The sequence below is a fragment of the Citrobacter europaeus genome (assembly GCF_037482245.1).
Classification (GTDB): Bacteria; Pseudomonadota; Gammaproteobacteria; order Enterobacterales; family Enterobacteriaceae; genus Citrobacter; species Citrobacter europaeus.
Genome location: NZ_CP148084.1, coordinates 4,144,477 through 4,259,819, shown reverse-complemented (window position 1 = coordinate 4,259,819; position 115,343 = coordinate 4,144,477). Strand labels below are relative to the sequence as shown.

At 53.4% G+C, this 115,343-nt stretch carries 99 protein-coding genes and 1 riboswitch (2 of these 100 only partly in view); of the genes, 55 read left to right on the top strand and 44 right to left on the bottom strand.

Features of this window, described 5'->3' with window-relative positions; genetic code table 11:
• The 5 genes from caiD to caiT all read right to left on the bottom strand — a co-directional run.
• Nucleotides 1–727, bottom strand: partial view of a crotonobetainyl-CoA hydratase gene (gene caiD, locus WHR59_RS19935; RefSeq protein ID WP_043018387.1) — the 5' portion only. Its footprint begins 59 nt before the window's first position; only the first 727 of its 786 coding nucleotides appear in the window; it begins with the start codon at nucleotides 725–727; its stop codon lies beyond the left edge, outside the window.
• A 54-nt stretch (nucleotides 728–781) separates the two neighbouring features.
• Nucleotides 782–2,335, bottom strand: a complete 1,554-nt coding sequence (gene caiC / locus WHR59_RS19930) for a crotonobetaine/carnitine-CoA ligase (protein WP_043018388.1) — start codon at nucleotides 2,333–2,335, stop codon at nucleotides 782–784.
• 62 nt (nucleotides 2,336–2,397) lie between these two features.
• Complete coding sequence (caiB, locus tag WHR59_RS19925) at nucleotides 2,398–3,615, bottom strand: L-carnitine CoA-transferase (RefSeq protein WP_199994977.1); 1,218 nt, start codon at nucleotides 3,613–3,615, stop codon at nucleotides 2,398–2,400.
• Between the two features lie 123 nt (nucleotides 3,616–3,738).
• Nucleotides 3,739–4,881: a crotonobetainyl-CoA dehydrogenase gene (gene caiA, locus WHR59_RS19920; RefSeq protein ID WP_003018898.1), complete on the bottom strand. Its 1,143-nt coding sequence runs from the start codon at nucleotides 4,879–4,881 to the stop codon at nucleotides 3,739–3,741.
• A 34-nt stretch (nucleotides 4,882–4,915) separates the two neighbouring features.
• On the bottom strand, nucleotides 4,916–6,433 hold the full coding sequence (gene caiT, locus WHR59_RS19915) for an L-carnitine/gamma-butyrobetaine antiporter (protein WP_043018390.1): 1,518 nt from the start codon (nucleotides 6,431–6,433) through the stop codon (nucleotides 4,916–4,918).
• A gap of 481 nt (nucleotides 6,434–6,914) precedes the next feature.
• On the opposite strand from caiT, the gene WHR59_RS19910 reads away from it, so the two are divergent.
• From WHR59_RS19910 to folA, 9 genes are all read left to right on the top strand, one after another.
• A complete protein-coding gene (locus tag WHR59_RS19910) occupies nucleotides 6,915–7,685 on the top strand; it encodes an electron transfer flavoprotein FixA (protein WP_338843397.1) in 771 nt (256 codons plus the stop codon).
• 15 nt (nucleotides 7,686–7,700) lie between these two features.
• Nucleotides 7,701–8,642, top strand: coding sequence for an electron transfer flavoprotein subunit alpha/FixB family protein (locus WHR59_RS19905; protein WP_043018392.1), 942 nt, complete (start codon nucleotides 7,701–7,703; stop codon nucleotides 8,640–8,642).
• A gap of 48 nt (nucleotides 8,643–8,690) precedes the next feature.
• Entirely contained in the window at nucleotides 8,691–9,977 is a 1,287-nt protein-coding gene (locus WHR59_RS19900) for an FAD-dependent oxidoreductase (RefSeq protein ID WP_043018393.1), read from the top strand.
• The gene (gene fixX, locus WHR59_RS19895; RefSeq protein ID WP_047406270.1) at nucleotides 9,974–10,261 is read left to right on the top strand and encodes a ferredoxin-like protein FixX; all 288 of its coding nucleotides are present in this window, start codon (nucleotides 9,974–9,976) and stop codon (nucleotides 10,259–10,261) included. The genes WHR59_RS19900 and fixX overlap by 4 nt, the downstream gene beginning before the upstream one ends.
• A 147-nt stretch (nucleotides 10,262–10,408) precedes the next feature.
• The gene (locus WHR59_RS19890) at nucleotides 10,409–11,752 is read left to right on the top strand and encodes an MFS transporter (protein ID WP_043018394.1); all 1,344 of its coding nucleotides are present in this window, start codon (nucleotides 10,409–10,411) and stop codon (nucleotides 11,750–11,752) included.
• Between the two features lie 91 nt (nucleotides 11,753–11,843).
• Nucleotides 11,844–12,077, top strand: a complete 234-nt coding sequence (locus WHR59_RS19885) for a YgdI/YgdR family lipoprotein (RefSeq protein WP_338843396.1) — start codon at nucleotides 11,844–11,846, stop codon at nucleotides 12,075–12,077.
• 103 nt (nucleotides 12,078–12,180) lie between these two features.
• A complete protein-coding gene (kefF, locus tag WHR59_RS19880; RefSeq protein WP_043018395.1) occupies nucleotides 12,181–12,711 on the top strand; it encodes a glutathione-regulated potassium-efflux system oxidoreductase KefF in 531 nt (176 codons plus the stop codon).
• Complete coding sequence (gene kefC, locus WHR59_RS19875) at nucleotides 12,704–14,566, top strand: glutathione-regulated potassium-efflux system protein KefC (protein WP_043018396.1); 1,863 nt, start codon at nucleotides 12,704–12,706, stop codon at nucleotides 14,564–14,566. Before kefF ends, kefC begins: the two co-directional genes overlap by 8 nt.
• Before the next feature lie 198 nt (nucleotides 14,567–14,764).
• Nucleotides 14,765–15,244, top strand: coding sequence for a type 3 dihydrofolate reductase (gene folA / locus WHR59_RS19870; RefSeq protein ID WP_338843395.1), 480 nt, complete (start codon nucleotides 14,765–14,767; stop codon nucleotides 15,242–15,244).
• 66 nt (nucleotides 15,245–15,310) lie between these two features.
• Here folA and apaH read toward each other — a convergent pair whose 3' ends face one another.
• The 6 genes from apaH to lptD are packed head-to-tail and all read right to left on the bottom strand — an operon-like array spanning nucleotide 15,311 to nucleotide 22,056.
• Nucleotides 15,311–16,159, bottom strand: coding sequence for a bis(5'-nucleosyl)-tetraphosphatase (symmetrical) ApaH (gene apaH / locus WHR59_RS19865; RefSeq protein WP_043018397.1), 849 nt, complete (start codon nucleotides 16,157–16,159; stop codon nucleotides 15,311–15,313).
• A 10-nt stretch (nucleotides 16,160–16,169) separates the two neighbouring features.
• Nucleotides 16,170–16,547 carry a Co2+/Mg2+ efflux protein ApaG gene (apaG, locus tag WHR59_RS19860; RefSeq protein ID WP_338843394.1) on the bottom strand — a complete coding sequence of 126 codons (378 nt, stop codon included), beginning with the start codon at nucleotides 16,545–16,547 and terminating at the stop codon, nucleotides 16,170–16,172.
• A gap of 2 nt (nucleotides 16,548–16,549) precedes the next feature.
• The gene (gene rsmA / locus WHR59_RS19855) at nucleotides 16,550–17,371 is read right to left on the bottom strand and encodes a 16S rRNA (adenine(1518)-N(6)/adenine(1519)-N(6))-dimethyltransferase RsmA (RefSeq protein WP_005124503.1); all 822 of its coding nucleotides are present in this window, start codon (nucleotides 17,369–17,371) and stop codon (nucleotides 16,550–16,552) included.
• Nucleotides 17,364–18,356, bottom strand: a complete 993-nt coding sequence (gene pdxA / locus WHR59_RS19850; protein WP_087051003.1) for a 4-hydroxythreonine-4-phosphate dehydrogenase PdxA — start codon at nucleotides 18,354–18,356, stop codon at nucleotides 17,364–17,366. The genes rsmA and pdxA overlap by 8 nt, the downstream gene beginning before the upstream one ends.
• Nucleotides 18,356–19,642: a peptidylprolyl isomerase SurA gene (gene surA / locus WHR59_RS19845; RefSeq protein ID WP_003829603.1), complete on the bottom strand. Its 1,287-nt coding sequence runs from the start codon at nucleotides 19,640–19,642 to the stop codon at nucleotides 18,356–18,358. Before surA ends, pdxA begins: the two co-directional genes overlap by 1 nt.
• Nucleotides 19,643–19,695: 53 nt before the next feature.
• Nucleotides 19,696–22,056: an LPS assembly protein LptD gene (lptD, locus tag WHR59_RS19840; RefSeq protein ID WP_043018399.1), complete on the bottom strand. Its 2,361-nt coding sequence runs from the start codon at nucleotides 22,054–22,056 to the stop codon at nucleotides 19,696–19,698.
• Nucleotides 22,057–22,435: 379 nt separating this feature from the next.
• Here lptD and djlA point away from each other — a divergent pair, with 379 nt between their 5' ends.
• Nucleotides 22,436–23,251, top strand: a complete 816-nt coding sequence (gene djlA, locus WHR59_RS19835) for a co-chaperone DjlA (RefSeq protein WP_200001307.1) — start codon at nucleotides 22,436–22,438, stop codon at nucleotides 23,249–23,251.
• Nucleotides 23,252–23,346: 95 nt separating this feature from the next.
• On the opposite strand, the gene rluA is transcribed toward djlA, so the two are convergent.
• From rluA to polB, 3 genes are all read right to left on the bottom strand, one after another.
• Nucleotides 23,347–24,006: a bifunctional tRNA pseudouridine(32) synthase/23S rRNA pseudouridine(746) synthase RluA gene (gene rluA / locus WHR59_RS19830; RefSeq protein ID WP_042312382.1), complete on the bottom strand. Its 660-nt coding sequence runs from the start codon at nucleotides 24,004–24,006 to the stop codon at nucleotides 23,347–23,349.
• An 11-nt stretch (nucleotides 24,007–24,017) separates the two neighbouring features.
• Nucleotides 24,018–26,924, bottom strand: a complete 2,907-nt coding sequence (gene rapA, locus WHR59_RS19825; protein ID WP_338843393.1) for an RNA polymerase-associated protein RapA — start codon at nucleotides 26,922–26,924, stop codon at nucleotides 24,018–24,020.
• A gap of 177 nt (nucleotides 26,925–27,101) precedes the next feature.
• Complete coding sequence (polB, locus tag WHR59_RS19820) at nucleotides 27,102–29,453, bottom strand: DNA polymerase II (protein WP_043018403.1); 2,352 nt, start codon at nucleotides 29,451–29,453, stop codon at nucleotides 27,102–27,104.
• A gap of 600 nt (nucleotides 29,454–30,053) precedes the next feature.
• Here polB and WHR59_RS19815 point away from each other — a divergent pair.
• Nucleotides 30,054–30,437: a DUF4751 family protein gene (locus WHR59_RS19815; protein ID WP_043018405.1), complete on the top strand. Its 384-nt coding sequence runs from the start codon at nucleotides 30,054–30,056 to the stop codon at nucleotides 30,435–30,437.
• A 42-nt stretch (nucleotides 30,438–30,479) separates the two neighbouring features.
• On the opposite strand, the gene araD is transcribed toward WHR59_RS19815, so the two are convergent.
• The 3 genes from araD to araB form a co-directional block, all read right to left on the bottom strand.
• The gene (araD, locus tag WHR59_RS19810; protein ID WP_338843392.1) at nucleotides 30,480–31,175 is read right to left on the bottom strand and encodes an L-ribulose-5-phosphate 4-epimerase; all 696 of its coding nucleotides are present in this window, start codon (nucleotides 31,173–31,175) and stop codon (nucleotides 30,480–30,482) included.
• A 105-nt stretch (nucleotides 31,176–31,280) separates the two neighbouring features.
• Entirely contained in the window at nucleotides 31,281–32,783 is a 1,503-nt protein-coding gene (araA, locus tag WHR59_RS19805) for an L-arabinose isomerase (RefSeq protein WP_043018407.1), read from the bottom strand.
• A 10-nt stretch (nucleotides 32,784–32,793) separates the two neighbouring features.
• A complete protein-coding gene (gene araB / locus WHR59_RS19800; protein WP_181230776.1) occupies nucleotides 32,794–34,503 on the bottom strand; it encodes a ribulokinase in 1,710 nt (569 codons plus the stop codon).
• Between the two features lie 339 nt (nucleotides 34,504–34,842).
• On the opposite strand from araB, the gene araC reads away from it, so the two are divergent.
• Together araC and WHR59_RS19790 are read left to right on the top strand one after the other, a co-directional pair.
• Nucleotides 34,843–35,688 carry an arabinose operon transcriptional regulator AraC gene (gene araC, locus WHR59_RS19795; protein WP_006686679.1) on the top strand — a complete coding sequence of 282 codons (846 nt, stop codon included), beginning with the start codon at nucleotides 34,843–34,845 and terminating at the stop codon, nucleotides 35,686–35,688.
• Between the two features lie 119 nt (nucleotides 35,689–35,807).
• Nucleotides 35,808–36,575, top strand: a complete 768-nt coding sequence (locus WHR59_RS19790) for a DedA family protein (RefSeq protein ID WP_043018409.1) — start codon at nucleotides 35,808–35,810, stop codon at nucleotides 36,573–36,575.
• A gap of 44 nt (nucleotides 36,576–36,619) precedes the next feature.
• Here WHR59_RS19790 and thiQ read toward each other — a convergent pair whose 3' ends face one another.
• The 4 genes from thiQ to sgrR form a co-directional block, all read right to left on the bottom strand.
• Nucleotides 36,620–37,318, bottom strand: a complete 699-nt coding sequence (gene thiQ, locus WHR59_RS19785) for a thiamine ABC transporter ATP-binding protein ThiQ (RefSeq protein WP_338843391.1) — start codon at nucleotides 37,316–37,318, stop codon at nucleotides 36,620–36,622.
• The gene (gene thiP, locus WHR59_RS19780) at nucleotides 37,302–38,912 is read right to left on the bottom strand and encodes a thiamine/thiamine pyrophosphate ABC transporter permease ThiP (protein WP_075145211.1); all 1,611 of its coding nucleotides are present in this window, start codon (nucleotides 38,910–38,912) and stop codon (nucleotides 37,302–37,304) included. The genes thiQ and thiP overlap by 17 nt, the downstream gene beginning before the upstream one ends.
• Nucleotides 38,888–39,871 carry a thiamine ABC transporter substrate binding subunit gene (gene thiB / locus WHR59_RS19775; RefSeq protein ID WP_047406235.1) on the bottom strand — a complete coding sequence of 328 codons (984 nt, stop codon included), beginning with the start codon at nucleotides 39,869–39,871 and terminating at the stop codon, nucleotides 38,888–38,890. The genes thiP and thiB overlap by 25 nt, the downstream gene beginning before the upstream one ends.
• 31 nt (nucleotides 39,872–39,902) lie before the next feature.
• A riboswitch (TPP riboswitch) is annotated at nucleotides 39,903–40,027 on the bottom strand.
• A gap of 33 nt (nucleotides 40,028–40,060) precedes the next feature.
• On the bottom strand, nucleotides 40,061–41,716 hold the full coding sequence (gene sgrR, locus WHR59_RS19770; protein WP_087052185.1) for an HTH-type transcriptional regulator SgrR: 1,656 nt from the start codon (nucleotides 41,714–41,716) through the stop codon (nucleotides 40,061–40,063).
• Nucleotides 41,717–41,815: 99 nt separating this feature from the next.
• On the opposite strand from sgrR, the gene sgrT reads away from it, so the two are divergent.
• Together sgrT and WHR59_RS19760 are read left to right on the top strand one after the other, a co-directional pair.
• Complete coding sequence (gene sgrT, locus WHR59_RS19765) at nucleotides 41,816–41,938, top strand: glucose uptake inhibitor SgrT (RefSeq protein WP_043018414.1); 123 nt, start codon at nucleotides 41,816–41,818, stop codon at nucleotides 41,936–41,938.
• A 115-nt stretch (nucleotides 41,939–42,053) separates the two neighbouring features.
• Nucleotides 42,054–43,232 carry a sugar efflux transporter gene (locus WHR59_RS19760; RefSeq protein WP_043018415.1) on the top strand — a complete coding sequence of 393 codons (1,179 nt, stop codon included), beginning with the start codon at nucleotides 42,054–42,056 and terminating at the stop codon, nucleotides 43,230–43,232.
• A gap of 91 nt (nucleotides 43,233–43,323) precedes the next feature.
• Here WHR59_RS19760 and leuD read toward each other — a convergent pair whose 3' ends face one another.
• The 5 genes from leuD to leuL all read right to left on the bottom strand — a co-directional run bounded on the left by leuD (nucleotide 43,324) and on the right by leuL (nucleotide 48,182).
• On the bottom strand, nucleotides 43,324–43,929 hold the full coding sequence (leuD, locus tag WHR59_RS19755) for a 3-isopropylmalate dehydratase small subunit (protein WP_043018416.1): 606 nt from the start codon (nucleotides 43,927–43,929) through the stop codon (nucleotides 43,324–43,326).
• 10 nt (nucleotides 43,930–43,939) lie between these two features.
• Nucleotides 43,940–45,340 carry a 3-isopropylmalate dehydratase large subunit gene (leuC, locus tag WHR59_RS19750; protein WP_080625727.1) on the bottom strand — a complete coding sequence of 467 codons (1,401 nt, stop codon included), beginning with the start codon at nucleotides 45,338–45,340 and terminating at the stop codon, nucleotides 43,940–43,942.
• Between the two features lie 2 nt (nucleotides 45,341–45,342).
• Nucleotides 45,343–46,434, bottom strand: a complete 1,092-nt coding sequence (leuB, locus tag WHR59_RS19745) for a 3-isopropylmalate dehydrogenase (RefSeq protein ID WP_016155686.1) — start codon at nucleotides 46,432–46,434, stop codon at nucleotides 45,343–45,345.
• Nucleotides 46,434–48,005 (bottom strand): 2-isopropylmalate synthase, encoded by a 1,572-nt coding sequence (gene leuA, locus WHR59_RS19740; RefSeq protein ID WP_003829569.1) that lies wholly within the window; start codon nucleotides 48,003–48,005, stop codon nucleotides 46,434–46,436. The genes leuB and leuA overlap by 1 nt, the downstream gene beginning before the upstream one ends.
• A gap of 90 nt (nucleotides 48,006–48,095) precedes the next feature.
• Complete coding sequence (leuL, locus tag WHR59_RS24520; RefSeq protein ID WP_100193950.1) at nucleotides 48,096–48,182, bottom strand: leu operon leader peptide; 87 nt, start codon at nucleotides 48,180–48,182, stop codon at nucleotides 48,096–48,098.
• Nucleotides 48,183–48,836: 654 nt separating this feature from the next.
• Between leuL and leuO the strand changes: the two genes are divergently transcribed.
• The 23 genes from leuO (at nucleotide 48,837) to mutT (ending at nucleotide 76,155) form a co-directional block, all read left to right on the top strand.
• Nucleotides 48,837–49,784 (top strand): transcriptional regulator LeuO, encoded by a 948-nt coding sequence (leuO, locus tag WHR59_RS19735; protein ID WP_043018419.1) that lies wholly within the window; start codon nucleotides 48,837–48,839, stop codon nucleotides 49,782–49,784.
• Between the two features lie 318 nt (nucleotides 49,785–50,102).
• A complete protein-coding gene (gene ilvI, locus WHR59_RS19730; protein WP_072033399.1) occupies nucleotides 50,103–51,827 on the top strand; it encodes an acetolactate synthase 3 large subunit in 1,725 nt (574 codons plus the stop codon).
• Nucleotides 51,828–51,829: 2 nt separating this feature from the next.
• Complete coding sequence (ilvN, locus tag WHR59_RS19725; RefSeq protein WP_003829566.1) at nucleotides 51,830–52,321, top strand: acetolactate synthase small subunit; 492 nt, start codon at nucleotides 51,830–51,832, stop codon at nucleotides 52,319–52,321.
• Between the two features lie 252 nt (nucleotides 52,322–52,573).
• Nucleotides 52,574–53,578 carry a catabolite repressor/activator gene (cra, locus tag WHR59_RS19720; RefSeq protein ID WP_016151689.1) on the top strand — a complete coding sequence of 335 codons (1,005 nt, stop codon included), beginning with the start codon at nucleotides 52,574–52,576 and terminating at the stop codon, nucleotides 53,576–53,578.
• Between the two features lie 612 nt (nucleotides 53,579–54,190).
• Nucleotides 54,191–54,649 (top strand): division/cell wall cluster transcriptional repressor MraZ, encoded by a 459-nt coding sequence (gene mraZ, locus WHR59_RS19715; protein ID WP_005124560.1) that lies wholly within the window; start codon nucleotides 54,191–54,193, stop codon nucleotides 54,647–54,649.
• 1 nt (nucleotide 54,650) lies between these two features.
• Nucleotides 54,651–55,592: a 16S rRNA (cytosine(1402)-N(4))-methyltransferase RsmH gene (rsmH, locus tag WHR59_RS19710; RefSeq protein ID WP_075145207.1), complete on the top strand. Its 942-nt coding sequence runs from the start codon at nucleotides 54,651–54,653 to the stop codon at nucleotides 55,590–55,592.
• A complete protein-coding gene (gene ftsL / locus WHR59_RS19705) occupies nucleotides 55,589–55,954 on the top strand; it encodes a cell division protein FtsL (RefSeq protein ID WP_006686695.1) in 366 nt (121 codons plus the stop codon). The genes rsmH and ftsL overlap by 4 nt, the downstream gene beginning before the upstream one ends.
• A gap of 15 nt (nucleotides 55,955–55,969) precedes the next feature.
• Nucleotides 55,970–57,736: a peptidoglycan glycosyltransferase FtsI gene (gene ftsI, locus WHR59_RS19700; RefSeq protein ID WP_016151691.1), complete on the top strand. Its 1,767-nt coding sequence runs from the start codon at nucleotides 55,970–55,972 to the stop codon at nucleotides 57,734–57,736.
• Nucleotides 57,723–59,210, top strand: a complete 1,488-nt coding sequence (gene murE / locus WHR59_RS19695) for a UDP-N-acetylmuramoyl-L-alanyl-D-glutamate--2,6-diaminopimelate ligase (protein WP_043018421.1) — start codon at nucleotides 57,723–57,725, stop codon at nucleotides 59,208–59,210. The genes ftsI and murE overlap by 14 nt, the downstream gene beginning before the upstream one ends.
• Nucleotides 59,207–60,565 (top strand): UDP-N-acetylmuramoyl-tripeptide--D-alanyl-D-alanine ligase, encoded by a 1,359-nt coding sequence (gene murF / locus WHR59_RS19690; RefSeq protein WP_047406203.1) that lies wholly within the window; start codon nucleotides 59,207–59,209, stop codon nucleotides 60,563–60,565. Before murE ends, murF begins: the two co-directional genes overlap by 4 nt.
• Nucleotides 60,559–61,641 (top strand): phospho-N-acetylmuramoyl-pentapeptide-transferase, encoded by a 1,083-nt coding sequence (mraY, locus tag WHR59_RS19685; protein ID WP_016151694.1) that lies wholly within the window; start codon nucleotides 60,559–60,561, stop codon nucleotides 61,639–61,641. Before murF ends, mraY begins: the two co-directional genes overlap by 7 nt.
• A 2-nt stretch (nucleotides 61,642–61,643) precedes the next feature.
• Nucleotides 61,644–62,960, top strand: a complete 1,317-nt coding sequence (gene murD / locus WHR59_RS19680; RefSeq protein ID WP_043018423.1) for a UDP-N-acetylmuramoyl-L-alanine--D-glutamate ligase — start codon at nucleotides 61,644–61,646, stop codon at nucleotides 62,958–62,960.
• On the top strand, nucleotides 62,960–64,204 hold the full coding sequence (ftsW, locus tag WHR59_RS19675; RefSeq protein ID WP_016155689.1) for a cell division protein FtsW: 1,245 nt from the start codon (nucleotides 62,960–62,962) through the stop codon (nucleotides 64,202–64,204). Before murD ends, ftsW begins: the two co-directional genes overlap by 1 nt.
• Complete coding sequence (murG, locus tag WHR59_RS19670) at nucleotides 64,201–65,268, top strand: undecaprenyldiphospho-muramoylpentapeptide beta-N-acetylglucosaminyltransferase (RefSeq protein WP_075145206.1); 1,068 nt, start codon at nucleotides 64,201–64,203, stop codon at nucleotides 65,266–65,268. Before ftsW ends, murG begins: the two co-directional genes overlap by 4 nt.
• A gap of 51 nt (nucleotides 65,269–65,319) precedes the next feature.
• The gene (gene murC / locus WHR59_RS19665) at nucleotides 65,320–66,795 is read left to right on the top strand and encodes a UDP-N-acetylmuramate--L-alanine ligase (protein ID WP_043018425.1); all 1,476 of its coding nucleotides are present in this window, start codon (nucleotides 65,320–65,322) and stop codon (nucleotides 66,793–66,795) included.
• Nucleotides 66,788–67,708 carry a D-alanine--D-alanine ligase gene (locus WHR59_RS19660; protein WP_043018426.1) on the top strand — a complete coding sequence of 307 codons (921 nt, stop codon included), beginning with the start codon at nucleotides 66,788–66,790 and terminating at the stop codon, nucleotides 67,706–67,708. The genes murC and WHR59_RS19660 overlap by 8 nt, the downstream gene beginning before the upstream one ends.
• Nucleotide 67,709: 1 nt before the next feature.
• Nucleotides 67,710–68,543, top strand: a complete 834-nt coding sequence (gene ftsQ / locus WHR59_RS19655; protein WP_003018758.1) for a cell division protein FtsQ — start codon at nucleotides 67,710–67,712, stop codon at nucleotides 68,541–68,543.
• The gene (ftsA, locus tag WHR59_RS19650) at nucleotides 68,540–69,802 is read left to right on the top strand and encodes a cell division protein FtsA (protein WP_003018755.1); all 1,263 of its coding nucleotides are present in this window, start codon (nucleotides 68,540–68,542) and stop codon (nucleotides 69,800–69,802) included. Before ftsQ ends, ftsA begins: the two co-directional genes overlap by 4 nt.
• A 62-nt stretch (nucleotides 69,803–69,864) precedes the next feature.
• Nucleotides 69,865–71,016, top strand: a complete 1,152-nt coding sequence (ftsZ, locus tag WHR59_RS19645; RefSeq protein WP_003018753.1) for a cell division protein FtsZ — start codon at nucleotides 69,865–69,867, stop codon at nucleotides 71,014–71,016.
• Nucleotides 71,017–71,116: 100 nt separating this feature from the next.
• Complete coding sequence (gene lpxC, locus WHR59_RS19640; protein WP_006686706.1) at nucleotides 71,117–72,034, top strand: UDP-3-O-acyl-N-acetylglucosamine deacetylase; 918 nt, start codon at nucleotides 71,117–71,119, stop codon at nucleotides 72,032–72,034.
• 402 nt (nucleotides 72,035–72,436) lie between these two features.
• The gene (gene secM / locus WHR59_RS19635; protein WP_047406191.1) at nucleotides 72,437–72,943 is read left to right on the top strand and encodes a secA translation cis-regulator SecM; all 507 of its coding nucleotides are present in this window, start codon (nucleotides 72,437–72,439) and stop codon (nucleotides 72,941–72,943) included.
• A 60-nt stretch (nucleotides 72,944–73,003) separates the two neighbouring features.
• On the top strand, nucleotides 73,004–75,709 hold the full coding sequence (gene secA, locus WHR59_RS19630; RefSeq protein ID WP_043018428.1) for a preprotein translocase subunit SecA: 2,706 nt from the start codon (nucleotides 73,004–73,006) through the stop codon (nucleotides 75,707–75,709).
• A gap of 56 nt (nucleotides 75,710–75,765) precedes the next feature.
• A complete protein-coding gene (mutT, locus tag WHR59_RS19625; protein WP_047406187.1) occupies nucleotides 75,766–76,155 on the top strand; it encodes an 8-oxo-dGTP diphosphatase MutT in 390 nt (129 codons plus the stop codon).
• 88 nt (nucleotides 76,156–76,243) lie between these two features.
• Here the strand turns inward: mutT and yacG are convergent, their stop codons facing one another.
• The 3 genes from yacG to coaE are packed head-to-tail and all read right to left on the bottom strand — an operon-like array spanning nucleotide 76,244 to nucleotide 77,811.
• On the bottom strand, nucleotides 76,244–76,438 hold the full coding sequence (gene yacG / locus WHR59_RS19620; protein ID WP_087051013.1) for a DNA gyrase inhibitor YacG: 195 nt from the start codon (nucleotides 76,436–76,438) through the stop codon (nucleotides 76,244–76,246).
• 9 nt (nucleotides 76,439–76,447) lie between these two features.
• Complete coding sequence (gene zapD / locus WHR59_RS19615; RefSeq protein ID WP_087051014.1) at nucleotides 76,448–77,191, bottom strand: cell division protein ZapD; 744 nt, start codon at nucleotides 77,189–77,191, stop codon at nucleotides 76,448–76,450.
• Nucleotides 77,191–77,811, bottom strand: a complete 621-nt coding sequence (gene coaE / locus WHR59_RS19610) for a dephospho-CoA kinase (RefSeq protein WP_043018432.1) — start codon at nucleotides 77,809–77,811, stop codon at nucleotides 77,191–77,193. The genes zapD and coaE overlap by 1 nt, the downstream gene beginning before the upstream one ends.
• A 225-nt stretch (nucleotides 77,812–78,036) precedes the next feature.
• Between coaE and WHR59_RS19605 the strand changes: the two genes are divergently transcribed.
• On the top strand, nucleotides 78,037–79,080 hold the full coding sequence (locus WHR59_RS19605) for a GMP reductase (protein ID WP_047406183.1): 1,044 nt from the start codon (nucleotides 78,037–78,039) through the stop codon (nucleotides 79,078–79,080).
• Between the two features lie 57 nt (nucleotides 79,081–79,137).
• Here the strand turns inward: WHR59_RS19605 and hofC are convergent, their stop codons facing one another.
• The 4 genes from hofC to nadC form a co-directional block, all read right to left on the bottom strand.
• Nucleotides 79,138–80,340 (bottom strand): protein transport protein HofC, encoded by a 1,203-nt coding sequence (gene hofC, locus WHR59_RS19600; protein ID WP_221922675.1) that lies wholly within the window; start codon nucleotides 80,338–80,340, stop codon nucleotides 79,138–79,140.
• Nucleotides 80,330–81,715 (bottom strand): type II secretion system protein GspE, encoded by a 1,386-nt coding sequence (gene gspE / locus WHR59_RS19595; RefSeq protein WP_172862692.1) that lies wholly within the window; start codon nucleotides 81,713–81,715, stop codon nucleotides 80,330–80,332. Before gspE ends, hofC begins: the two co-directional genes overlap by 11 nt.
• Before the next feature lie 9 nt (nucleotides 81,716–81,724).
• A complete protein-coding gene (gene ppdD, locus WHR59_RS19590) occupies nucleotides 81,725–82,162 on the bottom strand; it encodes a prepilin peptidase-dependent pilin (protein WP_043018436.1) in 438 nt (145 codons plus the stop codon).
• Nucleotides 82,163–82,392: 230 nt separating this feature from the next.
• Nucleotides 82,393–83,286 (bottom strand): carboxylating nicotinate-nucleotide diphosphorylase, encoded by an 894-nt coding sequence (gene nadC / locus WHR59_RS19585; protein WP_075146341.1) that lies wholly within the window; start codon nucleotides 83,284–83,286, stop codon nucleotides 82,393–82,395.
• 87 nt (nucleotides 83,287–83,373) lie between these two features.
• On the opposite strand from nadC, the gene ampD reads away from it, so the two are divergent.
• Both ampD and ampE read left to right on the top strand, forming a co-directional pair.
• Nucleotides 83,374–83,937, top strand: coding sequence for a 1,6-anhydro-N-acetylmuramyl-L-alanine amidase AmpD (ampD, locus tag WHR59_RS19580; RefSeq protein WP_338843390.1), 564 nt, complete (start codon nucleotides 83,374–83,376; stop codon nucleotides 83,935–83,937).
• Nucleotides 83,934–84,788 (top strand): beta-lactamase regulator AmpE, encoded by an 855-nt coding sequence (ampE, locus tag WHR59_RS19575; protein ID WP_172862694.1) that lies wholly within the window; start codon nucleotides 83,934–83,936, stop codon nucleotides 84,786–84,788. Before ampD ends, ampE begins: the two co-directional genes overlap by 4 nt.
• A gap of 75 nt (nucleotides 84,789–84,863) precedes the next feature.
• On the opposite strand, the gene WHR59_RS19570 is transcribed toward ampE, so the two are convergent.
• The 3 genes from WHR59_RS19570 to aroP all read right to left on the bottom strand — a co-directional run bounded on the left by WHR59_RS19570 (nucleotide 84,864) and on the right by aroP (nucleotide 88,752).
• Entirely contained in the window at nucleotides 84,864–85,814 is a 951-nt protein-coding gene (locus WHR59_RS19570) for a family 43 glycosylhydrolase (RefSeq protein WP_338843389.1), read from the bottom strand.
• Nucleotides 85,814–87,220 carry an MFS transporter gene (locus WHR59_RS19565; RefSeq protein ID WP_338843388.1) on the bottom strand — a complete coding sequence of 469 codons (1,407 nt, stop codon included), beginning with the start codon at nucleotides 87,218–87,220 and terminating at the stop codon, nucleotides 85,814–85,816. Before WHR59_RS19565 ends, WHR59_RS19570 begins: the two co-directional genes overlap by 1 nt.
• Before the next feature lie 158 nt (nucleotides 87,221–87,378).
• Nucleotides 87,379–88,752, bottom strand: a complete 1,374-nt coding sequence (aroP, locus tag WHR59_RS19560) for an aromatic amino acid transporter AroP (RefSeq protein ID WP_008786209.1) — start codon at nucleotides 88,750–88,752, stop codon at nucleotides 87,379–87,381.
• Nucleotides 88,753–89,316: 564 nt separating this feature from the next.
• Between aroP and pdhR the strand changes: the two genes are divergently transcribed.
• The 5 genes from pdhR to traT all read left to right on the top strand — a co-directional run bounded on the left by pdhR (nucleotide 89,317) and on the right by traT (nucleotide 97,462).
• A complete protein-coding gene (gene pdhR, locus WHR59_RS19555; protein WP_003018699.1) occupies nucleotides 89,317–90,081 on the top strand; it encodes a pyruvate dehydrogenase complex transcriptional repressor PdhR in 765 nt (254 codons plus the stop codon).
• 284 nt (nucleotides 90,082–90,365) lie between these two features.
• Nucleotides 90,366–93,029: a pyruvate dehydrogenase (acetyl-transferring), homodimeric type gene (aceE, locus tag WHR59_RS19550; protein WP_043018442.1), complete on the top strand. Its 2,664-nt coding sequence runs from the start codon at nucleotides 90,366–90,368 to the stop codon at nucleotides 93,027–93,029.
• 14 nt (nucleotides 93,030–93,043) lie between these two features.
• Nucleotides 93,044–94,936 (top strand): pyruvate dehydrogenase complex dihydrolipoyllysine-residue acetyltransferase, encoded by a 1,893-nt coding sequence (gene aceF / locus WHR59_RS19545; protein ID WP_043018443.1) that lies wholly within the window; start codon nucleotides 93,044–93,046, stop codon nucleotides 94,934–94,936.
• A gap of 175 nt (nucleotides 94,937–95,111) precedes the next feature.
• Nucleotides 95,112–96,536 (top strand): dihydrolipoyl dehydrogenase, encoded by a 1,425-nt coding sequence (gene lpdA, locus WHR59_RS19540; RefSeq protein WP_003829486.1) that lies wholly within the window; start codon nucleotides 95,112–95,114, stop codon nucleotides 96,534–96,536.
• Nucleotides 96,537–96,730: 194 nt separating this feature from the next.
• Entirely contained in the window at nucleotides 96,731–97,462 is a 732-nt protein-coding gene (gene traT / locus WHR59_RS19535; protein ID WP_043018444.1) for a conjugal transfer complement resistance protein TraT, read from the top strand.
• A gap of 65 nt (nucleotides 97,463–97,527) precedes the next feature.
• Here the strand turns inward: traT and WHR59_RS19530 are convergent, their stop codons facing one another.
• Together WHR59_RS19530 and WHR59_RS19525 are read right to left on the bottom strand one after the other, a co-directional pair.
• On the bottom strand, nucleotides 97,528–98,322 hold the full coding sequence (locus WHR59_RS19530) for a DUF2950 family protein (protein ID WP_338843387.1): 795 nt from the start codon (nucleotides 98,320–98,322) through the stop codon (nucleotides 97,528–97,530).
• 10 nt (nucleotides 98,323–98,332) lie between these two features.
• Nucleotides 98,333–99,919: a DUF3300 domain-containing protein gene (locus WHR59_RS19525; RefSeq protein ID WP_338843386.1), complete on the bottom strand. Its 1,587-nt coding sequence runs from the start codon at nucleotides 99,917–99,919 to the stop codon at nucleotides 98,333–98,335.
• 448 nt (nucleotides 99,920–100,367) lie between these two features.
• Here WHR59_RS19525 and acnB point away from each other — a divergent pair, with 448 nt between their 5' ends.
• Both acnB and yacL read left to right on the top strand, forming a co-directional pair.
• Entirely contained in the window at nucleotides 100,368–102,965 is a 2,598-nt protein-coding gene (gene acnB, locus WHR59_RS19520) for a bifunctional aconitate hydratase 2/2-methylisocitrate dehydratase (protein ID WP_016151723.1), read from the top strand.
• A gap of 174 nt (nucleotides 102,966–103,139) precedes the next feature.
• Nucleotides 103,140–103,502 carry a protein YacL gene (yacL, locus tag WHR59_RS19515; protein WP_043018447.1) on the top strand — a complete coding sequence of 121 codons (363 nt, stop codon included), beginning with the start codon at nucleotides 103,140–103,142 and terminating at the stop codon, nucleotides 103,500–103,502.
• Between the two features lie 33 nt (nucleotides 103,503–103,535).
• Here the strand turns inward: yacL and WHR59_RS19510 are convergent, their stop codons facing one another.
• Entirely contained in the window at nucleotides 103,536–103,883 is a 348-nt protein-coding gene (locus tag WHR59_RS19510; protein ID WP_003018667.1) for a YacC family pilotin-like protein, read from the bottom strand.
• Nucleotides 103,884–104,036: 153 nt separating this feature from the next.
• Here WHR59_RS19510 and cueO point away from each other — a divergent pair, with 153 nt between their 5' ends.
• Together cueO and WHR59_RS19500 are read left to right on the top strand one after the other, a co-directional pair.
• A complete protein-coding gene (gene cueO / locus WHR59_RS19505; RefSeq protein ID WP_043018448.1) occupies nucleotides 104,037–105,653 on the top strand; it encodes a multicopper oxidase CueO in 1,617 nt (538 codons plus the stop codon).
• A gap of 121 nt (nucleotides 105,654–105,774) precedes the next feature.
• Nucleotides 105,775–106,296 carry a hypothetical protein gene (locus tag WHR59_RS19500; RefSeq protein WP_087051023.1) on the top strand — a complete coding sequence of 174 codons (522 nt, stop codon included), beginning with the start codon at nucleotides 105,775–105,777 and terminating at the stop codon, nucleotides 106,294–106,296.
• Nucleotides 106,297–106,329: 33 nt separating this feature from the next.
• Here WHR59_RS19500 and WHR59_RS19495 read toward each other — a convergent pair whose 3' ends face one another.
• On the bottom strand, nucleotides 106,330–108,720 hold the full coding sequence (locus tag WHR59_RS19495) for a glucose/quinate/shikimate family membrane-bound PQQ-dependent dehydrogenase (protein ID WP_181230769.1): 2,391 nt from the start codon (nucleotides 108,718–108,720) through the stop codon (nucleotides 106,330–106,332).
• Between the two features lie 203 nt (nucleotides 108,721–108,923).
• Between WHR59_RS19495 and hpt the strand changes: the two genes are divergently transcribed.
• On the top strand, nucleotides 108,924–109,460 hold the full coding sequence (hpt, locus tag WHR59_RS19490) for a hypoxanthine phosphoribosyltransferase (protein WP_042312274.1): 537 nt from the start codon (nucleotides 108,924–108,926) through the stop codon (nucleotides 109,458–109,460).
• A 69-nt stretch (nucleotides 109,461–109,529) separates the two neighbouring features.
• Here hpt and can read toward each other — a convergent pair whose 3' ends face one another.
• A complete protein-coding gene (gene can, locus WHR59_RS19485) occupies nucleotides 109,530–110,192 on the bottom strand; it encodes a carbonate dehydratase (RefSeq protein WP_043018450.1) in 663 nt (220 codons plus the stop codon).
• A 108-nt stretch (nucleotides 110,193–110,300) separates the two neighbouring features.
• Here can and WHR59_RS19480 point away from each other — a divergent pair, with 108 nt between their 5' ends.
• The 4 genes from WHR59_RS19480 (at nucleotide 110,301) to WHR59_RS19465 (ending at nucleotide 113,829) form a co-directional block, all read left to right on the top strand.
• Nucleotides 110,301–111,227: an ABC transporter ATP-binding protein gene (locus WHR59_RS19480; protein WP_338843385.1), complete on the top strand. Its 927-nt coding sequence runs from the start codon at nucleotides 110,301–110,303 to the stop codon at nucleotides 111,225–111,227.
• A complete protein-coding gene (locus tag WHR59_RS19475; RefSeq protein ID WP_008786229.1) occupies nucleotides 111,224–111,994 on the top strand; it encodes an ABC transporter permease in 771 nt (256 codons plus the stop codon). Before WHR59_RS19480 ends, WHR59_RS19475 begins: the two co-directional genes overlap by 4 nt.
• A gap of 103 nt (nucleotides 111,995–112,097) precedes the next feature.
• Entirely contained in the window at nucleotides 112,098–112,538 is a 441-nt protein-coding gene (locus WHR59_RS19470) for a PTS sugar transporter subunit IIA (protein WP_043018452.1), read from the top strand.
• A gap of 61 nt (nucleotides 112,539–112,599) precedes the next feature.
• Nucleotides 112,600–113,829 (top strand): polysaccharide deacetylase family protein, encoded by a 1,230-nt coding sequence (locus tag WHR59_RS19465; protein ID WP_043018453.1) that lies wholly within the window; start codon nucleotides 112,600–112,602, stop codon nucleotides 113,827–113,829.
• Nucleotides 113,830–113,835: 6 nt separating this feature from the next.
• On the opposite strand, the gene panD is transcribed toward WHR59_RS19465, so the two are convergent.
• The 3 genes from panD to panB all read right to left on the bottom strand — a co-directional run.
• The gene (panD, locus tag WHR59_RS19460) at nucleotides 113,836–114,216 is read right to left on the bottom strand and encodes an aspartate 1-decarboxylase (protein ID WP_000621526.1); all 381 of its coding nucleotides are present in this window, start codon (nucleotides 114,214–114,216) and stop codon (nucleotides 113,836–113,838) included.
• A 95-nt stretch (nucleotides 114,217–114,311) separates the two neighbouring features.
• Complete coding sequence (gene panC, locus WHR59_RS19455; protein ID WP_043018454.1) at nucleotides 114,312–115,166, bottom strand: pantoate--beta-alanine ligase; 855 nt, start codon at nucleotides 115,164–115,166, stop codon at nucleotides 114,312–114,314.
• An 11-nt stretch (nucleotides 115,167–115,177) separates the two neighbouring features.
• On the bottom strand, nucleotides 115,178–115,343 hold the end of the coding sequence (gene panB / locus WHR59_RS19450) for a 3-methyl-2-oxobutanoate hydroxymethyltransferase (protein ID WP_047406146.1). It continues 629 nt past the right edge of the window; 166 of the gene's 795 nt are visible here — the last part of the coding sequence; its start codon lies beyond the right edge, outside the window — the gene reads right to left on this strand; its stop codon occupies nucleotides 115,178–115,180.

The window sequence follows — 115,343 nt, the reverse complement described above, 5'->3', positions numbered from 1 at the left end:
CATCTTCCGAGTGCAGCACCGACGGATAGTGCTTTAGCACGCCGCTGCGGATGTAACGGTAGCCTTCTTCCACCGGCATTTCGCTGGTCGCACGGTAAATCTCTTTCAATGCGGCAATAGCGAGCGGGGCGCTATTTACCAGCTGCTGCGCCAGTTCGCGTGCGCTATCCATCAGTTCGCTCTGGCTGACAACGCGGTTGACGATACCCCAACGCAGCGCTTCTTCGGCGCTCATTCGCCTGCCGGTCATCACCATTTCGTTGACAATAGCCGGTGGCAACAGTTTAGGCAGACGCAGTACGCCGCCGCTGTCAGGCACGATCCCGAGCTTTGCCTCCGGCAGCGCGAAGCTGGCATTTTCCGCGCAGACGATAAAATCCGCCGCCAGCGCCAGCTCAAAACCACCGCCAAACGCATAACCGTTTACCGCGGCGATGACTGGTTTATCGAGGTCGAAAATTTCGGTTAAACCGGCGAAGCCGCCTGGGCCAAAATCGGCATCCGGCGCTTCACCTTCAGCCGCCGCTTTTAAATCCCAGCCTGCAGAAAAGAATTTCTCACCACCGCCGGTGATAATCGCTACGCGTAATTCCGGGTCGTCACGAAAATTAAGAAAAGCTTCCCCCATGGCAAAGCTGGTTTTCGCGTCGATGGCATTGGCTTTAGGCCGGTCGAGGGTAATTTCCAGGATCGAGCCGTTACGGGTCAGATGTAATGATTCACTCATAGTTCATCTCCAGATAAATAGGTTTCCCGGCAGGAGGAATTCCGGCCGGAAGGCTTATTTCAGATTTTTTTTGATTATTTTTCCTGAACAATTACGCGGCAGGTCGGCTCTTATCTCCATAAAAGAGGGAACCTTGAATTTCGCCATATTGTTTTCACAGAAGCTGAAGAACTCGGCTTCGCTTAATGTTTCACCTTCATTAAGGACGATAAACGCTTTGATGGCTTCATCACGGATCGAGTCTTTAATACCAACCACCACAATGTCCTGAATTTTCGGATGCGCAGAAATAATATTTTCCAGTTCGACGCAGGAGACATTTTCCCCGCCGCGTTTAATCATGTTGCAGCGCCTGTCGACGAAATAAAAAAAGCCGTCTGCATCCTGGTAACCTGAATCTCCGGTATGTAACCAGCCCTCAGGTTCCAGCGCTTTGGCGGTAGCCTCCGGCTGGGCGTAGTACTCTTTGAAGATTGTTTTGCCCGGCACGCCTTTAATGCAGATTTCGCCAATTTCTCCGGCGGGCAGGGGACGGTTGTGATCGTCACGGATTTCGGCTTCATAGCTAAAACCTACGCGACCAATAGAGGGCCAGCGCCGCTTGTCTCCGGGACGGTCGCCAATAATACCGACGATGGTTTCAGTCATGCCGTAGGAGGTCAGCAGCCTGACGCCAAAGCGTTCGGTAAAGGCGTCTTTTTCCTGTGCAGATAAATTGAGATAGAACATGACTTCGCGCAGGTGATGCTGTCTGTCGGTTGGTGCGGCAGGTTGTACCATCAGCGTTCTGATCATCATCGGAATGCATTCGGTGACCGTCGCCTGATATCTACGCACCTGATCCCAGAACGCTCTGGCGCTGTACTTCTCCAACAGCACAAAGGTGCTGCCTGCGGAGAATGCCGCCATAGCCGCCGTACACTGGCAGTCGATATGAAAAGCGGGCATCACCGTCATATAGACGTCATCATCGCGCAGAGCGATTTGCCAGGAAGTGTAGTAGCCTGCAAAACGCAGGTTGTAGTGGGTAATCACCACCCCTTTAGGCCGCGAGGTGGTGCCTGAGGTAAACAGAATTTCCGCCGTATCGTCAGTGGATAACGCGGGCGTATAGCACAGCGTGGTCGACTGGCTGGCCTGCAGTTGGGTAAAGTGGCTCACGCCGTCGTCAACCGGAAGCTGCTCGCCAATCAGACAGATATGATTCAGCGGAGTGGTATTTTCCAGCCGTATCTGGCGGTACATAGGATAAAACTGGGCGCTGGTGACCAGCATGCTCACCTGGCTGTTTTGCAGGATCCAGGCGCTTTCTTCGCCCAGTAAGCGGGCATTAATCGGCACCATAATGGCGCCAATTTTTGCCAGCCCAAACCAGCAAAAGATGAATTCCGGACAGTTATCCAGATGCAATGCGACCTTATCGCCCTTGCGGATCCCTAAGGAATGGAAAAGGTTTGCCGTGCGGTTAATCTCTTCATTGAGCGAGGCATAGCTAAACTGCCGAACGATTCCTTCGCAGGATTCGAAAATTAACGCCGTTTTATCTCCGTACACCCCGGCCAGGTCGTCCCACATCTGACGTAAGTTTTGTCCGCCAACGATATCCATATTGCTTTATCCACTGAAAACAGGCGTGAGCGCCAACCAACGAGCGGGTCAGCGCGTCGCGTTTATTCCTCAACTCTGGCCAGGCCTTTGCCGACCAGCTCATTTATGTCTGCTTCGCTATAACCGATGTTTTTCAGAATGGCGGCGGTATCCATGCCGTGTGATGGCATGCCACGCCAGATTTTCCCCGGGTTGTTTTTAAATTTCGGCATGATGTTCGGCCCTTTGCAGGTGCGACCGTCCATCGTCTGCCACTGAGTAATGGATTCACGGGCAACGTACTGCGGGTTGCCTTCCAGTTCCGGAATGGTCAGCACTTTCGCGCAGGCGATGTTCAGCTCAGCAAAGCGCGCCTGGACTTCGGCGATGGTGTGCGCTGCCAGCCAGACGTCCAGTTTCTCTTCCACGAGCGGGCCGTATGGGCATTCCACGCGATGAATAAGCTGGGTACCTTCCGGGACTTCCGGTGTGCCAAGAATGTGGGCGAGGCCAATATCCTTGAAGCACTCGTTGATTTGCGTGATGCCGACCAGTTCCATGACGATATAGCCATCGGCGCATTTATACAGGCCGCAGCCAGCGTAATACGGGTCTTTGCCTTTGGTCATGCGTGGGCAAATTTCGCCGCCGTTGAAGTAGTCCATCATGAAGTATTGCCCCATGCGCAGCATTACTTCGTACATGGCGATATCAATGCTTTCGCCTTTACCCGTTTCGCGTACTTTGTGCAGGGCCGCCAGCGCAGCCGTCGTTGCGGTCATCCCGGAGAAGTAATCGGCGGTGTACGGGAAGGCGGGCATTGGCTGATCAACGTCGCCGTTTTGAATCAGATAGCCGCTAAACGCCTGCGCGATGGTGTTATACGCCGGAAGATTGGTGTACTCCTCGGTACCATACTGGCCAAAGCCGGAAAGGTGGGCGATAACCAGCTTCGGGTTATGTTCCCACAGCACTTCATCGGTAATACCGCGCCGGGCAAAGGCCGGGCCTTTACTGGCTTCAATGAAAATATCGGTGGTTTCCATGAGCTTCAGAAACGCTTCCCGGCCTTCATCTTTGAAAATATTCAGCGACAGGGCGTGCAGGTTACGGCGTGAGAGCTGCGGATAGTTAGGCTGTACGCGGATAGTATCTGCCCATGCGACGTTTTCAATCCAGATAACCTCAGCGCCCCATTCGGCGAACATTTGTCCGGCGAACGGACCGGCAATTTCGATCCCTGAAAAAACGACGCGTACCCCGGCAAGTGGGCCAAAGGCTGGCATGGGTAAATGATGCATAATTTTTCTCCTGGCATTTATGGGTGTCCATGTAGGCCGGATAAGGCGCTCGCGCCGCCATCCGGCATTGATTGCCTGATGGCGACGCTAAAGCGTCTTATCAGGCCTACAGGTTGCGTCGTTCTAGCGGTATTGCTTGAGTACCGCACGACCCAACGTCAGGATCTGCATTTCGTCAGAACCACCAGAAACACGGTCAACGCGCAGGTCGCGCCAGAAGCGCGTGATGCGATGGTTGCCCGCGATACCTACTCCGCCCAACACCTGCATGGCGGTATCGACCACTTCAAACGCGGCATTGGCGCAGAAGTATTTGCACATTGCCGCGTCGCCTGAAGTAATGGTGCCGTTATCCGCTTTCCATGCGGCTTCCAGCAGCATGTTTTTCATGGAATTCAGTTTGATCGCCATGTGCGCGAACTTCTCCTGAATCAGCTGGAAACGGCCGATAGTTTCGCCAAACTGTACGCGCTGATTGGCGTAGCGCGCCGCATCTTCAAAAGCGCACATTGCCGTACCGTAGTTGGTCAGTGCGACGAGGAAGCGTTCATGGTCAAACTCTTCTTTCACGCGGTTGAAGCCATTACCTTCCCGACCGAACATGTCTTTCTCGTCCAGTTCAACGTCGTCAAAGGTGATTTCACAGCAGCTGTCCATGCGCAGACCGAGTTTCTCCAGCTTGTTGACCTTGATACCCGCTTTGCTCATGTCAACGAACCACTCGGTGTAAACAGGTTTATCCGGCGATGCGCCATCCCTCGCCATCACCACGATGTACGGGGTATAGGCGCTGCTGGTGATAAAGCACTTACTGCCATTAAGATAAACCTTACCATTTTTACGTGTATAAGTGGTTTTCAGGCTACCAACATCCGATCCCGCTCCCGGTTCGGTGATGGCAGAGTTCCACATCTGCTTACCGGTACCCTGGAACGCCATGATTTTATCGATTTGCTCCTGGGTCCCTTCACGCAGGAACGTGTTAAAACCGCCTGGCAACTGGTACAGCACATAGGTTGGCGCGCCCAGGCGTCCGAGCTCCATCCAGACGGCGGCGACGGTGACAAAACCCGCTTCCAGTCCACCGTGTTCTTCCGGAATCAACAGGCTATCAATGCCCATATCCGCCAGCGCTTTTACAAAACGCTCAGGGTAGACGCTGTCGCGATCGCACTCGGCAAAATAAGCTTCCCAGTTCTCACTGGCCATCAGTTCACGAATACCAGCGACAAACAGTTCCTGCTCGTCATTTAAGTTGAAATCCATCTTTCAGCCTCTTGATCAATTGGGTTAATAAGAATTACTTGTCTTTCCAGTGCACTTTGGCGTCTTTAATAAAGGACAGCGTCACCATGATGTTGACGAAGAACAGCGGACATCCTCCGGCGATAATCGCGGTCTGTATCGGCTTCAGCCCGCCCAGCGCCAACAGAACGATACCGATGATGCCGACCAGAATGGACCAGCCGATACGCACTAACAGCGGCGGTTCTTCGCCGTCGCGAACTTCGCGACAGGTGGACATCGCCAGGGTGTAAGAGCAGGCGTTAATCAGCGTTACGGTGGCAATGAAGCAGAGGATGAAGAAGCCCCACATGGTGGCGGTGCTAAGCGGTAAAGCTGCCCAGGTTTCGATAATGGCGCGCGCCACGCCGTGTTGTTCAATCAGCTGCGGGATGTTGAGAATGTTTTTATCCATCAGCAGCAGCGTGTTGCTGCCAAGGACAGTCCACAGGATCCAGGTCGAAGCAGTCAGGCCCAGTACCATCCCGAAGCACAGTTCACGTACGGTACGACCGCGAGAAATACGCGCCAGGAAGATACTCATCTGGATGGCGTAGATGACCCACCACGCCCAGTAGAAGACGGTCCAGCCCTGCGGGAAGCCGCCTTTGCCGATGGCATCGGTGTAGAACAGCATGCGCGGCAGATACATCAGCAGCATGCCGACCGAGTCGGTGAAGTAGTTCATGATGAAGCTGGCGCCGCTGACGATAAACACCCAGCCCAGCATCAGGAAGCTCAGGTAGCTACGCACGTCGCTGGCGATTTTGACTCCCTTTTGCAGGCCACAGGCCACGCAAATAGCGTTCAATATGATCCAGCAGGTAATGATGATGGCGTCGAGTTGCAGCGTATGCGGAATACCGAACAGCCATTGCATACACTCGGTGACCAGCGGCGTCGCCAGACCGAGGCTGGTACCCATCGCAAAGATCAGCGCCACCAGGTAGAAGTTATCGACGATCGTACCGAACAGCCCTTTCGCATGCTTTTCGCCCACCAGCGGCACCAGCGTGGAGCTGGGGCGGATGACGTCCATCTTGCGCACAAAGAAGAAGTAGGCGAAGGCTACGGAGAGGAAGCTATAGGTTGCCCACGGCAGAGGTCCCCAGTGGAACAGGCTGTACGCCAGGCCCAGTTCCTTTGCGCCCGTGGAGTTAGGGGCGAGGGCAAACGGCGGGGTGGAGATGTAGTAGTAGATCTCGATGGAACCCCAGAACAGCACCGCGGCGGATGTACAGGAAGCGAACATCATAAAAATCCAGCTGGCGGTACTAAACTCGGGTTTTTCGTCGCCTAATTTCTTTTTCGAATACGGGCCAAAGACCAACCAGAACCAGCCGAAGAGCATGACGACCATATACCATTCAAATGCCCAACCCCAGACGTTGGTGACATAACTGAATACCGCATTAATAACGACGTTAGCCGCGTCCAGATCTCTTACTGTTAGCCAACAAAGTATTCCGACTATTATTAATGGCGGAAAAAAAACCTTCGGTTCAATTCCCGATTTTCTCTTTTCATTTTTCATAAGTGAATTCCAGTGTGAAAACGAAATTTATTTAGCGTACCCGTGCATGATCGTTTGTTTATTTATTATTAATGATTTGTTGATAACTTTTTAACCTCTGGGAGCGCCTCAGTGAGTAACTCATAATGGGTATTCATTTCCGGCTATTCCGTTATCGCGGTCACACTTTTTTATGCTGGCTATTTTGTTGGTGTTTTCTTGTTTTTTCTTTATTAATTATATAGTTAGTGTTGATTTTTTAACTTTTTTAAGTGACTGGCGTTCAATATTGTTGAACCAGTAAACAATATTGAAAATTTTCGTGTTTGACATGATTCTTTCAATATTGGTGAGGCATGTAACACTATTGAAAGTTACGAATTTCAATGTGTGACATTTTCAATATTGGTGATTAATGTTTTATTTCCGAATTAAAGAGCGTGATATCTGTATTTAACACCGCCGATATAAATACGTTTCCTTCATGATTTCTGGAGATGCAATGAAGATAATTACTTGCTACAAATGCGTACCTGATGAACAGGATATTGTGATTAATAATGCTGATGGTTCTCTCGATTTCAGCAAAGCAGATGGCAAAATCAGCCAATACGATCTGAATGCGATCGAAACGGCCTGTCAGTTGAAACAACTGGCAGGAGAGGCCCAGGTTGTCGCCATGAGCGTTGGCGGCAAAGCGCTGACTAATGCAAAAGGGCGCAAAGATGTGCTCTCCCGTGGCCCGGATGAACTGATTGTTGTTATCGACGATCAATTCGAGCAGGCGCTGCCGCAACAAACGGCCACCGCGCTGGCTGCCGCGGCGCAAAAGTCAGGTTTCGATCTGCTTATTTGCGGTGACGGTTCTTCCGATCTTTATGCTCAGCAGGTTGGTCTGCTGGTGGGCGAAGCGCTGAACGTTCCGGCGATTAACGGCGTGAGTAAAATCCTCTCGCTTACCGACAGCACGTTGACGGTAGAGCGTGAACTGGAAGATGAAGTTGAAACGCTAAGCATCCCGCTCCCGGCGGTGATCGCAGTTTCTACGGATATCAACACCCCACAAATCCCTTCTATGAAAGCCATCCTTGGCGCAGCGAAAAAACCGGTTCAGGTCTGGTCGCCTGCAGACATTGGGTTGAACAGCGCGCAGGCGTATTCCGAACAACAGGTTGCTGCGCCGAAGCAGCGCGAGCGTCAGCGCGTTGTCATTGAAGGCGACGGTGAAGAACAGATTGCCGCGTTTGTCGAGAATCTTCGCAAAATCATTTAATTATCAGGGGATGTTATGAACAAATTTTCCAGTATCTGGGTATTCAGCGATACCCCTTCTCGTCTGCCGGAACTGATGAATGGTGCGCAGGCTTTAGGTGAAAAAGTTAACACGTTTGTGCTCAGCGATGAGGACGGCGCGACGGCATGCCATTTAGGCGCGGAACATGTCTGGCTGCTCAGCGGCAAACCCGAAGACCGTATGGTTGAAGACTACGCCGATGTGATGGCCGAGACCATTCGTCAGCACAGCGAGGACGGCGCGGTGCTGCTGCCGAATACGCGTCGGGGCAAGCTGCTAGCGGCAAAGCTGGGCTTTCGCTTGTCGGCTGCGGTCTCAAATGACGCCAGCGCAGTTGCAGTGCAGGACGGAAAAGCGGCGGTCAAACATATGGTCTACGGCGGCCTGGCGATGGGAGCAGAAACAATCGCCTCACCGTTTGCCGTGATCACGCTCAGCAGCGGAACATTTGATGCGCAGCAACCGGATACCGCCCGCAGCGGCGAGGTGCACACCGTGCAGTGGCAGGCTCCGGCCATTGCCGTGACGCGTACAGCCACTCAGGCGCGTCAGAGCAACAGCGTCGATCTCGACAAAGCCCGTCTGGTGGTCAGCGTGGGGCGCGGTATCGGCAGTAAAGAAAATATCTCGCTGGCAGAAGCGCTGTGCCAGACGATTGGCGCTGAGCTGGCATGTTCCCGCCCGGTGGCGGAAAACGAGAAGTGGATGGAGCATGAACGCTACGTCGGCATCTCCAACCTGATGCTTAAGCCTGAACTGTATCTGGCCGTGGGGATCTCCGGGCAGATCCAACATATGGTCGGCGCTAACGGCGCACAGACGATTTTCGCCATCAACAAAGACAAAAATGCGCCGATTTTCCAGTATGCAGATTATGGCATCGTTGGCGATGCGCTGAAGATCCTGCCTGCGCTGACGGCTGCCTTAGCGCGTTAAACCATTCGGGCAGGATGCGAAGGTATCCTGCCGCTGACAGGAGTACGTATGTCCGAAGATATCTTTGATGCCATCATCGTGGGTGCAGGTCTGGCGGGTTCGGTTGCGGCGCTGGTGCTGGCTCGGGAAGGCGCACAGGTGCTGGTTATCGAGCGCGGCAATTCTGCTGGCGCGAAGAATGTCACCGGTGGGCGCATGTATGCGCATAGCCTGGAGCGCATCATTCCCGGTTTTGCTGAGCAAGCTCCCATTGAACGCATCATCACCCACGAAAAACTCGCCTTTATGACCGACAAAGGGGCGATGACCATCGATTACTGCAATGGTGAAGAGGCCGCATCGTCGCAGGTTTCTTATTCCGTCTTACGCAGTAAATTTGACGCCTGGCTGATGGAGCAGGCCGAAGAGGCGGGCGCTCAGCTCATCACCGGTATTCGCGTGGATAACGTTGTGCAGCGCGAGGGTAAAGTCGTGGGCGTGGAAGCCGACGGCGATATTCTGGAAGCTAAAGTGGTGATCCTCGCCGACGGGGTGAATTCTCTGCTGGCTGAAAAGCTGGGTATGGCAAAGCGCGTGGAGGCATCGCATGTTGCCGTCGGCGTAAAAGAGCTGATCGAACTGCCAAAATCGGTAATTGAAGATCGTTTCCAGTTACAGGGGAACGAAGGCGCAGCCTGCCTGTTTGCCGGTTCGCCAACCGATGGATTGATGGGCGGTGGCTTTCTTTATACGAATGAAACGACCCTTTCTCTGGGACTGGTCTGCGGCCTTCATCATCTGAAAGACGCGAAAAAATCGGTCCCGCAAATGCTGGAAGATTTCAAACAGCATCCGGCAGTAGCCCCGCTGATCGCTGGTGGCAAGCTGGTGGAATATGCCGCGCATGTTGTTCCGGAAGCCGGTATCAATATGCAGCCAGAACTGGTGGGTGACGGCGTCCTGATTGCCGGTGATGCTGCCGGAATGTGTATGAACCTCGGCTTTACCATCCGCGGTATGGATCTCGCCATATCCGCAGGTGAAGCGGCGGCGAAAACGGTGCTCTCAGCAATGAAGCGCGATGATTTTAGCAAGCAGTCGTTGGGCGAATATCGTCAGCATCTCGACGAGGGTCCGATGCGCGATATGCGCATGTATCAGAAGCTTCCCGCTTTCCTTGATAACCCACGCATGTTTACCGCCTATCCTGAAATGGCGGTCAGTATCGCGCGCGACCTGTTCACCGTGGATGGTTCCGCTCCGGTGCCAATGCGCAAAAAAATCCTGCGCCATGCGAAGAAAGTGGGCTTCATCAACCTGATGAAAGATGGCCTGAAAGGAGTGACCGTATTATGACATCTCCCGTCAATGTGGACGTCAAACTGGGCGTCAATAAGTTCAATGTGGATGAAGACAGCCCGCATATCATTCTCAAAACCGAACCTGATAAACAGGCGCTGGAAGTGCTGATTAAGGCCTGTCCGGCTGGACTGTATAAAAAGCAGGACGACGGCAGTGTGCGTTTTGATTACGCCGGGTGCCTGGAGTGCGGAACGTGCCGCATTCTCGGACTTGATACCGCGCTGGAAAAGTGGGAATACCCGCGCGGAACCTTTGGCGTGGAATTTCGCTACGGCTAATAAGTACGAGGTTGTGCCCCCGTAGGCCGGATAAGATGCGGTAGCATCGCCATCCGGCAATCATGTGGCGCCAATGCCGGATGGCGGCGTAAACGCCTTATCCGGCCTACAGATGACGCTTTGCCCGTGTTGAAACAGGAAGTCGCTATGCAGCAGCCCAGGAACTTTGATGACATCAAATTTACCTCTATTCACCGCCGGATAATGCTGTGGGGAAGCGGTGGGCCGTTTCTGGATGGTTATGTGCTGGTGATGATTGGCGTGGCGCTGGAGCAGCTCACGCCAGCATTGAAACTGGACGCACAGTGGATTGGTCTGCTGGGCGCTGGCACGCTCGCCGGTCTGTTTGTGGGGACGTCGCTGTTTGGCTACATTTCCGATAAGGTCGGGCGGCGCAAAATGTTCATCATCGATATTATCGCCATTGGCGTGATATCGGCGGCAACCATGTTTGTCTCCTCGCCCGTTGAGCTGTTGGTGATGCGCGTGCTAATCGGCATTGTGATTGGTGCTGATTACCCGATCGCTACCTCGATGATTACCGAGTTCTCCAATACCCGCCAGCGCGCTTTTTCCATCGGTTTTATCGCCGCGATGTGGTATGTCGGCGCCACCTGTGCCGACCTGGTCGGTTACTGTTTGTATGATGTTGAGGGTGGATGGCGCTGGATGTTGGGCAGCGCGGTGATCCCTTGCATTTTGATCCTGATTGGACGTTTCGATCTTCCTGAATCCCCGCGCTGGCTGCTGCGTAAAGGGCGGGTGAAAGAGTGCGAGGAGATGATGATCAAACTGTTCGGCGAACCGGTGGTGTTCGACGAAGAAGCGCCGCAGGAGACGCGCTTCTTACAGCTGTTTAATCGCCGTCATTTCCCGTTTGTTCTGTTTGTCGCCGTTATCTGGACCTGTCAGGTGATCCCGATGTTCGCCATCTATACCTTCGGTCCGCAGATTGTTGGGTTGCTGGGGCTTGGTGCCGGGAAAAGCGCCGCGTTGGGCAATGTGGTGATAAGCCTGTGCTTTATGCTGGGGTGCATTCCTCCCATGTTCTGGCTCAATAGCGCGGGCCGCCGACCGCTGTTGATTGGCAGCTTTATTATGATGACGCTGGCGCTGGCCGTGCTGGGGTTAATCCCTGATATGGGGGCGTGGCTGGTGGTGCTGGCGTTTGCCGTATACGCGTTTTTCTCGGGGGGACCAGGAAACCTGCAGTGGCTATACCCGAACGAACTGTTTCCTACCGATATTCGCGCGTCTGCCGTCGGGGTGATAATGTCGTTAAGCCGCATCGGCACTATTGTTTCAACCTGGGCCCTGCCGGTATTCATTAGCAAATACGGCATCAGTAATGTCATGCTGATGGGGGCGGGAATTTCGCTGATTGGCCTGCTGGTGTCGATTGCTTTCGCGCCGGAAACGCGGGGGCTGACGCTGGCGCAAACCAGTCAAATGACGATTCGCAGTAAGCCCGTGACCAGGACAGGCTATTAGGAGTGTTCTGTATTTTTCCTGCAACTCAGTCAGTTAGCCTACAGTTAATTGGGTATTTTACTGAAAACAACTGAAAAGCAGGGAGAACACCATGCAAAAACATATCCTGATCACGTCTATTTTTACCGCAGCAGCACTGTTTACCGTAGCCGGTTGTTCCTCAAACCAGGCGGTTAAAACCACCGATGGCAAAACCATCGTCACTGACGGCAAACCGCAAGTCGATGATGATACCGGCCTGGTATCGTACAAAAATGCGCAAACGGGTAAGGCGGAGCAGATTAACCGCGACCAGGTTAAAGATATGAGCGAGCTGGACAACTAACTCAGATTTTTCCATTTATCTACTCAATAATATTGACTGTTAGCCTGTGGATTAACTGACTAAACTCACTGTTATTACAATAATGCAGTGAAACAGGCTAATCATGATCCTCATCATTTATGCGCATCCCTATCCGCAGCACTCGCATGCGAATAAGCGGATGCTTGAACAGGCAAGGACGCTGGAGGGCGTGGAGATCCGCTCGCTCTACCAGCTCTACCCCGACTTCAATATCGATATTGCCGCTGAACAGGATGCGCTGTCGCGCGCTGATTTGATCATCTGGCAGCATCCGATGCAATGGTATAGCACACCTCCGTTACTCAAGCTGTGGATGGATAAGGTCCTTTCGCACGGTTGGGCGTACGGTCACGGTGGAACTGCGCTCCACGGCAAGCATTTGCTATGGGCAGTGACCACCGGCGGCGGTGAAAACCACTTTGATATTGGCTCCCATCCTGGATTTGATGTGCTCTCCCAGCCCTTACAGGCAACGGCGCTTTATTGTGGCCTCAAATGGCTGCCGCCGTTTGCGATGCACTGTACGTTTATCTGCGATGATGAAACCCTGCAGGCGCAGGCGCGTCATTACAAACAACGTCTGCTGGAGTGGCAGGAGGTTCATCATGGATAGCCATACGCTGATACAGGCGCTGATTTATCTCGGCTCGGCGGCACTGATTGTCCCCATCGCCGTGCGGCTGGGGCTGGGGTCGGTGCTGGGGTATCTTATCGCCGGATGTATTATCGGACCCTGGGGTCTGAGGCTGGTGACGGATGCCGAATCAATCCTGCATTTTGCGGAAATTGGCGTGGTGCTGATGCTGTTTGTTATCGGCCTGGAGCTGGATCCGCAACGTTTGTGGAAACTGAGAGCCTCGGTGTTCGGCGGCGGCGCGCTGCAGATGGTGGTTTGCGGTGGTCTGATTGGTTTGTTCTGTATGTTCCTTGGCCTGCGCTGGCAGGTAGCGGAACTGATCGGCATGACGCTGGCGCTTTCCTCCACGGCCATCGCTATGCAGGCGATGAATGAACGTAACCTGATGGTGTCGCAACTGGGGCGTAGCGCATTTGCCGTGCTGCTGTTCCAGGATATCGCCGCTATTCCACTGGTCGCGATGATCCCATTACTGGCGGCGAGCGGCGCATCAACAACGCTTGGGGCGTTTGCATTGTCTGCCCTTAAGGTGGCGGGCGCGCTGGTATTGGTGGTGGTGTTGGGGCGTTATGTGACACGTCCGGCCTTACGTTTTGTCGCCCGCTCGGGCCTGCGGGAAGTATTCAGTGCCGTTGCGCTGTTCCTCGTGTTTGGCTTCGGTCTGCTGTTGGAAGAGGTTGGACTGTCGATGGCGATGGGGGCATTCCTGGCCGGTGTGCTGCTGGCGAGCTCTGAGTATCGCCACGCGCTTGAAAGCGATATTGAGCCGTTTAAAGGGTTGTTGCTGGGACTGTTCTTTATCGGCGTGGGGATGTCTATCGACTTTGGTACGCTGATTGATAATCCCTTGCGTATTATCATCCTGCTGGTCGGTTTCCTGGTTATCAAAACCGTCATGCTGTGGCTGATAGCGAAACCCTTACAGGTACCGAACAAGCAGCGCAGATGGTTTGCCGTATTATTAGGGCAGGGCAGTGAGTTTGCTTTCGTGGTGTTTGGCGCGGCGCAAATGGCAAACGTGCTTGACCCTGACTGGGCGAAATCTCTCACGCTGGCGGTGGCGCTGTCGATGGCGGCCACGCCGATTTTACTGGTGATTTTGACGCGTCTGGAAAAATCGGCGACCGGTGAAGAGCGGGAGGCCGATGAAATTGACGAGGAACAGCCGCGGGTGATCATCGCCGGGTTCGGGCGTTTTGGCCAGATAACCGGTCGTCTGTTGCTGTCGAGTGGGGTCAAAATGGTGGTTCTTGATCATGACCCGGACCATATCGAAACGCTGCGTAAATTCGGGATGAAGGTTTTCTATGGCGACGCGACCCGGATGGATCTGCTGGAGTCTGCCGGGGCGGCGAAAGCTGAAGTTATTATTAACGCTATTGACGATCCGCAAACCAGCCTGCAACTGACCGAAATGGTGAAGGAGCATTTCCCGCATCTGCAAATTATTGCCCGTGCGCGCGACGTGGATCATTACATCCGGCTGCGCCAGGCGGGCGTGGATATGCCGGAACGTGAAACCTTTGAAGGCGCACTGAAGACCGGACGCCTGGCACTGGAAGGGCTCGGACTTGGCCGCTATGAAGCGCGAGAGCGGGCCGACGTATTCCGCCGCTTCAATACGCTGATGGTTGAGGAGATGGTGAAAGGGGAAAATGACGCGACTTCCCGCGCGGCGGTTTATAAACGCACCAGCGCAATGCTGAGTGAAATTATTGCGGAAGATCGTCAGCACTTATCGTTGATTCAACGCCATGGCTGGCAAGGCACGGATGAAGGTAAGCATACGGGCGACGTCGCCGATGAGCCGGAAGTGAAACCGTCAGCATAGGGTAAAAAATATGATGTTCTGCAAACTTTACTGCTAATTGGCTGTTTTTGAACTACTGTAATGCTGGCGTACCACCTTAAATAGGTCGGTTCGCCAGCAGAACGGAAAATTTTCATGCTCATCCTCTTTCCGCCAGTCGACGAAAGATTGCGCTTTCCGTATAGTGGCGACAATTTTTTTGTATCCGGGAAACATTCAATGATCAGTCTGATTGCGGCGTTAGCGGTAGATCGCGTCATCGGTATGGAAAACGCCATGCCGTGGAACCTACCTGCCGATCTCGCCTGGTTTAAACGTAATACCTTAAATAAGCCGGTTGTCATGGGACGCCACACCTGGGAATCCATCGGGCGACCGTTGCCTGGGCGTAAAAATATCGTCATCAGCAGCAAGCCAGGCACCGACAATCGCGTGCAGTGGGTGAAGTCTGTTGATGAAGCGATTGCGGCCTGCGGCGATGAACCTGAAATTATGGTGATTGGTGGTGGACGTGTGTATGAGCAGTTCCTGCCGAAAGCGCAGAAACTGTATCTGACGCACATCGATGCGGAAGTTGAAGGGGATACGCATTTCCCGGACTACGAACCGGATGACTGGGAATCGGTGTTCAGTGAATTCCACGATGCCGACGCGCAAAACTCCCACAGCTATTGCTTCGAGATTCTGGAGCGTCGTTAATTTGGCTGCCTGATGGCAGATTCGTAGGCCGGATAAGGTGCGAGCACCGCATCCGGCAGACGACTATCAGGCGTTGACCGCCTCGCCGGGATCCAGATTCAAATGGCGATTTGATGGCTGCACGAAGTACTGTTTGTCTTCCCAACGCAGACAGGTGAGATCGCCTCCCCAGCAACACCCCGTATCCAGCGCGTAAATACCTTCTGGCGTGCCTTTGCCCTCCAGCGATGCCCAGTGCCCGAAAGCAATGCTATAGGCTTCACTGACAGGGCCTGGAATGGCAAACCACGGCTTCAGCGGGGCTGGCGCATCTTCTGGCGACTCTTTGCTGTACATATCCAACTGACCATTGGGAAAGCAGTAACGCATGCGGGTAAACGCATTGGTAATAAAACGCAGGCGGGCCAGACCGGTCAGTTCTGGGGTCCAGTTGTTTGGCATGTCGCCATACATCGCATCCAGGAAGAAGGGATACGAATCGCTCGACAATACGGCTTCAACATCGCGAGCACAGTCCTTCGCCGTCTGCAGGTCCCACTGTGGAGTAATCCCTGCGTGCGCCATCACCAGTTTCTTCTCTTCATCTACCTGCAACAGCGGCTGGCGGCGGAGCCAGTTAAGCAATGCATCAGCATCCGGTGCTTCAAGCAGCGGCGTAAGCCGATCTTTTGGTTTATTCCGACTGATGCCGGCAAACACGGCCAGCAGGTGTAAATCGTGATTGCCGAGGACTAACCGTACGCTGTCGCCCAGCGATTTAACGTAGCGTAAAACGTCTAACGACCCTGGCCCACGGGCGACCAGATCGCCGGTGAGCCATAAGGTGTCTTGTTCTGGATTAAAGTCTACCTGGTGCAGCAAGGCTACCAGTTCATCGTAACAACCGTGAACGTCGCCAATGAGGTATGTTGCCATAGCTATTGTTTTAATGAATGAGTGTAGGAACGGCGAGTCGGAACACGGGAATGTCGATGGTAAAGGCGATTCCTTGCTCATCAATCATTTCGTAATGACCCTGCATGGTGCCCAGCGGCGTTTCAATCACTGCACCGCTGGTGTACTGGTACTCTTCGCCAGGTTCGATGTGGGGCTGAACGCCAACCACACCTTCGCCCTGAACTTCGGTTTCGCGACCATGACCATTGGTGATCAGCCAATAACGCCCCAACAGCTGCACAGGCGCTCGCCCCAAATTGCGGATAGTCACGGTATAAGCAAAAACGTAACGTTCATCATCAGGTGAGGATTGCGCCTCAATGAAGACGCTTTGTACCTGAATGCACACTCGGGGCGAATTGATCATGTTTAACTCTCCTTCGATGGCGCGTTTTCTGACAGATAGTTAGCCATCCGGCAGTATTGCGCGACAGAGATATTTTCCGCTCGCATCGCCGGATCAATGCCCAGCTCTGTCAGTACTTCAACGCTAAACAGGTTACCGAGGCTGTTACGCACCGTTTTACGGCGCTGATTAAACGCTTCGGTGGTAATACGGCTCAGCACACGGACATCTTTAACCGGGTACGGCATTGTCGCGTGAGGGACCAGACGCACGACGGCGGAATCGACTTTAGGCGCAGGCGTAAATGCAGATGGCGGCACTTCAAGTACCGGGATCACATTGCAGTAATACTGCGCCATGACGCTTAATCGACCATACGCTTTACTGTTTGGCCCTGCAACCAGACGATTGACCACCTCTTTTTGCAACATGAAATGCATGTCGGCAATGGCATCAGTATAGGTAAAAAGATGAAACATCAGCGGCGTGGAGATGTTGTACGGCAGGTTGCCGAATACGCGCAGCGGCTGACCCATCGTTTGTGCCAGTTCGCCGAAGTTCATGGTCATGGCATCTTGCTGATAAATCGTCAGCTTTGGCCCTAAAAACGGGTGTGTTTGCAGGCGCGCGGCGAGATCGCGGTCCAGCTCAATGACCGTGAGCTTGTCCAGGCGTTCGCCAACGGGTTCGGTCAATGCTGCCAGGCCCGGGCCGATTTCGACCATAGCCTGACCTTTCTGCGGGTTGATAGCAGAGACAATACTTTCGATCACAAATTGATCGTTGAGGAAGTTTTGCCCGAAACGTTTACGGGCTAAGTGGCCCTGATGGACTCGATTATTCATTAGTATTAACAATCATTTTGATGGCGAGATTAAGCGCCGTAATAAAACTGCCGACATCTGCTTGCCCACGACCCGCAAGTTCAAGTGCGGTGCCGTGATCGACGGATGTGCGAATAAAGGGCAGGCCCAGCGTGATATTCACACCGCGACCAAATCCCTGGTATTTTAGCACGGGGAGGCCCTGATCGTGGTACATTGCCAGCACGGCATCCGCGTGGTCGAGATATTTGGGCTGAAACAGCGTATCTGCGGGCAGCGGACCGTTTAATTTCATCCCTTGCGCACGCAGTTCATCGAGTACCGGAATGAGGGTGTCTATCTCTTCCGTTCCCATATGACCGCCTTCACCGGCATGCGGGTTTAGACCGCACACCAGGATATGCGGATCGGCAATGCCGAATTTGGTGCGCAAATCATGATGCAAAATGCCGATCACTTCCTGAAGCAGGGCGGGCGTAATGGCGTCGGCAACGGCTCTGAGCGGCAAATGCGTGGTTGCCAGGGCAACGCGCAGCTCTTCCGTCGCCAGCATCATGACGACTTTCTTTGCCTGTGAGCGCTCTTCAAAAAACTCGGTATGCCCGGTAAACGGGACGCCTGCGTCATTGATTACACCCTTGTGAACCGGACCGGTGATCAGCGCCGCAAACTCACCTTGCAGACAACCATCGCAGGCGCGAGCCAGCGTATCCACTACATATTGCCCGTTCTCTACCGTCAACTGACCCGCGACAACAGGTGCCCGCAGCGCAATCGGTAACAGCGTCAATGTGCCTGCTGATTGCGGTTTGGCTGGGATATCTGGAGAGTATGGGAGGAGTGAAAGCGGTAAACCGAGCATCGCTGCCCGGTCACTGAGGAGTGCTGCATCCGCACAGACAACGAGTTCTACAGGCCACTCGCGCTGGGCGAGCTGAACCACCAGGTCCGGGCCAATCCCGGCGGGTTCGCCGGGAGTGATAACAACGCGTTGAGTACGAGTCATTAGTTGCTCAGAACTTTAACGTAGGCGCTGGCGCGCTGTTCCTGCATCCAGGTTGCTGCTTCTTCCGAGAATTTACGGTTCATCAGCATACGGTAAGCTCTGTCTTTCTGCGCCGCGTCAGTTTTATCAACGTTACGCGTGTCCAGCAGTTCGATCAAATGCCAACCGAAAGAGGAGTGCACCGGGGCGCTCATCTGGCCTTTATTAAGTTTGGTCAGCGCATCGCGGAAAGCAGGGTCGAAAATGTCCGCTGCAGCCCAGCCCAGATCGCCGCCCTGGTTAGCAGAACCGGGATCCTGAGAAAACTCTTTAGCCGCTGCCGCGAAGGTAGTTTTACCGCTCTTAATATCTGCCGCGATTTGTTCCAGCTTCAGACGCGCCTGTTGATCGGTCATGATCGGCGACGGCTTAAGCAGAATGTGGCGGGCGTGAACTTCAGTCACGGAGATGCTCTGGCTTTGGCCACGCATGTCGTTCACTTTCAGGATGTGGAAGCCGACACCTGAACGAATTGGGCCGATGATATCGCCTTTTTTCGCGGTACTTAACGCCTGGGCGAAGATACCCGGCAGCTCCTGAATACGTCCCCAACCCATCTGGCCGCCTTTCAGCGCCTGTTGGTCGGCTGAATAAGTGATGGCCAGTTTGCCGAAATCGCTACCGTTACGCGCTTCATCAACAACCGAGCGCGCCTGGCTTTCAGCCGCGTTAACCTGGTCGGAGGTTGGGTTTTCCGGTAATGGGATCAGAATGTGGCTCAGGTTCAGCTCGGTGCTGGCATCGTTCTGGTTGCCGACCTGCTGTGCCAGGGCATCCACTTCCTGAGGCAGGATAGTGACGCGACGGCGAACTTCGTTGTTACGCACTTCAGAGATGGTCATCTCTTTGCGGATCTGGCTACGATAGGTCGAATAACTTAAGCCATCCTGTGCCAGACGGCTGCGCATCTGATCCAGCGTCATGTTGTTCTGCTTGGCGATATTGGCGATAGCCTGATCCAACTGCTCGTCAGAGATTTTCACACCCATCTTCTGACCCATCTGCAGGAGGATTTGATCCATGATCAAACGTTCCAGGATCTGATGACGCAGCGTGGCATCGTCCGGTAACTGCTGACCAGCCTGACCTGCATTAAGTTTTACTGACTGCATTAAGCCATCGACGTCGCTTTCCAGAACGACGCCGTTATTGACGACGGCTGCGACTTTATCGACTACCTGTGGGGCAGCGAAACTGGTATTCGCGATCATGGCGATACCGAGAAGCAGCGTTTTCCAGTTCTTCATACTTTTTCCATTTCAATTAACCGCAATGCGGATTACGTTGTAAATCAATCAGATCATAAAGAGCTTTGATACGGCAAAATGTTCGAACGCAACATTTGGTTGGTGCCGAGACCGTAGTTGGAGCTCAGGCCGCGCAGTTCGATATTAAAGCCGATCGTGTTGTCATAAACTGCATGTTTCTGAGTGTCATCCCAACCGTTCAGCTTACGTTCGTAGCCGAAGCGAATGGCGTAACAGCAGGAGTTGTACTGTAGGCCCAGCATGGAGTCCGCTTCTTTGTTCACGTTGGTGTCGAAGTAGTAAGCTCCGACAATCGACCAGCGATCGGCGATCGGGAAGCTTGCCACTGCGCCCACCTGCGAAATCCCGTTTTTATACTGCTCTGCCGTGGAGTAGTAAGACGGCAGAGTGGCCTGGATATACTCCGAACTGGCGTAACGGTAGTTCAGCTGCAGCATACGGTTTTCGTCGCGACGGTATTCGATACTGCTGCTGCTGGTTGCGACGCTGTCCAGACGCGTGTCGTACTGGATCCCACTGCGTAAACCCCAACGATCGGAGATGCGCCAGTAGGTGTCGCCCGCCCATACCAGTGAACCTGTTTTGTCGTCATTCTCCCATTTAATGTTGTCATCGCCGGTGCGAGACTCGGTGAAATAGTAGATTTGACCCACAGAAATATTAAAACGTTCAACGGCTGCGTCATCATAAACGCGAGATGTGACCCCGGTCGTCACCTGGTTGGCGGAAGCGATACGGTCCAGGCCGCCATAGGTACGGTCACGGAACAGGCCGCTATAGTCAGCTTGCAGCAGGGACGAGTCATAGTTATAGATATGACTTTGGTCGCGATACGGGACGTACAGGTACTGAGCGCGTGGCTCCAGCGTCTGGGTATAACCCGGCGCCAGCATTTGCATGTCACGCTCGAACACCATCTTGCCATCAACTTTAAACTGCGGCATGACGCGGTTGGCTGAATCATCGAGCTTGTTAACGTTACTCGGGTTATTGTTGTACCAATCCAGGTTGGTCTGCTGATAGTGCGTTGCCAGCAGTTTCGCTTCGGTATTGATACTTCCCCAGTTATTCGATAACGGCAGGTTGATAGTCGGTTCCAGGTGAACACGTGTGGCTTCCGGCATGTCGTCATTGGTGTTAACGAAATGCACCGCCTGGCCATAAATGCGGGTATCAAACGGACCAACGTCATTTTGGTAGAAGTTGACATCTAACTGCGGCTCAGCGGAATAACTACTTGTATTCTGATCGTCAAAGACCTGGAACTGCTTGGTCGAAACCGTGGCGTCAAAGTTCTGTACCGCGTAGCCAACGCTGAATTTTTGCGTGGCGTAGCCGTCGGTACTGGAACCGTATTTGTTATCGAAATCATTAAAGTAGCTGGAGTCGCTGACTTTGGTGTAGTCGACGTTGAAACGCCACACCTGGTCCATTACACCGGCGTGTTGCCAGTAAAACAGCCAGCGACGTGAATTGTCATCTTTCGGATGTTCATCCTCGTACACTTTATCGGAGTTCAGATAATCGAACTCCATCAGGCCCGCACCAGCCTGAGTGAGGTAGCGGAATTCGTTCTCCCACATGATCCCGCCACGACGGTGCATATAATGCGGCGTGATAGTGGCGTCCATATTGGGCGCAATGTTCCAGTAGTACGGCAGGTAGAACTCAAAATAGTTCTTGGTAGAATATTTTGCGTTCGGGATCAGGAAACCGGAACGGCGCTTATCACCAACGGGCAACTGTAAATAAGGACTGTAAAAGATCGGAACCGGACCCAGTTTAAAGCGGGCGTTCCAGATCTCCGCGACCTGTTCTTCACGGTCATGAATGACTTCGCTACCGACAACGCTCCAGGTATCGGAACCTGGCAGACAGGAGGTGAAGCTACCGTTTTCCAGAATGGTATAGCGGTTTTCCCCACGCTGCTTCATCAGGTCGGCTTTTCCGCGCCCCTGACGGCCTACCATCTGGTAATCACCTTCCCAGATGTTGGTATCTTTGGTATTCAGGTTAGACCAACCCTTCGGCCCCTTCAGAATAACCTGATTATCATCATAATGGACATTGCCCAGCGCATCGACGGTACGTACTGGCTCCGGCTGGCCATCGGCTTGCTTCTGGTGAAGCTGCACTTCGTCTGCCTGCAGGCGGCTATTACCCTGTGCGATGTCCACGTTGCCGGTAAACACCGCGTCATCCGGGTAATTCCCTTTGGCGTTGTCGGCATTGATGGTGACGGGTAATTCATTGGTCTCGCCCTGTACCAGAGGACGGTCATAGCTTGGCACGCCCAGCATACACTGTGAGGCGAGATCGGCTGCCAGGCCCTGATGGCTATAGAGGGCGCTGGCAATCATGGTGGCCAGAAGAGTGGGAATACGTTTTTTCATACGTTGTATTTATTGTTCCATCATCAGTAGCGTCGCGCGTGACAAACGGTCACAGCCTAACTTATCTCATCTTCACTTCGCTAGTATTAATCCTGCCCATTTTATACCCGCCACCTTTCAAGCTGCATCGTCGTTGTCTTCCTCGTTCACCCCAGTCACTTACATGAGTAAGCTACAGGGGACTCACTACGTTGCCGCCTTGCTGCAACTCGAAATCCAACGGGTATAGCGTTTGTGGTGTTAGGCACGGCATTGAATGACAGGTATGATAATGCAAATTATAGGCGATGTCCCACAATTGACCGCAGCCGCAAATCGGTAAAAGCACCTTATATTGTGGGACATAGCCTGGCTGAGAGCATAAAGGTTTGGGGAGTCTATGCAGTATTGGGGAAAGATAATTGGTGTAGCCGTGGCCTTAATGATGGGCGGCGGCTTCTGGGGTGTGGTTCTGGGCCTGTTAGTTGGCCACATGTTCGACAAAGCCCGCATGCGCAAAATGGCGTGGTTTGCCAACCAACGTGAACGCCAGGCGCTGTTTTTTGCCACCACCTTTGAGGTGATGGGGCATCTGACCAAATCCAAAGGTCGCGTCACGGAAGCCGATATTCATATCGCCAGCCAATTGATGGATCGGATGAATTTGCACGGAGATTCGCGCACCGCCGCGCAACACGCCTTCCGGGTGGGAAAATCAGACAATTACCCATTACGTGAAAAGATGCGTCAGTTTCGCAGCGTCTGTTTTGGTCGATTCGATCTGATCCGCATGTTTCTGGAGATTCAGATCCAGGCGGCATTTGCCGATGGGTCGTTGCATCCTAACGAGCGTGAAGTGCTGTATGTGATTGCTGAAGAGTTAGGGATCTCACGTACCCAGTTTGATCAGTTTCTGCGCATGATGCAGGGCGGGGCACAGTTCGGCGGCGGATATCAGCAGCAGTCCGCTGGCGGCGGCTGGCAGCAGGCGCAACGAGGCCCGACGCTGGAAGACGCCTGCAATGTTCTCGGTGTTAAAACAACCGACGATGCGACCACCATTAAGCGCGCTTATCGTAAGCTGATGAGCGAGCACCATCCGGACAAACTGGTTGCGAAAGGCCTGCCGCCAGAAATGATGGAAATGGCGAAGCAAAAAGCGCAGGAAATTCAAAAAGCGTATGAGCTGATTAAGGATCAAAAAGGATTCAAGTGATTGAATTGCCGGATGCGGCTAGCGCCTTATCCGACCTACGTTAATGAATGTAGGCCGGGCAAGCGAAGCGCCCCCGGCATAAATTGGCTCAGAATTTAAAAATCCGCCGGGACTTTAAACGTCATACTGTTGCCGTATTCGGGATGGGTGATGGTTAACATCTCTGCGTGCAGCAGCAGGCGCGGTGCTAACGCCAGGGCTTGTGGCGGGGCGTAGAAGCGGTCGCCCAGGATCGGATGCCCTAATGCCAGCATATGCACACGCAGCTGGTGGGAGCGTCCGGTAATGGGTTTGAGCACCACCCGGGCGGTATTATCCGCCGCGAACTCCACCACCTCATACTCGGTCTGCGCCGATTTTCCGGTCTCATAACACACTTTCTGCTTTGGCCGGTTCGGCCAGTCGCAAATCAGCGGTAAATCAACCAGTCCCTCGGCAGGAGCGGGATGCCCCCACACGCGCGCAACATACTGTTTCTTCGGCTCACGTTCGCGAAACTGGCGCTTTAGTTCGCGCTCTGCCGCTTTCGTTAGCGCCACTACAATCACGCCGCTGGTGGCCATATCCAGACGATGTACGGATTCAGCCTGCGGATAATCGCGCTGTATGCGCGTCATCACGCTGTCTTTGTGCTCATCCAGACGGCCCGGCACGGACAACAAGCCGCTCGGCTTGTTGACCACCATAATGTGCTCATCCTGATACAGGATAACCAGCCAGGGTTCCTGCGGCGGATTATAGTTTTCCATCCCCATGTATGGCTCCGTTACTGATGCGTCACGACGATCAGGCGCAGGGCATCCAGACGCCAGCCTGCCTGATCCAGGCTTTCCATCACCTGTTGGCGGTTGCTTTCAATTGCGCTGAGTTCGTCATCACGGATATTCGGGTTAACGGCGCGCAGCGCTTCCAGACGGGAGAGTTCTGCCGTCAGCTTCTCGTCCGCTTCTTTACGCGCCGCGTCGATCAGCGCGCGGGCCGATTTTTCCACCTGCGCTTCGCCGAGTTGCAGAATGGCATGAACATCCTGCTGGACGGCGTTGACCAGTTTGCTACCGGTATGGCGGTTAACGGCGCTGAGCTGACGGTTAAAGGTTTCGAATTCAACCTGCGCGGCAAGGTTATTGCCGTTTTTGTCCAGCAGCATACGTACCGGCGTTGGCGGCAGGAAACGGTTTAACTGCAGCTGTTTCGGCGCTTGCGCTTCCACAACGTAGACCAGTTCAACCAGCAGAGTACCGACCGGTAACGCTTTGTTTTTCAACAACGAAATGGTGCTGCTACCGGTGTCGCCGGAGAGGATCAGATCCAGACCATTACGGATCAACGGATGTTCCCAGGTAATAAACTGCGCGTCTTCACGCGACAGAGCGACATCGCGCTCAAACGTAATGGTGCAGCCATCTTCCGGCAGCCCAGGGAAATCTGGCACCAGCATATGATCGGACGGTGTGAGCACGATCAAATTGTCGCCACGGTCATCCTGATTAATACCAACGATATCAAACAGGTTCATCGCGAAGGCGATCAGACTGGTATCGTCGTCCTGCTCTTCAATACTTTCAGCAAGCCGCTGAGCTTTTTCGCCGCCGTTCGAATGGATCTCCAGCAGGCGATCGCGCCCTTGCTCCAGCTGTGCTTTCAGCGCGTCATGCTGTTCGCGGCAGGTCTTGATCAGATCGTCAAAGCCATCGGTGTTTTCTGGCTCAGCCAGGTAGCCGATTAGATTGTTATAGACTGTGTCATAGATGGTGCGTCCGGTCGGACAGGTGTGTTCGAACGCATCCAGACCTTCGTGGTACCAGCGCACCAGCACGGATTGCGCGGTTTTTTCCAGGTATGGAACGTGGATCTGGATATCATGCGCCTGACCAATACGATCCAGACGGCCAATACGCTGTTCCAGCAGGTCCGGGTTGAACGGCAGATCAAACATCACCAGATTGCTGGCGAACTGGAAGTTACGCCCCTCGGAGCCGATTTCAGAGCACAGCATCACCTGGGCGCCGCTATCTTCTTCGCTAAACCAGGCCGCCGCGCGGTCACGTTCAATGATCGACATCCCTTCATGGAACACGGCGGCGCGGATACCTTCACGCTCGCGCAGTACCTGCTCCAGTTGAAGCGCGGTGGTGGCTTTCGCGCAGATGACCAGTACTTTTTGCGAGCGGTGGCTGGTCAGGTAGCCCATCAGCCATTCCACGCGTGGGTCAAAGTTCCACCAGGTGCCGGTGTCGCCTTCGAACTCCTGATAAATCTGTTCCGGGTAGAGCATGTCGCGCGCCCGGTCTTCCGCACTCTTACGCGCGCCCATAATGCCGGAGACTTTAATCGCCGTCTGGTATTGGGTTGGCAACGGTAATTTGATGGTATGCAGTTCGCGTTTCGGAAAGCCTTTCACACCGTTACGGGTATTACGGAACAGCACGCGGCTGGTACCGTGGCGGTCCATCAGCATTGAAACCAGCTCCTGGCGCGCGCTCTGGGCATCCTCGCTGTCGCTGTTTGCCGCCTGCAATAACGGCTCAATGTCCTGCTCGCCAATCATGTCGCCTAACATGTTCAGCTCATCGTTACTCAGCTTGTTGCCAGCCAGCAGCATGGCGACGGCGTCGGCGACCGGACGGTAGTTTTTCTGTTCTTCAACAAACTGGGCGAAATCGTGGAAACGGTTTGGATCCAGCAGGCGCAGGCGCGCAAAGTGGCTTTCCAGGCCCAGCTGTTCAGGCGTTGCGGTCAGCAACAGGATACCCGGCACGCGCTCTGCCAGTTGTTCAACGGCCATATATTCACGGCTGGGCGCGTCTTCGCTCCACACCAGGTGGTGGGCTTCATCGACGATCAGCAGATCCCATTCGGCGTCACACAGGTGCTCCAGACGCTGTTTACTGCGACGGGCAAAGTCCAGCGAACAGATAACCAACTGTTCGGTTTCAAACGGGTTGTAGGCGTCGTGCTGCGCCTCTGCATAACGCTCATCATCGAACAGCGCAAAGCGCAGGTTGAAACGGCGCAGCATTTCGACCAGCCACTGGTGCTGTAGCGTCTCCGGGACGATGATCAGCACGCGTTCTGCAGCGCCGGAAAGTAGCTGTTGATGCAATATCATCCCGGCTTCAATGGTTTTACCTAAACCAACTTCATCAGCCAGCAGAACGCGAGGAGCATGGCGGCGGCCAACATCATGGGCAATGTTGAGCTGGTGGGGGATCAGGCTGGTACGTTGACCACGCAAACCACTCCACGGCATACGGTACTGCTCGCTCTGAAATTTACGCGCGCGATAGCGCAGCGCAAAGCGGTCCATACGGTCAATCTGACCGGCAAACAGGCGATCCTGTGGTTTGCTGAATACCAGTTTGCTGTCGAGCAGCACTTCACGCAGCGTTACACCGGTTTCTTCTGTATCAAGGCGGGTTCCGATATAGGCAAGCAGGCCGTTTTCTTCTTTTACTTCATCGACATGCAGTTGCCAGCCTTCATGGCTCGTTATCGTATCACCAGGATTGAACATCACGCGGGTCACGGGGGAATCACTGCGCGCATACAGACGGTTTTCGCCCGTCGATGAGAAAAGTAAAGTGACGGTTCGCGCATCCATGGCGACAACAGTACCAAGTCCCAATTCGCTTTCTGTATCGCTGATCCAGCGTTGACCAAGTGTAAAAGGCATATATGTTCGGCTCTATATCTTTAATTGCAGGCAATACTCGTCATTTTCCGGGCTAATCCCCGTTATTGAGAGCATACGACCCCGCTACCAGGCTAATAAATCAGTGGTAGTGGTGTTAAATGGGTCCAGGAATGGAAAGGGCGCTATGGTACTGGATGGCGGCGGTTTCGTCACGCGTCAAAATAACCCCAGTTGTCCTGTGAGTAGTGTAGCAAAATTATCGTCAATAAAGGGAAGAATTCCCTCGGCGACCGGCTGGATCTGACGGGTCAGATAATGCTCATAATCGAGAGCAGACTGCTGATAATCAACAGGTTCTGGACCATTAATCGTCCAGACATATTTAATCGTACCGCGATTCTGATACTGCGGTGGACGCCCCAGTTTGACATTCTGCTCATCGGCTAGCCGCGCAGCGCGCACGTGTGGCGGAACATTGCGCTGGTATTCGCTCAACGGGCGGCGCAGACGCTTACGGTACACCAGTTGTTCATCCAGTTCACCCGCCATCAGACGGTCGATAGTCTCGCGAACGAACTCCTGATAGGGCTGGTTACGAAAAATTCGCAGGTACAACTCCTGCTGAAACTGCTGGGCCAGCGGTGTCCAGTCGGTTCGTACCGTTTCCAGCCCCTTAAACACCATGCGCTGCTCTGCGCCCGCCTGAATCATCCCGGCGTAGCGTTTTTTGCTGCCGGTATCTGCACCGCGAATGGTTGGCATCAGAAAGCGGCAAAAGTGGGTTTCAAATTCCAGTTCCAGCGCGCTGGTAAGGTTTTGTTGCTTCAGCGACTGCGCCCACCAGTCGTTGACATAGCTCACCAGCTCACGGCCAATCCGGGCGGCATCCTCTTCTGAGTGCGCCTTTTTAAGCCAGACAAAGGTCGAGTCGGTATCGCCATAGATAACGTCGTAACCCTGAGCTTCAATCAGCGCTTTGGTCTGACGCATGATCGCGTGACCGCGCATGGTGATAGACGAAGCCAGCCTCGGGTCGAAAAAACGGCAGGCGGTGGTGCCAAGCACGCCGTAAAATGCGTTCATGATGATTTTCAGCGCCTGCGAGAGCGGTTTATTGCCATGGCGTTTGGCTTCATCGCGCCCATGCCAGATCTGGGTAACGATTTCCGGCAGGCAATGTTTTTCGCGTGAGAACCAGGCGTCAAGGAATCCTTCGGTGCTGTGCTCCGGATCCGGATGCGCCATCCCTTCAATAAGTCCCACCGGATCGATCAAAAATGTACGGATAATTGACGGATACAGACTTTTGTAATCCAGCACCAGTACGGAGTCGTACAAACCCGGGCGTGAGTCCATTACGTAGCCGCCGGGGCTGGCGTGCGCGGGAACCTCCCCCAGATTTGGCGCCACGTAACCCGCCCGATGCATTCGTGGCAGGTAGAGATGGCCGAAGGCGGCAACGGAGCCGCCGTGCCGGTCGACCGGCAGGCCATTGACCGTCGATCGTTCCAGTAGGAATGGCATGATCTCGGTTTTATGAAAAATACGCGTGACCAGTTCACAGTCTTTGAGATTATAGGTAGCGAGCGCGGGCTTATCCTGGGCAAACCGGCGATCGATTTCGTCCATCCTGTCCCAGGGATTATCAATTGACTTCCCTTCGCCCAGCAGCTCCTGCGATACCGTCTCCAGCGAAAATGACGAGAAATTCCAGAATGCGGATTTGAGCGCCTCGATGCCGTCGATAATCAGGCGACCTTTAGCCTGCGCGAAAAACACGCCGTTTTTGAAGCCATGCTCGCGCCACTCCAGCTCGCTATGATCACGACCAAAACGCAGAGGAATACGGTAACGTTCGGCATGCTTTTGCAGGACGCGTAAATCGAATTGCACGACGTTCCAGCCGATTATCACATCGGGATCGTGACGGGCAATCCAGTCGTTAAGTTTTTCCAGCAACAGCGGGCGGCTTGCGACGTACTCGAGTTCAAAATCCAGCGCTGAGGCGTCGCCGTTTTCCGGGCCGAGCATGTAGACAATACGCTGCCCACAGCCTTCAAGACCGATACAGTAGAGTTCGCCGTGGCGCGTGGTTTCGATATCCAGCGATACCCATTTCAGCGGCGGTCGATAATCCGGGTTCGGCTTCAGCCGGGCATTAACCAGCGTGCCATTATGTCTGTCGCCTTCAACCCAAACAGGGGACGTGATAAAGCGCTCCATCAGATACCGCTCCGGCGGGCGCACGTCAGCCTCATAGACAGTAACCGCGTTTTCGCGCAGCAGTTTTTCCAGGCGCATAAGCTGGCGATGTGAGCGGCAATACAGGCCGGAAACGGACTGGCGGTGGAAGTCTTGCAACTGAAGCGGCGTCAGGCGATAGCCGTTTTCAGTGCGTAATAATGATGTTACGCGAGGAACCTGACTGCCAGGAATAAACGCCACCGACTCCTGAGGCGCGAGCGTGACTTGCAGTGGCCCGTCGTCTGTAGCCAGCCAGAATGAGACCTCAGTTCCCTGCGGGGTGTCCCGCCAGTGCCGGGTTAAAATAAAGCCTGCCTGCGCCACGCTACGTATCCATTAAAAAACCAGGCATTATTATAGCCTGGTTTACATGATTGTACTGTTATTTTGTACAGTTAAAAATGAACGTTGCAGGAAGTTGCCGCAACAGTAAAGGCAAAACTCCCTCTGCAGTAAAGTGTTACAGGGTCGGGTTTGGTATTGAATAAATGAATGCCGCTCTTGAATATTTTCCTTTGAATTATTTTATTGGCCTGTCATGGCTATTTGTATTTACTATTTCTTTGTGGTTATGTATTTTTCATAAGTTGGAAGTCCGCATCAGGATTTTTGTGTCATTTTCGGAATTGTGCTCATCCAGTTTTGTTACTTATCCCTCGGTTCAGAGAAAATTGTCCCTATTTTTATTTGTTTTTATTCATGGTTAGTGTAACTATTTTAATCGAAACATTCGGGTTATCAGGTTGAATGTAATATATTTATATGGCTTGCTATTGTCTGGATAAAAACGGATTTTCAGTTCGATTTCGTCGGGAATATCTCTCTGTATAATTTGATTTTTATCGCTTAATATAATTTTATTCATCTGATAGCTCGAGTGTTTTATATCAATAGCTTGGGTGTGTTGTATGATGGAGAGGTATTATGAATGTTTATACTCAGGCGTTACAGGTAGGATATGATCACTATCTCTTCGTGAATACTCAGTTATCTAATCCTACAATTAAGTCGGTAAGTCGATACATTGAGTATAGAACGTGGTCAGGGCAAATCTGGCGTACTGAGGTTATTGAGCGAGGGAATGCTTTTTTTCACTGGCAAGGACATGACAGAATAAATGGGCATCGTGATACGGTTATTAATTACTTATTGAACGGACAACGCTGGCAATCAACAATTGCAGATTATATTTTCTTTCATTCACTGGATGGGGAGGATACTCTGGGACATTATGATAACGTGATTAAATACGTTTGTGCTAATAATTGTATGTATCGCAGTTCGTTTGCAGAATATATAACGGAATAAAAAGAAAGCGCGCCACTCTTTCCGGGCGCGCTTGTATTAATTTCACTGCCCATAGTAGGCTTTTGCGCCGTGTTTGCGCAGGTAGTGTTTATCCAGCAGGGTTTGTTGCATATCCGGCAACTGTGGCGCGAGTTGACGGCAGAAGATCCCCATATAGGCGACTTCTTCCAGCACAATGGCGTTATGCACCGCATCCTCGGCATTTTTTCCCCAGGCAAACGGACCGTGAGAATGCACCAGCACGCCAGGCATCTGCGAAGCGTCAATGCCTTGTTTCTCAAAGGTTTCAACGATCATGTTACCGGTTTCCCACTCATATTCGCCGTTGATTTCGTCCTCGGTCATTTTCCGCGTGCAGGGAATAGAACCGTAGAAATAATCCGCATGGGTGGTACCCGTGGCCGGAATCGACTGACCGGCCTGCGCCCAGATGGTTGCATGGCGTGAATGAGTATGAACAATACCGCCAATGGTTGGGAATGCCTGATACAGCAGACGGTGCGTCGGGGTATCGGAAGAGGGTTTCTTCGTACCTTCTACAACTTCACCGGTAGCGATACTGACGACGACCATATCTTCTGCGGTCATTACGCTGTAATCGACCCCGGAAGGTTTGATCACAAACACGCCGCGATCGCGATCGACAGCGCTGACGTTCCCCCAGGTCAGGGTGACCAGATTGTGCTTAGGTAACGCCAGATTGGCTTCCAGTACCTGACGTTTGAGATCTTCTAACATGATGCTCTCCGATGAATCTTGCCGGATGGCGCTACGCTTATCCGGCCTACAAATCGCACAGCCCTGTAGGCCGGATAAGGTGTCTACGCCGCCAACCGGCAGTTGTTAACGTTTGAAGCCGTAATACACTTCGTTCCAGCGCAGTGCGTCCTTAAAGGCCGGCAGACGGGTATCGTTGTCGATCACTGCGATCTCGATATCGTGCATTTCAGCGAACTGGCGCATATCGTTCAGATCCAGCGCGTGGCTGAACACGGTGTGGTGCGCGCCACCGGCGAGGATCCAGGCTTCAGATGCGGTTGGCAGATCCGGCTGTGCCTTCCACAGCGCGTTAGCCACCGGCAGTTTCGGCAGGGAGTGCGGCGTTTGCACCGTGTCGATGCAGTTAACCAGCAGGCGAAAACGATCGCCGAGATCGATCAGGCTGGCAACCACTGCCGGACCGGTTTGGGTGTTGAAGATCAGACGTGCAGGATCGTCTTTACCACCAATGCCGAGATGCTGTACGTCGAGGATCGGTTTCTCTTCCACCGCGATGGTCGGGCACACTTCCAGCATGTGCGAACCGAGCACCAGATCGTTACCTTTCTCGAAGTGGTAGGTGTAATCCTCCATAAATGAGGTGCCGCCCTGCAGACCGGTTGACATCACCTTCATGATGCGAAGCAGAGCGGCGGTTTTCCAGTCGCCTTCGCCCGCAAAGCCGTAGCCTTGCTGCATCAGACGCTGTACGGCCAGACCCGGAAGCTGTTTCAGGCCGTGCAAATCTTCAAATGTGGTGGTGAAGGCGTGGAATCCGCCCTGTTCCAGGAAGCGCTTCATCCCCAGCTCAATACGGGCCGCTTCCAGTACGTTTTGACGCTTTTCACCGTGGACTTGCGTCGCCGCCGTCATGGTGTAGGTGCTTTCATATTCATCGATTAGCGCGTTGATTTCGCCATCGCTAATTGCGTTCACTACCTGCACCAGATCGCCTACGGCCCAGGTATTTACCGAGAAGCCGAACTTGATCTGCGCAGCGACTTTATCGCCATCGGTGACCGCAACTTCGCGCATATTGTCGCCAAAACGGCAGACTTTCAGATGGCGGGTATCCTGTTTGGACACGGCCTGGCGCATCCAGGAGCCAATGCGTTCGTGCGCTTGTTTATCCTGCCAGTGACCAGTGACCACGGCATGCTGCTGACGCATACGTGCGCCGATGAAACCGAACTCACGGCCGCCGTGCGCGGTCTGGTTCAGGTTCATAAAGTCCATATCAATGCTGTCCCACGGCAGGGCGGCGTTGAACTGGGTGTGGAACTGCATCAGCGGTTTGTTGAGGATAGTCAGACCATTAATCCACATTTTTGCCGGGGAGAAGGTATGCAGCCAGACCACCAGGCCTGCGCAGCGATCGTCATAGTTGGCATCACGACAGATAGCGGTAATTTCGTCAGGTGAAGTACCCAGCGGTTTTAATACCAGTTTGCAGGGCAGTTTAGCTTCAGTATTCAGTGCGTTAACAACGTGCTCGGCATGTTGGGTTACCTGACGCAGGGTTTCAGGGCCATACAGATGCTGGCTACCAATCACAAACCACACTTCATAGTTATCAAAAATCGTCATTGTCGTGTCCTTAATGTGTCAGGGTTGCCAGGTCTACCGGGGCTTGTTGCGCCGGAGCGGCAGTCGGAAGGTATTGTTGTTCAGCGCTTACTGCCCATTGCTGATAGCGGCGGTAAAGCTGTTCAAAACGTTGAGCCTGCTCTGGGCGAGGTTGCAGCGTGTTTTCCACGGCGCTCGCCATTTGTTGCTGCGCGGCTGGGATATCGGCGTGTACTTTCGCGGCAACGGCGGCGAAGATTGCCGCACCGAGCGCACAGCACTGGTCTGAAGCGACAATCTGCAGCGGACGGTTTAGCACGTCACAGCAGGCCTGCATGATGACCGGGTTCTTACGGGCGATACCGCCAAGCGCCATGACGTTGTTAACCGCAATGCCTTGTTCGGTGAAGCATTCCATGATGGCGCGTGCGCCAAAGGCTGTGGCGGCAATCAGACCACCGAACAGCGCCGGCGCGTCGGTTGCCAGATTCAGATCGGTAATTACGCCTTTCAGACGCTGATTGGCATTGGGCGTACGGCGACCGTTGAACCAGTCGAGCACTACCGGCAGATGATCAAGCGATGGATTTTTCGCCCAGGCCTCGGTTAGCGCTGGCAGCAGCTGTTTTTGGCTGGCTTTAATCTGGGACTGCAGCTCCGGGTGTTGCGCGGCAAGCTGTTCCAGCGGCCAGCTCAGCACGCGGCTAAACCAGGCATAAATATCGCCGAATGCAGACTGACCCGCCTCGAGGCCAATAAAATGCGGCACCACGCTGCCATCAACCTGGCCGCAAATGCCTTTCACCGCGCGCTCGCCGACGCTGTGCTTGTCGGCAATCAGAATGTCGCAGGTCGACGTGCCGATGACTTTCACCAGCGTATTGGGCTGTGCGCCCGCGCCGACCGCACCCATATGGCAGTCAAAAGCGCCGCCGGCAATCACCACGCTTTCCGCTAACCCCAGACGCTGTGCCCACTCGGCGCACAGGGTGCCAACCGGCAGGTCGGCCGTGAAGGTATCGGTAAACATTGGGTATTGCAGATGGCGGTTGAGGATGGGGTCAAGTTCGTCAAAGAAGCTGGCTGGCGGCAGACCGCCCCAGCTTTCATGCCACAGGGATTTATGCCCGGCGCTGCAGCGACCGCGGCGAATATCCTGCGGGCGTACGGTGTTGGAGAGCAGGGCCGGAACCCAGTCGCACAGCTCAATCCACGAAACCGCAGCTTCGGCAACCGCGTGGTCCTGGCGAGTCACATGCAGGATTTTGGCCCAGAACCATTCACTGGAATAAATACCGCCGATATAGCGGGAGTAATCGCTCTTGCCCGGCGTGTGGCACAGGCGGGTGATTTCTTCAGCTTCTTCTACTGAGGTGTGATCTTTCCACAGAACAAACATTGCATTTGGGTTTTCCGCGAACTCCGGACGCAGCGCCAGTACGTTGCCGTCGGCATCGATGGGGGCCGGGGTTGAACCGGTACTGTCAACGCCAATGCCGACCACTTCCGCGCGTTGTTCCGCGCTCAGTTCGGCCAGTACGGTTTTCAGCGCCGCTTCCATGGATTCAATGTAGTCGCGCGGATGATGGCGAAACTGGTTGTTCGGGCCGTCGCAATACTGCCCTTGCTGCCAACGTGGGTACCACTCTACGCTGGTGGCGATTTCTTCACCGGTGGCACATTCCACTGCCAATGCGCGTACTGAATCACTGCCAAAATCGAGGCCAATTGCAATCGCCATCGTCTTACTCCATCCAAAAATACGGGTATGGATAAACAGTAGTGAGTGGGGATAAAAACCGTCAGGCAGGATCCGCTAATCTTATGGACTAAAATGCTGTGGGATCACAAAGTGTGACGCTGTGCAAATAATCAATGTGGACATTTCTGCCGTAGTTATAGACACTTTTGTTAGCTGATTTTGACGTTGGCCCAGTACATGTTTTTTACAAATTGCTTTTCACAAGCGGGGTTGATGGTCCATTACCGCAAACACTGCGGCACGCAGGGGCGATGCCGATGATGTCTGGCGTTATATGGACAAATTGTTTCTTAGCAGAATATAGGGAGTATTGAAATTATGGCTGAAACGCAAAACGATCCCTTGCTGCCAGGCTATTCGTTTAACGCGCATTTGGTGGCCGGATTAACCCCCATTGAGGCAAACGGGTACCTGGATTTTTTTATCGACAGACCGCTGGGGATGAAGGGTTATATCCTCAATCTCACCATCCGTGGCGAAGGGGTTATTAATAATCAGGGCAAGCAGTTTGTCTGCCGGCCTGGTGATATTTTGCTGTTTCCACCTGGAGAAATTCACCATTATGGACGTCATCCTGACGCCAGCGAATGGTATCACCAGTGGGTTTACTTTCGTCCGCGCGCTTACTGGCAGGAGTGGCTGGCCTGGCCGGCCATTTTTGCCCAGACCGGTTTCTTTCGTCCGGATGAAGCGCATCAGCCGCATTTTAATGAACTGTTTGGGCAGATAATCAACGCCGGGCAGGGAGAAGGCCGCTATTCCGAACTGTTAGCGATTAATTTACTGGAGCAGTTATTGCTGCGACGGATGGAAGCTATTAACGAATCGCTGCACCCGCCCATGGACAACCGCGTACGCGATGCCTGCCAGTACATCAGCGATCACCTGGCGGACAGTAATTTTGACATCGCCAGCGTCGCGCAGCATGTCTGCCTGTCGCCTTCCCGCTTGTCGCATCTCTTCCGCCAACAGCTTGGAATTAGCGTATTAAGCTGGCGTGAGGATCAGCGCATCAGCCAGGCGAAGCTATTGCTGAGTACCACACGTATGCCGATCGCCACCGTCGGGCGCAATGTTGGCTTTGACGATCAGCTCTATTTTTCTCGTGTTTTCAAAAAATGTACCGGCGCCAGCCCGAGCGAGTTTCGCGCTGGATGTGAATAAAAAGTGAATGATGTGTCCTGAAAGTTGTCATAACTCGCAATCTATTCAGACAATTGATGGCTTGACGAAGTTGAGAAGGGTTATCAAAATCCCTGATTCGTAAATCTGACGGACACATTATGCAAGCATTGCTTGAACACTTTATTCTCCAGTCCGCCCTGTACTCTCTGATCGCCGTACTTCTGGTGGCCTTTTTGGAGTCGCTGGCGCTGGTTGGCCTGATTCTGCCCGGGACCGTGATGATGGCGGGGCTGGGGGCGCTGATTGGCAGCGGCGAACTGAACTTCTGGCATGCCTGGCTTGCGGGCATCATTGGTTGCCTGTTGGGGGACTGGATCTCCTTCTGGTTGGGTTGGCGCTTTAAAAAGCCGCTGCACCGTTGGTCGTTTATGAAAAAGAACAAGGCGCTGCTGGATAAAACCGAGCACGCGCTGCATCAGCACAGCATGTTTACTATTTTGGTGGGCCGTTTTGTCGGGCCGACGCGTCCGCTGGTGCCAATGGTGGCGGGCATGCTGGATCTGCCTGTCGCTAAATTTATCGTCCCGAACATTATTGGCTGCATCCTGTGGCCGCCGTTCTACTTCTTGCCGGGGATCCTGGCGGGGGCGGCAATCGATATTCCTTCTGATATGCAGAGCGGAGATTTCAAATGGTTGCTGCTGGGGACGGCGCTGCTGCTATGGGTGGGCGGTTGGCTGTGCTGGCGGCTGTGGCGCAGTGGCAAAGCGGCTGTCGATCGCCTAACTGCGTATTTTCCCCGCAGCCGTTTGCTGTATCTGGCGCCGTTGACGCTCGGGATCGGCGTGGTCGCGCTGGTGGCGTTACTGCGTCATCCGCTGATGCCGGTGTATATCGATATTCTGCGTAAGGTCGTGGGTTACTGACGAATCTTTTGCCGGATGGCGGCTTCGCCTTATCCGGCAACGCACTATGCTTCAATGCCCAGCAGCGCCGAGGCGCTGACCTGACCGCGTAATAACTCATCCGTTTCGCCCTGCCAGGCGATGCGCCCGTCGGCGACCACAACCGATCGGGGCGCAATTCGCGCCGCATCTTCTACGCTGTGAGAAACCATCAGCAATGTAAGCTGTTTCTCGCGACAGACCTCGGCGACCAGCGTTAACATCTCCTGGCGCAGCGCAGGATCGAGCGCAGAGAACGGTTCATCGAGCAGCAAAATGGGTTGTTCTCGCACCAGGCAACGCGCCAACGCCACGCGTTGTCGCTGTCCGCCGGAAAGCTCACCGGGGAGGCGCTCCAGCAGAGAGTCGATCCCCATTTGCTGGGCGATGTGGCGCATTTTCTCCCGCTGAAGCGCGTTCAGCTTCAATCCCGGATTAAGGCCCAGGCCAATGTTTTGCTGCACGCTCAGGTGGCTGAACAGGTTATTTTCCTGAAACAGTATGGAAACGGGGCGGCGTGAGGGCGGCGTGGCGGTGTGATCTTCACCTTCAATCATCATCGTGCCGCTGGCTGGCGTGAGAAAGCCGGCAATCAGATTCAGCAACGTACTTTTCCCGGCACCGCTGGGCCCGAGTATTGCTACCTGCTCACCGCGCGAGACCGACAGCGTAAAGCGCATGGGCAAATGGTGATAAAGCCATGTGATATCAATCAGTTTTAACATTTCGACCCGGCAATTTTTCAATAACGGTAAACAGCGTAAAGCACAAGATCAGCAGTAATAATGCCGTAACCGCGCCATCCTGACTGCGATAAGAGCCAATCTGCTGATATAAATAAAACGGCAGGGTGCGGAAATCCTCATTACCAAATAACGCCACCACGCCAAAATCGCCAATCGACAGCACGCAGGCAAAAGCCATCGCCTGCGCTAGCGGACGCTTCAGGGCGCGCAGTTCAACCACTTTCAGGCGCGACCATCCCTCTATTCCCAACGACTGGCACAACATACTGTAGCGCGCAGTGACGTCACGCATTGGGTTTTCCAGCACTTTCAGCGCGTAAGGGATCGCCATCAGCGCATTGGTAAAAATGACAATGCCGTCGGCAGATTCGGGGAGCCCAATAGTATTATTGAGCAGCAGAAAGAAGCCGGTAGCTAGCACGATACCCGGCATGGCGAGGATCATCATGCCGCTCAGCTCCAGCATTTGACCTGCCAGCACCTGCTGTCGGGCACGTAGTTCACGGCTGCTCCATAACAGCATCATGGTGAGTACAATGCACAACGCTCCTGCCGCCAGCGCAATGCGCAGCGAGGTTCCCAGCGCCTGCCACAGTACAGGTTGCCTAAGAACATCCAGCATATGGCGGTTAAAGCCATCGACAATCACCGCCAGCAGCGGCGGCAACAACAGCAGCAGGGCCAGAATAATCAGCAGAGCGTCTGTCAGGCGGCTGTGCAAACGATCGTCGGGATCGCGCCAGCCCTGAACCAGCGTGGTGCCGGGAGCAATAGCGCGGCTCAGACGTTGGCTGAGCAGTACCAGCGCTAAACAACAAACCATCTGGATCAACGCCAGCATGGCTGCACGACCGGGATCGTAATCAAAGTTAAGCGCCTGATAAATCGCCAGCTCGATGGTGGTGGCCTGCGGCCCGCCGCCCAGCGACAAAACGGTGGCGAAGCTGGCGAAACAGAGCATAAAGATGAGCGCCGCAACGGGAAGGATCTGACGGCGTAGCCATGGCCATTCAACAAAGCGGAAGAAATGCCAGCCGCGCATACCCAACTGAGCGGCTAACTGTCGTTGTTCGCCGGGAATATTTTCCAGTGATTGCAACAGCAGACGACTGGCCATCGGCAGATTGAAAAAGACGTGCGCCAGCAGAATGCCCTGTAAACCGTATGGCGAAAAGGTCCATTCCAGCCCCAATGTATGCCAGAGCGAGGCCAGCCAGCCCTGACGACCATAGACGCTAAGAATACCGAAGACCGCCACCAGCACTGGCAGGATTAACGTCATCGCGCACAGGCGCAGCAGCGCCAGACGTCCAGGAAAACGACGACGATAGAGAGCTCTGGCCAGGAAAATCGCCGGGATGACCGACAGCACTGCGGATAAAAAAGCCTGCCAGAAAGAAAAGCGCACCACGTGCCACAGGTAGTCGTCCTGCCACAGCGAGAGCCATTCTCCCTGCGGGGCGTTAAACCACAGTGCCAGAAACGCGGCCAGGGCAACGGCCACCATCAGCGTGGCGGCGGTAAGCCCTGGAACCAGCCAGCCGGGAATTAACGGCTGACGGCGCGTTGCCATTCGCTAATCCATACCTGGCGTTGAGCTGCAACCTGCTGCGGCGTAAATTCCAGCGCGGTGGCTGGTTTATTCAGTTGCTCGAATCCTGGCGGCAGGGCGACCTGCGTTACCGGATACATCCAGTTGCCGGTCGGAATCGCATTCTGAAATGCCGGAGACACCATAAACTTCAGGAATTTCTCGGCCAGTTCCGGCTGCTTGCTGGCCGCGGTACGAGCGGCGACTTCCACCTGCAAATAATGGCCCTCGCTAAAGTCGGCTGCGGCGTAGTTGTCTTTTTTCTCGGCGATGATGTGATAGGCCGGAGAGGTGGTATAACTGAGCACCAGATCGCTTTCACCTTTCAGGAACAGGCCGTAGGCTTCGCTCCATCCCTTGGTGACGGTGACGGTTTTGGCTGCCAGTTTCTGCCACGCCTCTGGCGCTTTATCGCCATAGACTTTCTGCATCCATAGCAGCAGACCCAGACCAGGCGTGCTGGTGCGCGGATCCTGATAAATGACGCGCCATTTCTGGTCGCTTTCTACCAGTTCTTTCAGACTTTTGGGCGGATTCTTCAGCTTGTTCTTATCGTAAACGAAGGCGAAATAGCCGTAGTCAAACGGAACGAAGGTATCGTTTTTCCAGCCGCCGGGCACGTTAACGGCGTCACCTGGTACACCGCTTTTGGCGAACAATTTGGTTTGCGTTGCGGCTTCCAGAAGGTTGTTATCCAGACCCAGCACGACGTCGGCTTTGCTGTTTTTTCCTTCCATGCGCAGGCGGTTAAGCAGTGAGACGCCATCTTCCAGCGCGACCAGTTTCAGCTCGCAGTTGCAGTCAGCTTCAAAGGCTTTTTTGATTGTCGGGCCTGGGCCCCAGTCAGCTGCGAACGAGTCGTAGGTGTAGACGGTCAGTACAGGTTTAGCGAAGGCAGGCGCTGCGCACAGCAGTAAAAGCGGAAGACATTTTTTAAACACTTTGCACCTCAAGAGTTGGGTGGCAAAGGACTTGAGGAACTGACTCAAATCCCTTCGCCGGCATTATCCGGATCAGGTTCGACGGGTATCTCTCAGCCCATACGCAGATCGAATGATTTTGTGTATGTTTTTTATTTAGCACCCCGTTGAGAACGGCGTTAGTGTAATGATTTTGTTGCTCAGCAGCAATTAAGGATCCGGCGGTGCAAACCACGCCGATTTAAAATCAAACCAGCCTAGAGTATTCATGCGTAGCCCGCGCATACTGCGCTGGCCCTGAATGATCAGCCAGTGATGGATCAACGGCACAATGGCCTTTGTGGCGAGCAGTTGTTGGCACCATGCCGCCAGGCTCATTTCGCCCGTTCGCCAGCGGGCGGCATCGTTTTCCCAGTCCCGCGAGATACAGTTTTGCAGTAATGGGACTTCGCAGAGATGCGCGAACAACGAGAAGTCCAGCGGTAGGGTAAAGTTGGCGCTGTTGAGCCAGATATCGCTAACTATTTCACCCGCATGCCATTGATCGTAGTCGATCTCCTGAATATTCAACTGTACCTGATGTTCCGCCAGCAGCGTTTTCATGATCTGCGCGATAATCCGGTGTTCGATGTGATCGCGATAGTAAGTGAGAGTCAGCGTTTCCAGTCCGGCTGGTTTTTCACCATGGCCGGGTCTGGCATGGTGCCAGCGGGGAAGCAAACCGTAGGCGGGGAACCACAGTCGTTGGTACTGTTCGTCGGCGTGGCAGATTAAATGGGTTGGCGAGAGAACGCGGCTAGCCCACTCGCGGACCTCCTGATTAGCGCCACGGTGGGTGCGCGTATCAAACAGCAGGTAGTAGCAGCCTTCTTCGAGCCGGCTCTCGATCGCCTTTTCATCCTCCGTGGGGCCTTTTAGCGTCAACCCGCCGCCAGGCTCTTCGCCGATGTCGGGCAGCACCCAAACGTTAACTTCGTCGATCAGCGCCCGGTAGCCAAAGTAATCATCAAATGCGTGAATCTTCAGTTGGTTATTGGTATTGCGAATCACCGCATATGGGCCAGTGCCAATCGGGTGACTGGAGAAGTTATTTAACGTTTCCCATTCTCGCGGCAGGATCATGGCGGGGACTTGCCCCAATAACCAGGGAAGCCAGCGGTCAGGCTGGGACAGATGGATATCCAACGTCCAGGCCGTGGGCGAGACGATTTGCGTGATGTGTGAGTACAGCGGCAGAGCGTTAATGCGCATCAGCGAGGCGATGACATCTTCCATTTCCAGTTCGCGGCCATGATGGAAATGGATCCCCGGGCGCAGGAAAAATCGCCAGTGTAAAGGTGAAATCTGCTGCCAGTGATGGGCGATGTCCGCTTCCAGTTCCCCATTTTCCTCATTTACCCGTATTAGGGCGCTGAAGATTTGCCGGGCGATATGGGTTTCGGAGCGGCGCAATGCCGTACCCGGAAGCAGGTTGTGCATGGGACGATAATAGAGAACGCGCATGATGTGTCGACCCTGGCGAAAACTGCGGCCGAGGTGGGAAACCAGCATCTGCCGTACGGCCGTTTTGTCACCGACCAGTTGCACCAGTTGATCGATGCGATCCTGTTCCAGCAGGTCTTCTGCCCGCTGTTGCTGGAGCGCCAACCCGGTATAGAGGAATGTCAGGCGCGAGCGTTTACCTCGTCCAACTTCGGCTTCCCACGTTAACCAGCCACGTTCCTGCATGGTATTAAGCAGCGTACGCATATGGCGGCGCGAGCAGCTCAGAAGCTCCGCCAGCTCGTTAAGCGTTGTGTCTTGCGTTTTGCCGTCGCAGCATTGCCACAGACGGATGAACTGTTGTTGCAAACGACCAGAAGACATAAAAGGGGAACTCCTGCGGAAAACTCAGCAATTTTATAATCCCTATATTAAGCCAATAATAGATTCCGATGAAGCGATGAGACAACGAAGGGGTCATCTATGCGTCAGTTCTGGTTGGAGTACTTTACCGCGACGGAAAAATCGTCCTGGTTGGCTTGCCTGAGCGCACCGCAGCGCTTAAAGATGCTCGAAGAGCTGATGCAGTGGGAGGTGACAGCCTGACTCCTGAATTGGGAATTGCAGACATCATGTGTGACTGAGTATTGGTGTAAAATCACCCGCCAGCAGATTTTTTCTGCTGGCTTTTTTCGTTTCAGCTGCGCTTAAAAGGAAAGATATGCTCTGGATTATGACCATGGGACGGCGCCTCAACGGCGTTTACGCGGCATTTATGCTGGTCGCTTTTATGATGGGCGTGGCGGGGGCATTACAGGCCCCCACGCTGAGCCTGTTCCTGAGCCGTGAAGTCGGGGCGCAGCCATTTTGGGTCGGGCTGTTTTACACCGTCAATGCGATTGTCGGGATCGTTGTCAGCCTGGGTCTCGCGAAACGATCCGACAGCCAGGGCGATCGGCGCAAGCTGATCATGTTCTGTTGCCTGATGGCAATTGGCAACGCGCTGCTGTTTGCGTTTAATCGCCACTATCTTACGCTGATCACCTGCGGTGTGCTGCTGGCCTCGCTGGCGAATACCGCGATGCCGCAGCTGTTTGCGCTGGCGCGAGAATATGCTGATAACTCCGCGCGTGAAGTGGTGATGTTTAGCTCGGTGATGCGTGCGCAGCTTTCACTGGCATGGGTGATTGGACCGCCGCTGGCCTTCATGCTGGCGCTGAATTACGGCTTTACGGCGATGTTTTCCATTGCCGCAGGGATTTTTGCCATTAGCCTGGTGCTGATTGCGCTGATACTGCCGTCCGTCGCGCGGGTGGAGCAGCCTGTAGATGTGCCGCTCGAACACACTGGCGGTTGGCAGGACAAAAATGTGCGCATGCTGTTTATTGCCTCCACGCTGATGTGGACCTGCAATACCATGTACATCATCGATATGCCGCTGTGGATAAGCCTTGAGCTGGGCTTGCCGGACAAGCTGGCCGGGATCCTGATGGGAACGGCGGCTGGGCTGGAAATTCCGGCGATGATTCTGGCGGGCTATTACGTGAAGCGCTTTGGTAAACGGCGAATGATGATCGCGGCAGTTGCGGCGGGCGTGCTGTTTTATCTGGGTTTAATCTTCTTTCACAGCCGTACGGCGCTGCTGGTGCTGCAACTGTTTAACGCGGTATTTATCGGTATTATCGCCGGGATAGGCATGCTGTGGTTTCAGGATTTGATGCCCGGACGAGCGGGGTCAGCGACCACACTATTTACTAACAGTATTTCAACGGGAGTCATCCTGGCGGGAGTGATTCAGGGAGCTGTTGCGCAAAGCTACGGCCACTTTGCCGTCTATTGGGTGATTGCGGCAATTTCTGTCGTTACGTTGGTGATGACCGGGCGGGTGAAGGACGTCTAATCATGTTGCCGGATGCGCTGCGCTTATCCGGCCTACAGTTGGAGTGCGTTTGTAGGCCGGATAAGCGCAGCGCATCCGGCAGTCGCAATGACTAGCGCATAAACGCTGGCTGCTTGTCTTCATACTCGGTGATGGCCGCTTCATGCTGCAGCGTCAGCCCGATGCTGTCCAGACCATTCAGCATGCAGTGGCGGCGGAAGTCGTCGATTTTAAAGCTGTAGGACTTATCGCCTGCTTTCACCACCTGCGCCTGGAGATCCACTTCAAATTTAATCCCCGGGTTGGCTAATACCAGCGCGAACAATTCATCTACCTGCGCGTCGCTCAGGGTCACCGGCAACAGTTGGTTATTGAAACTGTTGCCGTAGAAGATGTCGGCGAAGCTTGGCGCGATCACCACTTTAAAGCCGTAATCGGTCAGCGCCCATGGCGCATGTTCGCGTGAAGAACCGCAGCCAAAGTTTTCCCGTGCCAGCAGAATTGAGGCGCCTTTATATTCCGGGAAGTTCAGCACAAACTCTGGATTAGGCTGTTGCCCCTTTTCGTCCAGGAAACGCCAGTCGTTAAACAGATGAGCGCCAAAGCCGGTGCGCGTAACCTTCTGCAAAAACTGTTTAGGAATAATTGCGTCGGTATCAACGTTGGCGGCATCCAGTGGGACAACCAGGCCGGTATGCTGGGTAAATTTCTCTGCCATGGTAGTTTCCTTATTTGATGCTGCGAATGTCGGCAAAATGACCGGTGACGGCGGCAGCGGCAGCCATGGCCGGACTGACTAAGTGCGTACGACCACCGCGGCCCTGACGACCTTCAAAGTTACGGTTGCTGGTGGATGCGCAACGCTCGCCAGGGTTCAGGCGGTCATTGTTCATGGCCAGGCACATGGAACAGCCAGGCAAACGCCATTCAAATCCTGCTTCGATGAAGATCTTGTCCAGACCTTCCGCTTCCGCCTGCGCTTTCACCGGACCAGAACCCGGCACTACCAGCGCCTGAACGCCAGGCGCGACTTTACGTCCTTTGGCGATTTCCGCCGCGGCACGTAAATCTTCAATACGCGAGTTGGTGCAGGAACCGATGAACACTTTATCGATAGCCACTTCAGTTAAAGGAATGCCCGGTTTCAGCCCCATATACGCCAGCGCTTTTTCAGCCGATGCGCGCTCAACGGGATCGGCAAATGAAGCCGGATCGGGAATATTATCGTTCACCGAGATGACCTGACCCGGGTTCGTACCCCAGGTGACCTGCGGCGCGATCTCTTCTGCCTGCAGAGTAACGACGGTATCAAACGTTGCGTTGTCGTCGGTTTTCAGCGTTTTCCAGTACTCTACCGCGTGGGCGAAATCCTCGCCTTTCGGTGCGTGTAAACGACCCTGCACATAGTTAAAGGTCGTTTCATCCGGTGCGACCAGACCCGCTTTGGCGCCCATTTCAATGGCCATGTTGCACAGGGTCATGCGGCCTTCCATGCTCAGCGCGCGGATGGCTTCGCCGCAAAACTCAACTACGTGTCCGGTACCGCCTGCGCTACCGGTTTTACCGATAATCGCCAGTACGATATCTTTAGCGGTAATGCCAGCCGCTGCTTGACCGTTGACTTCAATCTTCATGGTTTTGGCGCGCCCCTGTTTCAGGGTCTGCGTTGCCAGAACGTGTTCAACCTCAGAGGTGCCAATACCAAAGGCCAGTGCGCCAAATGCGCCGTGTGTGGCGGTGTGGGAATCGCCGCAGACAATGGTCATACCCGGCAACGTTACGCCTTGCTCAGGTCCCATCACGTGGACGATACCCTGATACGGGTGGTTCAGGTCGTACAGTTCGACGCCAAATTCATTGCAGTTTTTGATCAATTCCTGCATCTGAATACGCGCCATTTCGCCGGAGGCGTTAATGTCTTTGGTCTGCGTGGAGACGTTGTGGTCCATGGTGGCGAAGGTTTTACCGGGCTGGCGCACCTGACGTCCATGCGCGCGCAGGCCATCAAACGCCTGCGGAGAGGTCACTTCATGCACCAGATGCCTGTCGATATACAACAGCGGGGTTTCGTTTTGCGCTTCAAAGACAACGTGCGCATCAAACAATTTTTCGTATAACGTTTTAGCCATGATTACACCCCTTCTGCGACGTAACGGGCGATGATGTCACCCATTTCATCAGTACCGACTGCGGCAGCGCCACGGGCTAAGTCACCGGTGCGAATGCCTTCTTCTAATGCGCGATTGATGGCGCTCTCAATAGCGGTGGCCGCATCATTGGCATCCAGGCTGTAGCGCAACAGCAGCGCCAGCGACAGGATCTGGGCGATAGGGTTGGCAATGTTTTTCCCGGCGATATCCGGGGCGGAACCGCCTGCGGGTTCGTACAGACCAAAGCCCTGCTCATTCAGGCTGGCGGACGGTAACATACCCATTGATCCGGTGATCATGGCGCATTCGTCAGACAGGATGTCGCCAAACAGGTTTGAGCACAACAGCACGTCGAACTGGGACGGATCTTTAATCAACTGCATTGTCGCGTTGTCGATGTACATATGCGCCAGTTCAACGTCTGGATATTCATTCGCAATTTCATTGACGATTTGGCGCCACAGAATCGATGTTTGCAGTACGTTGGCTTTATCAATCGACGTGACTTTGCGGCGGCGCTGGCGAGCGGATTCAAATGCGATACGCGCAATACGCTCGATCTCAAAACGGTGATAAACCTCGGTATCAAATGCTTTTTCATGTTGACCGCTGCCTTCGCGGCCTTTTGGCTGACCGAAATAGATCCCGCCGGTCAGTTCGCGCACGCACAGGATGTCGAAACCGTTCGCGGCGATATCTGCCCGCAGAGGGCAAAATGCTTCCAGACCCTGGTACAGCTTAGCCGGGCGCAGGTTGCTGAATAATTTGAAATGCTTACGTAATGGCAGCAGCGCGCCGCGTTCAGGCTGCTGGTTTGGCGGCAGATTTTCCCATTTCGGGCCGCCAACGGAGCCAAACAGAATGGCGTCAGCTTGCTCACAGCCTTCAACCGTTGCAGGCGGCAGCGGCTGACCGTGGTTATCAATAGCGGCACCACCCACGTCGTAGTGGCTGGTGGTAATACGCATGTTAAAACGGTTGCGGATTGCGTCCAGTACCTTCAGGGCTTGCGCCATCACTTCCGGGCCAATACCGTCACCCGGCAAAACAGCAATATGATAATTCTTCGACATCACACGGTTTCCTTGTTGTTCTCGTTGTTCTGAGCTTTGCGTTGCAATTCTTTTTCGACTTCTTCGGCGCGCCAGATGTTATTCAGCACATGAACCATCGCTTTAGCAGAAGATTCGACGATATCCGTAGCCAGACCGACGCCGTGGAAACGACGACCGTTATAGTTGGCCACGATATCTACCTGACCCAGCGCATCTTTACCGTGCCCTTTGGCGGTCAGGCTGTATTTCACCAGTTCGATGTTGTATTCAGTCACACGGTTGATGGCCTGATAAATGGCATCGACCGGACCGTTACCGTTCGCCGCTTCGGCTTTGACTTCTTCACCGCAGGCCAGCTTGACGGAGGCGGTGGCAATGTCATTTGAGCCGGACTGTACGCTGAAGTAATCCAGACGGAAATGCTCCGGCTCTTCCTGCTGTTTATTAATAAAGGCCAGTGCTTCCAGGTCGTAATCAAATACCTGACCTTTTTTATCCGCCAGCTTCAGGAACGCGTCGTACAGGTTGTCAAGGCTGTATTCATTCTCTTTATATCCCATCTCGTCCATACGGTGTTTAACCGCGGCGCGTCCGGAACGGGAAGTCAGGTTCAGCTGCACCTGGTTCAGGCCGATGGATTCAGGCGTCATGATTTCGTAGTTTTCACGATTTTTCAGCACGCCGTCCTGATGGATGCCGGAGGAGTGGGCAAACGCCCCGCTACCGACAATGGCTTTGTTGGCCGGAATAGGCATGTTGCAGATTTGGCTGACTAACTGGCTGGTGCGCCAGATTTCCTGGTGATTAATACGAGTCTGTACGTTCAGGATATCTTTGCGCACTTTGATCGCCATGATCACTTCTTCCAGTGAGCAGTTACCGGCGCGTTCGCCGATGCCGTTCATCGCACCTTCCACCTGGCGAGCACCGGCGTGGACGGCTGCCAGCGCGTTGCCGACGCCCAGGCCTAAGTCATCATGGGTATGTACGGAGATGATGGCTTTATCGATATTCGGTACGCGTTCATACAGACCAGAAATGATTGCCCCAAATTCGAAAGGCATAGTGTAGCCAACGGTATCGGGGATATTAATGGTTTTGGCACCCGCATTAATCGCCGCTTCAACCACGCGGGCCAGGTCGGCGATAGGGGTTCGTCCAGCATCTTCGCATGAGAACTCCACGTCATCCGTATAATTACGCGCACGCTTAACCATGTAGACAGCGCGCTCGATCACTTCATCCAACGTGCTGCGTAATTTCGTCGCGATATGCATCGGCGAAGTGGCGATAAACGTATGAATGCGAAAAGCCTCGGCGACTTTCAAAGATTCTGCGGCAACGTCGATATCTTTTTCTACGCAGCGTGCTAAGGCACAAACGCGGCTGTTCTTAACCTGACGAGCGATGGTTTGTACGGACTCAAAGTCACCCGGTGAAGAGACCGGGAAACCGACTTCCATCACGTCAACGCCCATTCGTTCGAGGGCCAGCGCAATCTGCAGTTTTTCTTTCACACTCAGGCTCGCCTGTAACGCCTGTTCACCGTCGCGTAAGGTGGTATCGAAAATAATGACTTGCTGGCTCATGGTTTAGGTCCTTGGTCTTTAGGGCGCCTTGCTTCGAGCATAAAAAAACCCGCGCAACGGCGCGGGTTTTTTGTCTTAACTGGAGCTGACTTAATGCTGAATGTCGTCCACCAGTCTACCGCGCAACGAAGGTGCGTTTAGTAGTAGTAGACCGTTGAAACGAGCAATGTAAGTCATCAATCAAGCTCCAGGCGAATGCGATATGCTTTTAGTGGTACTGGATATGAAGACTGATGTCAACCCCATCCCTCGGGAAGGCTCTGATTAAGGGATGAAATTTCTGCAAAACTTAAGCGAATTGTGCTGAATTTTTCGGGGTATATAAAATTAATCCGCTGATGGCTGAACATACTTTTCACGGTTTGACATATTTGAGCATATTTATTTGCATTTATTGTAACGATGAATCGAAGAAAACTACTCTATTGAGATTTTATATCTTTATGATTTGCCTGTTCTTATAGCAACTCTGAATGTGTTAAGCCAGCCTGACGCCACATAATTGATAAATTAATGTTAACTTTTAATGTATTAATAATATAAACATTTAATTAAAACTTAAATACGTATTCACGGTGCGTATGATTGTGTATTCGTCGTGCTTATGGTTATATTGTTTTTGAAATTTAAACATATGAATCATCGTGCAGTGACCTCTGCCACACTGCGCTCGCATTGGTCTTTTGTTCATTTAGGTTTGTGCCTTTATGTTTTCCTAATTTTAATGTTTTTTCTTTTTCTCATTTTATATGCATGGTAAATCATATTAACGGAGATTATTTCTTCACTCCGTCTGGGAAAAGGGAGTTTAGAGTGACAGTGGAGTTAAATATGCCAGAAGTAAAAATAATAGATAAAACGAATCTTATAGAGATGGGTAAGCCACAGCTTCGTATGGTTGATCTCAATCTATTAACCGTTTTCGATGCGGTGATGCAGGAACAAAATATTACCCGTGCCGCGCATACGTTGGGGATGTCGCAACCCGCTGTCAGTAATGCGGTCGCGCGCCTGAAGGTCATGTTTAACGATGAGCTTTTTGTTCGATATGGACGCGGGATACAGCCTACAGCAAGAGCTTTTCAGTTGTTTGGCTCTGTTCGCCAGGCATTGCAATTAGTGCAGAATGAACTGCCTGGTTCCGGCTTTGAACCTGCCAGCAGTGAGCGTGTTTTCAATCTCTGTGTATGTAGCCCGTTGGATAATATTCTTACTTCATTGATTTATAATCGAGTTGAGCAAGTCGCACCGAATATTAATGTCGTTTTTAAATCTTCACTCAATCAAAATACTGAGCATCAATTACGTTATCAGGAAACTGAGTTTGTTATTAGCTATGAAGAGTTCCGTCGTCCAGAATTCTCCAGTATTCCATTATTCAATGACGAAATGGTGTTAGTGGCGAGTAAAAAGCATCCGCGTATTAGTGGCCCATTGCTGGAAAGCGATCTCTATAATGAACAGCATGCCGTGGTTTCCCTCGATCGCTTCGCATCATTCAGCCAGCCGTGGTATGACACACCGGATAAACAATCCTGCGTGGCTTATCAGGGAATGGCATTAATTAGCGTGCTTAATATTGTGTCGCAAACGCATCTGGTTTCTATTGCGCCGCGTTGGTTGGCAGAAGAGTTCGCCGATTCTTTAGAACTGCAAATATTGCCTTTACCTTTAAAATTGAATAGCCGCACATGTTATCTTTCATGGCATGAGGCTGCGGGTCGCGATAAAGGACATCAATGGATGGAAGAGCTGTTGGTCTCCGTCTGCAAGCAGTAGCAGTTGGCAGAATAAATCGGGGGATACATCTGGTTTATTCTGCTTTTTTCTTTATGTCTGAAATTTTATGCTGAACTCTACTTTTTATATATACCCTGACCTGTAAAAAAATAGAGTAATTGCTGTAAGTCTCCCTTTTTAAGCGATTATTTATCATATCAATTGCTTATGATGGTTTAATTCTCCATTTATTCGATTCTTTCCTCCGTTTTATTCTAATTTACTCCAGTGCCACCCCTTCGGAGTCAATTGCCATGCGTCATCGTCAGCGGTTAATGTGTTGTTAAACCGTAATTCATTATAAGAGTGAGGCAAGCCATGGAGATGTTGTCTGGAGCCGAGATGGTCGTCCGATCGCTCATCGATCAGGGTGTGAAGCAGGTATTCGGTTATCCCGGGGGGGCCGTCCTCGATATTTATGATGCGCTACATACGGTCGGCGGTGTTGATCATGTGCTGGTCCGTCATGAACAGGCCGCGGTACATATGGCTGATGGCCTGGCGCGCGCCACGGGGGAAGTCGGCGTTGTTTTGGTCACTTCCGGACCGGGTGCAACCAATGCAATCACCGGGATTGCAACGGCATATATGGATTCCATTCCACTGGTGATCCTCTCCGGACAGGTTGCCACCTCCCTGATTGGCTACGATGCCTTTCAGGAGTGCGACATGGTGGGCATATCCCGCCCGGTGGTAAAACACAGCTTCCTGGTTAAACAAACGGAAGACATCCCGCAGGTGCTGAAAAAAGCCTTCTGGCTGGCGGCAAGCGGTCGTCCGGGACCGGTGGTAGTGGATTTGCCGAAAGATATTCTGAATCCGGCGAAAAAACTGCCTTACAGCTGGCCGGAGTCTGTAAGTATGCGTTCATATAATCCGACAACGACCGGACATAAAGGTCAGATAAAACGTGCTCTGCAAACGCTGGTAGCGGCGAAGAAACCGGTGGTCTATGTGGGCGGTGGCGCGGTGAATGCCGCCTGCCACCAACAGCTGGGGCAGATTGCCGAAGCACTGAATCTGCCGGTTGTTTCCTCGCTGATGGGGTTAGGCGCGTTTCCGGCCACGCATCGCCAGGCGCTGGGTATGTTGGGCATGCACGGTACTTACGAAGCCAATATGACCATGCATCATTCCGATGTGATCTTTGCCGTCGGCGTTCGCTTCGACGATCGAACGACCAATAACCTGGCCAAATATTGCCCGAATGCGACCGTACTGCATATCGACATCGATCCGACCTCCATTTCAAAAACCGTCACGGCGGATATTCCGATTGTGGGCGATGCTCGCCTGGTGCTGGATCAGATGCTTGAGTTGCTGGAGCAGGAAAAATCACAGCAGCCGCTGGATGATAACCGTGACTGGTGGCAACAGATTGAACAATGGCGCGCCCGTCAGTGCCTGAAATACGACACGCAAAGCGAAAGTATTAAACCACAGGCGGTAATAGAAACCATCTGGCGTCTGACGAAAGGGGAGGCATATGTGACCTCTGATGTTGGTCAGCATCAGATGTTTGCCGCACTTTACTATCCGTTCGATAAACCACGCCGCTGGATTAACTCAGGCGGCCTCGGCACCATGGGATTCGGTTTACCCGCGGCGTTGGGGGTGAAAATGGCGCTGCCCGATGAAACGGTGGTGTGCGTGACCGGAGATGGCAGCATTCAGATGAACATCCAGGAGCTGTCGACGGCGCTGCAATATGAACTGCCGGTGCTGGTGCTCAACCTTAACAACCGCTATCTCGGCATGGTCAAACAATGGCAGGACATGATCTACTCCGGGCGCCACTCCCAGTCTTACATGCAGTCGCTGCCCGATTTTGTACGCCTTGCCGAGGCTTATGGGCATATTGGTATCCAGATTAATCATCCAGATGAACTGGAGAGCAAGCTGGGCGAAGCGCTGGAACATGTGCGTAACCATCGTCTGGTGTTTGTCGATGTCACCGTCGATGGCAGTGAGCATGTCTACCCGATGCAGATTCGTGGGGGCGGGATGGATGAAATGTGGTTAAGCAAAACGGAGAGGACCTGATTATGCGCCGGATATTATCAGTATTGCTGGAAAACGAGTCGGGTGCATTGTCGCGTGTGATTGGCCTCTTCGCCCAGCGTGGATACAACATTGAAAGCCTGACCGTCGCGCCGACTGACGATCCGACCTTATCGCGGATGACGATTCAGACGGTTGGGGATGAGAAAGTCCTGGAGCAGATCGAAAAGCAGCTTCACAAGCTGGTGGATGTTCTGCGCGTCAGCGAACTGGGGCAGGGCGCGCACGTTGAACGAGAAATCATGCTGGTGAAAATCCAGGCCAGCGGTTATGGCCGGGAAGAGGTGAAACGTAACACGGAGATTTTCCGCGGGCAAATCATCGACGTTACGCCGTCGATCTACACCGTACAACTGGCGGGTACCAGCGATAAGCTGGATGCGTTTCTGGCAACCCTGCGTGAAGTCGCCAAAATTGTGGAGGTTGCCCGTTCCGGCGTGGTGGGACTTTCTCGCGGCGATAAAATTATGCGCTAACGTGCAGGGATAACGTAGGCCTGATGAGGCGCGCTAGCGTCGGCATCAGGCAATAATACCTTGCCGGATAGTGCTAATGCTTATCCGGCCTGGGCGAGAAGCATTGGCTATCGGTTGCTTTTTTTTGCGAAATCAGCAGTAACCAGAGACAAAAGCGGTTGCCGCAGTCATTATTCTGCGCTTAGATGTTAAGAAGTTTAACCCATGCCATCTAAAAGGTTATGGTTTGTACATTTTACGCAAGGGGCAATTGTGAAACTGGATGAAATCGCTCGGTTGGCCGGCGTTTCGCGAACGACTGCAAGCTACGTTATTAACGGCAAAGCAAAGCAATATCGCGTAAGCGACAAAACGGTCGAAAAAGTCATGGCGGTGGTGCGAGAGCATAATTACCACCCGAACGCCGTGGCGGCCGGGCTACGTGCTGGACGCACACGTTCTATTGGGCTTGTGATCCCGGATCTCGAGAACACGAGCTATACCCGGATCGCAAACTATCTGGAGCGCCAGGCGCGTCAGCGCGGGTATCAACTGTTGATTGCCTGCTCTGAAGATCAGCCGGATAACGAAATGCGTTGTATTGAGCATCTTTTACAACGCCAGGTTGATGCCATTATTGTGTCGACCTCCTTGCCGCCTGAACACCCGTTCTATCAGCGCTGGGCGAACAGTTCATTCCCGATTGTGGCGCTGGACCGCGCGCTGGATCGCGAACATTTCACCAGCGTGGTGGGCGCAGACCAGGATGATGCCCAAATGCTGGCGGAGGAGTTACGTAAATTCCCTGCTGAAACCGTGCTCTATCTGGGGGCGCTCCCTGAATTATCCGTCAGTTTCTTGCGCGAACAGGGTTTCCGTACCGCATGGAAAGACGATCCGCGTGAAGTACATTTCCTCTATGCCAACAGCTATGAACGTGAAGCGGCCGCGCAGTTGTTTGATAAATGGCTGGAAACGCATCCAATGCCTCAGGCGCTGTTTACCACGTCGTTTGCTCTGCTGCAGGGAGTGATGGATGTGACCCTGCGTCGCGACGGGCAGTTACCGTCTGATTTGGCGATTGCGACGTTTGGCGACCACGAACTGCTCGACTTCCTGCAGTGCCCGGTACTGGCGGTAGCGCAGCGTCATCGCGATGTTGCTGAGCGCGTGCTGGAGATTGTGCTGGCAAGCCTGGATGAGCCGCGAAAACCAAAACCAGGATTAACGCGTATACGGCGTAATCTGTACCGTCGCGGTATACTTAGCCGTAACTAAGAGCCTCAATTGATGATGTCGGCGGGATAAGCCTCTGACGTCATCAATTATTCCATTCTCAGAAATAACCGCATTATAATTAAGAATATTCTTTAGAATTATCTGAAATTGATTCTTAAATTATGCCGAATTAAAAATGCAACTCTCCATTTTGGGGTTATTGAGAAGTAACGACGCGTTACGGTTGTATTATTTTGTTACATGCTTGTAGGGATTTGCCGAATTAACAAACACTTTGCTGCTGCGTTGTGGCAATCTCACCTTCACCTCGCTCCTGTGCGGCGTACAGACTGATTAACTGGTACTGTTATCTCGCTGCATATTGTCCTAAAATGCCGCTCGCGTCGCAAACTGACACTTTATATTTTCTTTTGATGATATTCAGTTGTTTTAAACAATCATGAGTTGTTGGATTTTTTTCTTACAAATATTCATGACGTTAATTTGCTTCGTTTGCTGTACGGAATTTGTTCAACGCTGATATTAGCCGTAAACAATGTGTTTTTTGCTCCGCTAAGCGCCGTGACTTGCTTGACAAGGTTTTCCTCCGCTCCGTAAACTCCTTTAAGTGGGAATTTGTGGGATAAAGTGGTAATCGGGGGTGAGGCTGGCATGTTCCGGGGAGCAACGTTAGTTAATCTCGACAGTAAAGGGCGCTTATCCGTGCCTACCCGTTATCGGGATCAACTGCTCGAGAGCGCTACCGGTCAAATGGTTTGCACCATTGACATCCATCACCCGTGCCTGCTGCTGTACCCCCTGCCTGAATGGGAAATCATCGAACAGAAGTTATCGCGTCTGTCGAGCATGAATCCAGTTGAGCGTCGCGTACAGCGCCTGTTGTTGGGTCATGCCAGCGAATGTCAGATGGATAGCGCTGGTCGCTTATTGATAGCGCCCATTCTGCGGCAACACGCAGGGTTAACGAAAGAAGTGATGCTGGTTGGGCAGTTCAATAAGTTTGAGCTGTGGGATGAAACGACCTGGTATCAACAGGTCAAGGAAGATATCGACGCTGAGCAGTCTGTTACCGGCGCGCTGTCGGAACGATTGCAGGATTTGTCTCTATAAAATGATGGAAAATTATAAACATACAACGGTGTTGCTGGATGAAGCCGTAAACGGCCTGAATATTCGTCCAGACGGCATCTACATTGACGGGACATTTGGTCGCGGTGGTCACTCACGTCTGATCCTCTCCCAGCTTGGCGAAGAGGGACGTTTACTGGCCATCGATCGCGATCCGCAGGCTATTGCCGTTGCACAGACGATTACCGATCCCCGTTTTTCCATCGTCCATGGACCTTTTTCTGCGCTGGGTGACTATGTCGCCGAGCGCGGACTGACCGGTAAGATCGACGGGATTCTTCTCGATCTTGGGGTTTCTTCTCCGCAGCTTGACGACGCTGAGCGCGGATTCTCATTTATGCGTGACGGTCCGTTAGATATGCGAATGGACCCGACACGCGGTCAGTCAGCGGCCGAATGGCTGCAAACCGCCGATGAAGCAGACATTGCCTGGGTGATCAAAACCTTTGGCGAAGAGCGCTTCGGCAAACGCATTGCTCGCGCCATCGTGGAGCGCAACCGCATCGAACCAATGACCCGCACTAAAGAGCTGGCAGAGGTGATTGCGGCGGCAATGCCGGTGAAAGACAAATTCAAACATCCCGCGACCCGTACCTTCCAGGCGGTGCGCATTTGGGTGAACAGTGAACTGGAGGAGATAGAGCAGGCGCTAAAAAGCTCGCTCAGCGTGCTGGCACCAGGTGGTCGCCTTTCGATAATCAGTTTCCATTCGCTTGAAGATCGCATTGTGAAACGCTTTATGCGCGAACAAAGCCGTGGTCCTCAGGTTCCGGCTGGAATACCGATGACCGAAGCGCAGATCAAAAAACTGGGCGGCCGTGAGTTAAGAGCACTAGGCAAGATGATGCCGGGTGAAGAAGAGGTAGCTGAAAATCCTCGTGCCCGTAGTTCAGTTCTGCGTATTGCAGAGAGGACGAACGCATGATCAGCAGAGTGACAGAAGCCCTCAGCAAAGTTAAAGGATCGATAGGAAGCAACGAGCGCCATGCCTTGCCTGGCGTGATCGGTGACGATCTTTTGCGGTATGGGAAGCTGCCACTCTGCCTGTTCATTTGCATTATTTTGACGGCGGTTACCGTCGTGACAACAGCACACCATACGCGGTTACTGACCGCGCAGCGTGAGCAGCTGGTTCTGGAGCGAGATGCGCTGGATATCGAATGGCGTAACTTGATCCTTGAGGAGAACGCGCTCGGCGACCATAGCCGTGTTGAACGGATCGCAACGGAAAAGCTGCAAATGCAGCATGTTGATCCCTCACAAGAAAATATCGTAGTACAAAAATAAGGATAAACGCGACGCATGAAAGCAGCGGCAAAAACGCACAAACCAAAACGCCAGGAAGAACAAGCCAACTTTATCAGTTGGCGTTTTGCGTTACTGTGCGGCTGTATTTTGCTGGCACTGGGTTTTCTGCTCGGGCGCGTTGCCTGGCTGCAAATCATCGCGCCGGACATGTTGGTGCGTCAGGGCGACATGCGTTCTCTGCGCGTCCAGGAAGTGTCTACGTCACGCGGGATGATTACCGACCGCTCAGGTCGTCCGCTGGCGGTGAGCGTTCCGGTGAAGGCGATTTGGGCCGACCCGAAAGAGGTGCATGATGCAGGCGGCGTGAGCGTTGGTGAACGCTGGCGGGCGTTGTCGACTGCCCTGAACCTCCCGCTCGATCAACTGGCTTCCCGCATTAACGCCAACCCGAAAGGGCGCTTTATCTATCTGGCGCGTCAGGTAAACCCTGACATGGCTGACTACATCAAGAAACTGAAGCTGCCAGGTATTCATCTGCGCGAAGAATCCCGCCGCTACTATCCTTCCGGAGAAGTGACCGCTCACCTCATCGGCTTTACTAACGTCGACAGTCAGGGGATTGAAGGCGTTGAGAAGAGCTTCGACAAGTGGCTCACCGGGCAACCGGGCGAACGTATTGTACGTAAAGACCGTTATGGCCGCGTCATTGAGGATATTTCCTCTACCGACAGTCAGGCGGCGCATAACCTTGCGCTAAGCATTGATGAGCGTTTACAGGCGCTGGTTTACCGTGAACTGAATAACGCGGTGGCGTTTAACAAGGCGGAGTCAGGCAGTGCGGTACTGGTGGATGTGAACACCGGTGAAGTGCTGGCAATGGCCAACAGTCCGTCTTACAACCCGAATAATCTCACCGGTACGCCGAAAGATGCGATGCGTAACCGTACCATTACCGACGTGTTTGAGCCGGGTTCTACCGTCAAACCGATGGTGGTGATGACGGCGCTGCAGCGTGGCGTGGTACGTGAAAATACCGTACTTAACACCATCCCTTATCGAATTAATGGTCACGAAATCAAAGACGTGGCGCGTTATAGCGAATTGACCCTCACCGGGGTTTTGCAGAAGTCGAGTAACGTCGGTGTTTCCAAGCTGGCGTTAGCGATGCCGTCCTCAGCGTTAGTAGACACTTACTCACGTTTTGGGCTGGGAAAAGCGACCAATTTGGGGTTGGTCGGAGAACGCAGTGGCTTATATCCTCAAAAACAACGGTGGTCTGACATAGAGAGGGCCACCTTCTCTTTCGGCTACGGGCTAATGGTAACGCCGTTACAGTTAGCGCGAGTCTATGCAACGATCGGCAGCTATGGCGTATATCGTCCGCTGTCGATCACCAAAGTTGACCCTCCGGTTCCTGGCGAGCGTATCTTCCCGGAATCAACCGTGCGTACCGTGGTGCACATGATGGAAAGCGTGGCGCTGCCCGGCGGCGGCGGCGTGAAGGCGGCGATTAAAGGCTATCGTATCGCCATTAAAACCGGTACGGCGAAAAAAGTAGGCCCGGATGGCCGCTACATCAACAAATACATTGCTTATACCGCAGGCGTTGCGCCTGCGAGTCAGCCGCGCTTCGCGCTGGTTGTTGTTATCAACGATCCGCAGGCGGGTAAATACTACGGTGGCGCCGTTTCCGCGCCGGTCTTTGGTGCCATCATGGGCGGCGTACTGCGCACCATGAACATCGAGCCGGATGCGCTGACAACGGGCGATAAAAATGAATTTGTGAATAATCAAGGCGAGGCAACAGGTGGCAGATCGTAATTTGCGCGACCTTCTTGCTCCATGGGTGCCGGGTGCACCGGAGCGAGCACTGCGGGAGATGACGCTTGACAGCCGTGTGGCTGCATCGGGCGATCTCTTTGTCGCAGTATTGGGTCATCAGGCGGACGGGCGTCGGTATATCCCGCAGGCGATAGCGCAAGGTGTGGCTGCCATTATTGCAGAAGCAAAAGATGAAGCTACTGACGGTGAAATCCGTGAAATGCACGGCGTGCCGGTTATCTATCTCAGCCAGCTTAACGAACGTTTATCTGCACTGGCAGGCCGTTTTTACCACGAGCCTTCTGAAAAAATGCGTCTGGTCGGCGTGACCGGGACCAACGGTAAAACCACCACCACCCAATTGCTGGCGCAGTGGAGCCAACTGCTTGGCGAAACCAGCGCGGTAATGGGAACAGTAGGCAATGGCCTGCTGGGCAAAGTGATCCCGACGGAAAATACTACCGGCTCAGCCGTTGATGTCCAGCATGTGCTGGCGGGGCTGGTTGCGCAGGGCGCAACGGTTGGCGCGATGGAAGTGTCTTCACACGGTCTGGTTCAGCATCGCGTGGCGGCGCTGAAGTTTGCCGCATCAGTATTTACTAACTTAAGCCGTGATCATCTTGACTACCACGGCGATATGGAACATTACGAAGCCGCGAAATGGCTGCTGTATTCCACGCACCAATGCGGTCAGGCCATCGTCAACGCGGATGATGAAGTCGGTCGTCGCTGGCTGGCCAAACTCCCGGATGCGGTTGCCGTTTCGATGGAAGACCACATCAATCCGAACTGTCACGGTCGTTGGTTAAAAGCGGTTGACGTGAATTATCACGACAGCGGGGCAACGATTCGTTTTACCTCCTCATGGGGTGACGGCGAAATTGAAAGCCACCTGATGGGCGCGTTTAACGTCAGCAATCTGCTGTTGGCGCTGGCGACGCTGCTGGCGCTGGGATATCCGTTAGCTGATTTACTGAAAACGGCGACACAATTGCAGCCGGTTTGCGGGCGTATGGAAGTGTTCAGCGCGCCGGGTAAAACCACCGTTGTGGTTGATTATGCCCATACGCCAGATGCGCTGGAAAAAGCGCTGCAGGCGGCACGTCTGCACTGTGCTGGCAAACTGTGGTGCGTCTTTGGTTGCGGCGGCGATCGCGACAAAGGCAAACGCCCGTTGATGGGCGCGATTGCTGAAGAGTTTGCTGATGTTGTCGTGGTGACCGATGACAACCCACGTACTGAAGAGCCGCGCGCCATTATTAACGACATTCTGGCGGGGATGCTGGATGCCGGACAGGCGAAGGTAATGGAAGGTCGCGCAGAAGCGGTGACAAACGCCATTATGCAGGCGAAAGAAAATGACGTGGTGCTGGTGGCCGGTAAAGGTCATGAAGACTACCAGATCGTTGGTTCACAGCGCCTCGACTATTCTGACCGCGTCACGGCAGCGCGTCTGCTGGGGGTAATCGCATGATTAGCGTAACGCTCAGCCAACTGGCGGAGATCCTCCGTGGCGAATTAAAAGGGGCCGATCTGACCCTTGATGCGGTGACAACCGATACGCGTAAAGTGACGCCGGGCTGCCTGTTTGTGGCGCTGAAAGGCGAACGCTTTGACGCCCACGATTTTGCCGACAAAGCGCAAGAGAGCGGGGCGGGTGCGCTGCTGGTCAGCCGTCCGTTGGACACCGATCTGCCGCAGCTGATTGTTAAAGATACGCGTCTGGCGTTTGGTGAACTGGCCGCGTGGGTTCGCGCCCAGGTTCCGGCGCGCGTTGTTGCGCTGACCGGCTCTTCCGGGAAAACATCCGTCAAAGAGATGACGGCGTCCATTCTGAGTCAATGCGGCAACACCCTATATACCGCGGGCAACCTGAACAACGACATCGGCGTACCGATGACGCTGCTGCGCTTAAACAACGATTACGACTATGCCGTAATTGAACTCGGCGCCAATCATCAGGGTGAAATCGCCTGGACCGTTGGTCTGACACGTCCGGAAGCGGCGCTGGTGAACAACCTGGCCGCCGCGCATCTGGAAGGCTTCGGCTCTCTGGCCGGTGTTGCAAAGGCAAAAGGTGAGATTTTTACCGGCCTGTCAGCGAACGGTATCGCCATTATGAATGCCGACAACAACGACTGGCTGAACTGGCAAAGCATCATCGGCGATCGCAAAGTCTGGCGCTTCTCGCCGAATGCGGCTAACAGCGACTTTTCGGCGGATAACGTTCATGTGACCTCACACGGCACAGAGTTTTCGCTGCAAACGCCAACCGGAAGCATTGATGTTCTGCTGCCGCTGCCGGGTCGTCACAACATTGCTAACGCCCTTGCGGCGGCTGCGCTCTCTATGGCGGTAGGCGCGACGCCAGAGGCGATCAAAGCGGGCCTGAAGGATCTGCAAGCGGTGCCGGGGCGTCTGTTCCCGGTTCAACTGGCAGAAAATCAGCTGCTGCTGGACGACTCCTACAACGCTAACGTCGGCTCAATGACCGCAGCGGTACAGGTGCTGTCCGAAATGCCCGGCTACCGCGTGCTGGTGGTTGGCGATATGGCAGAGCTTGGCGCTGAAAGCGAAGCCTGCCACGTACAGGTAGGTGAGGCTGCAAAGGCTGCAGGTATCGACCGGGTGCTGAGTACAGGGAAACTGAGTCAGGCAATTAGCCACGCCAGCGGCGTTGGTGAGCATTTTGCGGATAAAACCGCGCTGACCGCGCATCTTAAGGCGCTGATTGCAGAACATCAGATCATGACGATTTTAGTGAAGGGTTCACGTAGTGCCGCCATGGAAGAGGTAGTACGCGCATTACAGGAGAATGGAACATGTTAGTTTGGCTGGCCGAACATTTGGTCAAATATTATTCCGGCTTTAACGTCTTTTCCTATCTGACGTTTCGCGCCATCGTCAGCCTGCTGACCGCGCTGTTCATCTCTTTGTGGATGGGCCCGCGCATGATCGCCCGCTTGCAAAAAATGTCCTTTGGACAGGTCGTACGTAACGACGGTCCGGAATCACACTTCAGTAAACGCGGTACGCCGACCATGGGCGGGATTATGATCCTCACCGCGATTGTTATCTCCGTACTGCTGTGGGCATACCCGTCGAATCCATACGTATGGTGTGTGCTGGTGGTATTGGTCGGTTACGGCATTATCGGTTTTGTCGATGACTACCGTAAAGTGGTACGCAAAGACACCAAAGGCCTGATCGCGCGCTGGAAATACTTCTGGATGTCGGTGATTGCGCTGGGCGTGGCTTTTGCGCTGTATCTGGCCGGTAAAGATACCCCCGCCACCGAGCTGGTGGTGCCATTCTTTAAAGACGTGATGCCGCAACTGGGACTGTTCTACGTCCTGCTGGCGTACTTTGTGATTGTGGGGACTGGTAACGCGGTTAACCTCACCGACGGCCTTGATGGTCTGGCGATTATGCCGACCGTGTTTGTGGCCGCGGGTTTTGCGCTGGTGGCCTGGGCGACCGGCAACATGAACTTCGCCAACTATCTGCACATTCCTTATTTACGTCATGCCGGCGAACTGGTGATCGTCTGTACGGCGATTGTCGGCGCGGGCTTAGGCTTCCTGTGGTTTAACACCTATCCGGCGCAGGTCTTTATGGGCGACGTCGGATCGCTGGCGCTGGGCGGCGCGCTGGGCATTATTGCCGTGCTGCTGCGTCAGGAGTTCCTGCTGGTGATCATGGGCGGCGTATTTGTCGTAGAAACCCTGTCGGTCATTCTGCAGGTTGGCTCCTTTAAGCTGCGCGGACAGCGCATCTTCCGTATGGCGCCGATTCACCATCACTATGAACTGAAAGGCTGGCCGGAACCGCGCGTAATTGTGCGCTTCTGGATTATTTCGCTGATGCTGGTGCTGATTGGCCTGGCAACGCTGAAGGTACGTTAATCATGGCTGATTACCAGGGTAAAAAAGTCGTCATTATCGGTCTGGGTTTGACCGGGCTGTCCTGCGTGGATTTCTTCCTGGCGCGTGGCGTGACGCCGCGCGTAATGGATACCCGCGCGACGCCACCTGGTCTGGACAAATTACCGGAAGCGGTTGAGCGTCATGTTGGCAGCCTGAATGATGACTGGCTGCTGGCCGCCGATCTCATCGTCGCCAGCCCTGGTATCGCCCTGGCGCATCCTTCGCTGAGCGCCGCCGCCGATGCGGGAATTGAAATTGTTGGCGACATTGAGCTGTTCTGTCGCGAAGCGCAGGCACCGATCGTCGCGATCACCGGTTCCAACGGGAAAAGCACTGTTACTACGTTGGTAGGCGAGATGGCGAAAGCGGCCGGTGTGAACGTGGGTGTTGGCGGTAATATCGGCCTGCCCGCGCTGATGCTGCTGGACGACGAACGTGAGCTGTATGTTCTGGAACTGTCGAGCTTCCAGCTGGAAACAACCTCCAGCTTACACGCCGTAGCCGCCACCATTTTGAACGTCACCGAAGATCATATGGACAGATATCCGTTTGGCTTGCAGCAGTACCGTGCGGCCAAACTGCGCGTCTATGAAAACGCGAAAGTCTGCGTGGTCAACGCTGATGATGCGCTGACCATGCCGATTCGCGGGGCGGATGAGCGTTGCGTGAGCTTTGGCGTCAACATGGGTGACTACCACCTGAACCGTCAGCAGGGCGAAACCTGGCTGCGGGTGAAGGGGGAAAAAGTCCTCAACGTGAAAGAGATGACGCTTTCCGGCCAGCATAACTATACCAATGCCCTGGCCGCGTTGGCGCTGGCGGATGCTGCGGGTCTGCCGCGGGCGTCGAGTCTGAAAGCGCTGACCACGTTTACCGGTCTGGCGCACCGTTTTCAGACCGTGCTTGAGCACAACGGCGTGCGCTGGATTAACGATTCTAAAGCCACCAACGTGGGCAGCACTGAGGCCGCGCTGAATGGCCTGCATGTTGATGGTACTTTGCACCTGCTGCTGGGCGGCGACGGGAAATCCGCTGACTTTATGCCGCTGCAACGTTACCTGACCGGCGACAACATTCGTCTGTACTGCTTTGGTCGTGATGGCGCGCAGCTTGCCGCTCTGCGACCTGACGTTACGGAACAAACTGAAACCATGGAGCAGGCAATGCGCCTGCTCGCACCGCGCGTGAAGCCGGGTGATATGGTGTTGCTGTCGCCCGCCTGCGCCAGCCTCGACCAGTTCAAGAACTTTGAGCAACGCGGTGACGTCTTTACCCGCCTGGCGAAGGAGTTGGGTTGATGCGCTTATCTCTCCCTCGTCTGAGAATGCCGCGCTTACCGGGACTGGGTGTCCTGGCGTGGGTCTTCGCGGCACTTAAAGGCTGGGTGATGGCTTCGCGTGATAAAGACGCGGACAGCCTGATCATGTATGACCGCATGCTGCTGTGGCTGACCTTTGGTCTGGCAGCGATCGGCTTTGTGATGGTGACATCGGCATCGATGCCCGTAGGGCAACGTCTGGCGGGCGATCCTTTCCTGTTTGCCAAGCGTGACGCGCTGTACATCTTCCTCGCGTTCTGTCTGGCGATGGTGACGCTGCGTCTGCCGATGGAGTTCTGGCAAAAATACAGTACGACGATGCTGATAGCCTCGATCATCATGCTGTTGATCGTGCTGGTGGTGGGTAGTTCCGTTAACGGTGCGTCGCGCTGGATTGCGCTGGGGCCGCTGCGTATTCAGCCTGCGGAATTTACCAAGTTGTCGCTGTTCTGTTATCTCGCCAACTACCTGGTGCGTAAAGTTGATGAAGTGCGTAACAACCTGCGCGGCTTCTTAAAACCAATGGGCGTGATCCTGGTGCTGGCTATTTTGCTGCTGGCACAGCCTGACCTGGGTACGGTGGTGGTGCTGTTTGTCACTACCCTGGCGATGCTGTTTCTCGCCGGTGCGAAACTGTGGCAGTTCATTGCCATCATCGGCATGGGGATTTCCGCGGTTGTGCTGCTGATCCTTGCTGAGCCGTATCGTATTCGCCGCGTAACCTCCTTCTGGAACCCATGGGAAGATCCGTTCGGCAGTGGCTACCAGCTGACGCAATCGCTGATGGCTTTTGGTCGCGGTGAGGTTTGGGGGCAAGGCTTAGGTAATTCCGTCCAAAAGCTCGAGTATTTACCGGAAGCGCACACCGACTTCATCTTCGCCATTATTGGGGAAGAGCTGGGTTATATCGGTGTGGTATTGGCACTTTTAATGGTATTCTTCGTCGCTTTTCGCGCGATGTCGATTGGCCGTAAGGCGCTGGAAATTGATCACCGTTTTTCAGGCTTTTTAGCCTGCTCCATTGGGATCTGGTTTAGCTTCCAGGCACTGGTAAACGTCGGCGCTGCAGCAGGTATGCTGCCAACCAAAGGTCTGACGTTGCCGCTGATCAGTTATGGTGGTTCCAGTTTGTTGATTATGTCGACGGCCATCATGTTTTTGTTACGTATTGATTATGAAACGCGTCTGGAAAAAGCCCAGGCGTTTACACGAGGTGCACGATGAGTGGTCAACCGAAGCGGTTAATGGTGATGGCAGGCGGTACCGGCGGGCATGTGTTCCCGGGGCTGGCGGTCGCGCACCATTTAATGGCCCAGGGCTGGCAGGTTCGTTGGCTGGGCACCGCCGATCGTATGGAAGCGGACTTGGTGCCGAAACACGGCATTGAAATTGACTTTATTCGCATCTCCGGATTGCGTGGCAAAGGCGTCAACGCGCTGCTAGCCGCGCCCGTGCGTATTTTTAACGCCTGGCGTCAGGCGCGCGCCATCATGAAGCAGTTTAAGCCTGATGTGGTGCTGGGAATGGGTGGATATGTGTCCGGCCCTGGCGGACTGGCTGCCTGGTCCTTAGGCATTCCGGTTGTACTGCATGAACAGAACGGCATTGCAGGGTTAACTAATAAATGGCTGGCGAAGATTGCAACGAAGGTGATGCAGGCCTTTCCCGGTGCTTTCCCAAATGCGGAAGTGGTGGGCAACCCTGTACGCACCGACGTGCTGGCGCTGCCGTTGCCCGAAACGCGTCTGGCCGGTCGTGAAGGTCCGGTTCGCGTGCTGGTGGTCGGTGGATCGCAGGGCGCACGTGTTTTGAACCAGACGATGCCGCAGGTTGCCGCAAAGCTTGGCGATGCGGTAACTATCTGGCATCAGAGCGGCAAAGGCGCGCAGCAGACCGTCGAGCAGGCGTATGCCGACGCGGGACAGCCGCAGCACAAGGTTACTGAGTTTATTGATGATATGGCAGCGGCCTATGCGTGGGCGGATGTCGTGGTTTGTCGCTCAGGGGCGCTGACGGTGAGCGAGATTGCCGCCGCAGGTTTACCCGCGCTGTTTGTGCCTTTCCAGCATAAAGACAGACAGCAGTACTGGAATGCGCTGCCGCTGGAAAAAGCGGGCGCCGCCAAAATTCTCGAGCAGCCGCAGTTTACTGTGGATGCCGTCGCCAGCACCCTTGCCGGGTGGTCGCGAGAAACCTTATTAACCATGGCAGAACGTGCGCGCGCCGCATCCATACCGGATGCCACTGAGCGCGTGGCAAATGAAGTGAGCCGGGCTGCCCGGGCGTAATTGTGGTGATGCCTTTTGCATCGCATGAACTAAGAAGTTAATGGCTAAAGAATGAATACACAACAACTGGCAAAACTGCGTTCCATCGTGCCCGAAATGCGTCGCGTTCGGCACATCCACTTTGTCGGCATCGGTGGTGCTGGTATGGGCGGTATTGCCGAAGTTTTGGCCAATGAAGGTTATCAGATCAGCGGTTCTGACTTAGCGCCGAATCCGGTGACGCAGCAGTTGACGAATCTGGGCGCCACGATTTTCTTCAACCATCGCCCTGAAAATGTGCGCGATGCGAGCGTAGTGGTGGTCTCCAGCGCCATTTCTGCGGATAACCCGGAAATTGTTGCGGCGCATGAAGCGCGCATTCCGGTGATCCGTCGTGCGGAAATGCTGGCGGAGTTAATGCGTTTTCGTCACGGCATCGCTATTGCCGGTACGCATGGTAAAACCACGACCACGGCGATGGTCTCCAGCATCTACGCGGAAGCGGGCCTGGATCCCACTTTTGTCAACGGCGGTCTGGTGAAGGCCGCAGGCGTTCACGCGCGCCTGGGACATAGCCGTTATTTGATTGCGGAAGCGGATGAAAGCGATGCGTCGTTCCTGCATTTGCAGCCGATGGTGGCGATTGTCACCAATATCGAAGCCGACCATATGGATACCTACCATGGCGACTTCGAAAATTTAAAGCAGACGTTTATTAATTTCCTGCATAACTTGCCGTTTTATGGTCGTGCGGTGATGTGCGTTGACGATCCGGTGATCCGCGAGCTGTTACCGCGAGTTGGTCGTCAAACCACAACCTATGGTTTTAGTGATGATGCCGATGTGCGCGTTGAAGATTACCAGCAGATTGGCCCACAAGGGCACTTCACGCTGGTGCGTCAGGGGATGGCCGATTTACGTGTGACGTTAAACGCGCCGGGCCGCCACAATGCGCTGAACGCCGCGGCTGCGGTGGCGGTTGCGACGGAAGAAGGTATTGAAGATGACGCTATTCTGCGTGCGCTGGAGAGCTTCCAGGGTACCGGACGTCGTTTCGACTTCCTCGGCGAATTCCCGCTTGAGCCAGTGAACGGTAAAACCGGGACCGCGATGCTGGTCGATGATTATGGTCACCACCCAACGGAAGTGGACGCCACGATTAAAGCTGCGCGTGCGGGCTGGCCCGACAAAAATCTGGTCATGCTGTTCCAACCGCACCGGTTTACGCGTACACGCGATCTGTATGACGACTTTGCCAACGTGCTGACCCAGGTCGATGCGCTGTTGATGCTGGACGTGTACGCCGCGGGCGAAGCCGCGATTCCGGGGGCCGACAGCCGCTCGCTGTGCCGTACGATTCGTGGTCGCGGTAAGATCGATCCGATTCTGGTATCCGATCCGGCCCTGGTGGCAGAAATGCTGGCACCAGTATTAACCGGCAACGATCTGATTTTGGTGCAGGGCGCTGGAAATATCGGCAAAATCGCGCGTTCCTTAGCTGAAATCAAACTGAAGCCGCAAAACCCGGAGGAAGAACAACATGGCTGATAAAATCGCGGTCCTGTTAGGGGGAACCTCCGCAGAACGTGAAGTTTCGCTGAATTCCGGCGCGGCCGTACTGGCAGGGTTACGCGAAGGTGGTGTTGATGCCCATCCGGTTGATCCTAAAGAGGTCGATGTCACTCTTCTGAAATCTATGGGTTTTCAGAAGGTGTTTATTGCGTTGCATGGTCGTGGCGGGGAAGATGGCACGTTGCAGGGCATGCTGGAGCAAATTGGCCTGCCATATACCGGCAGCGGCGTCATGGCTTCCGCAATTTCGATGGACAAACTGCGCAGCAAGCTGCTGTGGCAGGGCGCAGGTTTACCCGTCGCGCCATGGGTGGCATTGACCCGCGCTGAGTTCGAAAAAGGTCTTAGCGATGAGGCAGTTACAAAAATTTCTGCGTTAGGTTTGCCGCTGATTGTGAAGCCAAGCCGTGAAGGCTCCAGCGTAGGGATGTCAAAAGTTGAAGAAGAAAATGCTTTGCAGGGTGCATTAGCATTGGCTTTTCAGCATGATGAAGAAGTACTGATTGAAAAATGGCTCAGTGGCCCGGAATTTACAGTTGCGATACTCGGCGAAGAAATTTTACCGTCAATACGTATCCAACCCGCGGGAACCTTCTATGATTATGAGGCGAAGTATCTCTCTGATGAGACACAATATTTCTGCCCTGCAGGTCTGGAAGCCGAACAAGAGGCCCGTTTGCAGGAATTAGTCCTGAAAGCATGGACCGCATTGGGCTGTAAAGGTTGGGGTCGCATTGACGTCATGCTGGACAGCGATGGCCAGTTTTATCTGCTGGAAGCCAATACCTCTCCGGGTATGACCAGCCACAGCCTGGTGCCGATGGCGGCACGTCAGGCAGGCCTGAGCTTCTCGCAGTTGGTGGTAAGAATTCTGGAGTTGGCGGACTGATATGTCGCAGGCTGCGCTGAACACGCGAAACGGTGATGAAGAAGAAGTAAACTCCTCACGCCGCAATAATGGAACGCGTCTTGCAGGAATACTGTTCCTGCTGACAGTGCTGTGCACCGTGTTTGTCAGCGGCTGGGTAGTGTTGGGGTGGATGGAAGATGCGCAGCGTTTGCCATTGTCAAAACTGGTGTTAACCGGCGAACGGCATTACACGCGCAATGACGATATCCGTCAGTCCATCCTGGCGCTGGGTGCTCCGGGTACCTTTATGACTCAGGATGTGAACATCATCCAGAGCCAGATTGAACGTCTCCCCTGGATAAAACAGGCGAGCGTCAGAAAGCAATGGCCTGATGAATTGAAGATTCATCTGGTTGAATATGTGCCAATAGCGCGTTGGAATGACCAACACATGGTGGATGCAGAAGGAAATACGTTCAGCGTCCCAACCGGTCGGGCCAATAAGCAGGTATTACCTATGTTGTACGGACCGGAAGGCAGCGCAAGTGAAGTGTTGCAAGGGTTCCGTGATATGGGGCAGGTGCTGGCTAAGGATAGATTCACCCTGAAGGAAGCGGCGATGACCGCGCGTCGTTCCTGGCAGTTGACGCTGAATAACGATATTAAGCTCAATCTGGGCAGGGGCGATACGATAAAACGTTTGGCTCGCTTTGTGGAACTCTACCCGGTTTTACAGCAGCAGGCGCAAACCGATGGCAAACGGATTAGCTACGTTGATTTGCGTTATGACTCAGGAGCGGCAGTAGGCTGGGTTCCCTTGCCTCCTGAGGAATCTAATCAGCAACAGAATCAGGCACAGGCAGAACAACAATGATCAAGGCGACGGACAGAAAACTGGTAGTTGGACTGGAGATTGGCACCGCGAAGGTAGCCGCTTTAGTAGGGGAAGTTCTGCCCGACGGTATGGTCAATATCATTGGCGTGGGCAGTTGCCCATCGCGAGGTATGGATAAAGGCGGGGTGAATGACCTTGAGTCAGTGGTGAAGTGCGTACAACGCGCCATTGACCAGGCTGAACTGATGGCAGATTGCCAGATCTCCTCTGTGTATCTGGCGCTTTCCGGTAAGCATATTAGCTGTCAGAATGAAATTGGTATGGTGCCCATTTCCGAAGAGGAAGTGACGCAGGAAGATGTGGAGAACGTGGTACATACGGCAAAATCCGTACGCGTTCGCGATGAACATCGTGTTCTGCACGTTATTCCGCAGGAATACGCCATCGATTACCAGGAAGGTATCAAAAATCCGGTCGGTCTTTCCGGCGTGCGTATGCAGGCAAAAGTCCATCTTATTACCTGCCACAACGACATGGCGAAGAATATTGTCAAAGCCGTTGAACGTTGTGGCCTGAAAGTTGACCAACTGATTTTTGCCGGGTTGGCAGCCAGTTATTCCGTGTTGACGGAAGATGAACGTGAACTGGGTGTCTGCGTGGTGGATATTGGTGGTGGTACAATGGACATCGCCGTTTATACTGGCGGGGCGTTGCGCCACACTAAAGTGATCCCTTATGCAGGGAATGTCGTGACCAGCGATATCGCGTATGCCTTCGGTACGCCGCCGAGCGATGCAGAAGCTATCAAAGTGCGCCATGGTTGCGCACTGGGTTCCATCGTCGGTAAAGACGAGAGCGTTGAAGTGCCAAGCGTGGGGGGGCGTCCACCGCGTAGCCTGCAACGTCAGACCCTGGCAGAGGTCATTGAGCCGCGTTATACCGAGCTGCTCAACCTGGTCAACGAAGAAATTTTGCAATTACAGGAACAGCTTCGCCAGCAGGGTGTGAAACATCATCTGGCGGCGGGGATTGTGTTAACCGGCGGTGCTGCGCAAATTGAAGGTCTTGCGGCCTGCGCACAGCGCGTGTTCCATACGCAAGTACGTATTGGCGCACCGCTGAATATTACCGGTCTGACGGATTATGCTCAGGAGCCGTATTATTCCACGGCGGTGGGGCTGCTTCACTACGGGAAAGAATCCCATTTGAGTGGTGAAGCTGAAGTTGAAAAACGCGTAACGGCATCAGTTGGCTCGTGGATCAAACGACTCAATAGCTGGCTGCGAAAAGAGTTTTAATTTTTAAAGAGACCAACGCACATTCACGGTCTCAGGCGACAGGCACAACGGAGAGAGAAACTATGTTTGAACCTATGGAACTTACCAATGACGCGGTGATTAAAGTCATCGGCGTCGGCGGCGGCGGCGGTAATGCCGTTGAACACATGGTGCGTGAGCGCATCGAAGGTGTTGAATTCTTCGCTGTGAATACCGACGCTCAGGCGTTGCGTAAAACGGCGGTTGGACAGACCATTCAGATTGGTAGCGGCATCACCAAAGGTCTGGGCGCGGGTGCAAACCCGGAAGTCGGTCGTAATGCGGCAGACGAAGATCGTGAAGCTCTGCGTGCAGCGCTTGACGGCGCAGACATGGTGTTCATCGCAGCTGGCATGGGCGGCGGTACCGGTACCGGTGCAGCGCCAGTGGTGGCTGAAGTAGCAAAAGATTTAGGTATCCTGACCGTTGCCGTCGTGACTAAGCCTTTCAACTTTGAAGGCAAGAAGCGTATGGCATTCGCAGAGCAGGGTATCACCGAGCTGTCCAAACATGTGGACTCTCTGATCACTATCCCGAACGACAAGCTGCTGAAAGTGCTGGGTCGCGGTATCTCCCTGCTGGATGCGTTTGGCGCAGCGAACGACGTGCTGAAAGGCGCGGTTCAGGGTATCGCTGAACTGATTACTCGTCCGGGTCTGATGAACGTCGACTTTGCAGACGTGCGCACCGTGATGTCCGAAATGGGCTACGCGATGATGGGCTCCGGCGTGGCAAGCGGTGAAGACCGTGCAGAAGAAGCGGCTGAAATGGCTATCTCTTCTCCGCTGCTGGAAGACATCGATCTGTCCGGCGCGCGTGGTGTGCTGGTCAACATTACTGCGGGCTTCGACCTGCGTCTGGATGAGTTTGAAACCGTGGGTAACACGATCCGTGCATTTGCATCGGATAACGCGACTGTGGTTATCGGTACCTCTCTGGATCCGGATATGAACGACGAACTGCGCGTGACCGTTGTGGCGACTGGAATTGGTATGGACAAGCGTCCTGAAATCACTCTGGTGACCAACAAGCAGGTACAGCAGCCGGTAATGGATCGTTACCAGCAGCACGGTATGGCGCCGTTGACGCAAGAGCAGAAACCGGTAGCGAAAGTGGTTAACGACAATACGCCGCAAACCACGAAAGAGCCGGATTATCTGGATATCCCAGCATTCCTGCGTAAGCAAGCTGATTAAGAATTAGCTGGAATTTGGGAATTGTGGCTCTTTGTGCTAAACTGGCCCACCGAATGTATAGTACACTTCGGTTGGATAGGTAATTTGGCGAGATTATACGATGATCAAACAAAGGACTCTTAAACGTATCGTTCAGGCGACTGGCGTCGGTTTACATACCGGCAAAAAAGTCACCCTGACATTACGCCCTGCGCCGGCCAACACCGGGGTCATCTATCGTCGCACCGACTTGAATCCTCCGGTAGATTTCCCGGCCGATGCCAAATCTGTGCGTGATACCATGCTCTGTACGTGTCTGGTCAATGAGCATGATGTGCGGATTTCAACCGTAGAGCACCTTAATGCTGCTCTGGCGGGCTTAGGTATCGATAACATCGTTATTGAAGTTAACGCCCCGGAAATCCCGATTATGGATGGCAGTGCCGCTCCGTTCGTTTATCTGCTGCTTGATGCAGGTATTGAAGAACTGAGCAGCGCCAAAAAATTTGTTCGCATCAAAGAGACCGTTCGTGTCGAAGATGGCGATAAGTGGGCTGAGTTTAAGCCATACAATGGTTTTACGTTGGATTTCACCATCGACTTTAACCATCCGGCAATCGACTCCAGCACGCAGCGCTACGCGATGAACTTCTCTGCGGATGCGTTCATGCGCCAGATCAGCCGCGCGCGTACTTTCGGCTTCATGCGTGATATCGAATATCTGCAGTCCCGCGGCCTGTGCCTGGGCGGCAGCTTCGATTGTGCCATCGTTGTTGACGATTATCGCGTATTGAACGAAGACGGCCTGCGTTTTGAAGACGAATTCGTTCGTCACAAAATGCTCGACGCGATTGGTGACTTGTTCATGTGTGGTCATAACATTATTGGTGCATTCACCGCGTATAAATCCGGTCATGCATTGAATAACAAACTGTTGCAGGCGGTCCTGGCAAAACAGGAAGCCTGGGAATATGTGACCTTCCAGGACGATGCAGAACTGCCACTGGCGTTCAAAGCACCTTCGACCGTACTGGCATAATAACTATACACAAAATCATTCAAGTTGCATCAAGGCGGCAACTGAACGAATCCGCAGGAGCGTACACTAGTACGTGACTGGGGTGAGAGAAAGCAGCCAACAAAGGGGCAGCTTGAAAGATGAAGTGTATACCTGTCGCATAAATTCGACTGGTTAATCTGGCACTCTCTCCGGCCAGGTGAGCCAGTCGTTTTTTTATCTTCCGATTGCAAACCACCTTCTCTGAAGCGACTTTTCCCACAGGTAGATTAAAATACCGTTCGATCGCTGCTTTCTTAAGCATATTTACCCGCGACTTGCGTCATTACTGCTGTGGTGCGAACGCATTAATGGTAATATTTGTGCGCAAAAATGGTTTTGCATTTGTAACCCCAAACGCAGGGTATATCAGGTGGCAATAACGTGAGTGGAATACTGACGCGCTGGCGACAGTTAGGCAGACGGTACTTCTGGCCGCATCTCCTGTTGGGGATGGTCGCGGCTAGTTTTGGCCTGCCCGCGCTCGGTAATGCTGCTGAACCTAATACCCCTGCGAAGGCGACCGCCAGCAATCACGATCAAGGCGCTAAAGTTAACTTTAACCAGCTTGCTTTGCTGGAAGCGACCAATCGCCGCCCGAATTTTACCGTCGACTACTGGCATCAGCATGCTATTCGTACGGTTATTCGCCATCTTTCTTTTGCTATGGCCCCTCAGGCGCTACCCGTTGCCGAAGAGCCGTTGCCAATCCAGGCGCACCATCTTGCGTTACTGAATACGCTCAGCGCGATGCTGACGCAAGAAGGCAGACCGCCCGCGACCGTGAGTCGCGTGACGTACGCCCATTTTACCTCTCAGGCCGCGTTTAGCGTTCCGGTCTGGATCAGTCAGCTGCAGGGAATCCGCGCTGGCCCTCAACGTCTCAGCTAAAAAAGAACCTTCCAACTTATAATTTTTGACTCCGCAATGCGGGGCGTTTGAGATTTTATTATGCTAATCAAATTATTAACAAAAGTATTCGGTAGCCGTAACGAGCGTACGCTGCGTCGTATGCGCAAAGTGGTCAATGTCATCAACGCAATGGAACCGGAGATGGAAAAACTCTCCGATGATGAGCTGAAAGCGAAGACCGCTGAATTCCGCGCCCGTCTGGAAAAAGGCGCCAGCGTTGAGAGCCTGATCCCGGAAGCATTTGCGGTGGTACGCGAAGCGAGTAAGCGTGTGTTCGGCATGCGCCACTTCGACGTTCAGCTGCTGGGCGGTATGGTCCTGAACGATCGCTGCATCGCGGAAATGCGTACAGGTGAAGGTAAAACCCTGACCGCCACGCTGCCTGCCTACCTGAACGCATTAAGCGGGAAGGGCGTACACGTGGTTACCGTGAACGACTACCTGGCTCAGCGTGACGCCGAAAATAACCGCCCGCTGTTTGAATTCCTCGGCATGACCGTGGGTATCAACATGTCTGGCCTGCCTGCGCCAGCCAAGCGTGAAGCCTACAATGCCGATATTACTTACGGTACCAACAACGAATACGGCTTTGACTACCTGCGCGACAACATGGCGTTTAGCCCGGAAGAGCGCGTTCAGCGAAAACTGCACTATGCGCTGGTCGATGAAGTCGACTCCATCCTGATCGATGAAGCGCGTACGCCGCTGATCATTTCCGGTCCGGCTGAAGACAGCTCGGAAATGTATAAAAAAGTGAACAAAATCATCCCGCACCTGATTCGTCAGGAGAAGGAAGATTCCGACACGTTCCAGGGTGAGGGCCACTTCTCCGTTGATGAGAAAGCGCGCCAGGTTAACCTGACTGAACGTGGTTTGGTGCTGATTGAAGAACTGTTGGTTAACGAAGGCATTATGGATGAAGGCGAGTCGCTGTACTCTCCGGGCAACATTATGCTGATGCACCACGTGACTGCCGCGCTGCGCGCACACGTACTGTTTACCCGCGACGTTGACTACATCGTGAAAGACGGTGAAGTGATCATCGTCGACGAACACACCGGTCGTACCATGCAGGGCCGTCGCTGGTCCGATGGTCTGCACCAGGCCGTTGAAGCCAAAGAAGGCGTAGATATCCAGAACGAGAACCAGACGCTGGCATCTATTACCTTCCAGAACTACTTCCGTTTGTACGAAAAACTGGCCGGTATGACTGGTACAGCAGACACTGAAGCCTTTGAATTCAGTTCCATCTACAAACTGGATACCGTGGTTGTGCCGACCAACCGTCCGATGATCCGTAAGGATTTACCGGATCTGGTGTACATGACCGAAGCGGAAAAAATTCAGGCGATCATTGAAGATATTAAAGAACGTACCGCAAATGGCCAGCCGGTGCTGGTGGGTACTATCTCCATTGAAAAATCGGAAGTGGTCTCTAACGAATTAACTAAAGCCGGTATCAAGCACAACGTCCTGAACGCTAAGTTCCACGCCAGCGAAGCGGATATCGTTGCTCAGGCGGGTTATCCGTCAGCCGTGACTATCGCGACGAACATGGCGGGTCGTGGTACCGATATCGTACTGGGCGGTAGCTGGCAGGCGGAAGTTGCCGAGCTGGAAAACCCGACTCCGGAACAAATTGCGCAGATCAAAGCAGAGTGGCAGGTTCGCCATGATGCGGTGTTAGCCGCCGGTGGTTTACATATTATCGGTACTGAGCGCCACGAATCTCGTCGTATCGATAACCAGCTGCGTGGCCGTTCGGGTCGTCAGGGTGATGCGGGTTCTTCGCGTTTCTATCTGTCGATGGAAGATGCGCTGATGCGTATTTTTGCCTCTGACCGCGTGTCCGGCATGATGCGTAAACTGGGCATGAAGCCAGGTGAAGCGATTGAACACCCGTGGGTAACTAAAGCGATTGCTAACGCGCAACGTAAAGTGGAAAGCCGTAACTTCGACATTCGTAAGCAACTTCTGGAATATGATGACGTTGCCAACGACCAACGTCGCGCAATCTACACCCAGCGTAACGAACTGCTGGACGTAACTGACGTTAGCGAGACCATCAACAGCATCCGTGAAGATGTCTTCAAAGCGACGATTGATGCCTATATTCCGCCGCAGTCTCTGGAAGAAATGTGGGATATCCCGGGTCTGCAGGAACGTCTGAAAAACGACTTCGATCTGGACATGCCGATTTCAGAATGGCTGGATAAAGAGCCTGAGCTGCATGAAGAAACGCTGCGTGAACGTATTCTGGCAAACGCTATCGAAGTTTATCAGCGTAAGGAAGAAGTTGTGGGCGCGGAGATGATGCGTCACTTCGAAAAAGGCGTGATGCTGCAAACTCTCGACTCTCTGTGGAAAGAGCACCTTGCGGCGATGGACTACCTGCGTCAGGGTATTCACCTGCGTGGTTACGCACAAAAAGATCCGAAGCAGGAATACAAGCGTGAATCCTTCTCTATGTTTGCATCAATGCTGGAATCACTGAAGTACGAAGTGATCAGCACCCTGAGCAAAGTTCAGGTACGTATGCCTGAAGAAGTAGAAGCGATGGAGCAGCAGCGTCGTGAAGAAGCTGAACGTTTAGCGCAGATGCAGCAGTTGAGCCATAAAGGTGACGATTCTGCCGCGGCAGAAGAGCTGGCAGCACAAACCGGCGATCGTAAAGTGGGTCGTAACGATCCGTGTCCTTGCGGTTCTGGCAAAAAGTACAAACAGTGCCATGGCCGTCTGAGCTAATAAAATAACTTACTGAAAAGGCGCAGAATTCTGCGCCTTTTTTATGGACGATGAAGATGAAAATATTGCAGATCGCCGTCGGGATTATTCGTAATCAGCACCATGAAATTTTCATAACTCAGCGTGCGGCTGATGCCCACATGGCAAATAAGCTGGAGTTTCCCGGCGGAAAAATTGAAGCGGGTGAAACGCCAGAGCAGGCGCTGATTCGCGAGTTACAGGAAGAAGTGGGCATTACGCCGACCCATAGCTCGCTGTTCGAAAAGCTGGAGTATCAGTTTCCGGACCGGCATATCACTCTGTGGTTCTGGCTGGTTGAAAGCTGGGAAGGCGAACCATGGGGAAAAGAGGGGCAACCAGCGCAGTGGATTGCGCAAGCTGCTCTAAATGCGGAAGATTTTCCGCCGGCGAATGCGCCGGTCATTGAAAAGCTGATTGCTGGCTAATGGTGTTCGTAGGCCGGATAAGGCAACGCCGCATCCGGTAAATTATTAACGGGGCGCAATGCTTGCCCGGCCAACCGTTTTAGCGCAATTACTTCTGCTCTTCACTCCAGTCATCGCTTTCCGACAGATCGCCAGAGCTTGGGATGCGTTTCTCTTCCGCGGCCCACTCACCCAGATCGATTAACTGGCAGCGTTTGCTGCAGAATGGGCGAAACGGACTGACTTCAGCCCATATCACGGGTTTGCCACAGGTTGGGCAGTTGACGATAGTTTGTTCAGACATGTTGACTCCTTAACAGCACGCCAGCTCAAAATCGAGACGCTCAGGCACCTGGCCATTTTCGCTATCCAGCGGCATAAAGCGAATGGCAAAACGGCTCTTATGACCAGAAATTTGCGGATAAAGCTGCGAATCAAGCGGCAGCTGCAAGCGCAGCAGATCGGCATCTTCGCCGTTGTCCTGGTAAAAACCATTCAGGCTGGTTTGCTTACGGAACGGCGCAGAGTTGCGAATCAAATCCAGCACCAGTGCTAGCGCCTGATTGAGCGGATTCAGGCTGGCAAGCCAGGCTTCAACCTGCGCGTCGCGTTGCGGCTGTGGTAAATGCAACCAAATATGCAGGGTTGGCAAATCGAAACTACAGCACCCGCCAGGAATGCTTAAACGCTGACGCACGAGGCCAATCAGACGATCTTCGCGTAGTGTCTGTCCAATACGCGGGGCCGAAATCAGAACGCTGCCCGCGCTTTTTAACTGCTGGCGCAATGCGTCGATCCTGCTTTGATCGACGCCGGGAACTTCAACCCAGGCCTGGAGTTTTCGCTGTTGTCGCTCTAACTCTTTGAGGAGTTCGGTGCGGACTTCACCGCGTTCAAAGACATCCAGTAAATCTCCGATATTACGGAAAAAATGCAGTGCGCCTGCATGGTCTGTAATAGGTAAATTAACGGAGAGCTGTTGGATTAAAAACTCAATGCGCAGCCATGTACGCATCTTCTCATTGAGAGGGTGTTCAAAAAGGACCTGGGTGTGCATTACGGTTTTTCCTGTGAGACAAACTGCAACGCGCATTGCAAATAGAGCGCGTGCAGGCGGGCGACATCCGAGGCGATGGCTTCCGGTGCGCCATTATTATCAATAACATCGTCTGCCACGGCCAGACGCGCTTCACGCGTTGCCTGGGCAGCAAGAATTTGTTCAACATGCTCACGCGTGACGTCATCGCGCTGCATCGTGCGTCTGAGCTGTGTCTCGGGGGTAACATCCACCACGAGTACACGGTTGGCTTTTTTATACAGCGAATTTTCTACCAGCAACGGTACAACCCACAACAGATAAGGGGAGGTCGCTTGCTGAAACTGGCGCTGCGTTTCCTGCTGAATAAGCGGATGAAGCAGGGCATTTAGCCAGCTTTTCTCCTCAGGATTGGAAAAAATACGTTCGCGTAAAATGCGCCGCTGCAACGATCCGTCCGCGGCTATAACCTCGGAACCAAAATGTTCTTCGATCGCCTTAAGGGCAGGTGTACCGGGTTCAACCACCTGGCGCGCAATAATATCTGCATCAATGACGTTTATTCCGAGGTCAGCGAACGCATTTGCAACGGTACTTTTACCACTGCCAATGCCGCCGGTTAAGGCTACCGTATACCTCATAGATGCAGATCCTGGAGTGTGAGTTTGATTATCAAACAGTTAAAAGTTAAGCGTGCGAAGGCGAGGCTGTTGCAGGATTAACCTACTATTCGCCAGGTAAATTTATGGGATTGTAGCGTAAAAAAAGAGAATTTCGCAGTCTTGCGCGGCATTGATTAGTGCGTATGATAGCGTCACTGGAGTTGTGAGTTTCGATTTTTCGCCATTAACCCCAGGAATCCGCACATGCGTATCGAAGAAGATCTGAAGTTAGGTTTCAAAGACGTTCTTATCCGCCCTAAGCGTTCTACTCTCAAAAGCCGTTCCGATGTTGAGTTGGAGCGTCAATTTACCTTTAAGCATTCAGGTCAGACCTGGTCCGGCGTCCCCATTATTGCGGCGAACATGGACACTGTCGGGACGTTTGCCATGGCAACGGCACTGGCATCCTTCGACATCCTGACCGCTGTGCACAAACACTATTCTGTTGAAGACTGGGCTGCCTTTATCGCGCAGAGTTCTGCCGATGTGCTCAAACACGTGATGGTTTCAACCGGTACCTCTGACGCAGATTTCGAAAAAACCAAACAGATTCTGGCGCTTAACCCAGCGCTGAACTTTATCTGCATTGACGTGGCAAATGGCTACTCAGAGCATTTTGTTCAGTTTGTGTCGAAAGCGCGTGAAGCATGGCCGACAAAAACAATTTGTGCGGGCAATGTGGTCACCGGTGAAATGTGTGAAGAGCTGGTACTTTCCGGCGCGGACATTGTTAAAGTCGGCATCGGCCCGGGTTCTGTATGTACCACGCGTGTAAAAACCGGCGTTGGCTATCCACAGCTTTCGGCGGTTATTGAATGTGCCGATGCAGCCCACGGTCTGGGCGGCATGATTGTCAGCGACGGCGGCTGCACAATGCCGGGTGACGTGGCAAAAGCGTTTGGCGGCGGCGCGGACTTCGTGATGCTCGGCGGCATGCTGGCCGGTCATGAAGAAAGCGGCGGCAAAATTGTCGAAGAGAACGGTGAGAAATTCATGCTGTTCTACGGAATGAGCTCTGAATCAGCCATGACGCGTCACGTTGGTGGTGTTGCGCAATACCGTGCAGCGGAAGGTAAAACCGTTAAGCTGCCTCTGCGTGGCCCGGTTGATAATACCGCGCGTGATATCCTCGGCGGCCTGCGTTCTGCCTGTACCTATGTTGGTGCTTCTCGTCTGAAAGAACTGACCAAACGTACAACGTTTATTCGCGTACAGGAACAAGAAAACCGCGTTTTCAATAGCCTGTAAAAACAGGTCGTTCTGTGAAATGCCTGATGGCGTTACGCCGCCATCAGGCATTTGAATCTATCCCACCCCGCTCATCGCATCTCCCAAATGGAAAATCGGTAAATACATCGCGACGACCAGCGTACCGATGATAAGCCCCGTAATGACCAGCAACGCAGGCTCAAGCAGCGCGGCCAGATTCTCCGCCTGAGACAACGTTTTCTCGCCGTGGTGATGTGCGAGATTGCGCAGCATGGCATCCAGTGAGCCGGAAGCTTCACCTGTTCTGACCAGTTGTATACACAATGGGCTGAATTCACCGCAATTTTTAAGCGCTAACCAGACCGGTTTTCCGGCGCTGATGTCGTGGTGTGCCCGCGCTAAGCGCTGTGACCAGAAAGGGTTGTCCAGCGTTTCAGTCACGCTCTCAAGACCCTGCAAAAAGGGAATTCCTGCATTTTGCGTTAACGCCAGCACGGTGAAGATCTGCGTGAGTTTTTGGCCTCTCACCATCGGCCCTATAATCGGCAGACCGAGCAGTAATGTCTGGCGCAGAATAAGCCAGTACGGTTTCTGCTTTATCAAATAATATACAGCAACCGCGATCAGGCTGAATGCTCCGATCAGCCCTCCCCATTGGCCGCTAAAGTGCGCGATGGCAATAATCCACTGAGTGAGTGCTGGTAGCGGAGTGTTAAACGTCCGGTAAATGGCGGCAAACTCAGGGAGTACAAATTGCAGCATCGCAAACACGACCATTACCGCCATCGTGATAATGATGATCGGATAGCGCAGGGCTTTTTTTACTTTATCGGCAAGTTGCTGTTGATTCTTCTGCTGACGGGCGAGTTCAAAACAGCAGTCGTCCAGCTTCCCCGTAAGCTCTCCGGTGCGGATCATTGCCTGATAAAGAGGCGGAAAAACGTGTTGCCATTGCGACAGAGAGGTGGAGAGAGAAATGCCCTGCTCCATATCGTGAGCCAGCGTGCGCAGTAGCGCCTGCCACTGACGGCTGGGATGCTGTTCAGCCAGCAGGGTTAGGCCTGCCGAGAGCGTTAACCCGGCTTTTAGTAATGTTGCCAGTTGGTGTATGGTTTCGGCGCTTCGTTCACGGCTCCAGTGTGAGGCTTTGACGCGCATACGGTTTATACGTAGCGGTGTAATACGCTGTTGCTCGAGAGCAAGCATTAATGAGGGGCGGGTATCGGCCCACAATACACCTTCCAGCGGTTGACCTTCGTTGTTAATGCCTTGCCAGCGCCAAAGCTGTTTAGCTGACATGAGGCATGCCCAGTACGCGTATCAGCTCTTCAAATGTCGTTAGCCCTTGTTCGACTGCCTGGCAACCAGTTTCGAAAAGCGTACTCATCCCCAATTGCTTTGCATCTGACTCCACTTCTTCTGCGGACGTACCGTTGGCGATGCTCTGGCGCAATGCCGGCGTAACGGGGAGTACTTCAAACAATGCCGTACGACCATAAAATCCTTGATAGCAATGTTCACAGCCAGTGGCCTGCCAATGTGGCAGTGGCGCAGGCCATATCGCTTCCGGGAGCGCGATCGGCGTTTCCAGTCGTTGTCGGCAATGGGGACACAATTTTCTCACCAACCGCTGCGCAATGACGAGCGTCAGCGCGGAGGCGATCATCCAGCGTGCGACCCCCATTTGCTGCAGGCGTATCAGCGTTTCAGTGGTGGAGTTAGTGTGCAGTGTTGATAGAACCAAATGACCGGTTTGTGCGGCTTTTAGGGCTATTTCAGCCGTTTCGCCATCGCGGATTTCACCCACCATGATAATGTCGGGATCCTGGCGCAGCAGCGCGCGTAATACGCCCTGAAAAGTGAGACCGGCGCGAGGATGAATTTGCGTCTGGTTAAGACCTGCGATCGGGATTTCTACCGGATCTTCTACGCTACAAAGATTCACATCCGGGGTGTTTCGGGTTTGCAGCGCACTGTACAGCGTGACTGTTTTACCGCTCCCGGTCGGTCCGGTGACCAGAATCAACCCCTGAGGCTGCTGTAACGCGTGCGAAAATGCGCCCAGTTGCGCGTCCTGCATTCCTAGCGCGGCGATCTCCAGCGTTTGATCGACCTGATGCAGTAGCCGCAGCACTACTTTTTCGCCATAGCGACAGGGCAGGGTGGCGATGCGAAACGAGACCGGCTCTCCAGAAATCTCAACGGTAAATTGTCCGTCTTGCGCAAGTCTGTGCTCGGCAATATCCAGACTGCCTAAAACTTTTAGTCTTGCAGTGATGGCGGTGCCCATCTCAGTTGTGACTTCCGGTAAAGCATGCAGTACGCCATCTACACGTAATCTGATTCGGTAGTGATTTTCCGCTGGCTCAATATGAATATCAGAAGCCCGTTGCACCAGAGCAGAATGAAACGTCTGATTCAGCAAGTCTGCTGCGCTGGCGCTGCTTTTGGTGACTACAGCCGGGAGCATGTTCCGCGGCGTATGCGTGTGGCCTTCCATTTGCTGACGCGTCCAGCAGACAATGTCTATACATCGGGTGGTGGCAAAATGCAGCGCGTCCAGAAGTTCGTGGGACGGGGCATCCACGACGGCGATGTGCACCACTTCATTGTCTGCATCCAGTAATATTCCCTGATAACGTTGGCACAGTGCCGTAAGTTGGGTGGTATTCATCTCTTTTCCTTAATTGGTGTCGAAACGGAAAACGTCTTCACAGGCTTGTTGCAGTGCGCTGTCATTCTGGATGACGCAGTTACGACTCCAGCCAGTAATGCCGTTGGCATTGTCCCAACCTGGCGTCATGGTGATGGTTAGTCCGTTCAGACTTTCTTGTCCGCTGAGGCTGACCACCCCTTTTTCAACGCTCATGGCGGAGACATAACGGGTAGTGGCTGGAGAAGGGATGCCATTCGTTCCGGCATCGCAGGTTGCTGTTCCTCCATGCTCAAGCGCACAAAGCTCAACCGCCGTGCGATAGGGAACAAAGGTTTGCAGCATGTCTGTCAGCGCAGCTTTGCGCAGATAGTTTTGATAGGCCGGAATGCCGATGGCGCTAAGGATGGCAATAATGCCAATGACCACCATGAGTTCGATAAGCGTGAAGCCGCGTTGCTTGTCCATCGTTCGCTCCTTGAGTTAGCTGGCGCTACTTTGGCAAACGGTCGGGGTCACGGCGAGAGGCAAAAAACAGAATGGGAAGGCGGGTTCCGAGGATCTTTACGAGATTACAGAATCAAACAACGTATTTGCGAAGAGGCTCGAAGAAACTGCCGAATAGCGGCGAAAACGCCTTCTCCGGCATGCAGAATGGCCCGATAAGCGAAATCACTACCGGGCTAAACCATCAGTATTTAGCGAAAACGCATCGAGAGATCGAGTGCGCGAACATGCTTGGTCAGTGCGCCAACAGAGATGAAATCCACGCCGGTTTCGGCAAATTCGCGCAGCGTTTCATAGGTGACGTTACCCGACACTTCCAGACGCGCCTGGCCGTTGGTGCGTTTGACCGCTTCACGCATTTGGTCAGTTTCGAAATTATCGAGCATGATGATGTCGGCCCCGGCTTTCAGCGCGTCATCAAGTTCATCCAGGCTTTCCACTTCGACTTCAACCGGCACATCCGGGTGCAGCCAGAAGGCTTTTTCAACGGCCTGACGTACTGAGCCAGAAGCAATAATGTGGTTTTCTTTAATCAGGAAAGCGTCAGAAAGCCCCAGGCGATGATTCGCGCCGCCGCCGCACAATACGGCGTATTTCAGGGCGGTGCGCAGCCCAGGCAGGGTTTTACGCGTGTCCAGCAACTGGGTTTTTGTTCCCGCCAGCAGGTCGACGTATTTACGCACTTCGCTCGCCACACCTGAAAGGGTCTGCACAAAATTAAGCGCGGTACGTTCGCCGGTCAGCAGCACGCGGGAAGGGCCGTCCAGTTCAAACAGCGGCTGATTGGCCTTGATGCTGTCGCCATCTTCAACATGCCAGGTGATGTTGACATCATCGCCAGCCAGTTGAATAAAGACTTCCTCCACCCAGCGTTTTCCACAAAAAACGCCATCTTCGCGGGTGATCACGGTGGCGTGGGAGCGCATATCTTCGGGCAAAAGCTGTGCGGTGATATCGTTATTGGCATCAACTTCTCCGCCTAAATCTTCACGCAGCGCCTGAGCTACAGCGGCAGGGATATCCAGATTTATGCGTTCCAACAGCGCGTCACGTCGGTAGTCAGGGTTATAGCGGCGAGGCGGCATGATAAAACTCCAAATTGCTAACGAATCATAAGGTGGAAACATGCTACCCTGAACCTGATATGAGCACCACCAATAAGGAGATTCTGCATGTTGTTAGACGAGGGCTGGCTGGCAGAGGCGCGACGCGTACCCTCTCCTCATTACTATTGCCGCCCGGATGACGAAAACCCTTCTCTGCTGGTGGTGCATAATATCAGCCTGCCGCCCGGCGAGTTTGGCGGACCGTGGATTGATGCGCTGTTTACCGGCACGATTGATCCTAATGCCCATCCTTATTTTGCCGGGATCGCCCATCTGCGCGTGTCGGCCCATTGTTTAATTCGCCGTGATGGTGAAATCGTGCAGTATGTCCCCTTTGATAAACGCGCCTGGCATGCTGGCGTGTCGAACTATCAAGGGCGCGAACGCTGTAATGATTTTTCAATTGGTATTGAGCTGGAAGGGACGGATACGCTGGCCTATACCGACGCGCAGTACCAGCAACTTGCAGCCGTGACCAATGCCCTGATTACGCGTTATCCGGCTATTGCTAACAATATGACAGGACATTGCAATATTGCGCCCGAGCGTAAGACCGATCCCGGACCCTCTTTTGACTGGGCAAGGTTTCGCGCCCTGGTCACCCCCTCGTCGCAAAAGGAGATGACATGACGCTGTTTACAACATTACTGGTGTTGATTGTTGAACGCCTGTTTAAGCTGGGTGAGCACTGGCAGCTTGATCACCGGGTTGAAGCATTTTTCCGCCGGGTGAAGCATTTCTCAATGATGCGTACCGTAGGCATGGCCCTGATTGCGATGGGGGTGACGTTTCTGCTGCTGCGCGCACTTCATGGGCTGCTGTTTAACGTGCCCTTGCTGGTGGTGTGGATCTTAATTGGCTTGCTGTGTATTGGGGCTGGCAAAACGCGTCTTCATTATCATGCCTATCTGAACGCGGCGGCTCGCGATGACGCTCACGCCCGTGAGGCGATGGCCAGCGAGCTGACGCTTATCCATGGTGTTCCGCCGGACTGTGATGAGCGTGAGTTCCTGCGCGAACTGCAGAACGCGCTGTTATGGAACAACTTTCGCTTTTATCTGGCGCCGTTATTCTGGCTGATTGTCGGTGGCCCGTGGGGACCGGTAACGCTGGTGGGTTACGCCTTTTTACGTGCCTGGCAGTCCTGGCTGGCGCGCTATCAGACCCCGCACCAGCGTTTGCAATCGGGTATTGATGCGATCCTGCATGTGCTGGACTGGATCCCGGTGCGTCTGGCGGGCGTGGTCTATGCGCTGTTAGGACACGGCGAGAAGGCGTTGCCAGCCTGGTTTGCATCGCTTGCCGATCTACATACTTCGCAGTACCAGGTACTTACGCGCCTGGCGCAGTTTTCTTTGGTACGCGAACCCCATACCGATAAAGTCGAAACGCCAAAAGCGGCTGTTTCAATGGCGAAGAAGACTTCGTTTGTGGTGGTGGTGGTCATTGCGCTGCTGACAATTTATGGAACACTGATCTAGCGATTGTTGCCGGATAGCGGCATAACCGCCTTATCCGGCCTGGCGCATATGTAGGCCGGATAACGGCGCAATGACTCAATACGTATCCGCTGGTGGCACGCCAAAATCAGGCATCCCGTTTTCGTCCCAGCGCACGAGCTTCAGGCGAGTGTGGCGGTTTGGATCGTACAACGGATCGCCTTCAATTTCGGTGTGATTTCTCGCGTGGTACACCAGCACATCCTCACCTTCCGGCGTTTGCGTAAAGCTGTTGTGTCCCGGTCCGTACTGGCGGTTTTCGTAGCTGGTGGAAAAGACCGGGCGTGGTGATTTGTGCCAGTTCTGCGGGTTGAGCGGATCAGCGTTGAGGTCAATCCACAATAATCCCATACAGTAGTTCTCATCGGTGGCGCTGGCCGAATAGCTGATAAACAGCTTGTCGCCGTGAACCATGACAGCCGGACCTTCGTTGACCCAAAAACCCCGGCATTCCCAGTCATACTCTGGATGGCTGAGCATGACTGGCTCGCCTTTAATCGTCCATGGATTTTCCAGCTCAGCGAGATAGATATTGGAGTTGCCTGCGATATCGGGGGATTTCTGCGCCCACAGATACCACTGTTTTCCCTGGTGATGAAAGGTGGTGGCATCAAGCGCAAAGGTATCAAACTGTGTCTTAATCTGGCCTTTCTCTGTCCACTTGCCTGCCAGCGGATCGGTGTCCGCACATTCGAGCGCAAACATACGGTGCTGGAACATCCCCAGCTTGTCGAGCGCCTGTGTGTGGGTGGCGGCAAAATAGATGTACCACTTGCCTGCCAGATGATGGATCTCAGGTGCCCAGATGAGTTGGCTCATGGGGCCGCTTTCTGGTTTGCGCCAGACGACAACCGGGACGGCGGTGCGCAGCCCTTCCAGCGTGTCAGCGCGACGGAGCTCCAGTCGATCGTATTCGGGCACTGAAGCAATGAAATAGTAGTGGCTACCGTCACGTAAAATAAACGGGTCGGCACGCTGTTCAATAAAGGGATTAGGCCACTGATTCATTAGGCTTTCCTTACGGTTTCAGTCGTTTTCATATCGTGGTATTCATTCAGTTCACGGTAGTTGGCGCGACGCTTTTCTAAATCTGCCTGGATTTGCTGCATAAACTCGCGATCAACTTTCAGCAGACGAACCACGCCTGCGGTAATCAGGTAGCCTACGCCAGGTATGATGGTAAACAGCAGCATAATACCGTTAATAGCGGAGTCGCTTTGCGCTTTCGCCCCTGCGTCGTAGCCGTACCAGGAGAGCAGGAAGCCAACCATCGCTCCGGCAATCGCCAGGCCCAGTTTCAGGAAGAACAGGTTGCCGGAAAAGCTGATTCCGGTGATGCGTTTACCGGTTTTCCACTCGCCGTAGTCATCGACATCCGCCATCAGCGACCAGTGCAGTGGGGAAGGGATCTGATGCAGAATGTTGAGCAGGAAGTAGAGCACCATAATCATCATGGTGGCTTTTGGATCGAAGAAGTAAAATGCGCCGGAGAAAATCGCCAGGATGATATTGGTCCAGAAGAAGACTTTCAGTTTGCACCAGCGATCGGTTAACACCTTTGCCAGCATGCTGCCGATCATCATGCCGACAACGCCAAGGCTGATAAACAACGTGGCAAACTGCGTGCTTTGCTGCATAACCCAGGTCACGTAGTACATAGTGGCGGCCATGCGAATAAAGCCCGGACAGACGTTGCACAGGGTTAACAGCAGAATTTTTACCCACTGATCGTTCTTCCACACGTCCTTCAGGTCTGCTTTTAAGTCGTCGTTAGTCGGGACCGCAGGACGGACGCGCTCACGCACAGTTGCAAAGCAAAACAGGAACATACACATACCGATGAAGGCAAGGACCGCCATCGCCATCTGATAGCCTTTGGCTTTGTCTTCTCCACCAAACCAGTCCGCCATGGGCAATAGGGTGAGGGACAGCAGCAGGGTTGCAATACCGACCAATACAAAGCGATATGACTGGCAGGCGACGCGTTCCTTTGGATCGTTGGTGATGACGCTGCCGAGCGAGCAGTAAGGAATGTTGATTGCCGTATAGGTGATAGAGAGCAGGAAGTAAGTGACGAACGCATAGATAACTTTGCTGTTATATGTCCACTCAGGGGTGGTAAACATAAGTACGCTGAATAATGCGTAAGGGAAAGCCATCCACAAAAGCCATGGACGAAATCGACCATATTTGCTGCGGGTGCGGTCGGCCATCGCGCCCATTATAGGGTCAGTAACGGCATCGATAACGCGTACTGAGAGCAGTAATACGCCGACCAGGGCAGGCGCCAGACCAAAAATATCTGTATAAAAATAGTTAACAAACAACATGATGGCGCCAAAGATGATGTTGCATCCGGCGTCGCCCATTCCATAGCCGATCTTTTCTTTCACCGTGAGCTTACTGGTTTCCATCAACTGCACTCCATTAATGAGATATGGAGAGAATTATTGTCTGGCACCGTTGTTTTTGCGTTGCAGGATAACGCCGCTGATATGGACTAAACAGTCGTGAGTGGGAAAGTGTGAGGCAGGTAACAACCCCCACCCGATGCAGGTGGGGGGAGGGAGAATTAATGCGCTTTAACCGCGCCAGCGGTTTTCTGCTTGCACAGGTAGCCGATGCCAAGAATGGCAATCCATACCGGAATTAAGTATACCGAAATCGCCATACCCGGCGTCATCAGCATAATCACCAACACCGCAGCCATGAAAATCAGGCACACCCAGTTACCCAGCGGATAAAGCAGCGCCGGGAAGCGTGTGGTAACGCCCTGTTGCTGTTTGGCTTTGCGGAACTTCATGTGCGCCAGGCTGATCATTGCCCAGTTGATCACCAGTGCGGAAACCACCAGCGCCATCAGCAGGCCAAAGGCGGATTCCGGCGCCAGATAGTTGATCAGTACGCACAGCGCCGTAACCAGTGCGGAGACCAGAATGGTGTTTACTGGTACGCCGCGTTTGTCGACGTTCATCAGCGCTTTTGGCGCATTGCCTTGCTGTGCCAGACCGAACAGCATACGGCTGTTGCAGTATACGCAGCTGTTATAGACAGAAAGGGCGGCGGTCAACACTACGATGTTCAGGGCATTAGCAACAAAGGTGTCGCCCAGCTCGTGGAAAATAAGGACAAACGGGCTGGTATCAGCCGTGACGCGCGTCCACGGCATCAGGGAAAGCAGAACCGCCAGCGAACCTACATAGAAAATCAGGATACGGTAGATAACCTGGTTAGTTGCTTTGGGAATGCTTTGCTCCGGGTTATCGGCTTCTGCCGCGGTGATCCCGACCAGCTCCAGCCCACCGAAAGAGAACATAATAATAGCCATCATCATCACCAGACCGGTGAATCCATGCGGTAGGAAGCCCCCCTGGTCCCACAGGTTACTTACACTGGCCTGCGGACCGCCGTTGCCGCTAAACAGCAACCAGCCGCCGAACAGGATCATCGCAACCACGGCAATGACTTTAATAATGGCAAACCAGAACTCCATTTCGCCAAACACTTTCACGTTGGTCAGGTTGATGGCGTTAATCAGCACGAAGAAGGCCGCCGCAGAAACCCAGGTTGGGATCTCTGGATACCAGAATTGGATATATTTACCCACGGCTGTCAGTTCAGCCATGGCAACCAGCACGTACAGAACCCAATAGTTCCAGCCAGAAGAGAAGCCTGCGAAACCGCCCCAGTATTTATAAGCAAAGTGGCTAAAGGAGCCTGCAACCGGCTCTTCAACCACCATTTCACCTAACTGACGCATAATCAAAAAGGCGATAAAGCCGGCAATAGCGTAACCCAGAATAATACCCGGTCCTGCAGACTGGATAACGGATGCGCTACCGAGGAATAACCCGGTACCAATCGCGCCACCCAGTGCGATTAGCTGTATATGGCGGTTCTTAAGACCGCGCTTGAGCTGATCGCCATGCTGTTGACTTTCCATCATTAAACCTCGTGTGTGGTTTTACTCTTCATATTTCGAGTACTTATTTTTTGAACTACGCAGTAATGCGTGTGTAAGTTTGCAATTCCGTTTGTTGTATTAATTAGTTTACAGATGCTTTAGATAAAATGTTGCCTTAAGACTTTTGTCTTGATCAGAATAATGATATGCGAGCGCGAATGCACCTGCTTTGTGCGGGGAAGATGACGAGTTGAATAAAAAGAAACCATTTGTAAATACGAGTTTATCTACCACAAAATTTCCGTTTTGAATTTCTATTCATTAATTGTGGTTGATACGTCGATAAATAAGCAGGTGAATCGGTTCAGATGAGATAATATTTCGTTTCAATTCCGTTAAAACTACCCCGTGGTGGGTAAATTTAACATTTGTGCATAGTTACATGTTTGAAACGTTATTTCTGTAATGTTGTTAAAATATGCCCCCTTTACTGATTTCAATCAAAACCTGTATGGACAGAAGGTGAATACTTTGTTACTTTAGCGTCAAGAACATGAAATTGGTAAGACCAATTGACTCCGGGCAAATGGCTTAAGACAGGAAATCATGGCCTACAGCAAAATCCGCCAACCAAAACTCTCCGATGTGATTGAGCAGCAGCTGGAGTTTTTAATTCTTGAGGGGACACTTCGCCCCGGAGAAAAACTCCCACCGGAACGCGAGCTGGCAAAACAGTTCGACGTCTCCCGCCCCTCCTTACGCGAGGCGATCCAACGCCTTGAAGCGAAGGGGTTACTGCTTCGTCGTCAGGGCGGTGGCACTTTTGTTCAGAGCAGCCTGTGGCAGAGCTTTAGCGACCCACTGGTAGAGCTGCTCTCCGACCATCCTGAATCCCAGTTTGACCTGCTTGAAACGCGCCATGCGTTGGAAGGTATTGCAGCTTATTACGCTGCACTGCGCAGCACGGATGAAGACAAAACGCGTATCCGTGAACTCCACCATGCAATCGAGCTTGCGCAACAGTCCGGCGATCTTGACGGCGAATCTGATGCGGTACTTCAGTATCAAATTGCTGTCACCGAAGCGGCACACAATGTAGTGCTGCTCCATTTGCTAAGGTGTATGGAGCCGATGTTGGCCCAGAACGTTCGGCAAAACTTCGAATTGCTGTATGCGCGTCGTGAGATGCTGCCGCTGGTAAGCAGTCATCGTACCCGTATCTTTGAAGCAATTATCGCCGGGAAGCCTGAAGAAGCGCGTGAAGCGTCTCATCGTCACCTGGCCTTTATCGAAGAGATTCTGCTGGACAGAAGCCGTGAGGAAAGTCGTCGTGAACGCGCCTTACGCCGCCTGGAGCAACGAAAGAATTAGTGATTTTTCTGGCAGAACGTTAACCAGAAGATGTTGTAAATCAAGCGCTAATAAAATGCGCGGCAACTAAACGCAGAACCTGTCTTATTGCGCTTTTGGTTGTTCAAAATAATTCGGGTTGTATCGCGGCGGCAAGCGCGCGAGTTGCCAGGAACATAGTGAACTATGTGACTGGTGCGAGGAAGCGCAGCCAACAAAGAGACAACCTGAAGTATGAAGAACAAAGAGCGTAATGGGACAGGTTCCAGATAACTCAACGTATTAGATAGATAAGGAATACCCCCATGTCAGAACGTTTCCCAAATGACGTGGATCCGATCGAAACTCGCGACTGGCTACAGGCGATCGAATCGGTCATCCGTGAAGAAGGTGTTGAGCGTGCTCAGTATCTGATCGACCAACTGCTTTCAGAAGCCCGCAAAGGCGGCGTGAAAGTAGCGGCAGGTGCAGGGGCCAGCAATTATGTAAACACTATTGCCGTTGAAGATGAACCGGAATACCCGGGCAATCTGGAGCTGGAACGTCGTATTCGTTCTGCTATCCGTTGGAACGCCATCATGACCGTACTGCGCGCGTCTAAAAAAGACCTCGAGCTGGGTGGCCACATGGCATCCTTCCAGTCTTCCGCAACGGTATATGATGTTTGCTTCAACCACTTCTTCCGTGCACGCAACGAGCAAGATGGCGGCGATCTGGTGTACTTCCAGGGCCACATCTCTCCGGGCATCTACGCACGCGCATTCCTGGAAGGTCGTCTGACTGAAGAGCAGATGAACAACTTCCGTCAGGAAGTACATGGCAAAGGCCTGTCTTCCTACCCGCACCCGAAACTGATGCCGGAATTCTGGCAGTTCCCGACCGTATCTATGGGTCTGGGCCCAATCGGTGCCATCTACCAGGCTAAGTTCCTGAAATATCTGGAACACCGTGGCCTGAAAGATACCTCTAAACAAACCGTTTACGCCTTCCTGGGCGACGGCGAGATGGATGAGCCAGAATCTAAGGGCGCTATCACCATCGCGACCCGTGAAAAACTGGACAACCTGGTCTTTGTTATCAACTGTAACCTGCAGCGTCTTGACGGCCCGGTAACCGGTAACGGCAAGATTGTTAACGAACTGGAAGGCATCTTCGCGGGTGCTGGCTGGAACGTTATCAAAGTCATGTGGGGCGGTCGTTGGGATGAGCTGCTGCGTAAAGACACCAGCGGTAAACTGATCCAGCTGATGAACGAAACTGTTGACGGCGACTACCAGACCTTCAAATCCAAAGATGGCGCATACGTACGTGAGCACTTCTTCGGTAAATACCCGGAAACTGCAGCCCTGGTTGCTGACTGGACTGATGAGCAGATTTGGTCTCTGAACCGCGGTGGTCACGATCCGAAGAAAGTTTACGCTGCACTGAAAAAAGCGCAGGAAACCAAAGGCAAAGCAACTGTAATCCTCGCCCATACCATTAAAGGTTACGGCATGGGTGACACCGCTGAAGGTAAAAACATCGCTCACCAGGTTAAGAAAATGAACATGGACGGCGTGCGTTATATCCGCGACCGTTTCAACGTTCCTGTGACCGACGAGCAGGTTGAAAACCTGTCTTACATCACCTTCCCGGAAGGTTCTGAAGAGCACACTTATCTGCACGCTCAGCGTCAGAAACTGCACGGCTACCTGCCTGCTCGTCAGCCGAACTTCACCGAGAAGCTGGAACTGCCAGCTCTGGAAGACTTCGGTGCGCTGCTGGAAGAGCAGAACAAAGAAATCTCCACCACTATCGCTTTCGTTCGTGCCCTGAACGTGATGCTGAAGAACAAGTCGATCAAAGATCGTCTGGTTCCGATCATCGCTGACGAAGCGCGTACTTTCGGTATGGAAGGTCTGTTCCGTCAGATCGGTATCTACAGCCCGAACGGTCAGCAGTACACCCCGCAGGACCGTGAGCAGGTTGCTTACTATAAAGAAGACGAGAAAGGTCAGATCCTGCAGGAAGGTATCAACGAACTGGGTGCTGGCGCATCCTGGCTGGCTGCTGCGACCTCTTACAGCACCAACGATCTGCCGATGATTCCGTTCTACATCTACTACTCCATGTTCGGGTTCCAGCGTATCGGCGACCTGTGCTGGCAGGCTGGCGACCAACAGGCTCGCGGCTTCCTGGTAGGGGGTACTTCTGGTCGTACTACGCTGAACGGCGAAGGTCTGCAGCACGAAGATGGTCACAGCCATATTCAGTCTCTGACTATCCCGAACTGTATCTCTTACGATCCGTCTTACGCGTACGAAGTTGCAGTCATCATGCACGATGGTCTGGAGCGTATGTACGGTGAGAAACAAGAGAACGTTTACTACTACATCACCACGCTGAACGAAAACTACCACATGCCGGCAATGCCAGCAGGTGCCGAGGAAGGTATCCGTAAAGGTATCTACAAACTCGAAACCCTCGAAGGTAAGAAAGGTAAAGTTCAGCTGCTGGGCTCCGGTTCTATCCTGCGTCACGTGCGTGAAGCAGCACAGATTCTGGCGAACGACTACGGTGTAGGCTCTGACGTTTACAGCGTAACTTCCTTCACTGAACTGGCGCGTGATGGCCAGGATTGTGAGCGCTGGAACATGCTGCACCCGATGGAAACTCCGCGCGTTCCGTACATCGCTCAGGTGATGAACGACGCTCCGGCAGTAGCATCTACTGACTATATGAAACTGTTTGCCGAACAGGTTCGTACTTATGTACCGGCTGATGATTATCGCGTACTGGGTACTGACGGTTTCGGTCGCTCTGACAGCCGTGAAAACCTGCGTCACCACTTCGAAGTTGATGCTTCCTACGTGGTTGTAGCGGCCCTGGGCGAACTGGCTAAACGTGGCGAAATCGATAAGAAAGTGGTTGCAGACGCAATCATCAAATTCAACATCGATGCAGATAAAGTTAACCCGCGTCTGGCGTAAGAGGTAAAAGAATAATGGCTATCGAAATCAATGTACCGGACATCGGGGCTGATGAAGTTGAAATCACCGAGATCCTGGTCAAAGTGGGCGACAAAGTTGAAGCTGAACAGTCGCTGATCACCGTAGAAGGCGACAAAGCCTCTATGGAAGTTCCGTCTCCTCAGGCTGGTATCGTTAAAGAGATCAAAGTCTCTGTTGGCGACAAAACTGAGACCGGCAAACTGATCATGATTTTCGATTCCGCCGATGGTGCAGCAGCCGCTGCACCTGCTCCGGCAGAAGAGAAGAAAGAAGCAGCTCCGGCAGCAGCACCTGCCGCCTCAGCAGCGAAAGAAGTACACGTACCGGACATCGGTGGTGACGAAGTTGAAGTTACCGAGGTCATGGTTAAAGTCGGCGACACCGTTGCGGCTGAACAGTCTCTGATCACCGTAGAAGGCGATAAAGCCTCTATGGAAGTTCCGGCGCCGTTCGCAGGTACTGTTAAAGAGATCAAAATCAACACCGGCGACAAAGTGTCTACCGGCTCGCTGATTATGGTCTTCGAAGTTGCGGGCGCAGCGCCTGCTGCAGCACCGGCTCAAGCGGCAGCTCCAGCAGCAGCGGCGGCTCCGGCAGCTTCTGGCTCGAAAGAAGTTAACGTACCGGATATCGGCGGTGACGAAGTTGAAGTCACTGAAGTGATGGTTAAAGTGGGCGATAAAATTGCCGCTGAGCAGTCACTGATCACCGTAGAAGGCGACAAAGCCTCTATGGAAGTTCCGGCACCGTTCGCGGGCACCGTGAAAGAAATCAAAATCAGCACCGGCGACAAAGTCAAAACCGGTTCTCTGATTATGGTCTTCGAAGTTGAAGGCGCAGCGCCTGCTGCCGCTCCTGCGCAAGCCGCAGCTCCGGCTCCGGCCGCTGCACCGGCTCAGGCTGCTAAACCAGCCGCGGCGCCAGCAGCGAAAGCGGAAGGCAAATCCGAGTTTGCTGAGAACGACGCTTACGTTCATGCAACGCCGCTGATTCGTCGCCTGGCGCGCGAATTCGGTGTGAACCTGGCGAAAGTGAAAGGTTCTGGCCGTAAAGGTCGTATCCTGCGTGAAGACGTTCAGGCTTACGTGAAAGACGCTATCAAACGCGCCGAGTCTGCACCGGCTGCGGCTGGTGGCGGTATCCCGGGCATGCTGCCCTGGCCGAAAGTGGACTTCAGCAAGTTTGGTGAAATCGAAGAAGTGGAACTGGGCCGTATCCAGAAAATCTCTGGTGCTAACCTGAGCCGTAACTGGGTGATGATCCCGCACGTTACGCACTTCGACAAAACTGATATCACCGATCTGGAAGCGTTCCGTAAACAGCAGAACGCGGAAGCTGAAAAACGTAAACTGGACGTGAAATTCACCCCAGTGGTCTTCATCATGAAAGCCGTTGCCGCCGCTCTGGAACAGATGCCACGCTTCAACAGCTCCCTGTCTGAAGACGGTCAGCGCCTGACCCTGAAAAAATACATCAACATCGGTGTTGCGGTGGATACGCCGAATGGTCTGGTTGTTCCGGTCTTCAAAGACGTGAACAAGAAGAGCATTACCGAGCTGTCTCGTGAACTGACCACCATCTCCAAGAAAGCACGTGATGGCAAGCTGACCGCTGGCGAAATGCAGGGCGGTTGCTTCACCATCTCCAGCATCGGTGGCCTGGGTACTACCCACTTCGCGCCGATTGTGAACGCGCCGGAAGTGGCTATCCTCGGTGTCTCCAAGTCCTCTATGGAGCCAGTGTGGAACGGTAAAGAGTTTATGCCGCGTCTGATGATGCCGATTTCGCTCTCCTTCGACCACCGCGTAATCGACGGTGCGGATGGTGCGCGCTTTATCACCATCATCAACAACATGCTGTCTGACATTCGCCGCCTGGTGATGTAAGCGAAAAAGCCGGCCCGACGGCCGGCTTTTTTCTGGTAATCTCATGAAGTCAGTGAGGTTATTGTGCGAAAGACAAATCGGTTGCCGTTTGTTGTTTCAAAATTGTTAACAATTTTGTAAAATACGGGCGGATAGAACGACCCGGTGGACGACGGGTATAAATTAAGAGGTCATGATGAGCACTGAAATCAAAACTCAGGTCGTGGTACTTGGGGCAGGCCCTGCAGGTTACTCTGCTGCCTTCCGTTGCGCAGATTTAGGTCTGGAGACCGTCATCGTAGAACGTTACAGCACCCTCGGTGGTGTTTGTCTGAACGTCGGCTGTATCCCTTCTAAAGCGCTGCTGCACGTAGCAAAAGTTATCGAAGAAGCCAAAGCGCTGGCTGAACACGGTATCGTTTTTGGCGAGCCGAAAACCGATATCGACAAGATTCGTACCTGGAAAGAAAAAGTTATCACTCAACTGACCGGCGGTCTGGCTGGTATGGCCAAAGGCCGTAAAGTGAAAGTGGTTAACGGTCTGGGTAAATTTACCGGGGCTAACACCCTGGAAGTTGAAGGCGAAAACGGCAAAACCGTGATCAACTTCGACAACGCGATCATCGCGGCGGGTTCCCGTCCGATCGAACTGCCATTCATTCCGCATGAAGACCCACGCGTGTGGGATTCCACCGATGCTCTGGAACTGAAAACTGTTCCTAAGCGCCTGCTGGTAATGGGCGGCGGTATCATCGGTCTGGAAATGGGTACCGTGTACCATGCGCTGGGTTCAGAGATCGACGTGGTTGAAATGTTTGACCAGGTTATCCCGGCTGCCGATAAAGACGTGGTTAAAGTCTTCACCAAACGCATCAGCAAGAAATTCAACCTGATGCTGGAAACCAAAGTGACCGCCGTTGAAGCGAAAGAAGACGGTATCTACGTTTCCATGGAAGGCAAAAAAGCGCCTGCTGAAGCTCAGCGTTACGATGCGGTGCTGGTGGCTATCGGTCGTGTACCGAACGGCAAAAACCTCGATGCGGGCAAGGCTGGCGTGGAAGTTGATGACCGTGGCTTCATCCGCGTTGACAAACAGCTGCGTACCAACGTTCCGCACATCTTTGCTATCGGCGATATCGTCGGTCAGCCGATGCTGGCGCACAAAGGTGTTCACGAAGGTCACGTTGCCGCTGAAGTTATCGCCGGTAAGAAACACTACTTCGATCCGAAAGTTATCCCATCCATCGCCTACACTGAACCAGAAGTTGCATGGGTTGGCCTGACTGAGAAAGAAGCGAAAGAAAAAGGCATCAGCTACGAAACCGCCACCTTCCCGTGGGCTGCTTCGGGCCGTGCTATCGCTTCTGACTGCGCAGACGGTATGACCAAACTGATCTTCGACAAAGAATCTCACCGTGTTATCGGTGGTGCGATTGTCGGCACCAACGGCGGCGAGCTGCTGGGCGAAATCGGTCTGGCGATCGAAATGGGTTGTGACGCTGAAGACATCGCGCTGACCATCCACGCTCACCCGACTCTGCACGAGTCCGTGGGCCTGGCGGCAGAAATCTTCGAAGGTAGCATCACCGACCTGCCAAACCCGAAAGCGAAGAAAAAGTAATCTCCCGCTTTTGTGAATACGCCTCTTCGGAGGCGTTTTTTTTGCCTGAAAGCTACCAGTTTTGGTAGTCATGTTATTGATATTTCCACTAAAAAAAACTGCGCAACTGCCGATACTTTTTTCGCCATTGTGTGGCTACTGGCTGCACGGAGAAGAGGCTCTGGACTCTCTATTACACGAAAAAAGGAAAATACATGTCTTTAAAAAAAATCGCGGTTGTTGGCATGGTTGTCGCGACAATGACGCTGACCGGTTGTGGTGCGATGACCACTGCCGTTAAAAAACGTAACCTCGAAGTGAAAACGCAGATGAGCGAAACCATCTGGCTGGAGCCTTCCAGCGAGAAGACCGTCTACATTCAGGTAAAAAACACTTCTGATAAAGACATGAGCAACCTGCAAACCCTGCTGGCAAACGATTTGTCCGCGAAGGGCTATAAAGTGACCAGTTCACCGGACAGCGCCTACTACTGGGTGCAGGCGAACGTACTGAAAGCAGACAAAATGGATCTGCGCGAAGCTCAGGGCTTCCTGAAGACCGGCTACGAAGGGGCGGCGGTGGGCGCTGCTTTAGGCGCGGGGATTACCGCCTATAACAGCAACTCCTCCGGTGCGGCGCTGGGTGTTGGCCTGGCGGCGGGACTGATCGGTATGGCTGCTGATGCTATGGTGGAGGATGTGAACTACACCATGGTTACCGACCTGCAAATCTCCGAACGCAGCAAAGCGAAAGTGACAACGGATAACGTTGCCGCTCTGCGTCAGGGCACGTCTGGCATTAAGCTGCAAACCAGCAGCGCGCAGGGCGATCGCGCAAAATACCAGACCCGCGTGGTGTCGAATGCTAACAAAGTGAATCTGAAGTTCGAAGAAGCGAAACCGGTTCTCGAAGCGCAGCTGGCGAAATCCGTCGCTAACATCCTGTAATCTGTTGTAAGTTGCCGGGTGGCGGTTTCGCCTTACCCGGCCTCCTAACTTTTCGCCTCTGGGGATCAGGGTGCTACGGGCTGCCAGTTTTTATCCGGATGGTATGCGGTTAACGCCTGAGCTTTCTGCTGCGACTCCTCGCCAAGATCCGCCTGGTAGACCTTGTCTTCACCGTTAATGATAAAACTCATGACACCGGTGTGATCGTAGCTGACGGGCCAGGCAACCATCGCAAAGCCGCTGGCTTTATCGGGAAGGATACGGAAATGATAGCCGTGATAGCCCGTACCTGGCTCCGGTGGGCTAAAGGCCGGGCCTAGCGGGCTGGGGGCTTCGCCGGGCGAAACAGGCCAGTACAGACCGTCTTTTTTCCCTTCAGAACTGACAATCTTTTGCGCGTATTTTTGGTTCATCGCAAAGTAGCTTTGCTGAGCATCTACATAGGCGTGTAATGCTTCAATCGCGGAAAGTTCGTTGCGCCCAATCTCACGAGTCAGGATCTCTTCCGCCGCTTCCTTGATATCAAATTGCCAGCCAGAAGCGGTTTTAACAACGGGGATCGGCAGTTGCCAGTCGCTGTCCCCGACCACCAGATGCGCGGTATTGCCGTCGACGATGGTGTTATGGCGAACCTTCCAGTCGCGCAGGAAGCGATCAACCGCATCAGGATCAACGCCTTCCGGCGGCAGAAACTCGCGCCAGTTTTCCCCAAGCAGGTTGTTCATCGCGCTTTCATTTTGTTCGCTGATAGCGCTTGCCAGGGCATCGGTCGCCTGGTCTGGCGAACTGAAGGATTGCTGTGCCATCGCGGTGGCCGAAACCATGAACAACACCATTCCACTGAGTAGTTTATTTTTCATGTCGGCTCCCTTAACGATGACGGAATTCACGGTGTTCAGCACGACCGCCGGAAAGCTGGCGAGATGGCTGGTTGCGGGCGACCTGTCTGCTTTGAGCACCTCGCTGCTGCTGCGCCTGCCAGTTGGCGGAGCGACTGTCGTTGCCGCTCAGTGCATTAGCGCGTGGCTGGCTGGTCCGCTGTTGAAGATTACGCTGCTGCACATTGCGTTGCTGCGCTGGTTGCGTGATCCGTTTCTCCTGGCGTTGGGTCGCGGCCTGGCGATTTTCGCGCTGCTGAGTGTTCGCCCGTTTCGCCGTTTGCGGTTTGGTATCGTAACCCCGGTAGTTATTACGCTGGGAAATTTGCTTCAGCTGTTGGCTGGATGCCTGACGCTGGGCGTCTCTCGTGCCCGTACGCGCCGTTTGCGGGAATGTTTTCCCCGTTGATTTTTCCATCTGGCTCAGGGCTGCCTGACGCTGGCTATCACGGTTGACCGGTCTTTGCTGGGTTGAGCTTAAACCCGTTGCCGTGTTAGTGGGGTGAAAGCGGTTATTAAGCTGGTTGTTAGGGTACGGCACGCCCTCGCGATAGGCCGGGTTATGCTGCCAGGTACGGTTAGCGTCCGTCAGCCGTTGTCCACTGATTTTATTGAAGTTATCAACGTTGATATTAATGTTGTTATCACCATTGCGGTTATAACCGCCATGGTTATCCCAGTCATCGTTATGATGGTGATCGTCGTCATCCCAGTCGATATTGCTGAAGATGGCATAGGTTGTGGCAACACCGAGGCTGAAGCCTAAACCGTTCACGAAGCTGTTGCCAAACTGCTCACCGGGCGTTGGCGGCAGATAGGTTGGCGGATAGGCGGTGTTCGGCCAGGTACCGTAAACCGTATTCGGGTTATAGGTGGGAACGTACACTACCTGTGGATCGGCGGATTCAATTTTGATTACCGTTGGAGCCGGTGGGGCCGTCGATTGAACTGTTACTCCTTCTTGAGTTTGGGTACGAGGAGGAGGCACATTTTTCACACTCGTGGTGACTGTCTGCTGCGGTGTCGATTGCAACGCACCGGTCTGTTGCGCCAGCGCACGCAGGCGTTGCACGGAATCCATAACATCTTTCGGCTGCGCAAGGAAAGCATCGCCCAGGCTTTGTACCCACGGCGGATTTTCACCCATCAGCGACATCAGTTGCGGAAATGCGACCAGTGATTTCACGCTGGGATCCCAGGGTTGGCTGGCAACGGCCTGAATGGCGGCATCACCCTGCATTTTGGGGTTGTCTTTTGACCACTGCGCGGCCTGGATGACGTTGGCTGGGTAGGTTGAGGCCATCAAAATCTGCGACAGCAGTGAATCCGGATAGAGCGCGATAGGCGCAACCCACTGATCGATTTGTGCCGCCGTGTACGTAGGTGTTGCAGCAGGTGCTGGGGCGGCTGGGGCAGGGGCCTCTACGGGAGCCGGAGCCGGCGCTGACGGTTGTTGTGCGACGGGGGCTGGAGCTGCGGGCTCCGTTGCGCGACTTTTAACGAACATCACGCCAGAGGCGGCAAACAGCCCGGCACTGCACAGAAGGACAAGCAGGTGTGGCTTAAAGGGCAACTTCATAAAATGACTCCAACGAGACAAGTGCTGTGCCGTGAGGCGTTCCTGTTGTCGCGAGTATTATTCACCCGTGTTAGACAGTTTTGACTTTTATTGGGGATTCACCCGGTAGGTCCGGAAAAAGAGTGTGAAGATTTATTACACAATTATATCTGATGGCTGAAAAGTCGCTGGAATATTCAGCAGGTCACGCTTGAAAATCAACCGTTTCAGGGCGGTTTCAGGTAGCCTTAATGGCCTCCCGCCTTGTCGCTATACCATTCTTAACGATTCAGCCAATTTTTTATGTTGCTTTTTTGTAAACGGATTAACACTTAATGAAAATCCTGTTATTGTGCCTTATGCGGTACCGGGCATTTACCCTACTAACTACTGTCTCACAGGAGCGTGAAGAGAATCGCCCATCTACAAAAGCGCCGCATTATGACAATGAGAGCGAGGAGATATCGTCGTGCTAGAAGAATACCGTAAGCACGTAGCTGAGCGTGCTGCCCAGGGGATTGTGCCAAAACCTTTAGACGCAACCCAAATGGCCGCACTTGTCGAGCTGCTGAAGACCCCGCCTGTGGGCGAAGAAGAATTCCTGTTAGACCTGTTGATCAACCGCGTTCCTCCTGGCGTAGATGAAGCCGCGTATGTTAAAGCTGGTTTTCTCGCTGCCGTCGCGAAAGGCGACACTACCTCCCCGCTGGTTACGCCAGAAAAAGCCATTGAACTGCTGGGCACCATGCAGGGTGGTTACAACATTCATCCGCTGATTGACGCGCTTGACGATGCAAAACTGGCGCCGATTGCCGCCAAAGCGCTCTCTTCAACGCTGCTGATGTTCGATAACTTCTACGATGTAGAAGAAAAAGCCAAAGCGGGCAACGAATATGCGAAGCAGGTAATGCAGTCCTGGGCCGATGCCGAATGGTTCCTGAACCGTCCAGCTCTGGCTGAAAAAATCACCGTTACCGTCTTCAAAGTGACCGGTGAAACCAACACCGATGACCTCTCTCCGGCTCCTGACGCATGGTCTCGCCCGGATATCCCTCTGCACGCGCTGGCGATGCTGAAAAACGCCCGTGAAGGTATCGAACCGGATCAGCCGGGCGCGGTAGGTCCGATCAAACAGATCGAAGAACTGCAGAAAAAAGGCTACCCGCTGGCTTATGTGGGTGACGTTGTCGGTACCGGTTCTTCGCGTAAATCCGCTACCAACTCCGTACTGTGGTTCATGGGCGATGATATTCCGCATGTGCCGAACAAGCGCGGCGGCGGTCTGTGCCTCGGCGGTAAAATTGCACCTATCTTCTTCAACACCATGGAAGATGCGGGCGCGCTGCCAATCGAAGTGGATGTGTCGAACATGAACATGGGTGACGTGATTGACGTTTACCCGTTCAAGGGCGAAGTACGCAACCACGAAACCGGCGAACTGCTGGCAAGCTTTGAGCTGAAAACCGACGTGCTGATCGACGAAGTGCGCGCTGGTGGCCGTATTCCGCTGATCATCGGTCGTGGCCTGACCACCAAAGCGCGCGAAGCGCTGGGCCTGCCGCACTCAGACGTCTTCCGTCAGGCGAAAGACGTGGCGGAAAGCAGCCGCGGCTTCTCTCTGGCACAGAAAATGGTGGGTCGCGCCTGCGGCGTGAAAGGTATCCGTCCGGGCGCGTACTGCGAACCGAAGATGACTTCCGTGGGCTCCCAGGATACTACCGGCCCGATGACCCGTGACGAACTGAAAGACCTGGCATGCCTGGGCTTCTCTGCTGATCTGGTGATGCAGTCTTTCTGTCACACCGCCGCGTATCCTAAGCCGGTTGACGTGACCACACACCATACGCTGCCGGACTTCATTATGAACCGTGGCGGCGTGTCGCTGCGTCCGGGTGATGGCGTTATCCACTCCTGGCTGAACCGCATGCTGTTGCCGGATACCGTCGGCACCGGCGGTGACTCCCATACCCGTTTCCCGATTGGTATCTCCTTCCCGGCGGGCTCTGGTCTGGTAGCGTTTGCCGCGGCGACCGGCGTGATGCCGCTGGATATGCCGGAATCCGTTCTGGTGCGCTTCAAAGGCAAAATGCAGCCGGGTATTACCCTGCGCGATCTGGTGCACGCCATTCCGCTGTACGCGATCAAACAGGGTCTGCTGACCGTTGAGAAGAAAGGTAAGAAAAACATCTTCTCTGGCCGCATCCTTGAAATCGAAGGTCTGCCGGATCTGAAAGTCGAGCAGGCGTTCGAACTGACCGATGCCTCCGCTGAACGTTCCGCTGCCGGCTGTACCATCAAACTGAATAAAGAGCCGATCGTTGAGTATCTGAACTCTAACATCGTGCTGCTGAAGTGGATGATCGCTGAAGGCTATGGCGATCGCCGTACGCTGGAACGTCGTGTGCAGGGGATGGAAAAATGGCTGGCGGATCCGCAGCTGCTGGAAGCCGACGCTGACGCAGAATATGCGGCGGTGATCGACATCGATCTGGCGGATATCAAAGAGCCAATCCTGTGTGCGCCGAACGATCCGGACGATGCGCGCCTGCTGTCTGACGTGCAGGGCGAGAAGATCGACGAAGTGTTCATCGGCTCCTGTATGACCAACATCGGCCACTTCCGTGCCGCCGGTAAGCTGCTGGATGCGCACAAAGGCCAACTGCCGACGCGTCTGTGGGTGGCTCCGCCAACCCGTATGGATGCGGCACAACTGACCGAAGAAGGCTATTACAGCGTGTTCGGTAAGAGCGGCGCGCGTATTGAGATCCCGGGCTGTTCCCTGTGCATGGGCAACCAGGCGCGTGTGGCTGACGGCGCAACGGTAGTGTCCACCTCTACCCGTAACTTCCCGAACCGTTTAGGTACCGGAGCGAACGTCTACCTGGCTTCTGCTGAGCTGGCGGCGGTTGCGGCGCTGATTGGTAAACTGCCGACGGCGGAAGAGTATCAGACCTATGTGGCGCAGGTGGATAAAACTGCCGTAGATACCTACCGTTATCTGAACTTCGACCAGCTGTCTCAATACACCGAGAAAGCCGATGGTGTGATTTTCCAGACCGCGGTGTAATGCGCTAACGCGTTTTGTTTAAAAACGCATCAATGCCCGGAGAAGTCTGCTTCTCCGGGCATTTTTATTTCTATTCCTTATACCCGCTACGCTTTTTTTCTGCCGCGCTGCTGCGATAATTACAGCAAGGCGCAATGCGGTATTGGCGCATTGCCGGGAGCAGAGGAAGACATTATGGATTACGAATTTCTGCGCGATATTACCGGGGTGGTAAAAGTGCGTATGTCCATGGGCCACGAGGTGGTGGGGCACTGGTTTAATGAAGAAGTGAAAGAGAACCTGGCCTTACTGGATGAAGTGGAACAGGCGGCGCGTGCGGTGAAGGGCAGTGAGCGCTCCTGGCAGCGAGCAGGGCATGAATACACGCTCTGGCTGGATGGTGAAGAGGTGATGGTTCGTGCTAATCAGCTGGAGTTCACCGGAGATGAAATGGAAGAAGGGATGAACTACTACGACGAAGAGAGCTTTTCACTTTGCGGCGTAGAGGATTTTCTTCAGGTCGTGGCCGCATATCGTGAATTTGTGCAACAGCGTTAATTCATGCGGAGCCAGCGGGCTCCGCTATGCCTGTTACTTCACGTACGCCAGCAGGCTTAACGAGTCACGCGCCAGCGCTTTGCATTTTTTTGCCGTTGGGATGCCGATACCGCTGAGATCGCGATAGCTGTCCTCACCCAGAGCCTTCATATTGAAGGTGTCGTAATTACTCAGGTCCCACTGGTTTTGCTGGGCAAAAAAGACCAGTGCGCGACGAATCTGCCCGTTAGGCAAATTCTGGTATCCACAGTCATTTTTCAGAAAAACAAAAACTGCCGTTAAATCGGCCATATCTTCGGCTTCGGACTCACTCAGCGCGTAGCTATTTGCGCATACGGCCATCAGGCTGCCGAACAAAACTGTTCTGAAAAACGTCTTCATTGCTTCTACCACTGCATCACGGAATTTAAACGTTAGCACACTGCGAGCGAAGCGACGACCTTTATTATTAGCCGTTCACTTGACCTTCCCGTAAGGGGAAGGCTTATGCTTAAAAGATAGCCTGCTTAAGCTGCTGAATATAAGGAAGTGATTATGCAACGTCGTGATTTTTTAAAGTACTCCGTGGCGCTGGGCGTCGCGTCAGCGTTACCTTTGTGGAGCCGGAGCGTATTCGCCGCAGACCGTCCCGCATTACCCATTCCAGACCTGTTAACCGCCGATGCTTCTAATCGCATTCAGTTGATTGCACAAGCCGGGCAGTCGAGCTTTGCAGGTAAAACTGCTACCACATGGGGATATAACGGCAACTTGCTCGGGCCAGCGGTCAAGCTGAGCAAAGGGCAGGCGGTCACGGTGGATATCCACAACCAGCTTGCCGAAGAAACGACGTTGCACTGGCACGGGCTGGAAATCCCCGGAGAGGTCGACGGTGGGCCGCAGGGCATTATCCCGGCGGGCGGGAAACGTTCAGTGACCTTCACGCCGGATCAGCGCGCAGCAACCTGCTGGTTCCACCCGCATCAGCATGGGAAGACTGGTCGCCAGGTGGCGATGGGGCTGGCCGGACTCGTGTTGATTGAAGATGAAGAGATTCGCAAGCTGCTGCTGCCTAAGCAGTGGGGCATTGATGATGTGCCGGTGATTATTCAGGACAAACAGTTCTCTGCAGATGGTCAGGTTAACTATCAACTCGACATCATGACCGCTGCCGTCGGCTGGTTTGGCGATACGCTGCTGACCAACGGGGCGATTTATCCTCAGCATGCGGCACCGCGCGGCTGGCTGCGCTTGCGTCTGTTGAATGGTTGTAACGCGCGCTCATTGAATATTGCAGCCAGCGACAATCGTCCTTTGTACGTTATTGCCAGCGATGGCGGACTGTTGGCGGAGCCGGTAAAAGTGACCGAACTACCTATGCTGATGGGCGAACGCTTCGAAGTGCTGGTGGATGTGAGCGACGGTAAAGCATTTGATCTGGTCACTCTGCCTGTCAGCCAGATGGGCATGGCGATTGCGCCATTTGATAAGCCGCACCCAGTGATGCGCGTTCAGCCGCTGCTGATTACCGCTTCCGGCACGCTGCCGGATACGCTGACATCTATGCCCGCGCTGCCATCGCTTGAGGGGCTGACGGTGCGCAAACTGCAATTGTCTATGGATCCGATGCTCGACATGATGGGTATGCAAATGCTGATGAAGAAGTACGGCGCTCAGGCTATGGCTGGTATGGATCATGGGAAAATGATGGGCCATATGGACAATGACAATATGGGTCACGGGAATATGAATCATGGCAATATGGACCACGGTGAGATGGGGAATATGCAGCATGGCGACATGGGCAACATGAAGCATGGAACATTCGATTTCCATAATGCCAATCGGATTAATGGCCAGGCGTTTGATATGAATAAACCGATGTTTGCCGCGGCGAAGGGTCAGCATGAACGCTGGGTGATTTCCGGTCAGGGCGACATGATGCTGCATCCGTTCCACATTCACGGCACGCAGTTCCGCATTTTGTCTGAAAATGGCAAAGCACCTGCCGCGCACCGCGCGGGATGGAAAGATACGGTGCGGGTAGAAGGCGGCGTGAGTGAGGTTTTGGTGAAGTTTGACCACGACGCGCCAAAAGAGCATGCCTATATGGCGCATTGTCATCTGTTAGAGCATGAAGACACCGGGATGATGCTCGGTTTTACCGTATAAACAGCGGCGGATAGCGGTGGCGCTATCCGCTAAATGTTTATTCCAAAAACGGATTATTACCCTATCGTCCAGTAGAAGCATGCATATACTGATGAGGTTAATCACTCATCACGAGGTATTCATGACCCTTTTGCGTAAAATACTGACGGCATCTTTTATTATGCTTCTGGCTGTTTCGGCACAGGCTGCGATGAAGATGGAACGCCAACAGATTTCAAAACTGAATTTAAGCCTTGAAATTCCGCAGACGCTCACGCCGATGCCGGACGAAATGGCAAAAATCAAATACCCTTCTGAAAACCGTCCACAGGTGATTTACGGTGACGAACGCGGTAAGGCGTCTTTAGGTATTACCGCCGGGCGCAACGCGTTGCCTGCCGCTCAGTTGGATGTGGCAAAGGATGCGACGCTGAAGATGCTGACCAACTTCAACCCGCAGGCCGAACCTGTCACAGTTGACGGACATAAAGCGTGGCTGATTACCTTCCGTTCTCAAGCGCCGGATACTGAAATTCTCAATATGCTGCTGATTACCTCGCAAAATGAGAAAGCGGTGCAGGTCTCCTTCAATATGACCAAAGATCTGGTGGCTCAGTATCAGGAAGCCGCAAAAGCGTCGTTACTGTCACTGAAGTTTGAATAAAAAACGCCCGCTGAATAGCGGGCGTTTTCCATTTTACTTCGCGTCGTCCGGCAAGGCATATGCCACGATATAATCGCCCATCTTCGTACCAAATGAGCCGTGGCCCCCAGCGGAAATCACCACATACTGCTTACCGTTCACTTCATAGGTCATCGGCGTTGCCTGACCACCGGCCGGCAGACGGCCCTGCCACAGTTTTTCACCGTTACTCATGTTGTACGCACGCAAATAGTTATCCGCCGTCGCAGCGATAAACAGCACGTTCCCCGCGGTGGAGATAGGTCCGCCCAGCATCGGCATCCCCATATTGAACGGCACCGGAACCGGCATTGGGAACGGCATGCTGTCTTGTGGCGTACCTATACGTTTTTTCCACACCACGTGATTGGTTTTCAGGTCCACCGCGGAGATATAACCCCATGCTGGCTGCTTACACGGCAGGCCAAATGGTGAAAGGAACGGATTGAGCGTTACGCCGAACGGTACGCCGTATTGCGGCTGAATACCGGACTCCGTGCCTGTACCTTTGGCGTCTTTTGGCGGTTCCATTGGGTTGCCGGGACCGCGTGGGATCAGCTTCGAAACAAACGGCAGCGCCATTGGGTTGGCAATGGCGACCTGACGGTTAGGATCAACAGAGATGCCGCCCCATTCGAACATGCCGAGATTACCCGGGAACACCAGTGTGCCCTGCTCTGAAGGTGGGGTAAAAATGCCCTCATAGCGCAACTGATGGAACATTACACGGCACACCAGCTGGTCAAACATGGTTGCGCCCCACATATCCGCGCCACTGAGATCTTTATGCGGACGGAAGCTGAGGTCGGAGAACGGCTGGGTTTTGCTGACATAATCACCTTTGGCTGCCCCTTGCGGCACCGGTTTTTCCGGGGCTGGCACCACCAGTTCACCATTACGGCGATCGAGCACAAAGATATTCCCGGTTTTTGCCGGGGCATAAATGACCGGAACTTTCTCTCCGTTGACGTTGATATCCGCCAGAGTTGGCTGCGCCGGTAAGTCCATATCCCACAGATCGTGGTGAACGGTCTGATAGCTCCAGGCCAATTTCCCGGTGGTGGCATTTAACGCCAGGATGGAGCTGGCATAACGTTCCTGCTCCGGTGTGCGGTTACCGCCCCAGATATCCGGCGTGGTGACGCCCATGGGCAGATATACCAGATCCAGCTTCGCGTCGTAGGCCGCAGGCGCCCAGGAGTTCGGCGAGTTAAAGGTGAAGGTATGTTCATCCGAAGGGATGAAATTAGGATCTTTGGCGCCTGGGTCGAACGCCCACAGCAGCTTACCGGTATTCACATCGAAGCCACGGATAACGCCGGAAGTTTCGCGGGTGGAGAAGTTATCAGTCACCGACCCGGCAATCACAATGGTTTTATCAGTGATGATGGGCGGTGATGTTGGCTCATACAGACCCGGCGTGGTATCCGGCATATTGGTCTGCAGATTCAAAATGCCTTTATTGGCGAAGGTTTCACACAGCTTGCCGGTCTCGGCATTCAATGCAAACAGTCGCCCATCATTGACCGGTAAAAGGATACGGCGCGGACAGTCGGCCATCACCTCTGCTGAAGCCGTATCCGGTCTGGCTTCATGATAGGAAACGCCGCGACAGGTTACGTGCTGGAAGCTGGTATTGGTATTAAGTTGAGGATCGAAATGCCACTTCTCTTTACCGCTGGCCGCGTCCAGGGCAAACAGTCGCTGGTGGGCGGTACACAGAAAAAGGGTATCGCCTACTTTTATGGGCGTAACTTCATTGGTGATTTCACCGGGATCGTTGGGTTGTTTTAAATCCCCGGTACGAAATACCCAGGCTTCTTTCAACTGATGAACGTTGTCTGCGTTGATTTGTTTCAACGGAGAGTAGCGTTGACCTTCCTGATTGCGACCGTAAGCCGGCCAGTCTTCATCGGCAACCGGAGAGATAGCCTCAGCCTCGGTGGCATCAGCACTCAGCATACCGTGAACCTCTTGTGGGTCGTTGAAGCCAGCCCAGGTCAGGATACCGCCGCTAATCAGCAGGGCCACCACCAGCCCCGCTACTGCGCCACTGGAAGGGATAATCAGGCGACGCCAGACGAAAGGCAGGATAAGCCAGATACCAAAGAAGACCAGGATGTCGCTACGCGGCGTCAGCGCCCAGAAATCAAAGCCGACCTCCCATACACCCCAAATCATGGTGGCGAGAAGCAGGGCGGCATACAGCCAAAGGGCAGAGCGTTTACTGCGCCATAACAGAAGCGCCACACCGAGCATGGCGAGGCCCGCGATCGGGTAATACCAGGAGCCGCCAATGGCGACGAGCCAGCCTCCGCCAATCAGGAGATACAGTCCACAAAGTGCCGCGAACACGGCGCTCAGGGTCACGATAATCCGTTGAGAACGTACGTTGTTATTTGCCATAAAAAATACCATCACATGTGTTATTTCTTTAATAGCAGTTAATTATAGGAGCTAAAACGCGTGACCATTGTCACATTATGAACTTTATCAACAGATGCCGCGTATGAATGCTTTTGCTGGTATACTGCGTGCCTTGCGCTTAGATGCTGGCTTATTAAAAGTAAGCATTAAGTGATTTGTTTTTAAATCATATGGTTAGAGATATGAAACATACTGTTGAAGTCATGATCCCGGAAGCGGAGATCAAAGCGCGTATTGCTGAACTGGGACGTCAAATTAACGAACGTTACAAGGACAGCGGCAGCGATATGGTGCTGGTTGGTCTGTTACGCGGCTCATTTATGTTTATGGCGGACCTGTGCCGTGAAGTGCATGTCTCCCACGAAGTCGATTTCATGACTGCATCCAGCTATGGCAGCGGCATGTCTACCACGCGCGATGTTAAAATCCTGAAAGACCTGGATGAAGACATTCGTGGCAAAGACGTGCTGATTGTTGAAGACATCATCGACTCCGGCAACACGCTATCCAAAGTGCGTGAGATTCTGAGCCTGCGCGAGCCGAAATCCCTGGCTATCTGTACGCTGCTGGACAAACCTTCCCGTCGCGAAGTGGATGTTCCGGTTGAGTTTATCGGATTCTCTATTCCAGATGAGTTTGTTGTCGGCTACGGCATTGACTATGCCCAGCGTTATCGCCATCTGCCGTACGTTGGCAAAGTGGTGCTGCTGGACGAGTAATGTCGGGAGCGCCTGGTGGCGCAGGTTTGTAGGCCGGGTAAGGCGTAGCCGCCTCCCGGCAATGTCACATTATTTATGGTTGATGTGTTTCTGACTAAGGTTAGACAACCCCTGGCGATAACGCTGCTCCAGCGTTTCGCGACTGGTGGCGGTGACGTCCAGATCGCGCAGCAGGCCATCATGAATACCGTAAGCCCAGCCGTGAATGGTAACTTTCTGACCGCGCTTCCAGGCTGAACGCATAATGGTTGAATGGCCCAGGTTATACACCTGCTCCATGACATTAAGTTCGCACAGGGTGTCCATGCGACGTTCCTGCGGCATTTCGCCCAGCAGTGAGCTGTGTTTAAACCAGATATCGCGAATATGCAGTAACCAGTTATCAATCAGCCCCTGTTCTTTATTTTCAATAGCCGCCTGGACGCCGCCGCATCCATAGTGGCCGCATATAATAATATGTTCCACTTCCAGCACATCCACCGCATACTGAACCACTGAGAGACAGTTCAGGTCGGTGTGAATAACCAGGTTGGCCACGTTACGGTGAACAAACAGTTCACCCGGTTCAAGACCGGTTAAACGCTCAGCGGGAACGCGGCTATCGGAACATCCAATCCATAGAAAACGCGGATTCTGCGCATGTGTCAGGGTTTCAAAAAATCCGGGATCTTCTTCTACCAGCATCTTTGACCATAGTGCATTGTTGCTGATGAGTGTATCTATGTCTTTCATGGAGTTGTACGACCCGAAGCCAGATAAATTCGATGGGCTAATATAGGGTAACTCCAGCATTAATTAAACTATATATAAAATGTCAGAACGTAAGGTAAGTAAAAAACCATGACCATTGCTCTGGAACTTCAACAACTTAAAAAAACCTATCCCGGTGGCGTTCAGGCGCTACGCGGCATAGATTTGCAAGTCGAAGCGGGTGATTTTTATGCGCTTTTAGGCCCTAACGGCGCAGGGAAGTCCACCACCATCGGGATAATCAGCTCGCTGGTGAATAAATCCTCCGGGCGGGTGAGCGTCTTCGGCTACGATCTTGAAAAAGATACGGTTAACGCTAAACGCCAGCTTGGGTTAGTACCTCAGGAGTTTAACTTTAACCCGTTTGAAACCGTGCAGCAGATCGTGGTCAACCAGGCGGGTTACTACGGCGTTGAGCATAAAGAGGCGGTCAAACGCAGCGAATTATATTTACAGCAGCTCGATTTATGGGAAAAACGTAACGAGCGCGCGCGCATGCTTTCCGGTGGGATGAAGCGCCGTCTGATGATTGCCCGGGCGCTGATGCACGAGCCAAAATTACTTATCCTGGATGAACCGACGGCGGGCGTCGACATTGAGCTGCGTCGTTCAATGTGGGGCTTTTTAAAAGATTTAAACGACAAAGGCACCACGATTATTCTGACCACCCACTATCTCGAAGAAGCGGAAATGCTGTGTCGTAATATCGGCATTATTCAGCACGGCGAGCTGGTGGAAAATACCTCGATGAAGAGCCTGCTCTCCAAGCTGAAATCCGAAACCTTTATTCTCGATCTGGCGCCGAAAAGCCCGCTGCCAAAACTGGAAGGTTATCAGTACCGGCTGGTGGATACCTCCACGCTGGAAGTGGAAGTTCTGCGTGAACAGGGGGTCAACAGCGTGTTCTCACAGCTGAGCGCCCAGGGGGTTCAGGTATTGAGTATGCGCAACAAGGCGAACCGACTGGAGGAACTGTTTGTTTCCCTGGTGCATGAAAAACAAGGAGATCGCGCATGATGCAGCTTTACTGGGTAGCGCTGAAAAGCATCTGGGCGAAAGAGATCCACCGCTTTATGCGGATCTGGATCCAAACGCTGGTTCCTCCGGTCATTACCATGACGCTCTATTTTATTATCTTCGGTAATTTGATCGGCTCGCGTATCGGTGAAATGCACGGTTTTAGCTACATGCAGTTTATCGTGCCGGGGCTGATTATGATGGCGGTGATCACCAACTCGTACGCTAACGTGGCATCGTCATTCTTTAGCGCCAAGTTTCAGCGCAATATTGAAGAACTGCTGGTCGCCCCGGTGCCGACGCACGTGATTATCGCCGGTTTTGTCGGCGGCGGCGTGGCGCGCGGTCTGTGCGTAGGCATTCTGGTCACGGCTATTTCACTGTTCTTCGTGCCGTTCCAGGTGCACTCGTGGGTCTTTGTTGCGCTTACGCTGGTGTTAACGGCGGTGCTGTTTTCGCTGGCCGGATTGTTGAACGCGGTTTTCGCTAAAACCTTTGACGATATCAGCCTGATCCCGACCTTCGTGCTGACGCCACTGACCTATCTGGGTGGCGTGTTCTATTCGTTAACGCTGCTGCCGCCTTTCTGGCAGGGACTGTCGCATCTGAACCCGATTGTCTACATGATTAGCGGTTTCCGCTACGGCTTCCTGGGTATTCATGATGTTCCGCTGGTCACCACGTTTGGCGTGCTGGTGGTGTTCATTGCAGCGTTCTACCTGCTGTGCTGGTACCTGATTCAGCGCGGACGCGGCCTGCGTAGCTAATTCTTTCTTCCTCTCTCTGGCCGGGAGAGGAAGACTTTTGATGCTTATCACCATTACCGATTTATCACCCTGATAAACTACTTGCCTGCTAAGGAGGTAGGCAATGTTAGGTTGGGTAATTACCTGTCATGACGATAAGGCACAGGACATGCTGCATCGTCTGGAGAAAAAGTACGGCCCGTTGGTCCAATGCCAGGCGGTAAGCTTTTGGCGTGGACTCAGTTCGAATATGCTAAGCCGCATGATGTGCCATGCCCTGCATGCCACCGACTCAGGCGAGGGCGTGATCTTCCTGACAGATATGGCCGGGGCCGCGCCTTACCGCGTCGCTTCGTTAATGAGCCACAAACATTCCCAGTGTGAAGTGATCTCAGGTATCAGCTATCCATTGCTTGAACGAATGATTTCGTCGCGGGAATCGATGAGCAGTTCTGCGTTTCGCGATTGCATCGTCGCGCTTGGCGGGCCTGAAGTCTCTAGTCTGTGGCACCAACAACAGAAAAATCCCCCGTTCGTGTTGAAGCATGATTTGTATGAGTATTAATCATTGGTATTGATGGCGCTTTTGCTACAATAGCCGGGGTTTCTCGCCTCGGTTATCTCATATGGTTATGCGCGTTCTGCTTGTTGTAGTGCTCCTGTTCTCTGGCAGCGTCGCCGCGGCTTTGCCTGCTCGCTATATGCAAACCACCGAAGCGGCCGCCGTATGGGCGCAGATTGGCAATAAGATGGTGACGGTCGGGAATATTCGCGCCGGGCAGATCCTTGCCGTTGAGCCCATCGCGGCAGACTATTACGAATTTACCTTTGGCTTTGGCACCGGATTTATTGATAAGGGACATCTGGAGCCGGTTCAGGGGCGGCAGAAAGTTGACGATGGTCTGGGCGATCTCAATAAACCCCTCAGCAATCAAAGCCTGGTGACCTGGAAAGATACGCCGGTGTATAACGCTCCGGATGTCGGTAGCGCTCCGTTTGGCGTGCTGGCGGATAATCTGCGATATCCGGTTATCAGCAAGCTGAAAGACCGTCTCAACCAGACCTGGTACCAGATCCGCATCGGCGGCAGACTGGCCTACATTAGCGCGCTGGATGCGCAGGAAGACAACGGTATCCCGGTGTTAACCTATCACCATATTCTGCGCGATGAAGAGAACACCCGCTTTCGTCACACCTCCACGACAACCTCCGTACGCGCCTTCAGCAACCAGATGGCCTGGCTCCAGGACCGCGGCTATACCACGTTGACGATGTACCAACTGGAAGGCTACATCCGCAACAATATGAACCTCCCGGCGCGGGCGGTGGTGCTGACTTTTGATGATGGGCTGAAGTCGGTGAGCCGTTATGCTTACCCGATTCTGAAGCAGCACGGCATGAAGGCAACGGCGTTTATCATCTCCTCACGCATCAAGCGCCACCCGCAGAAGTGGGATCCGAAATCGCTGCAGTTTATGAGCCTCTCTGAACTGAACGAGATCCGCGACGTGTTCGACTTCCAGTCGCATACTCATTTTTTACATCGGGTGGATGCCAATCACCGGCCAATCCTTTTGAGTCGCAGCTATCACAACATTCTGTTTGATTTTGCCCGTTCGCGCCGGGCGCTGTCCCAGTTCAATCCTCACGTCCTGTATCTTTCCTATCCGTTTGGCGGTTATAACGCTACGGCGGTAAAAGCGGCTGGCGACGCGGGATTCCACATGGCGGTCACCACGGTGAGAGGGAAGGTTAAGCCGGGGGATAATCCGTTCTTATTGAAAAGACTTTATATTTTAAGAACGGATTCGCTGGAGACGATGTCGCGGCTGATAGTCAATCAGCCGCAGGGGTAAGGGCTGTCAGGCAACCTGTACCGGAATGGCTTTCGCGGTACGCTTCATCTCGTTGTCGCCTTCAAAGTAGGCGACTTTCGGACGCCAGGTACGAGCTTCTTCATCAGACATGGTGACGAAGCTGGCGATAATCACAATGTCGCCAACTTCAGCACAGTGCGCCGCCGCGCCGTTCACCGAGATGATTCTGGAGCCGCGTTCAGCCGCAATCGCATAGGTCGAGAAACGTTTCCCGTTGGTCACGTTCCAGATATCAATAGCTTCGTTTTCCAGAATACCAGAGGCATCGAGAAAATCCTGGTCGATGGCGCAGGAGCCTTCGTAGTGCAGGTCCGCCTGCGTAACTTTTACGCGGTGGAGCTTGCCTTGCAGCATGGTGCGAATCATAACTTCTATACCCTGTCGTTTACCTTGGCTAAGCAGGCGCGAGTGGCCTGCTTTGAGAAATTCTCAGGCAGTATTGCCTGATTTTTAACCCGTGTCTACTGGGCTAATGTAACGCTTTGATTATCGATCAGGCGCGCCTGACCCAGCCAGGCGGCGGCCAGAATCACCGCGCGTTTACTGGTTTCCGTCAGCTCCAGCAGGGTGTCGGCATCGCGAATCTGAATATCGTCGGCGCGAAAGCCTTTTTCATTCAGTTCCTGCTCGGCAATGGCAATAATCTCTTGCAGCTCACGATGACCCGCAATCAGTTTTTCAGCGATGCCGTTCATCACTTTGTGCAGACCTGGCGCAATTTTGCGCTGCTCTGCGGTCAGATAACCGTTACGTGAGCTAAGCGCCAGACCGTCTTTGGCGCGAATAATTGGCACGCCGACGATCTCAATGTCATAACCCATATCCGCCACCATTTTGCGGATCAGCGCCAGCTGCTGGAAATCTTTCTCACCAAAGCAGGCGATATCTGGCTGGATCAGGTTAAACAGCTTGCTGACGATCGTGGCAACGCCACGGAAGTGGCCTGGACGGCTGGCGCCTTCCAGCATGGTGGAGAGGCCGGGAACATCAACGAAAGTCTGGCCTTCCAGACCCTGCGGATAAATTTCTTCCACGGCTGGGGCAAATACATAATCGACTTTGCGCTTGTTCAGCTTTTCGCAGTCTTCCTGCAGCGTGCGCGGATAACGCACCAGATCGTCCGGCCGGTCAAATTGCATCGGGTTGACGAAAATGCTGACGATGACCACATCGGCCCGGGCTTTTGCTTCATCGACCAGCTTCATATGGCCATCGTGCAGGTTGCCCATGGTGGGAACCAGGGCGACGCGTTTGCCTTCCTGACGCAGACGACGAATATGCTGGCGCAGCAGCGGCAGGGTTTCGATAATTAACACACCTTGACTCCTTAATGGAAACTGTGTTCTTCGCCCGGATAAACGCCGGACTCCACTTCAGCCATATACTGCCGCACTGCGGCGCGCATGTCGCCCGCTTCGGCAAGGAAATTTTTCGCGAATTTTGGAATATGACCGCCGGTGATGCCAAACGCATCGTGCATCACCAGGATTTGC

Bases quoted from the DNA above. Each gene is read 5' to 3' on its own strand.
- fixX (WP_047406270.1), top strand. From the start codon at position 9,974: ATGACATCTCCCGTCAATGTGGACGTCAAACTGGGCGTCAATAAGTTC.
- gspE (WP_172862692.1), bottom strand. From the start codon at position 81,715: ATGAATACCACCCAACTTACGGCACTGTGCCAACGTTATCAGGGAATA.
- traT (WP_043018444.1), top strand. From the start codon at position 96,731: ATGTCTTTAAAAAAAATCGCGGTTGTTGGCATGGTTGTCGCGACAATG.
- hofC (WP_221922675.1), bottom strand. From the start codon at position 80,340: ATGTCAGCTAAACAGCTTTGGCGCTGGCAAGGCATTAACAACGAAGGT.
- leuA (WP_003829569.1), bottom strand. From the start codon at position 48,005: ATGAGCCAGCAAGTCATTATTTTCGATACCACCTTACGCGACGGTGAA.
- thiP (WP_075145211.1), bottom strand. From the start codon at position 38,912: ATGGCAACGCGCCGTCAGCCGTTAATTCCCGGCTGGCTGGTTCCAGGG.
- pdhR (WP_003018699.1), top strand. From the start codon at position 89,317: ATGGCCTACAGCAAAATCCGCCAACCAAAACTCTCCGATGTGATTGAG.
- WHR59_RS19525 (WP_338843386.1), bottom strand. From the start codon at position 99,919: ATGAAGTTGCCCTTTAAGCCACACCTGCTTGTCCTTCTGTGCAGTGCC.
- WHR59_RS19910 (WP_338843397.1), top strand. From the start codon at position 6,915: ATGAAGATAATTACTTGCTACAAATGCGTACCTGATGAACAGGATATT.
- thiQ (WP_338843391.1), bottom strand. From the start codon at position 37,318: ATGTTAAAACTGATTGATATCACATGGCTTTATCACCATTTGCCCATG.
- leuB (WP_016155686.1), bottom strand. From the start codon at position 46,434: ATGTCGAAGAATTATCATATTGCTGTTTTGCCGGGTGACGGTATTGGC.
- ftsI (WP_016151691.1), top strand. From the start codon at position 55,970: ATGAAAGCAGCGGCAAAAACGCACAAACCAAAACGCCAGGAAGAACAA.
- djlA (WP_200001307.1), top strand. From the start codon at position 22,436: ATGCAGTATTGGGGAAAGATAATTGGTGTAGCCGTGGCCTTAATGATG.
- ftsL (WP_006686695.1), top strand. From the start codon at position 55,589: ATGATCAGCAGAGTGACAGAAGCCCTCAGCAAAGTTAAAGGATCGATA.
- rluA (WP_042312382.1), bottom strand. From the start codon at position 24,006: ATGGGGATGGAAAACTATAATCCGCCGCAGGAACCCTGGCTGGTTATC.
- WHR59_RS19495 (WP_181230769.1), bottom strand. From the start codon at position 108,720: ATGGCAAATAACAACGTACGTTCTCAACGGATTATCGTGACCCTGAGC.
- sgrR (WP_087052185.1), bottom strand. From the start codon at position 41,716: ATGTCTTCTGGTCGTTTGCAACAACAGTTCATCCGTCTGTGGCAATGC.
- murD (WP_043018423.1), top strand. From the start codon at position 61,644: ATGGCTGATTACCAGGGTAAAAAAGTCGTCATTATCGGTCTGGGTTTG.
- lpdA (WP_003829486.1), top strand. From the start codon at position 95,112: ATGAGCACTGAAATCAAAACTCAGGTCGTGGTACTTGGGGCAGGCCCT.
- caiA (WP_003018898.1), bottom strand. From the start codon at position 4,881: ATGGATTTCAACTTAAATGACGAGCAGGAACTGTTTGTCGCTGGTATT.
- lptD (WP_043018399.1), bottom strand. From the start codon at position 22,056: ATGAAAAAACGTATTCCCACTCTTCTGGCCACCATGATTGCCAGCGCC.
- araC (WP_006686679.1), top strand. From the start codon at position 34,843: ATGGCTGAAACGCAAAACGATCCCTTGCTGCCAGGCTATTCGTTTAAC.
- araA (WP_043018407.1), bottom strand. From the start codon at position 32,783: ATGACGATTTTTGATAACTATGAAGTGTGGTTTGTGATTGGTAGCCAG.
- caiB (WP_199994977.1), bottom strand. From the start codon at position 3,615: ATGCATCATTTACCCATGCCAGCCTTTGGCCCACTTGCCGGGGTACGC.
- mutT (WP_047406187.1), top strand. From the start codon at position 75,766: ATGAAAATATTGCAGATCGCCGTCGGGATTATTCGTAATCAGCACCAT.
- yacG (WP_087051013.1), bottom strand. From the start codon at position 76,438: ATGTCTGAACAAACTATCGTCAACTGCCCAACCTGTGGCAAACCCGTG.
- leuC (WP_080625727.1), bottom strand. From the start codon at position 45,340: ATGGCTAAAACGTTATACGAAAAATTGTTTGATGCGCACGTTGTCTTT.
- WHR59_RS19465 (WP_043018453.1), top strand. From the start codon at position 112,600: ATGGTTATGCGCGTTCTGCTTGTTGTAGTGCTCCTGTTCTCTGGCAGC.
- aceF (WP_043018443.1), top strand. From the start codon at position 93,044: ATGGCTATCGAAATCAATGTACCGGACATCGGGGCTGATGAAGTTGAA.
- zapD (WP_087051014.1), bottom strand. From the start codon at position 77,191: ATGCACACCCAGGTCCTTTTTGAACACCCTCTCAATGAGAAGATGCGT.
- secA (WP_043018428.1), top strand. From the start codon at position 73,004: ATGCTAATCAAATTATTAACAAAAGTATTCGGTAGCCGTAACGAGCGT.
- aceE (WP_043018442.1), top strand. From the start codon at position 90,366: ATGTCAGAACGTTTCCCAAATGACGTGGATCCGATCGAAACTCGCGAC.
- ampD (WP_338843390.1), top strand. From the start codon at position 83,374: ATGTTGTTAGACGAGGGCTGGCTGGCAGAGGCGCGACGCGTACCCTCT.
- ilvI (WP_072033399.1), top strand. From the start codon at position 50,103: ATGGAGATGTTGTCTGGAGCCGAGATGGTCGTCCGATCGCTCATCGAT.
- WHR59_RS19885 (WP_338843396.1), top strand. From the start codon at position 11,844: ATGCAAAAACATATCCTGATCACGTCTATTTTTACCGCAGCAGCACTG.
- can (WP_043018450.1), bottom strand. From the start codon at position 110,192: ATGAAAGACATAGATACACTCATCAGCAACAATGCACTATGGTCAAAG.
- murG (WP_075145206.1), top strand. From the start codon at position 64,201: ATGAGTGGTCAACCGAAGCGGTTAATGGTGATGGCAGGCGGTACCGGC.
- panD (WP_000621526.1), bottom strand. From the start codon at position 114,216: ATGATTCGCACCATGCTGCAAGGCAAGCTCCACCGCGTAAAAGTTACG.
- WHR59_RS19570 (WP_338843389.1), bottom strand. From the start codon at position 85,814: ATGAATCAGTGGCCTAATCCCTTTATTGAACAGCGTGCCGACCCGTTT.
- murF (WP_047406203.1), top strand. From the start codon at position 59,207: ATGATTAGCGTAACGCTCAGCCAACTGGCGGAGATCCTCCGTGGCGAA.
- ftsZ (WP_003018753.1), top strand. From the start codon at position 69,865: ATGTTTGAACCTATGGAACTTACCAATGACGCGGTGATTAAAGTCATC.
- caiT (WP_043018390.1), bottom strand. From the start codon at position 6,433: ATGAAAAATGAAAAGAGAAAATCGGGAATTGAACCGAAGGTTTTTTTT.
- WHR59_RS19565 (WP_338843388.1), bottom strand. From the start codon at position 87,220: ATGGAAACCAGTAAGCTCACGGTGAAAGAAAAGATCGGCTATGGAATG.
- rsmH (WP_075145207.1), top strand. From the start codon at position 54,651: ATGATGGAAAATTATAAACATACAACGGTGTTGCTGGATGAAGCCGTA.
- leuD (WP_043018416.1), bottom strand. From the start codon at position 43,929: ATGGCAGAGAAATTTACCCAGCATACCGGCCTGGTTGTCCCACTGGAT.
- rapA (WP_338843393.1), bottom strand. From the start codon at position 26,924: ATGCCTTTTACACTTGGTCAACGCTGGATCAGCGATACAGAAAGCGAA.
- WHR59_RS19500 (WP_087051023.1), top strand. From the start codon at position 105,775: ATGACCCTTTTGCGTAAAATACTGACGGCATCTTTTATTATGCTTCTG.
- WHR59_RS19530 (WP_338843387.1), bottom strand. From the start codon at position 98,322: ATGAAAAATAAACTACTCAGTGGAATGGTGTTGTTCATGGTTTCGGCC.
- WHR59_RS19480 (WP_338843385.1), top strand. From the start codon at position 110,301: ATGACCATTGCTCTGGAACTTCAACAACTTAAAAAAACCTATCCCGGT.
- murC (WP_043018425.1), top strand. From the start codon at position 65,320: ATGAATACACAACAACTGGCAAAACTGCGTTCCATCGTGCCCGAAATG.
- araD (WP_338843392.1), bottom strand. From the start codon at position 31,175: ATGTTAGAAGATCTCAAACGTCAGGTACTGGAAGCCAATCTGGCGTTA.
- hpt (WP_042312274.1), top strand. From the start codon at position 108,924: ATGAAACATACTGTTGAAGTCATGATCCCGGAAGCGGAGATCAAAGCG.
- caiC (WP_043018388.1), bottom strand. From the start codon at position 2,335: ATGGATATCGTTGGCGGACAAAACTTACGTCAGATGTGGGACGACCTG.
- WHR59_RS19890 (WP_043018394.1), top strand. From the start codon at position 10,409: ATGCAGCAGCCCAGGAACTTTGATGACATCAAATTTACCTCTATTCAC.
- WHR59_RS19900 (WP_043018393.1), top strand. From the start codon at position 8,691: ATGTCCGAAGATATCTTTGATGCCATCATCGTGGGTGCAGGTCTGGCG.
- WHR59_RS19475 (WP_008786229.1), top strand. From the start codon at position 111,224: ATGATGCAGCTTTACTGGGTAGCGCTGAAAAGCATCTGGGCGAAAGAG.
- lpxC (WP_006686706.1), top strand. From the start codon at position 71,117: ATGATCAAACAAAGGACTCTTAAACGTATCGTTCAGGCGACTGGCGTC.
- aroP (WP_008786209.1), bottom strand. From the start codon at position 88,752: ATGATGGAAAGTCAACAGCATGGCGATCAGCTCAAGCGCGGTCTTAAG.
- leuO (WP_043018419.1), top strand. From the start codon at position 48,837: ATGCCAGAAGTAAAAATAATAGATAAAACGAATCTTATAGAGATGGGT.
- kefC (WP_043018396.1), top strand. From the start codon at position 12,704: ATGGATAGCCATACGCTGATACAGGCGCTGATTTATCTCGGCTCGGCG.
- surA (WP_003829603.1), bottom strand. From the start codon at position 19,642: ATGAAGAACTGGAAAACGCTGCTTCTCGGTATCGCCATGATCGCGAAT.
- kefF (WP_043018395.1), top strand. From the start codon at position 12,181: ATGATCCTCATCATTTATGCGCATCCCTATCCGCAGCACTCGCATGCG.
- WHR59_RS19905 (WP_043018392.1), top strand. From the start codon at position 7,701: ATGAACAAATTTTCCAGTATCTGGGTATTCAGCGATACCCCTTCTCGT.
- ampE (WP_172862694.1), top strand. From the start codon at position 83,934: ATGACGCTGTTTACAACATTACTGGTGTTGATTGTTGAACGCCTGTTT.
- folA (WP_338843395.1), top strand. From the start codon at position 14,765: ATGATCAGTCTGATTGCGGCGTTAGCGGTAGATCGCGTCATCGGTATG.
- apaG (WP_338843394.1), bottom strand. From the start codon at position 16,547: ATGATCAATTCGCCCCGAGTGTGCATTCAGGTACAAAGCGTCTTCATT.
- apaH (WP_043018397.1), bottom strand. From the start codon at position 16,159: ATGGCAACATACCTCATTGGCGACGTTCACGGTTGTTACGATGAACTG.
- ftsQ (WP_003018758.1), top strand. From the start codon at position 67,710: ATGTCGCAGGCTGCGCTGAACACGCGAAACGGTGATGAAGAAGAAGTA.
- WHR59_RS19760 (WP_043018415.1), top strand. From the start codon at position 42,054: ATGCTCTGGATTATGACCATGGGACGGCGCCTCAACGGCGTTTACGCG.
- WHR59_RS19510 (WP_003018667.1), bottom strand. From the start codon at position 103,883: ATGAAGACGTTTTTCAGAACAGTTTTGTTCGGCAGCCTGATGGCCGTA.
- araB (WP_181230776.1), bottom strand. From the start codon at position 34,503: ATGGCGATTGCAATTGGCCTCGATTTTGGCAGTGATTCAGTACGCGCA.
- WHR59_RS19815 (WP_043018405.1), top strand. From the start codon at position 30,054: ATGAATGTTTATACTCAGGCGTTACAGGTAGGATATGATCACTATCTC.
- ilvN (WP_003829566.1), top strand. From the start codon at position 51,830: ATGCGCCGGATATTATCAGTATTGCTGGAAAACGAGTCGGGTGCATTG.
- yacL (WP_043018447.1), top strand. From the start codon at position 103,140: ATGGATTACGAATTTCTGCGCGATATTACCGGGGTGGTAAAAGTGCGT.
- ftsA (WP_003018755.1), top strand. From the start codon at position 68,540: ATGATCAAGGCGACGGACAGAAAACTGGTAGTTGGACTGGAGATTGGC.
- rsmA (WP_005124503.1), bottom strand. From the start codon at position 17,371: ATGAATAATCGAGTCCATCAGGGCCACTTAGCCCGTAAACGTTTCGGG.
- mraY (WP_016151694.1), top strand. From the start codon at position 60,559: ATGTTAGTTTGGCTGGCCGAACATTTGGTCAAATATTATTCCGGCTTT.
- WHR59_RS19790 (WP_043018409.1), top strand. From the start codon at position 35,808: ATGCAAGCATTGCTTGAACACTTTATTCTCCAGTCCGCCCTGTACTCT.
- leuL (WP_100193950.1), bottom strand. From the start codon at position 48,182: ATGACTTACATTGCTCGTTTCAACGGTCTACTACTACTAAACGCACCT.
- WHR59_RS19605 (WP_047406183.1), top strand. From the start codon at position 78,037: ATGCGTATCGAAGAAGATCTGAAGTTAGGTTTCAAAGACGTTCTTATC.
- WHR59_RS19660 (WP_043018426.1), top strand. From the start codon at position 66,788: ATGGCTGATAAAATCGCGGTCCTGTTAGGGGGAACCTCCGCAGAACGT.
- nadC (WP_075146341.1), bottom strand. From the start codon at position 83,286: ATGCCGCCTCGCCGCTATAACCCTGACTACCGACGTGACGCGCTGTTG.
- coaE (WP_043018432.1), bottom strand. From the start codon at position 77,811: ATGAGGTATACGGTAGCCTTAACCGGCGGCATTGGCAGTGGTAAAAGT.
- cueO (WP_043018448.1), top strand. From the start codon at position 104,037: ATGCAACGTCGTGATTTTTTAAAGTACTCCGTGGCGCTGGGCGTCGCG.
- ftsW (WP_016155689.1), top strand. From the start codon at position 62,960: ATGCGCTTATCTCTCCCTCGTCTGAGAATGCCGCGCTTACCGGGACTG.
- mraZ (WP_005124560.1), top strand. From the start codon at position 54,191: ATGTTCCGGGGAGCAACGTTAGTTAATCTCGACAGTAAAGGGCGCTTA.
- WHR59_RS19470 (WP_043018452.1), top strand. From the start codon at position 112,098: ATGTTAGGTTGGGTAATTACCTGTCATGACGATAAGGCACAGGACATG.
- ppdD (WP_043018436.1), bottom strand. From the start codon at position 82,162: ATGGACAAGCAACGCGGCTTCACGCTTATCGAACTCATGGTGGTCATT.
- pdxA (WP_087051003.1), bottom strand. From the start codon at position 18,356: ATGACTCGTACTCAACGCGTTGTTATCACTCCCGGCGAACCCGCCGGG.
- sgrT (WP_043018414.1), top strand. From the start codon at position 41,816: ATGCGTCAGTTCTGGTTGGAGTACTTTACCGCGACGGAAAAATCGTCC.